Here is a 111,572-nt window from a genome sequence, read left to right as displayed (position 1 = left end):
CTATGCGCTGCCGGACTACTTCAAGAACGTCTTCGAGGGCCAGACCGCCGCACAGTACATGAACAGCCACGGCCGCCCCGACGTCGCGATCACCTCGGCCTACGGCGACACCCGGCTGGAGTCGATCGCCGCCTACTACGGGCCGTCCTACATGCTGAACCCGATGGTCCAGTACTACGGCGGCTACGCGGTGGAGACCATCCTCACCAACTGCCACTATCCCATCGACGAGAACTCCTTCGTGCTCATGTTCGGCGTCATGGCCAAGATCCCCGACGGGCTCTCGCCGGAGCAGGCCGACAAGATGGCCAAGAAGATCAGCGCCGGCATCGAGGTGGGCTTCCTCCAAGACGTCGAGATCTGGAAGCACAAGACCCGAATCGACAACCCGCTCCTCGTCGAAGAAGACGGACCCGTCTACCAGCTGCGCCGCTGGTACGAACAGTTCTACGTCGACGTCGACGATGTGACCGAGGAGATGACCCAGCGCTTCGAGTACGAGATCGACACGACCAAGGCCGTGGAGAACTGGAACATCGAGGTGCAGGAGAACCTCAAGCGCCAAGCCGAGGAGGCGAAGGCTGAGGAGGCGGCCAAGGCGCAGGAGGCCGACGCGGGGGCGAGCGTCTGATGACGCGCGCGGCGCACAAACCGGCACGGGGTTGGGCGAAAGCGCCCGACTACCACGACGATCCCGTGCGCCGCGCCGCCATCGAAGAAGCGACCGCCCGCGACCGCCAGCACTACCTGCGCAACGGTCTCACCGAGATCGAATGCCGGGCCTGCCACGCCTGCGTCTTCGTGAAGAAGACCAGCCCGCACCAGACGAGTGTGCAGTGGACGGCCGCGGCGCGTGAGACCTGTCCCGCCTTCGACGAGGTTCGCGCCGATGGCGGCAACCCCGCGATGCTGCCGGGCTGCCCCCGGTTGACCGCCTCGATCGACCACGGCGTCGCCGAGGGCATCATCCCCCGCGAAGGACCCGAGGTCGATCCCGACGGCTATTGGTGAGGCCGCACTCGGAGTACCGACTCAGTCGATATCGCCCACCGTCGTGACGACGGTGACGCTGCCCCCGGTCCCCGGATCCGGGTTGGGGATGACCTGCTCGGGATCGACGAGGAAGACCTCGTGGCCGTCGAGGGAGAGTCGGCGGATCACCTCCAGAATCATCCGCCGCGCCACGTCGTCGATGGCGTGGACGTGCGAGAGGTCGATGGCGATGCGGCGCTCCTTCGGCGCACCGTAAGAGACCCTGCGCACCACGTGCTCGGCCTCGGCGAACCGCAGCCCACCCTGGATGACATACAGGCGCAGGTCGTCGGCGATGCGCCGGTCCTTGCGGATCACCGTCGTCGACGACGAGGGGACGTCCATCATGTGCATGCCCGTGTCGTCGGAGAACCGTTCGAAAAGCCGAATGCCGCGGACGCTGTTGCCGTGGCGGTCCAGGCGCGGCGAGAAGGTGGCGATGCCGACCTGGCCGGGCAGGGCGCCGATCAGCCCGCCGGCGACCCCGCTCTTGGCCGGGATCCCCACCTGCGTCACCCAGTCCCCGGCGGAGTCGTACATGCCGCAGGTGGTCATCACACTGAGGACCTGTCGGACCACCGCCTCAGACACCACGCGTTCCCCGGTCACCGGTTGGATGCCGCGGTTGGCCAGGGTCGCCGCCATCAGCGCCAGGTCAACGGTGGTCACCAGCAGCGAGCACTGCCGGGTGTAGCCCCCGACGACGGCGGTCGGGTCCTCGTCGAGCACGTCATAGGCGCGCAGCAGATAGGCGATCGACGTGTTCCGGAACGCGGTGTCCATCTCCGACGCGAAGACCGCCTCGTCGACCTGTAGCCGCCGTCCGGCAAAGGCGCTCAACCCGTCGACGATACGGTCGAAACGCCCCTTCGCATCGATCCCCGCCGGACCCGCGAGGCTGTGCGTCGCGATGGCGCCGGCGTTGATCATCGGGTTGAGCGGACGCCCCCCGCCGTCGAGGGAGACCTTGTTGAACGCCTCCCCGGACGGCTCGACCCCCACCTTCGCCAGGACCGGCTCGAACCCGCGGTCGGCCAGCGCCAGCGCATAGACGAACGGCTTGGAGATCGACTGGATGGTGAACTCGTCGGAACAATCGCCGACCGCGTACACCTCGCCGTCGAGGGTCGCCATCGCCGCGGCCAGGCGGTTCGGGTTGGCGGTGGCGAGCTCGGGGATGTAGTCGGCGGGAGCCCCGGTCTCGTCGGACTCCACCGAGCCGAGCACCTCGGCGAGATAGTCGGGAATCGGTGATCGCACGAGTGGCCTCCGGTTGTTGGTGTTCCTACGGCACCCATCATCACCCACGGCAGCAATCGGTGAGGTGTTTGCCGATCAGTGCCGTGGTAACTAGTCGTCGACGGCGAGGCCGCGCGCGATGTCGTCGACGGTGAGTAGTTGCACGCCGATCAACTCCAGATCAGCCAGTCGTTCCGGCGTGGGCTGCGATGTCGCGTCGACGGCGAGGACCGCTCGGTAGTCGCGCTCGGTCGCGTCGAAGAGCGTGGCCCGCGGACAGTTCGGCAGGTTGCACCCGGCGACGACGACGGTGCTCACGCCGCGGCCGCGCAGCAGGTCGTCGAGCTGCGTGCGGTGGAAGGCCGACCAGCGTGGCTTGTAGAGGAGGAACTCGTCCGGCCCCACACTCTGGGGCTCGCCGGAACGAAGCAGTTCCCAGTCGGGGTCGGCGTCGACAAGGCGGGCAGGAACCTTCGCGCCCACGGATCCCGGCTGGACCGCCGAACTTCCCGCTTCGATACCGGCCCGACGAACGGTGTCGACGTCGCTCTCCCCCGGGACGTAGGAACGGACGATGTGGACGACAGGGCGCCGCGCGGCGCGGAACGCTTCGATGAGGCGGGCCATCGTCTCGATCCGCTCGGCGGTGCCGGGAATCGCCGTCGGCCCGTCGACAAAATCATTCTGGACGTCGATCATCACCAGAGCCGAGTTCGGCCACTGGGGGCTGAGGTAGTCGCTCACGACTCCCAGCTTCCCATATCGTCAACCTCAGTTGACGACTGATTCCGCTTCAGGGCACCCTGGAGGTATGAGAACTGCGGTAGGCAACGACGACGGCGAGACGCCGATCGAGGAGCTCAGCCGAATCGCCCTCATGCGACGCGATGTGGCCCGCGCCGAGGAGGTGGCCGTTCGGCGCGCGCGACTGGCCGGATTGTCCTGGGCGGAGATCGGCACACTGCTCGGCTTCTCCAAGCAAGCGATGCACAAAAAGTACCGCAGGGTCGGCTGAGCTTCGCCCGCTCGGCGGTGTTTCGCTCCCGCTCGACGACTAGCCGTAACGCCGAATCGTCTTGATCCGGGGCATCGTGTTCAACGGCTGAAACTTGATCGGTCGGCCGTTGGGGCCGCCGGCATGGAAGACCTGGCCGCCACCCGCGTAGATACCGATGTGGCTGGCGTTGCGGTAGAACACGATGACGTCGCCGGGTGCGAGCGCCGCGAGCGGGATCGCCTTGCCGAACCGCGCCTGCTGCTGGCTCACGCGGGGAATGCGAACCCCCACGGTGGCGAACGCCCACTGGAGCAGACCCGAGCAGTCCCAGGCGTTGGGGCCGGTACCGCCCCATTTGTAGGGTTTGCCAACCTGCGTGATGGCCGCGGTCAGCGCACCCATGCCGGCCGGCGTGGAGACCGGCAGGAAGATGTCCACCGATCCCGACGATCCTGACGAGCCGCCGGAGGAGGAACCCGAGGACCCGGCGGTCAGGTGCAGATTCGGCGCGACGATTGATCCCGCCGCCACGGCGGCCACGATCGCCGGTGCCGCCACCCAGCGCCCGACCGGCAGGCGCCGGCGCGGACTGCGCGCGAATGGTTGTTTCGGAGTCATGCACTCCAGCGTGAGGGAGGTTCCACCGTTTGCGACCAGCGGTTTTCGAGGCGCAACCGCATTGTGACTGGTGTGATACCTGAGGCCAATGTGCTCAACGGCGGTGCTTGTGTGGAGCGCTCTGACCACATAGAGGTCACAACCCTCCGCATAGATGCGGCGGACAGCGAGGGCAACGTGTCGGCTTTCCGGTCCAGCCACGATGCCGCAGAACAGCTGCCACCTTGTCAGCGGTCGTGCACGGCCGAACGTATATCTGACCCCAACCCAGACGCAGGGTGTGCTGCTTGCCGAAAACAGCTGCGTCGAGATCGCGTTCCAGGTCGCGGTCCCGTGACTGCGGATCGTCGTGGCCGAAGCGACCATCGAGCTCGATGATCTGGCCGAACTCGTGGTACTCCACGTCGCGGAAGCCTGGTCTGCCGACGGTGGTCGGAGCCTGCCGCCGGGGTCGGGGTAATCCGTGCGGCCGCTCGACGCGCGTGAGGTAGGCATGCTCGAGGACCGAACAGGTTCCGGTCGCCACGTCCGCCAGCACCTCGCCGATGAGCGAGCGCCGCGCAAGGCGCCGCCGCCCCGACAGCGCCAGCTGAAGGCGCGGCGGGGTGGTCAGCCTCGCCTGAACGGCGTCGGCCAGAGTGGCGATCGTATCGATCTCGCGCCGGGCTGCGGCCGCGACGTCGAGGACCGCGTGTTCCACGCGTACTCGCGGCGGACGCATATTCCACTGAACTCGCTCCTCCAGACCTGCGCAGCGGTGCACAACGATCCCGCGTCGGTCGGCGACTCTGGCTTCGCGATCCACGGCGACATGGATAGGACCCGACATCGATAGCTCGAGTCCGGCTGCGCACAGGGCGGATTCGTGACTCAACGCGGCGCGCGGCAGGGCGAGGACAGCAATCCAGGCGCGCTGACGCCAGGTGAGTGCACCGGTGTGGGTGATGTATACGCCCGGCTCGACGGCAACCCAGGTGCCCCGCCGGAGTTTGCGGCGGACGAACGCGGCCGGCAGTCCGCAGGCGAGCACTTGCTTGCGGGTGATGACCCCATTCTGTTGGCCGAGTAACTCGTCGAGAAGAGATGCACTCGTGGTGGAGGGCGCGCGAGCGGGCATGGGGTTGAGTGTGGACGTCGTCGCAGGCCTAGATGCCGCCGAGAGCCTCTCGCGCCGCTACTCCTGTGGATGATCGGCAAATGTGGACAAAGTGGAGGGTTGTGACCGCTATGTGGTCACAACCCTCCACACTGAAAGCCGTCCGGGCTATCGGGCTCCCGCTACCGCAGCGCGTTCGTTCAAGTGCTACACCCCGGCGTTGGCGTCCTGCTTCTTCTTGAGTTCCAGGGCGATGTCGATGAGCTGGTCCTCTTGACCGCCGACGAGCTTGCGGTTGCCCGCCTCGATGAGGATGTCCGCGGCGGAGACACCGTACTTCTCGGCGTGGCCCTCCGCGTGCTTGAGGAAGGAGCTGTAGCAGCCGGCGTAGCCCATCATCATCGCCGGGCGGTCGACCAGGCACTCACTGGGCATGACCGGGCGGACGACGTCCTGCGCCGCGTCGGCGATCTTGAGGAAGTCGACGCCGGTCTTGATGCCCAGCTTGTCGCACACGCCCACGAAGGCCTCGGTCGGCGTGTTGCCCGCGCCGGCGCCGAACCGGCGGATCGAGCCGTCGATCTGCTGCGCCCCGGCCCGGATCGCCAGGACCGAGTTGGCCACCGCGACGTCGAGGTTCTCGTGACCGTGGAACCCGACCATCGCGTCGTCGCCCAGTTCGGCGACCACCGCCGCAACCCGGTCGGAGACCTGCTCGAGCACCATCGCACCCGCCGAGTCGACGACGTAGACGCACTGACAGCCGGCGTCGGCCATGATGCGCGCCTGCTTGGCCAACACCTCCGGCGGCTGGCTGTGGCTCATCATCAAGAACCCGACCGTCTCCAGGCCGAGCTCGCGGGCCAGCCCGAAGTGCTGGATCGACACGTCGGCCTCGGTGCAGTGGGTGGCGATGCGGCAGATCTGCCCGCCGTTGTCACGCGCCTCGATGATGTCGTCCTTGATCCCGAGGCCGGGCAGCATGAGGAAGGCGATCTTCGCGTTCTTGGCCGTCTCGGCGGCCGCCTTGATCAACTGCTGCTCGGGGGTCTTGGAGAACCCGTAGTTGAACGACGACCCACCCAGGCCGTCGCCGTGGGTCACCTCGATGACCGGCACCCCGGCCCCGTCGAGCGCGGCGACGATGTCGCGCACCTCCTGCTCGGTGAACTGGTGGCGCTTGTGGTGCGATCCGTCGCGCAGCGACGAGTCGGTGATCCGGATGTCCAGGGTGTCGGAGTAGGGCCGCGCGTTGGCCATCAAGTCGCTCATGGTTTCTCTCACTTCCCCGCCACAGCGGCAGATTCGGCCGTCGTCAGCTTGGACTTGGCGATTTCCTCGCCCACCTTGGTGGCGGCGGCGGTCATGATGTCCAGGTTCCCGGCGTAGGGCGGCAGGAAGTCGCCGGCCCCCTCCACCTCGACGAAGATCGACACCCGGGCGTGCCCGCCGTTGAGGACGCTCGGCGGATCGAACTGCGGATCCTGCAGCAACCGGTAGCCCGGCACGTACTCCTGGATGTCCTTCTCGCGCTGGTGGATGGCCGCGGCGATCGCGTCGGTGTCGGCGTCGGCGGGGATCGCACAGAAGATGGTGTCGCGCATGATCATCGGCGGATCGGCGGGGTTGAGGATGATGATCGCCTTGCCGCGCTGTGCACCGCCGATGGTCTCGATCCCGCGCGAGGTGGTCTTGGTGAATTCGTCGATGTTGGCGCGGGTACCCGGCCCGGCGGACTCGCTCGACACCGACGCGACGATTTCGGCGTAGGGAACCGGCACCACCGAGGAGACGGCGTGCACCATCGGGATGGTGGCCTGACCGCCGCAGGTGATCATGTTGGTGTTGGGGGCGTCGAGGTGTTCGCGCAGGTTCGCCGGCGGCACGACGGCCGGTCCGACGGCGGCCGGCGTGAGGTCGATCGCGGTGATCCCGGCCGCCTCATACTTCGGCGCGTACTCGCGGTGCACGTAGGCACTGGTCGCCTCGAAGATCAGGTCGGGCTTCTCCGCCGACGCCAACAGTTCGTCGGCACCACCGCTCATGGTGATCAGGCCGTGGTCGGCCGCGCGCTTCATGCCTTCGGAGTCGGCGTCGATACCGACCATCCAGCGCGGTTCGATGACCGACGATCGTTCGAGCTTGTACATCAGATCGGTGCCGATGTTGCCCGAGCCGATGATCGCCGCACTCAGTTTGGCGCTCATATGAGCCTCCGTTTCTCCAGGCTGTGTGGAAGTCGTTGGTGGAATCAGGTCAGGTGAAGTCGAGGGTGACGCTGCCGAGTCCGGCGAACTCGGCGACGAAGTGGTCGCCGCTGCCGATGTCGATCGCGCGCGTCGCGGTGCCCGGCAGGATGACGTCGCCCTTGCGCAGGCGCACGCCGAACGTGGACACCTTGTTCGCCAGCCAGGACACGGCGTTGAGCGGGTGCCCCAACACCGCCGACGAGTTGCCCTTCGCGACCACCTCGCCGTTGCGGGTCAGGGTGGCGTCGATGTCGCCGGTGTCGATGTCGGCGATGGCGACGCGCTGCTGGCCGAGGATCCACCCGCACGACGACGCGTTGTCGGCGATCGTGTCGGGCAGGGTGATCTGCCAATCCCGGATGCGCGAGTCGATCAGCTCGATCGACGGCACCACCCATTCGATCGCCGCGACGACGTCCTCGTTGGTGCAGCCCTCGCCGGGCAGGTCCTCGCCGAGGATGAACCCGACCTCCACCTCCACGCGCGGGAAGCACAACGACGAGAAGTCGATCGGCTTGCCCTCGAAGTACTGCATGTCGTCGAGCAGGTGCCCGTAGTCGGGCTCGTCGACGTTCATCATCTTCTGCATGGCCTCCGACGCCAGGCCCACCTTGTGCCCGGCGACCGCGGCCCCCGCGTCGAGGCGGCGACGGATGTTGATCAGCTGGATCTCGTAGGCGTCGACGACGTCGAGATCGGGATGGGAGGCCGTCGGCGGGTCGATGGCGACGGCGGTCGCCTCCGCCTGCGCGAGGTCGGCGGCGATCTGCGCGCGGACCGGGTCAGCGACGGCCATGGTCTCTCCTCGTAACAATGTGCGAACTGGTTACTGTTTTTACACCTCGACCGGCCATCGCATAGCGGTCTAGCTGCTATAGCCGTCGTTCCCGCCAATACTATAACGTGTTCTAATTATTGGGTAGATTGACTGGGTCGGGACACACGCGCCCACCGACCGCGGAGAGGACTACTATGACCACGCCCGAAGAGGCCGGAAACGAATACGACGTCGTCGTCGTCGGCGCCGGCGCCGCAGGCATGAGCGCGGCGCTCACCGCCGCGACGCAGGGGCTGAAGACGGTGCTGATCGAGAAGTCCCCGTACTGGGGCGGATCCACGTCGCGCTCCGGCGGCGGCGTGTGGATCCCCAACAACTCGGTCCTCAAGCGCGACGGCGTCGACGACACCGTCGAGAAGGCGCGCGAGTACGTCCACGCCATCATCGGCGAGCACGCACCGGCGGCGAAGATCGACACCTACATCGACCGCGGCCCCGAGGCGCTGGACTACCTGATGGCCCACGCCCCGCTGGAGTTGGAGTGGGTGAAGAACTACTCCGACTACTACCCGGAGGCCCCCGGCGGACGGCTCGGCGGCCGCTCGGTCGAGCCCAAGCCCTTCGACGCGCGGCGCCTCGGCGACGACCTGGCGACGCTGCACCCGCAGTACACCAAGGCCCCGCTGAACATGGTCGTGCTGCAGAGTGACTACCGGTGGATGAACATCGGCATGCGCCACCCGCGCGGCATCGCGAAGATGGCCAAGGTCGCCTCGCGGTTCAGCTGGTCGAAGTTCCGCAACAAGAAACTCATCGCCATGGGCGCCGCGCTGACCGCCGAGTTGCTGCTCGGCCTGCGCCAGGCCGGGGTGCCGATCCGCCTCAACACCGCGCTGGTCGACCTGGTCACCGACGACAACGGCGCGGTCACCGGCGTCATCACCGAGTCCGACGGGCAGCGCGGCGAGATCCGCGCCCGTTACGGCGTGATCCTCGGGTCGGGCGGCTTCGAGCACAACGACGAGATGCGCAAGCGCTACCAGCGCGCACCGATCGGCACCGAGTGGACCACCGGGGCGCCGACGAACACCGGCGACGGCATCAACGCCGGCATCAAGGCCGGCGCCGACGTGGCCCTGATGGACGACGCCTGGTGGGGCCCGACGATCCCACTGCCCAAGGGCCCCTGGTTCGCCCTGTCGGAGCGGTCGGTCCCCGGCACGTTCATCGTCAACGAGCGCGGCGAACGGTTCATGAACGAGTCCCTCCCGTACGTCGAGGCGGTGCACCAGATGTACGGCGGCGACTACGGCCACGGCGACGGCCCGGGCGCGAACGTCCCGGCCTGGCTGATCATGGACTCCCGCTGCCGCAGTCGCTACCTGTTCGCCGGCCTGCCGGCCAAGCAGCCGATCCCGAAACGCTGGCTCGAGTCCGGCGTCGTGGTGAAGGCCGGCACCATCGCCGAGCTCGCCGAGAAGACCGGGCTGCCCGCCGAGCAGCTCGCGGCGACGACCGCCCGGTTCAACGGCTTCGCCCACGCCGGCGTCGACGAGGACTTCGGCCGCGGCAACAGCGGCTACGACCACTACTACGGCGACATCACCAACAAGCCGAACCCGAGCCTCGGCCCGGTCGACAAGGCGCCGTTCTTCGCGGTCAAAATGGTCCCCGGCGACCTGGGCACCAAGGGCGGGATCGTCACCGACGAGCACGCCCGTGCGCTGCGCGCCGACGGGTCGGTCATCGAGGGCCTCTACGCCTCGGGCAACACCAGCGCCCCGGTGATGGGCCACACCTACGCCGGACCGGGCGCGACGATCGGACCGGCGATGGTCTTCGGCTACCTCGCCGCCCTCGACGCCAAGGCGAAGGCCGACGCCGCCGCCTCGCCGGCCACTGCGGGCAAGGAGAGCTGATGCCCATCGATCCCACCGTCGCACTCGGCGCCGAACTGCCCGAGGTGACGTTCAGCTGGACCGCTTCCGACGTCGCGCTGTACCACCTCGCGGTAGGTGCCGCGGCCGACCCGATGGACACCGCCGGACTCGCCTACGTCGACGACGCGGCCCCAAAGGTGCTGCCGACCTTCGCCACCGTCGCCGCGAGCTTCCACGCGACCGAGCCGCCGAAGGTCAGCTTCCCCGGCATCGACATCGACCTGGCCAAGGTGGTGCACGGCAGCCAGCAGGTCACCGCGCACCGGGCGCTGCCCGCCGCCGGGACCGCGACGACCCGCACGACGATCGCCGAACTGCAGGACAAGGGCTCGGCCGCGGTGATCGTGCAGGAGTCGGTCACCGTCGACGAGAGCGGCGACCCGCTGTGGACCGCCCGCTCGGCCATCTTCGCCAAGGGCGAGGGCGGATTCGGCGGCGACCGTGGCGCCTCGTCGCGCGTGGAGTTCCCCGACCGGACCGCCGATCACCGCATCGAGGTGGCGACCCGGCCGAACCAGGCCCTGCTCTACCGGCTGTGCGGCGACCGCAATCCGCTGCACTCCGATCCGGCCTTCGCCCAGCGCGCCGGGTTCGACCGGCCGATCCTGCACGGGTTGTGCTCCTACGGCAGCGTCGCGCGCGCCATCGTCGACGAATTGCTCGGCGGCGACGTCACCGCGTTGGCCGACTTCTCCGCCTCCTTTGCCGGCATCGTGCTGCCCGGCGAGACCCTCGTCGTCGACGTGTGGGACACCGGGGACCGACTGTTGGCCACCGCGACGGTGGCCGAACGCGGTGCCCCGGCGCTGGCCAACGTCGTCTGCGCGGTCAACCGGCAGCGGCGGCGATGACCGCGACGGAGACGAACCCGGCCGTACCGGCGTGGTTCGCCGAGGCCCTCGACACCCGGCCCACCCACGGCACCCTCGTCGTCGACGACGCCGAGATCGCCTACCGGGTGTGGGACCGGCGGGAGGGCGACGGCGACCCCCGCGGGATCGTGCTCGTCCACGGCGGCGCGGCCCACGCCGGGTGGTGGGACCACATCGGGCCGCAGTTGGCCCGGACGCACCGGGTCGTCGCCTTCGACCTGTCCGGGCACGGGGACAGCGAATGGCGCGAGGGCTACACCTATGACCGATGGGCCGACGAACTCGTCGCCGTCGCGGCGGCGGTCGGCATCGTCGACGACCTCGTCGTCGTCGGGCACAGCATGGGCGGCATCGTCGCGATGCGCGCCGCGGTGCGCCACCCGGAGGTGGTCACCGACGTGGTGATCGTGGATTCGGAACTCTTCGACGCCGCCGACATCGCCCGGATGATGGAGCACGGCGCCCCCACCGACACGATGATCCCCCGCGAACCGCGCCGCTACGCCACCCGCGACGAGGCGCTGGCCCGCTACCGGCTGCTGCCCGAACAGGAGACACTCCCCTATATCCGCGACCATGTCGCCGCCGGGTCGGTGACCCGCGACGAGAAGGGGTGGCGGTGGAAGTTCGACCGCAGCTTCCCGACCCTTTTGACCGATCCCACCCCGGTGCCGCCGCCGACGTGCACCCTGGCTATCGTTCGAGCCGAGCACGGTGTCATGGATCCGTCGCGCGCGCAGGCACTGCACGACTCGCGCAGCGACGGCACCGCCACGCTGGTCACCCTGGCCGGCGCGGGACACCACGTCATGCTCGACCGTCCGCTAGAACTACTCGCCGAGCTCCGCGACGTGCTCGGCGATCGACAGGAGTGACATGGGGAACTTTGACTCGGCCCTCGGCGCCAACCGGAACAAGACCGTCGACGACCTGGTGTCGGTGATCGACGCCGAGGTCGCCGACCAGTCGGGAATCTCGGGGGCCGCGGTCAAGGCCGCCTACGCCGCCGCGCAAAAGGTGAAGCCGGGCGTGGTGCGCAACGCGACCAACGCCATGCTCGACGACTTCCTCACCGCCCTGTCCCCACTGTGGGACAGCAAGCCCGCCGGGACGGGCTTCGGCGCCCATCTGGCCGCCAACGGCGACCAGGCGGCAGAAGCGTTGCTCGCGGTGACCGATGCCCAGGCATCGGACGCCAAGCCCGCATTGGCGAAGGCCTACAACTCCCTGCGCGGAAAGGCGAAGGGGTACGTCCTCGCCGCCCTGCCCCGCGTCGGGGACGCGATCGAGCAGAACGTCTAGTCGTGCCGGTCAGACTGCGGAGATCGTGATGACGACGAGCCCCACGATGACGGCGATCAACGCCGACAACATCGAGAGCACGCGCCACATCCGCACTCGGACCGCATCGGAGTCAGTGACTTCTCTGGTAGCCATGACTGCCTACTTTCCGTCGTCCCGGCCTCTGGACTATCGGAGCTCCGACCAGGAACTTGTTGCTCCAGTGACTAATGTGACACAGTTCATTCTCAGGTTCACGCACTGTGGGCCCGTGTCGCGAAATACCCGAATCGTTGAAGACGTTGTCGCGCAGGCGGAATTTCCCACCCGTCGCGGTCGGCGTGATGGTGAACACCACCGGTCCGGTCGGACTGTGCGACACCAGCTTGTTGCCACGGACCGTCGCGTCCTGCGAGGCGGGGACGCTGCCGTACGGCGTCTTGGTGACCGCAGTGTAGACGTATTCTCCGCCGGCGATCTGGGCGGCGGCATCCGGGGCGGCGACGCCGGTACCCACCAGGGCGGCACCCGTCGTCGCAACGGCCAGGGCGATGGAGCTCAGTTTCTTGGTCATAGTGCCCATGAGCTTAAGCCGAGTGCCCTCGAACGGGAATGGCCGAGTGGGGTTTTCCTCTCGCGGGCGCAAAGCGAGCCCTAACGGCAGGCGGGCCGCTCGGGCGGGCCCGACCGCGGGCCGTCGAGACGGACGGTGATGAACCGCGGGCGGTAGATCGTCGGGTCGCGGTAAACGTCGCCGCCGACCGCGGTGTCGAGACTGTTGACGTTGTAAGAGACGACCACCTCGTTCGAGGTCGAGAACTCCGGATGGGCGTGCGCGTTGTAGGTGTAGACGTCGGGGTCGCGGTACCGACCGGACGCCCCGGTCTCCGGAGTCCGGTACAGCAGCCGGGGGGCGCCAAACGGGCCCGTCGGCGACGACCCATACCGCCCGACGATGCGGTCGGACAGTCCCGGGCCACCCTCGGTGGTGACGAGGAGGTAGACCCCGGGCCGCACCGCGTGCACCGACAGTTCGGCCGACACGTCCTGCGCGACCGGTACCGACGTGCCCCGCCCGTCCGGTCCGGCCGGGCGCCAGCCGGTCCCGTCGAAGTAGGACAACGGTGCCCGCAGATCGGCTCCGTCCACCCGCGCCACGTGCAACCGTTTGTGCGCGCCGGCACCTTCCACCCCATAGAGGTAGGTGTGGTCCCGCGCGGGGGCGACCCACTGCCCCCACTGGATGCCGCGGGTGTCGTGCAGCGGCGTGATCGAGGTCGGACGGGAGAGGTCGTCGGGATCGAACCGGGCCACCGACGAGCCGCGGAACCCCCAGTCGAACGGCCCCGGACCGGTGGTGCGCCACTTCCCCAGCGGCACCTGGAGCGAGCCGCCGAGATAGGTGGCCGCACCGAGCCAATACCAGCTGTCGGCGTCGGTCGGCGAGAGCAGCGAAGCCGGCGCCCCCGGGGTTCCACCGACCACCGTCCGCAGCCCGCCGCGCGCGTCGCGCACGACGAAGGAGTTGTGCACGAACGGCGCATCCGCCGACCGCTGCGCGCCCGCGGCCGAGGACAGGAAGGTGTCGGAGAAGGCGAACAGTTCGCGCTCGTCCGGGAGCGCCGTCGTCCACGTCGAGTCCCCGCCGCTCCACCCGGCACCCGCGTTGCCGAACCGGTCGATGGCGGCGTTGAGGCATCCCAACGGCTGCGCCGACAGCACCCGCGGCCACACCGGGCCGACCGGCGACAGCGTCCCGGCCGCCCACGGCATCCCCACCAGCGCGGCGACGACGACGAGGACGACCGCCACCCGCAGCCACCGCCTACCCATGGCGGCCAATCGTAGATCGGTCAGGCGGAGACAGTCGCTTCTGCCGCCGATTTGGCCCACTTGTAGTCGGCCTTGCCGGCCGGCGTGCGGCGGACCTCGTCGACGAACACGACGGTGCGCGGCACCTTGTACCCGGCGAGCTGGCTCCGGCAGTGCTCCTGCACATCCTCCAGCGACGGCTCGTCGTGCCCGTCGGCGACGCGGGCGACCGCCGCGACGCGCTGGCCGTACTTGGCGTCGGGGACCGGCACCACCAGGGCGTCGGCGATGGCCGGGTGGGCGTGCAGCACGGCCTCGACCTCTTCGGCGTAGACCTTCTCACCGCCGGTATTGATGCACTGCGAGCCGCGGCCCAGGAACACGATCGAGCCGTCCTCCTCGACGTAGCCCATGTCGCCGAGCACCGAGATGCGCGTGCCGTCGGCCATCACCGGGAAGGTGCGCGCGGTCTTCTCCTCGTCCTTGTAGTAGCCGAGCGGGATGTTGCCGATGCGCGCGATGTAGCCGACCTCCCCGGGCGTGGTGATCTTCCGGTTGCGCTCGTCGACGACCATCATCCGGTCGCTCGGCGGCACCTTGAGGTTGCCGTTCTCGTCCATCATGATCTCGCCGTCGTTGCCCGACTCCGACGCGCCGAAGTTGTCGCGCAGCAGCAGACCCTCCTTGACGGCCACCAGCCGGTCGCGCACGTGCTGGCTCCAGATGGCCCCGCCAGAGGCGATGGAGAACAGCGACGACAGGTCGACCGAGTCCTTCAGCTTTTCCATCTGCTCGACGAGCGGCAGCCCCATGGCATCCCCGACGATGAGGATGATCTGGGTCTGGTCGCGTTCGATGTTGCGGACGATCTGCTCGGCGTTGAAGTCGCGTTCGAGGATCAGCCGCCCACCCAGCGAGAGGAAGGTGAACAGCGAATACGACGCCGCACCGTGCATGAGCGGTGCGGCGAGCAGGAAGGCGATGGACGGGAAGTCCTTCACCGCGGCGGCGATCTCCTCGTAGTCCTTGCGCGGGTCACCGTAGGGGTTGCCGCCGGAGATCGGCTTGCGGAAGAAGTCGTCGTGGCGCCACATGACTCCCTTCGGGTACCCGGTGGTGCCACCGGTGTAGAGCAGGTACAGCTCGTCGCCGGTGCGCGGCTCGAAGTCCCGCTCGACCGGGTAGCCGCCGACCTCGTCGAAGGAGACGAGGGCGACCTCGCGGTCGGCCAGCGCCGCCACCGCATCGCGCAGTTCGGCGGTGATCTCACCGACGACGAACACCGCGCGCACCAGCGGGAGCTTGCCGATCAGGCGCGCCACGCTGGCCTGGTGCTCGGGCAGTTCGACGACGATGGCGGCCGAGTCGGAGTTGTCGAAGATGTACTCCAGCTCGGCGTCGGTGTAGCGGTAGTTCACGTTGACCGGGACGGCGCGCAGTTTGATCGTGGCCAGCAGGCTCTGCACGTGCTCGGGCGAGTTCTTGAGGAACAGCGCGACCTTGTCGTTGGCGCCGATGCCCTGGGCGGCGAAGAAGTGGCCGACCTGGTTGGCCTGCCGGTCCATCTCGGCATAGGTGGTCTGGTTGCCCTCATAGCTGAGGACGATCCGGTCGGGGACCGAGTCGGCGACCGTTTCGAAGACGTCGGCGAGGTTGAACTTCATTGGTGGTGACTCCCTTGTCGATGTTCGTTGGCTGTGGGTCTGACTAGTCCGCGGTGAGGACGAGGCCGCTGGTGGGCACGCCGGTTCCGGCGGTGACGACGATCTTGGTCAGGTCGGGCACCTGGTTGACCGAGGTTCCCCGCACCTGGCGGACGGCCTCGGCGATCCCGTTCATCCCGTGGATGTAGGCCTCGCCGAGCTGACCGCCGTGGGTGTTGAGCGGCAGTCGGCCGCCCACCTCGAGGGCCCCGGGCTCGGCGATGAAATCCTTGGCCTCCCCGCGACCGCAGAAGCCGAGTTCCTCCAGCTGCATCAGGGTGTACGGCGTGAAGTGGTCGTAGAGGATGGCGGCGTCCATGTCCTCGGGCGCCAACCCCGCCTGGTCCCACAGCTGTCGGCCGACCAAGCCCATCTCCGGCAGGCCGGCGAGCTCGTCGCGGTAATAGCTGGTCATGATGTATTGGTCGTGGCCGCTGCCCGACGCCGCTCCGGCGATCACCGCCGGCGGGTGCGGCAAGTCCTTGGCCCGCTCGGCGGAGACGATCACGAGGGCGACGCCGCCGTCGGATTCCTGGCAGCAGTCGAGCAGGTGCAGCGGCTCGGCGATGTAGCGCGAGTTCTGGTGGTCTTCCAGGGTGATCGGCTTGCCGTAGAAGAAGGCGTTCGGGTTGTTCGCGGCGTGGCGCCGGTCGACGACGGCGATCCGGCCGAAGTCCTCGCTGCTCGCCCCGTATTCGTGCATGTAGCGCTGGGCGACCATCGCGACGAAGGCCGCGGGGGTGGACAGCCCGTGGGGATACGAGAAGGCGTTGTCGGTTCCCGACGAGGTGGCCTGCGTGGCCACCGCCGTGCTGACCTGTCCGAAGCGGTTGCCCGACCGCTCGTTGAACGCGCGGTAGGCGACGACCACGTCGCACACACCGGTCGCCACCGCCATCGCCGCCTGTTGCACGGTCGAGCAGGCAGCACCGCCGCCGTAGTGGATCCGGGAGAAGTAGGTCAGATCGCCGAGCCCGGCCGCGCGTGCGACGGCGACCTCCATGTTGGTGTCCATGGTGAAAGTGACCAGGCCGTCGACGTCGGCGGGGGCCAGCCCCGCGTCGGCGATCGCCGCGGTGACCGCCTCGGCCGCCAGGCGCAGCTCGGTGCGCCCGGAGTCCTTGGAGAAGTCGGTGGCGCCGATGCCCGCGATCGCCGCGGTGCCGGAGAGGCTCATCGTGACACTCCTTCGGTCGGCAGCTCCACCGTCACCGTCGAGACGACGTGCTTGCCGAGGCTGTTGGTCCCGGTGACCGCGACCGTCGCGGTGTTCCCGTTTTGTCCGATTACCTCACCGGTGAAGGTCAGCGTGTCATACGCGTACCAGGGCACGCCGAGCTTCAGCGCGATCGAGGTGATGCGCGCGCTCGGACCGGCCCAATCGGTGACGAACCGCTCGACCAGGCCGGTGTCGGTGAGGATGTTGACGAAGATGTCTTTCGACCCGCGCTGCTGGGCCAGGTCGCGGTCGTGGTGGACGTCCTGGAAGTCGCGGGTCGCCAGCGCCGTCGAGACGACGAACGTCGGCGTCGCCTCGATGGTGAGCGGCGGCAGTGATGTCGCGGCGTCCGTCACCGGCTCGGCGGAGTCGACCGATGCTTGTGGGTCGGCCGCCGGGATACCGGCCGGGACCCAGGCGTAGTTGGACCACCCGTCCGGGCTCTGGTCGTCGGCCGGGAAGTCGAGGAAGTCGACGACGACGGGCATGCCGATCGACACCGCGTCGGGGTCGACACCGCGCAACTCGCCGAGCATGCGCACCCCCTCTTCCAACTCGACGAGGGCCACGACGAACGGCAGCGTGCGGCCGGGCACCCGCGGGGCGTGGTGGACGACGTAGCTGTAGACCGTGCCGCGGCCGGACGCGACGACGTAGTCGGTCGTGCCGTAGACGCCGTCGCCATCGCGGGTGGTCCACGTCGCCGGGATCGGCGGATGCTGAAGCCCACCGCTGGGCAGCTTCTGGATGCGCAGCTCGTGCGCGGCGACACCATCCCAGAAGAAGGCAGTGTCTCCGGACGCCTGGGGGCGGATCAGCTTCGCCGGATCGAGCGCACCGGGTACCGGCGCCTTCGGCACAGCCGTGCCCGACTCGACCCGACCCGCTCGCTGCGGTCCCGGCGCCGGAGGCTTGAACTTCAGAATCCGGAAATCCATCTCGGCGACGGTCTCGTCGCCGACGCGCCACGTGTTGTGGGTGGTGAAGAACCAGCCCTCGCCCAGCGCGGTCCGCTTCGGACCGACGACGTCGACGAGTTCGGCCGACAGGGTCACCGTCTCCCCCGGGCGCAGGTAGCGGTGGTACACCGAGTCGCAGTTCGTCGCGACGACGGAGGTGTACCCGGCCTCGTCGAACAACTCGGTGGCCCGGCCCAGCGGATCGTCGTCGGTGCGCACGCCGCGCAGGCCGCGCATCGTCCAGACCTGGGCCATCGCCGGCGGCGCCACGACGCCGTCGTGCCCGGCGGCCAGCGCGGCCTCCTCGTCGACGTAGACGGGGTTGTCGTCGCCCATCGCCTCGACCCAGTTGTGGATCATCGGCGCGTTGACCGGGTCGCGCCCGGTCTTGGGCGCGCTGGCGCCCGCATCCTTGATCTGCTGCGCGGCGGTGAGGATCTGCTCGACGCCGGCGCCTTCGGTGACGGTGCTCATGCTGCCTTCCTTATTGCCGCGGCGCCCGGGGCAGGCCGAGTCCGGCGGTGGCGATCATGTCGCGCATGACTTCGTTGACCCCGCCGCCGAAGGTGATGACGACGTTGCGCTTGGCCTGCACGTCGAGCCAGTCGACCAGCGCCGCCGTCGCCGGGTCGGCGAAGTCGCCGTAGCGGCCGACGAGGTCGTCGGCGATCCGCATGATCGTCTGGATCCGTTCGGTGGAGAACACCTTGGTCGCCGCGGCGTCGGCCATCGAGATGGCCTCGCCGGTGGACGCGACCTGCCAGTTCAGCAACTCGTTGATCCGCGCGTACGCGCTGATCTGGGCCAGTGCGCGCCGGACGTCGGGGCGGTCGGCGACGGGCTCGCCGTCGGGTCCGGGGCGCCGGGTCCACTGCGCCAGCCGCTCGGCCACCCCCTCGATCCGCCCGGCCGGGCCGAGCATGACGCGCTCGTGGTTGAGCTGCGTGGTGATGAGTTTCCAGCCGTCGCCCTCCTCGCCGACGCGCATGGCGACCGGCACCTTGACGTCGGTGTAGTAGGTGGCGTTGACGTGGTGCGCCCCGTCGGCGGTGATGATCGGCGTCCAGGTGTAGCCGGGATCGGTGGTGTCGACGATGAGGATCGAAATCCCCTTGTGCTTGGGCGCAGCAGGGTCGGTGCGAACCGCCAACCACACGTAGTCGGCGTCGTGGCCGCCGGTGGTGAAGATCTTTTGCCCGTTGACCACGTAGTGGTCGCCCTCGCGCACGGCCGTGGTCGTCAGCGAGGCGAGGTCGGTTCCCGCGTCGGGCTCGGTGTAGCCGATCGCGAAATGGACGTCGCCGGCGAGGATCGCGGGCAGGAACTTGGCCTTCTGTTCCTCGGTGCCGTGGACCTGCAGGGTCGGTCCGACCGTCTGCAGGGTGACCGACGGCAGCGGGACGTCGGCGCGGACCGCCTCATTGGTGAAGATCTGCTGTTCGATGTCGCCGAAGCCCTTGCCGCCGAACGCGGTGGGCCAGCCGACGCCGAGCCAGCCGTCCGAACCCATCTGCTTGACGACCTTGCGCAGCGTCGCGCCGTGCCGCTCGGTCAGCAGGGTCTGCTCGTCGTCGGGGCTGACCAGGGTGTCGAAGTAGGCGCGGACCTCGTCCTTCAGCCGGCGCTGCGCCGGGGTGAGGTCGATGAACATCTCGCCGTCGGGCTGGGCTTCGCCGTCGGGCTGCCCGGCGGGGCGGTCGAGGGCATCGGCCAGCTCGTCGAGGGTGCCGGACCCGCCGACCAGGCGGGCCAGATCCTTGGCGAGGGAGAAGTAGCGGTGCAGCGGGTAGGTGACGTCGACGCCGATCCCGCCGTGCAGGTGGGTCATGGTGCGCATCGTCGCGGGTACCTCGGCAGCGACCCAGTAGGACCCGATGGCGATGTCGACTCCGGCGTCGAGACCGTTGGCCAACCGCCACGCGGCGGCCGTCGTGGTGAGGTTCAGCGACCGGCCGATGACGTAGATGTCGGCCAGCTGCTGCCCGACGGCCTGGAACAGTGCGATCGGCTTGCCGAACTGGTGACGGGTGCTGACGTGGGTGGCGGTCATCGCCGTGGCGCCGTCGACGAGGCCGTCGGCGTAGGCGTTCAGCGCGAAGCGGTAGTAGTCGAGTAGTGCATCCGGGGTGATCGGGAGGATGTCGTCGTCGGCGACGGCGACGCCGGTGAAGACAACGGTCGCCTCGCTCCAGCCGCTGGAGGTGGTGGTGCGCTCGATGTCAACGCCGTCGGCATCCGCGGCCACCCAGGCCACCAGTGGCGTCCCGTCGTCGCGGCGCGCGGTGACCAGGAAGGCCTGCGCGCCCGCGGCGCACAGCACGCCGGTCTTGGTGCCGGTGAGCGTGCCGTCGGTCAGCTTCGTCGACGGCGCGTCGAGGAGACCCGATCCCGCTTCCCGTGCGGCGACCGCCAGCCAGGCCCCGTCGGCCACCGGGGCCAGTCGCGGCGCCTGGTCGGCGTGACCGCCGAGTGCCAGGGTCGCGGCCAGCGTGCCCAATGCGGGGGTGACCGCGGCGGCCCGGCCCATCCGGCGCAGCAGCGGCAGCACCGCGGTCGCGGCGAGGTCATCACCGCCCGCCGCCTCGGGCAGGGGCAGCGCCAGCAGCCCGGCGTCCACGACGGCCTGCCACGTCGGGCGGTCGAAACCGTCGGCGTCGGCGAAGCGCTGCGCCGGATCCGAGGACGTCCGGGTGAAGACCTCCTGCGCCACATCTGCCACTGCGACCGCTGCCGCGTCGAGACTGAAGTCCACCGTCGCCTCTCCTGGAATGAGAACCTGTTCGAACCCAATGTAGTGGGTCGACACCACCAATACTAGAACAGGTTCTATTTCGATGTGAGGGGGTCTCGCGTTGGCGGTGATTCAATGGGATGGCCGACACCCACTGCAGGAAAGAGAACTGATGACCGCGCTCGACACCGGCCTGCTCATCCTCCGCGTCGTCACCGGGCTGACCTTCGCCGCACACGGCTTCCAGAAGCTGTTCCGCGGCGGCCGCATCGCCGGTACGGCACGCTGGTTCGACTCGATGGGGATGCGGCCCGGCCGCCTGCACGCCTATGCCGCCGCCCTCAGCGAACTCGGCGCCGGGGTGCTCCTGGCGCTCGGCCTGCTGACCCCGCTCGCAGCGGCGGCAGTCATCGCGGTGATGATCGTCGCGGCCTGGACCTCGCACCGCGGGAACTTCTTCATCACCGCCAACGGGTGGGAGTACAACCTGATCCTCGCGGTCGTCGCGTTCAGCGTGGCCGTCACCGGTCCGGGCCGCTACTCGATCGACCACCTCATCGATTGGGGCGTCCTGCGGGCCACCGGCTCCGGATGGACCGCACTGATCGTCGCCGGCGTCGGCATCGTCGGCGCTGCCGCGCAGCTCGTCGTCTTCTACCGGCCGGCGACTGATGAATAGCGAAACGGTCGCCATCCCCGCCGGTGCCATCACGCTGGCCGGGGACCGCTACGGCGATCCCAACGGCGCACCGGTGGTGTTCCTGCACGGTGGCGGGCAGACCCGTCACTCGTGGGCGAGCTCGGCTCGCGACCTCGCCGGGGAGGGCTGGCAAACCCTCACCGTCGACCTGCGCGGCCACGGGGACAGCGGCTGGTCGCCGGATGGCGTCTACGACCTCCCGCAATTCGCCGCCGACGTCGTCGCCATCGCCGACTTCCTCGGCCGCCCACCCGTTCTCGTCGGGGCGTCCCTGGGCGGCAACGCGGCGCTATCCGCGCTGGGCGGCGATGTGGAACTCGGCCTCGGCCTGGTGCTCGTCGACGTCTCCCCCTTTGTCCAGCGGACCGGCACCGATCGGGTGCGGGAGTTCATGGCCGCGAACGCCGAGACCGGCTTCGCGTCGTTGGAGGAAGCCGCCGACACCATCGCCGCCTACCAACCGCACCGCAAACGGCCGGCGAACCTCGACGGGTTGCGCAAAAACCTCCGGGAGCGTGACGGCCGCTGGTACTGGCACTGGGACCCGGCGTTTCTGCGCGGCGTCTCCGACGACGCGGTGCAGCGCAACCGGATCCTCGACCCGGTCCACCTGGGTGCCGCGGCCGCCTCGCTGCGGATACCGACCTTGTTGGTGCGCGGCGGCGAATCCGACGTCATCAGCGTCGAGGACTCCGCCCGCTTCCTGCGCGTGGTGCCCCACGCCGAGTTCGCCAGCGTCGGCGGCGCCCATCACATGGTGGCCGGCGACGACAATGCCGTCTTCGAAGACGTCCTCGCCGACTTCCTCGACCGTCGCATCCGGTCGCGGCTGGATGTGTTCGCCGAAGTCGACGCATGAGGTGGCGGGCCTCCGGTGCCGCGGCACTGGTGTGTGCCTCCGCCGTCATCGGCGGCTGCACGTTCGACAATCCGAATCCAGAGCCGTCCCCCACCACGACAACCGCCTGGGGTGCGGTGGCGCATGACACCTCACCGTTCCTCAAGCACTTTCCCGCGTTGGGCAAGCCGGTTGCGGCCTCGTGGTCGAAGGGCTCCCCCTCGACGCCGTCGAAGGAACGCATCGATCTGCCCGGGCCGTCGTCGACGAGGCTCGATGCCGTCGTCACCGTCGATCCGGCGGTGGCCGCCCGGCTGCGCACCGAGGTGGGCGAGCCGGATCCGGACAGTTCGCAGCCCCCGCCGCCAGCGACCCCGGAACTGGCGCCCGCCCTCCAGGTGGAGGTGCCGCCGGGGCCGTTCATCGTCGGGCGCTCGACGCTGGGAACGACCTACGGCTGGAACTGCGTGGTCTACGTCGACCGCACCCGTCCGGTCGTGGTCGTCGTCGCCTCTCTTCCCTGGGCCACCGGCTTCACCGGCGCACCCTAGAAGCGCGCTAGCGGGGCATGCCGAGGATCCGCTCGGCAGCGGCGGTCTTGAGGATCTGCGTCGTCCCGCCCGCGATCGACAGGCACCGGTTGAGCAGGAACAGCTCGGCGGCCTCACCGTCGACCAGCCCTTCGACGCCGAGCAATCGCAGCGCGAAGTCGGGCACCGACTGGCGGTGGGTGACGCCGATCAGCTTGCGCACGCTCGACGCCGCGCCGGGATCGTGCCCGGACAGGCGCGCCTGCACCGCACGCGCGTCGAGGGTGCGCCCGTTGTGCGCCTCGGCGACCAACCCACCCAACTCCGCCAACTCCCCGTCGTTCAGGGACCGTTTCGACGAGGCGATCTGGCGCAGCAGCGCATCCATCTCCTTGCCCAGGCTCGAACCGCCCATCGCGACCCGTTCGTTGGCCAACGTGGTCCGCGCCAGGCGCCAGCCGTTGTTCACCTCGCCGACGACCAGCTCGTCGGGGACGAACACGTCGTCGAGGAAGACCTCGTTGAACATGGCACGGCCGGTCAGCTCGCGCAGCGGCCGGATGTCGATGCCCGCCGATGCCATGTCGACGAGGAAGTAGGTGATGCCCTTGTGCTTGGGCACCTCGGAATCGGTGCGCGCCAGACACACCGCCCACTGGGCGTTGTGCGCCTGACTGGTCCAGATCTTCTGGCCGGTGAGCCGCCACCCCTCCTGCCCGTCGGGTCCGGTGCCACGGACCGCCTTGGTCCGCAGCGAGGCGAGGTCGGAGCCGGCCTCCGGCTCGGAGAACAGCTGGCACCACACGATGTCGCCGGCCAGCGTGGGCCCGACGAAGCGCTCCCGCTGCGCATCGGTGCCGTGCTCGAGGATCGTGGGGATGGCCCAGCCGGCGATGACCAGGTCGGGGCGGTGGACCCCGGCCGCGTCGAGTTCGCCGTCGATCAACAGTTGCAGCGCCGGCGTCGCACCGAGGCCGTGGGGTGCCGGCCAGTGCGGGGCCAGATATCCGGTACGGGCGAGTTCTCCGCGTCGCTTCTCCTCGGGGGCGGCGGCGATCTGCTCGACCGTCGCACGCACCGCGGTGCGCTGGTCCTCGACATCGGACAGGTCCACCGAGAACCGTCGGCGCTGACCGTCGATGGCCGACTGGCCGAGTTGGACCCGGTCGGACCGGCCGTCGTCGAGGGCGGCGCGCGCCGCCAGCGCCGAACGCAGGTAGAGGTGGGCGTCGTGCTCAAAGGTGAAGCCGATGCCGCCGAGGACCTGGATGCAGTCCTTCGCGTTGGCCAGGGGCAGGTCGGCGGCGAGCGCGTTGCCGGCCATGGTGGCCAGCCCCGCCTGGGTGCCCAGGTCGAAGTCGTCGGCCCGGCCGCCCAGCAGATCGTCGACCGCCCCGGCCTGGTCCCAGGCGGCGGCGCTGAGCTGCTCAGAGCGGCACAGCATGTCGGCGAGGATGTGCTTGATCGCCTGGAAGGAGCCGATCGGCGCGTCGAACTGGGTGCGCACCTTGGCGTAGTCGACCGCGGTGTCCAGGCACCACTTCGCCACCCCGCTCTGATACGCGGTGTTCGCGGCGGACAGGATGGCCGCGGCGCGGGCGGAGCGGGGCAGTTCGACGGCCGCGTCGAGGTCGAGGCCCGACAGTGCGATCCGCGAGGACGACGCGATGCCGTCGATCCCGTCGACGGGAGTGACGTCGACCGTCGCCGCGCTCGGCGGGACCAGGTACCACCGCGTCCCCCGCGCGGGGAGGATGAGGTTGACCAGCAGGGCGGCTTCGGGAACCCACCCGGACACGAGGCCCAGCTCGATTCGGCCCGCGGGATTCACCGGGGGCAGATCGCGCCCGAAGGCGATGTGATCGGCCGGTGCGACCACCGGCATCGTGCCGTCGAGGATCGCCTCGACATGGGCGGCAGCGGCGTCGCCGTCGGTGCGCGAGACCGCGATCGCAGCCGCCACGGTGGACACGATCGGACCGGGAACGAGACGCCGCCCGCACTCGGCGACCATGGCCGCGGCGTCGGCGAAGGGCGCCCCCAGACCGCCGCGCTGCTCGTCGGCGGCGGCCGCAAACACGCCCAGGTCGGCGAGTTCGCGCCACAACGCCCGCCAGCCGTCGGACCGGTCATCGATCTCCGATCGCACGATGGCCGTCGTCTCGCGGGCGGCAGCCCAGTCGGCGATGGCCTCACAAACCGCGATTTGTTCGGCTGACGTGGCGATTGTCACTGCATTCCCCTGCATGTCGAAATTGAAAACGGCAACTAGAACCTGTTCTAATATGCCATGTGGCCCTCGTAAACTGATAGCCGCAACCGAAAGGACCGACGAGACTATGGCGCGAACCGTGACAGCCAAGGCTGATGCCGACGAGCGTGAGGCCGCGCCCGATGTAGCCGAGAACAACTCGTCCGGCGCGACCGGCGGCTCGACCGCCCAGCGCGAACGGCGCCGCCGCATCCTCGACGCGACCCTGGCGCTGGCCTCCAAGGGCGGCTACGACGCGGTGCAGATGCGCACCGTCGCCGAGAAGGCCGACGTCGCCGTCGGCACCCTGTACCGCTACTTCCCGTCGAAGGTCCACCTGCTGGTGACCGCGCTGGCCCGCGAGTTCGAACGGGTGGAGGCCCGCGTGGACCGCTCCCAGTTGGCCGGCGCGACCGGCGTCGAACGCCTGCGCACCGTGCTGGACATGATCACCATCGCCATGCAGCGCGACCCGCTGCTGACCGAGGCGATGACCCGCGCGTTCATGTTCGCCGACGCCTCCGCCACCGCCGAGGTCGACAACGTGGCCAGCACGATCGACCGGCTTTTCGCCGGCGCGATCGTCGGGGTGGAACGAGAGCCCGGCGAGGAAGACTTCGCCATCGCCCGCGTCATCGCCGATGTGTGGATGTCGAACCTGGTGCAGTGGCTGACCCGCCGCGCGTCGGCCACCGACGTCACCAACCGGATGGAACTGACCGTCCGCCTGCTGCTCAAGGGCCGCGAGAACTAACCCGCTTACGGCTTGATCCCCAGGTCGCGGGCGATCATCGGCCAGGTGCGCTTGAGGTCTTCCTGCCAGTAGCCCCACGAGTGGGTGCCGGTCGGCCGGGTGATGACCTTGGCCGGGATGTGCAACTGCTGCAGCCGCTGCGCCATCTGCTGGGTGCAGAGGTTGACCGCGCTCTCAATCAGGCCGCCCACGACGACCTGGTTGGCCAGGGCGATCGGATCGTTGTTCACGAGCTTGGCGCCCATCGTGTCGTTGCGGCCGGGCAGCCCGGTCCCGGTCGTCATGTAGACTTTGGTGCCGCGCAGGCGCGGGGCGTTCTGATACGGGTCGTTGGCCATCCACCCCGGACCGCCGATCGGGCCCCACATGTTGATGACGTTGCCGCGACCGCGGTCGGCGACCACCATCCGGATGTAGGCCTGGCCCAGCGGGTCCGAGGTCCGGGCGCATCCGCTGTACGCCGCCACCGCGCGATACATCTTGGGTGCGGAGATCGCCAGATTGAGCACCGACGTGCCGGCCATCGAGATACCCGCAACGGCGTTGGCCTTGGACGTCTTGAACTGCTTGTCGAGCAGCGGCGGCAGCTCCTTGGTGAGGAAGGTCTGCCACTTGTTCCGGCCGAGGACCGGGTCGACGCGCTGCCAGTCGGTGTAGTACGAGAAGGCCCCGCCGATCGGGGTCACGACGTACGCGTTCTTGTTGGCGAAGAATTCCTCGTAGTCCGTCTTCTCCGCCCACGACGCCGCGTCCTCGCCGCCACCGGCACCGTTGAGGAGGTACAGCACCGGACGGGGCTTGGAGTCGTCGCGCGGTTTGAGCACGGTGACGGGGATCTGGCGGTCCATCGACGCCGAGTAGACGACCACCGTGACCTTGCGGGGCGTCCCGTTGACCACGGCGTCGATCTTGGAGGTCTTGGCGACGGACTTGATCGCCAGCCCCGGGGTGACGATCTGCGGCAGGGCGAGCGCCACCGCGACGCCGGCGGCGGCGAACCCGGCGGCGATCACCGCCGGCTTGCCCAACACCCGTCGTCGCGGACCGCGTCGGATACCCATCGCAAACCCCTTCAGTCCCACTAGTCACACTGGTAACAGCTCAAGGGTACGGTCGGCCGCCATGGTCTTCCAGCCGAGACCGTCGTCGTTGCTGGTTCGCAACCGGTTTGTGACGGCGTCCGCGGTTCGATCACCCGACCCGCCAAAAGCTCCGGCCCGGCATCCTTCGTCAGGATGCCGGGCCGGAGCCGTTTGCTACTCGCTCAGCCGGCGTCGCCGGTGGCGTCGCCGACCTCGGTCAGCTCGGTCGGGGCGTCGGGCACCGCACGCGGCTTGGGAGAACCGGTGAAGGTGAACTTCGCACCGTCGCCGTCGCCCTCGCCGTCCCAGCCCTCGACGTCCACGACGACGATCTGGCCGGGCTCGACCTCGTTGAACAGGATCTTCTCCGAAAGCTGGTCCTCGATCTCGCGCTGGATCGTCCGGCGCAGCGGGCGGGCGCCCAGCACCGGGTCGAACCCGCGCTTGGCCAGCAACTGCTTGGCCTTCTCGGTCAGCTCCAGGTCGATGTCCTTGCCCTTCAGCTGCTTTTCGACGCGACCGATCATCAGGTCGACCATCTCCACGATCTGCTCCGACGTCAGCTGGTGGAACACGATGACGTCGTCGATGCGGTTCAGGAACTCCGGGCGGAAGTGCTTCTTCAGCTCGTCGTTGACCTTCTGCTTCATCCGGTCGTACTGCGAATCGTCGTCGTTGGACTTGGCGAAGCCCATGCCGACGGCCTTCGAGATGTCGGAGGTGCCCAGGTTCGACGTGAAGATCAGCACGGTGTTCTTGAAGTCGACCGTGCGACCCTGACCGTCGGTCAGGCGACCGTCCTCGAGGACCTGCAACAGCGAGTTGTAGATCTCCGGGTGGGCCTTCTCGATCTCGTCGAACAGCACGACCGAGAACGGCTTGCGCCGGACCTTCTCGGTCAACTGGCCGCCCTCTTCGTAGCCGACGTACCCGGGAGGGGCACCGAACAGCCGCGACGCGGTGAAGCGGTCGTGGAACTCGCCCATGTCGATCTGGATGAGCGCATCGTCCTCGCCGAACAGGAAATTCGCCAGCGCCTTGGACAGCTCGGTCTTACCGACGCCGGACGGGCCGGCGAAGATGAACGAGCCGGACGGGCGCTTCGGGTCCTTCAGACCGGCGCGGGTGCGGCGGATCGCCTTGGAGACCGCCTTGACCGCGTCCTCCTGGCCGATGATCCGCTTGTGCAGCTCCTCCTCCATCCGGAGCAGACGGGTGGTCTCCTCCTCGGTGAGCTTGAACACCGGGATACCGGTCCAGTTGCCCAGCACCTCGGCGATCTGCTCGTCGTCGACCTCGGCCACGACGTCCATGTCACCGCTGCGCCACTGCTTCTCGCGCTCGGCGCGCTGCGCGACGAGCTGCTTCTCCTTGTCGCGCAGGTTGGCCGCCTTCTCGAAGTCCTGGGCGTCGATCGCCGATTCCTTCTCCTTGCGGGCCTCGGCGATGCGCTCGTCGAACTCGCGCAGGTCTGGCGGTGCGGTCATCCGGCGGATGCGCATACGCGCGCCCGCCTCGTCGATGAGGTCGATCGCCTTGTCCGGCAGGAACCGGTCGTTGATGTAGCGATCGGCCAGCGTCGCGGCCGCGGCCAGCGCGCCATCGGTGATGGAGACGCGGTGGTGCGCCTCGTACCGGTCGCGCAGGCCCTTGAGGATCTCGATGGTGTGCTCCACCGACGGCTCCCCGACCTGGACCGGCTGGAAGCGGCGCTCGAGCGCGGCATCCTTCTCGATGTACTTGCGGTACTCGTCGAGCGTCGTCGCGCCGATCGTCTGCAGCTCGCCGCGGGCGAGTTTCGGCTTCAGAATCGAGGCGGCGTCAATGGCTCCCTCGGCGGCACCGGCCCCGACGAGCGTGTGCAGCTCGTCGATGAACAGGATGATGTCACCGCGGGTGTTGATCTCTTTGAGCACCTTCTTCAGGCGCTCTTCGAAGTCACCGCGGTAGCGGCTGCCGGCCACCAGCGACCCGAGGTCGAGGGTGTAGAGCTGCTTGTCCTTGAGCGTCTCGGGCACCTCGCCGTTGACGATCGCCTGCGCCAAACCTTCGACGACGGCGGTCTTGCCGACGCCGGGTTCGCCGATCAGCACCGGGTTGTTCTTGGTGCGGCGGCTCAGGACCTGCATGACCCGCTCGATTTCCTTCTCGCGGCCGATGACCGGGTCGAGTTTGCCCTCGCCCGCCGCCGCGGTCAGGTTGCGGCCGAACTGGTCGAGCACCAGCGACGTCGACGGGGTCCCCGCCTCGCTGCTGCGCCCACCCGAACCGGCTTCCTGGGGCTCCTTGCCCTGGTAGCCCGACAGGAGCTGGATGACCTGCTGGCGGACCTTGTTCAGGTCGGCGCCGAGCTTGACCAGCACCTGAGCGGCCACGCCCTCGCCCTCGCGGATGAGGCCGAGCAGGATGTGCTCGGTGCCGATGTAGTTGTGGCCGAGCTGCAGGGCCTCGCGCAGCGAGAGCTCCAGCACCTTCTTGGCGCGCGGCGTGAACGGGATGTGGCCGGCCGGCGCTTGCTGGCCCTGGCCGATGATCTCCTCGACCTGGGTGCGCACCGCCTCCAGCGAGATCCCCAGCGACTCGAGCGCCTTCGCCGCCACGCCCTCACCCTCGTGGATGAGGCCCAGCAGGATGTGCTCGGTGCCGATGTAGTTGTGATTGAGCATCCGCGCCTCTTCTTGCGCCAGGACGACAACCCGGCGCGCGCGGTCGGTGAACCGTTCGAACATCGTTCTCCCTTACGTGGCTCCACTCGGTCAACCTGCGCCCCGCTGCGCGTGCGGCACTCGCCGTGCCCCGATTAACCTGCTTGCTTCCACTCTAGTGGTGTTTGGACCCGCACTCGCAATCGTTATGCGACCAGGGGGCCGTCCGGTCGTCCTCGCCGGTCGGCGCCGCATCCGTTTGTGAGTGCTTCACGCTGGTCAACACCGACATTCACGCCAATGTTCCCGACTACCCCGCGCCCGCCGCTACGCCACCAGCGAACAAGCTGGTCATCCAGACGACGTCCATAACGCCAAGTCGCACCGTTTTCGCTACCCTCTCAACCATGTCTGTATCGCCCCAGATCCCCCCGACCCAGCCGTTCCCGGTCAGCAGTTCCTCGGAGTCGGCGCGCGCATTCCGCTGGAAGGGCGGCGACACCGTGACCGCCGAACAGCAGGATGCGCTCAACGTCGGCGCCTTCCTGTGGGGGGTCAACGAGATGTGGTGCGACAGCCTCGACGTCGAGCTCGGCGACGCGCAGGCGCGCGATGCCCTCGCCACCGCCTGGGGCGTGACCGACGCGGTCAGCGCCCGGATGACCGTCGGACGCCTCCTCGACGGCATGCACAGCAGCGCCTTTGAGATCGTGGCCCCGCTGGTGAACGCCGTCGTGAAGAAGTCCGCCGGACACGATCCCGACGCCCACCGGGAGTTCTTGGCCGCGCGCACCCAGTTCCGCGGCCCGTCGGCGACCGTCGCCGACTACGACGCACTCATGAACGTGCGCACCATGTCGGTGCTGCGCCCGGTCATCGCCGATTCCTACTTCCCCACACACATCCGGTCGTGGGACCTCGGGCGGGTGGGCTACGTGGTCCGGATGTCGCGCACCGCCGGCTACCTGTCCACCGACGAGTGCTGGCCGATGCTGCTCTCCGCGGCGGCCTCGGCGCGCAGCTACTACGCCAACTGGCGGCAATTCGCCCACGGCCTGGTGATCGGCCGCACCTATTGGATGGCCCTGCACGAGATGAACAACGCGAGCGCGGCGGCCAAGACGGCCGGCGAGCGGGTGCACGGCCTGCTCATGCGCTCGGACAGCCCGTGGTGCCGCTACCGTCTGGGCCACACCGGCGGCGGTGTCTCCATGGTGAAAATGGCGCCGCAGCCGGAAACGTCGGACACGACGTCGTCGGAAACCACCACTGAAGCCCCCAGCGGTCCGCAGCCGGGCGAACTGGGGATGTAGCCGACGCCCGTCAGTAGGCGTCGCGTTCGGGCGGCTCCACCCCGAACATCCGCGCGATGGCAGCGGTCGCCGTATCGCTGTCCAACCCGCCGGCGCGCTGTGCCTCGCGGATGGCCCGGTATCGGGTGAATTCGTCGAGGATCCCGCCGTCGGCGGCCTTCTCCAACTCGGCGGACTTCTCGTTCATCATCTCGGCGATGACCCAGTAGACGCGCTGGTCGCTGACGTACACCGGCGTCAGCCCGTTGACGAAGATCTTGGTCCACGACTCGTAGTCCTGCAGCTGGGCGATCCGGTAGCCGTCCTCGACATCCCCGTCGGCGATCCCGGTGACCGCCTGCAGCGGCATCTCGTAGACATAGCCCGGCGTCGACTTCTCCGTGTTTCCCGCGCAGGCGAGCAGAACCCGCTCGCTGGTGACCGCCAATAGGGCCCACTCGCCCTTGAACCAGCCGGAGACGGCGTTCAGCAGCAGTTCGTCGGATCGCAGCGCCCCGATGAGGATGGGGGCATTCACCGATTCCTGGTCCACCCAGTACATGGCCGCGGCAATATCCGCGCGCTCACGGGTGGGCAGGCCATAGGACTTGGGTTGCGCTGTCGTCACGGCGTCAAACTTAGCCGAAAGCCGCGATCGACACAGGACGAAGGCATCCCAACGCCCGACCTGGGCCGTGGTTGACTGGTAGGCATGCTCTCCGATCTCCGTCGTCGAATTCCTTTTGGGATCGGCACCGTCGTCATGCTGATCTGCGGCGCGATGATCGGATCGTTGGCGGTGGTGCTGGCGCAGCCCTCCGACGCGCCCCACGGTGGCGGACACGGATACGGCCAGCTCCGCTCCTACGCCGACACACCGGAGGCGGTGTGGACCCGCGGGATCGACGATCTGCCCGGGTTCAGCGGATCCGGCGGATCGGTCACGGTGGCCGACACGCACGGGAGTACCTGGCTACTAGCCTATCCGTCGGGCATCGGGCGGGCCTTTCTCGCGGTGAACCGTCACGACGGGACGTCGCGGTGGGACCACCCGGTCGTCGCCGGCCTGGGTAGTTGCGCCTTCGACGCCGAAGGCCACATCGGCTGTGCGATCAAGGTGGGCAATGTCCCCGACGGCTTCTACCGCGTCGACGCCGGTTCGGGCGCACTGGATCCCGCCCAACCGCTGGAGGACACCGGGCGGGTCCTCGGGGTGGGCCGCAACTTCATCCGGGTCGACCAGGTGGGCTATCGCGTCACCTCGACCAGCCCCGACGGCGCCACTCGGTGGAGCCGGACGTTCGCCGACTCCGCGACGCCCACCTACATTCCCGAAGCCGACCTCGTCGACATCAAGCTGGCCGACGCCAGCCACAGCCTCCTCGACCCGGAGACGGGGAAGACCAGGCTCAGCTGTGGCCCGTGCACCGTCACGGTGTTCCCGACCGGTTTGGCCGTGAGCCACGCCGGCGACAGTGCAGTGATCGATTTCTACGGTTTCACCGGCGGCAAGCTCTCCGCCAAGCCCACGCACGTGTCGCGCAGCATGGAGGTCGCGACGGGGCCCGCGGTGCTGCCCGTTCTGCGCGGCACCGGCTCGGCCACGCTGAACCAGACGCACGGGCAGTTCGAGGTCCGCGACCCGGCCAAGCCCAAAGCGCTGTGGGCGGTCAGCGACGACGCGTTGTCGAAGGCCAAACCGATGGCGTGCGGCCGACTCGTGGCATTCGCCCGCAAAGACGGGTCACGCAACGTGATGCGCCTCGACGGCAAGGGGACCGTCGTCGGACGCCTCTCCGCTCCCGACCGGCAACGCCCCGACACCGCCATCGCCGAGTTGCGCTGCGTCGGTTCCTTCGGCGACACCCTGGTGTTGGCGAACGACAACCAGGTCACCGCGTTCGACGCGAAGTCCGGTTCGATCCGCTGGGAGTTCCCGGCGAGCGGCAGCGCCCAGAACGTGGACGGCTTCATCGTGCTCCGCCAGGGCGCGACGATCTCCCTGCTCCGCTAACCGCCGACTGGGCCCTGATCTTCGCCGACTGGGCCCTCGATCCCGTCGAGTGGGCCCTGATCTTCGTCGAGTGGGCCCTGATCTTCGTCGACTGGGCCCTACCGGGTGACCAAGCCCGCGGTGAGGAGCGCAAATCCGAGCAGGTGGATGCCGGCCCGCGCCAGATTCCACCGCACCCACGCGCCACTGAAGTCGGCCCAGGCCGCCGCGGCTTGCGTGCCGGAGGCATCCCCCACGGCATCGAGTCGGACATTGAGCGGCACGTTGAACAGCATGGTGATCAGTACGCCCGCGACGTAGCAGCCGAAGGCCGCCAGCGCCCACCACCGCAGGCTGCCGCCCCACGCCAGAACGGCGGCCAGCGCCGCAAGAACCAATCCGCCGCCGAAAACAAGGCCGAACACGGGGTTGAGGATCGCGGCGTTGATCCGCTGCATGACCTCGATCGCGGCCGACGGTGTGGCGCGGTCGAGCCCGGGCATGACCGAATAGGCGAATGCCGCGAACAAACCGGCGACCAGCCCCGCCGTCAGGATTGCGGCGACGACCACCGCGTCGCGCACGCCGCTCATCGCGCACCACCGATTCGCGTCGTCGAAACAGCTACCAATTCGTCTTGATCCATGACTCCACTCCACACCACAATGAATAGTGTTTGAATGGTCTAGAGTCTTATTTCCATACCCATTACTCTCATTTGCTCGTACTTCCACTGACTCTTACCCTCACTGACTCGAGGTGGCGAACATGGATGCACTCGGCAGCCTCCTCAACGGACCCCGCGCTCGGGACCCGCTCGTCCTGCGCCTGGTGTTCGCGTCCCCGTGGGCGCTTCGCGTCGACGACCGCTCGCCCCTCACCGTCCTCGTCGTCACCCGCGGAGCGGTGTCGGTGGACTACGACGACGGCACCCGGTCGACCGTGACCACCGGGGAAGTCGCCTTGTTCCGCGGCAGCGAGTCCTACCTGGTATCCGACGGTGGGACGCACGCGCCCATCGCACGCATCGACGAGAGTGGCGACTGTGTCGACCTCGACGGTCGACACAGCATGGCCGAGCACATGTCGGTAGGTCTGCGGTCGTGGGGAAACAGCGCTCCCGACGAGGCCACGGCGGCCATGCTCATCGGCGTCTATCGCGCCGGCGAGGTGAACCGCACACTGCTCGACGCTCTTCCGCGACTCTCCGTGGTGTCGATGAGCGACGACCCGCTGCGCGCCCTCATGGAAGCGGAGATCACCCGTGAAGCCCCCGGACAGGACGCCGTCCTCAACCGATACCTCGACCTGATCTTGATCAGCGCGTTGCGCCGCACCTTCGACGACGAGCACGGTGGCGCGGCTTGGTTCCGCGCCTATCGCGACCCCACCGTGGGACGAGCCCTGCGCCTGATGCACAACAACGCCGATCGACGATGGACCGTCGAATCACTCGCCACCGAGGTCGGGGTGTCCCGGGCGACTCTGGCCCGACGATTCACCGACCTCGTCGGGACTTCTCCGATGAAACACCTGACATCCTGGCGGCTCGCCTTGGCCGCCGACCACCTCGCCCAAGACAACCCCGACACCCTGGGCGTCATCGCCGAGCGGATCGGATATGCGACGCCCTTCGCCCTGAGTGCCGCGTTCAAACGCGAGTACGGCGTCAGCCCCTCGCAATGGGCCGCAACCAGCACCCAAACCGGGTAGGCCAGGACCGGGCGGAGCCGGTCAGCCGAGTTCGTAAAAGCCGGCCAGCGCCGCGGCGTACATCGGCACGTCCGCCACCGCCATCACCTCGCGCGCGCTGTGCATCGCCAGCTGCGGTGCCCCGACGTCGACGGTGACGAGGCCGGTCCGGGTCGCGGTGATCGGGCCGATCGTCGAACCGCAGGGCAGGTCGGCACGGTGCACATAGCGCTGCAGCGGCACCCCGGCACGACGACACGCCCGCTCGAACACGCCCGCACCGTGGGCGTCGGAGGCGTAGCGCAGATTCTGGTTGACTTTGAGCACCGGTCCGGCGCCCAACCTGATCTGGTGGCCGGGTTCGTGGCGGTCGGCGTAGTTCGGATGGGTGGCGTGGGCCATGTCGCCGGACACGCACACGCTCGACGCCATCGCCCGCGAGAGTTCTTCGCGATCCCCGCCACGGCTGAGCACGATGCGCTCGCACACGGTGGCCAGGAAGTCCGACGCGGCGCCGCGCTGCGATCCGCTGCCGACCTCCTCATGGTCGAACAAGGCCAACATCTGGGTCGACGGCGGAAGGTCGAGCTTCCCACCGACGTCGAGCAGGGCCCGCAGCCCGGCATAGCAGGTGGCCTGGTTGTCGAGCCGGGGCGCGCTGAGCAAATCCTGCTCGGCTCCGACGATCCGGCTCGGCTCGACGTCGTGGACCATGAGTTCCCACCCGAGCAGGTCGGCGGGTCCCACGCCGAGCCGCTCGGCAATCCACGCCACCAGTCCGGGGCTGTCCGGGTCCGTCGACCAGATCGCATCGAGGTGGCGTTGCGGGTCGGGGGTGACCCCTTTGCGGTCCTCGGACAAGTGGATCGCGAGTTGCGGCACGCGCAAAACCGGCTCGTCGACCTTCACCAGCCGCTCGACCACCGCCTCCCCGTCGAGCACCGACACCCGGCCGGACAGGCCCAGATCGCGGTCGAGCCAGGAGTTCAGCCACGCCCCGCCGTAGGGCTCGAGCGCGACGGTGGAGATGCCGGCGGCCACCCGGTCCACGTGCTGCTTGATCCGCAGATTCGGACTGTCGGTATGCCCCCCGACGATGCTGAAGGCCTGCCCGTGGCCACTGCGCCACGCGATGATCGACCCGCCGCGGCGGACAAAGAACTGTCCGACGGCGTCGGGCCACTCGTCGGTCTCGCGCAGTTCGACGAAGCCAGCCGCGCCCAAGTCTGCTGCCACCGTCGCGCACACGTGGAACGGCGACGGCGAGGCGTCGATGAAGGTGGCCAGTCCGGCCGCAGTGGCTGACGTCGGCGCCGCCATGCTCAGGCCTTGGCCAGCACCGCGTCGAGGACCGAGTAGAACAGGCCCAACCCATCGTCACTGGGCCCGGTGAGCGCCTCAATGGCGTGCTCGGGGTGCGGCATGAGACCGACGACGCGGCCGTCGGCGCTGGTCACACCGGCGATCGAGCGCATCGATCCGTTCGGGTTGTCGCCGGCGTAGGTGAAGGCGATCCGCCCCTCCCCGGCCAACTCCTCCAGGACCGCCTCGCTCGCGACGTAGCGGCCTTCGCCGGACTTCAACGGAACGAGGATCTCGGCACCGGGCTCGAACCGCGAGGTCCACGCCGAGTCGGTGTTCTCAACGCGCAGCCACTGGTCGCGGCAGACGAAGTGCAGTCCCTGGTTGCGGGTCAAGGCCCCCGGCAGCAGTCCGGCCTCGCACAGGATTTGGAAGCCGTTGCAGATCCCGAGCACCGGGGTTCCGGTCCGTGCCGCCTCGATCACCGACGTCATGACCGGGGCGAGGCTGGCGATGGCACCGGCACGCATGTAGTCGCCGTAGGAAAAACCGCCGGGGACCACCACCGCGTCGACGCCCTTGAGATCGGTGTCGGCGTGCCACAGCGAGACCGCCTCGGCGCCGGCGAGCCGGACCGCGCGCGCGGCGTCGACGTCGTCGAGCGTGCCGGGGAAGGTGATGACGCCGATGCGCGCGCTCATCAGGCCTGCACCTGCACACGGGTGACGGTGTAATCCTCGATGACGGTGTTCGCCAGCACGTCTGCGGCGATCTTCTCCAGCGTGAGGTCGTCGACGCCGTCGGCGACCTCCAGTTCGAATCGCTTGCCCTGTCGGACGTCGGAGATGCCGTCGAATCCGAGGCGCGCGAGGGCGCCGACGATGGCCTGCCCCTGCGGATCCAGGATTTCCGTCTTGGGCATCACGTCAACCACCACACGTGCCATTGCTTTCCGCGCTCCTTCGGGCCGGGTCAAACGCTTACCCGATGAGTCTATCTAGTGCGGCGGGAGGTTACAGCGCGGCCTCGATGGCACTGATCACTTCGGGGGCGTCGGGCTCGGTGCGCGGGCGGAATCGGGCAACCGTCTCACCGTCAGATCCGACGAGGAACTTCTCGAAGTTCCACTGGACGTCGCCGGCCTCGCCGTCGGCGTCGGGGGTCTGGGTCAACTCGGCGAAGAGGGGGTGCCGGTCGTCGCCGTTGACGTCGCCCTTCTCCAGCAGCGGGAACGTGACGCCGTAGGTCGTCGAGCAGAAGGTGGCGATCTCGTCGGCCGACCCCGGCTCTTGGCCCATGAATTGGTTGCACGGCATGCCGACGACGGTGAGCCCGCGCGGGCCGTACGTTTCGGCCAGTTCCTCGAGCTTCGCGTACTGCGGGGTGAGGCCGCACTTGCTGGCGACGTTGACGACCAGCAGTGGGCCGCCGAACGACGCGAGGTCCAGGGCCGAGCCGTCGAGGGCGGTGACGGGGATGCTCTTCAGATTTGCCATGGCGCCAGCCTACCCAGATGCGCGAGGGCCCAGTCGACGAGTTTGAGGGCCCAGTCGGCGGGATCGAGGGCCCAGTCGGCGGGATCGAGGGCCCAGTCGGCGAAACGGGATGACGGAAGTCACAACTAATTGCATGGCGGCAATAGTTGCGTAGGCATTACGATTTCTCGGTGCAACCAATCTCAACGGCGGTGTCCCCAGACACCGCAACGGCATCGGACCGGGCCTTCGCGGCCCTGTCCGGGCTGGCCGAGCGCCTCGCGTGCGCGGCCAAGTCGTCGGCGATGACCGACGTCGTGGCGGCCGACCTGACGTTCTCGCAGTTCCGGACCCTCATGGAGTTGGGGACGCGCGGGACGGCACTGTCGGTGCACGAACTGGCCGAGGCGGTCGATCTTTCCGTGGCCGCCGCCGGACGCGTCGTCGACAAGCTCGTCGGCCTCGGGTTCACCGACCGGCGCGAAGACCCCACCGACCGCCGCGTCAAGCGGGTCTCCCTCACCGAGTCGGGCCATGCCTTCGTGACCCAGGCCGCGGACGCACGTCAGGACGTCTTGCGCGACCTGGTCCACCGGTTGCCCGATGACCTCGCCGGCGCCCTCGCCGACGCCGTCGAACCGATCCTCAACGGCGAGATCGACTACTTCGCCCCACCCTTTCCCACAGAAAGCTGACCTCATGACCACGAGTCCCGACTCCGCCAAGGCGCCGGACACCAAACTCGACAAGCGCGTCCTGACTGTCGCCGGTGTCGTCGTCCTCGGCTCGATCATGTCGATCCTCGACATCACCGTCGTGTCCGTCGCCCAGGACACCTTCCAGACCGAGCTGAAGACCGATCAGGCCGGTGCCGCCTGGTCCATGACCGCCTACACCCTGGCGCTGGCCACGGTGATCCCGCTGGCCTCCTGGGCCGCCACCCGCTTCGGCACCAAGAAGGTCTACCTGACCTCGATCGTGCTGTTCCTCATCGGATCGGTGCTCTGCGCGCTGGCCTGGAACATCGGTTCCCTGATCGCCTTCCGCGCGGTCCAGGGCCTCGGCGGCGGCCTGCTCATGCCCGTCGGCATGATGATCCTCACCAAGGCGGCCGGACCGGCCCGAATCGGCTCCGTGATGGCCGTGCTCGGCATCCCGATGCTGCTCGGCCCGATCTTCGGCCCCATCCTGGGCGGCTGGCTGATCGGTTTCGCCTCTTGGCACTGGATCTTCCTGATCAACGTTCCGGTCGGCATCATCGCCCTCGTCTACGCGTGGCTGGTGCTCAAGGACGACGCGACCGGCGAGAAGCCGAAGATCGATTTCATCGGCCTGCTGCTGCTCTCCCCCGGCCTCGCCCTGTTCCTCTACGGCGTCTCCAGCGCAGGCGAGTCGCAGATCAGCCACGGCACCTTCCTGACCACCAAGGTCCTCGCCCCCGCATTGATCGGCCTGGCGATGATGGGCGCCTTCGTCTGGCACGCCCTGCACACCGACAAGCCGCTGCTCGACCTCCGCCTGTTCCGCAACCGCACCCTGACCGTCGCGGTCCTGACGATGGTGATCTTCCTGATCGCCTTCTTCGGCAGCGCGCTGCTCTACCCGCAGTACTTCATCGGGGTGCGCGGCGAGTCGACGCTGATGGCCGGGCTGCTGCTCGCACCGCAGGGCATCGGCGCCATCCTCACCATGCCCGTCGCCGGCCGGCTCACCGACAAGATGGGTCCGGGCAAGTTCGTACTCACCGGCCTGGTCCTGATCAGCCTCGGCGTCACCGCCTGGACCCAGTTCGACCACACGACGTCCTACTGGATCATCGGCGGCGCCCTGCTGATCCAGGGCATGGGCATGGGTATGACGATGATGCCGATCATGTCCTCGGCATTGGCCACCCTGCGCAACACCGAGGTGCCCGACGGCTCGACGCTGATGAACGTCGTCCAGCAGTCGTCGACGTCGATCGGTACCGCGATCATCTCGGTGCTGCTGTTCACCTCGCTGTCGAAGACCACCGAGGGCCAGCTCGCGATCCAGTTCCACCGCGACCAGAACACGAAGAACCCCGACGACCGACTGTTCCCGCTGCTGGTTCAGAAGTTCGGCTTCCCGCCGGGCACCCAGCCCGACGATTCGTGGTTCGCCGCCGCGGCCAACGCGTTCCACACGCCGTACATCGTCGCCGCGGTCCTCGTCGTGTGCACCCTGATCCCGGCCTTCTTCCTGCCGCGCAAGAAGATCGACTCGCCCCTCGTCGAAGAGGACATGGATCAGGCCCCGCACATCTCCCTGCACTGACGGGACTAGGATCACCTGGAACCAAAGACTGGAGAATCGATGACGACGGCAGCCGACGAGCCTGCAATCCTGGCCCGGGTTGGCCACTACTACAAGGCCGACCACACCTATGAAATCGGGCGGGAGAAGGTCCGCGAGTATGCCCGGGCGGTGCAGGACTACCACCCGGCGCACTGGGACCGCGAAGCAGCTCAGAAGCTCGGTTACGACCACGTCATCGCGCCGATGACGTTCACCGCCATCGGCGCGATGGCGGCGAACCGCAAGCTCCTCGAAGAGGTCGTCGTCGGATACGACACCTACGTGCAGACCGAGCAGGTCTTCGAGCAGCATCGGCCGATCACGGTCGGCGACGAGCTCCTCACCGACGTCGAGCTGTCGTCGGTGCGGCGCATCGCCGGCAAGGACATGATCACCATCACCAACACGTTCCTCGACGTGGCGACCGGTGAGACCGTCCACACGATGCACACCACCGTCGTCGGCGTGACCGCCGACGAGGTCGACCCGGCCATCACCGAGGCGGTCGCGAAGGTGATGATGCACGACGTCGACATCCTGTCCGTCGAGGATGCCGCCGCCGACTACGTCAAGACGGTGCGCGACGAGGGTGAGCGCACGATTGCCGGTTTCGGCTCGACGCGCACCCCGGCCAGTATCAACTTCGACGACCTGTCGGTCGGCGACCAGTTGCCGGTGCACCACACCCACCTGTCCCGGGGCGACCTGGTCAACTACGCGGGGGTGGCCGGTGACGCCAATCCGATCCACTGGGACCAGAGCATCGCCAAGCTGGCCGGCCTGCCCGACGTGATCGCCCACGGGATGTTGACGATGGGTCTGGGCATCGGGTTCATCTCCGAGTGGACCGGCGACCCGGGTGCGGTGACCCGTTACGCGGTGCGGTTGTCCTCGCCGGCGATCGTTCCGGCCGACGGCCGCGGCGACATCGAGTTCAGCGGCCGCATCAAGTCGCTCGACCCGGAAACCCGCAGCGGCGTGGTCATTCTGACCGCGAAGTCGGCCGGCAAGAAGATCTTCGGTATGGCCACGCTGAACGTCCGCTTCAGTTAGTCGACCAGCCAGCGCTGCGCGGCGCGCAGGTACTCGCGGAACGATGCGAATCCGTCGAGGACCTCCGCCGCGGTGCGCGGACGGTCGACGAGCCCGGCGGACTCCCCCGCGTATACCGGGGCCAGCGACAGGTCCGCGTCGACGCGGGCCTGCTTCATCGTCGCCGTCAACTCGTCGGTGACCGCCTCTTCGAGTGCCTCGGTGCGGTGCGCCCACTGCTCGGTGAAGCCGTTCACCAGGGCGCGGCCGCCGTAGATCGTCGGCCAGTCGAAACGCTGCGCGATGTCGAAGGCCCGGGTGTACACGGTCTGGTCGGTGTCCGCCCCGATCACCGCCGCCTTCAGCTCGGGCCGGAACAGACTCTCCGCACTGGCCGCGAACGGCGTGCCGACCCAGGCCGCCGACGCCCCCGCGGCCAACACGGCGGCCAGCCCGCGTGCCGTCGCGACACCGCCGCCGACAAGGACCGGGCGATCGGTCAGGTCCAAGACCTGCTGCAACAGCGGCAGCGTCGAGACGACCCCGCGCCCGTGACCGCCGCCCTCCGAGCCGCGCACGACGAGCCCGTCGACACCGGCGTCGAGCGCCTCGAGCGCCTCGGTCCGCGTCCCCACCTGCGCGACGACCACCGCCCCGGCCGCGCGCGCCGCGGGCAGGTACGGCCTCGGGTCGCCGAAGCTGAGGCTGACGACGGCCGGGCCGGACTCCAGCGCCGCATCCAACAGCGCCGGATTGGCCGGCAACGACCAGCACATCAGGCCGACACCGAAGCGTTCGCCGGATTCCGCAACGAGGCCCACTTCGGCTCGCACCTGGTCCACGGTGGCGACATTGCCCACGCCGACCAGGCCGAGCCCACCGCCGGCGGAGATCGCGGCGGCCAGACGGCCGCCCGCCGCACCCGCCATCGGCGCCCCGACGACGGGGATCGCCAAGTCGGCCAGGATCGCCTCAAGCGTGGACATCGTCACCCTCCGTGGTGGTCGCACCGGTCTGTTGCAGGATCCAGGCCAGCTCGAAAGCCGTCTCCTCCCACTGCTTGTAGCGCCCGCTGACTCCGCCGTGACCGGCCGACATCTCCGTCTTCAGCAGGATGGGGGCGTCGCCGGTGGTGTGATCCTGCAGGCGCGCAGCCCATTTCGCCGCCTCGGTGTGCAGCACCCGGGTGTCGTTGAGCGAGTTGAGCGCCAAGATCGCCGGATACGCCACCTCGCGGACGTTCTCATACGGCGAATACGACTTCATGTACGCATAGACCTCGGGGTCGGCCAGCGGGTTGCCCCACTCCTCCCACTCGATGACGGTCAGCGGCAGACTCGGGTCCAGGATCGAATTGAGCGCGTCGACGAAGGGCACCGCGGCGACGATCCCGTTGAACAACTCGGGCGCGGCGTTGACCACCGCCCCCATGAGCAACCCGCCGGCCGAACCGCCCTCGGCCACGAGCTGGCGCGGCGTCGTGACCCCGGTGTCGATGAGGTGGCGCGCGACGTCGACGAAGTCGGTGAAGGTGTTGCGCTTGGTCAACGTCTTCCCGTTCTCGTACCACTGGCGCCCCATCTCGCCGCCGCCGCGGACATGCGCCACGACGAAGACGACGCCGCGGTCCAACAGCGACAGGCGCGAGATGGAGAAGTGCGGATCAATGCTGTGCTCATACGAGCCGTAGCCGTAGAGCAGGGTCGGCGCGGGGGACGCGGTGCCGCGGCGGCGGACCACCGAGACCGGGATGCGCGTCCCGTCGGCGGCGATCACCCACTCCCGGGATTGTTCGTAGTCGTCGGGCGAGTACCCGCCGAGCACGATCTGCCGTTTGAGCAGGGTCCGCTCACCGGTCGCCACGTCGAGGTCGAGGAGTTCGGTCGGCTCGATGAAGCTGGTGTAGACGATGCGCAACCGCGGGGTCGTCCACTCCGGGTTGCCCGCGGCACCGGCCGTGCACAACGGCTGGTCGAACCGGACCTCGACGAAGTCGTCGGCGGTCGGCATCCCATCGATGCGCCGCAGGTCGGCGATCGCCACGCGCGGCAGCGCGTCGGCGCGGTAGCTCAGCACCAGGTAGTCGGCGAAGGCGTCGACGTCCTCGATGCGCCGCTGCGGGTCGTGCGCGAGGAACGTCGTACGGTTGGCCGGATCATCGGTCGGCGCGATGTCGACCGCGTAGTTCTCGCACTTCTCACCGCCGTTCGCCGGGTCGGGACCGTTGTGGGTGAACAGGAAGTACCCGGTGCCGCCGATGACCGCGTGGTCCACGTCGTACTCGACCCCCGACACGCGGGGCGCCAGACTGACCGGTTCGGCCGTCGGATCGGCGGTGGGGATGGCGAAGACCTCCGACGTCGTCTTCGACCCGACGCCGACGAACAGGTACTCGCGGCTGCGGCTGCCGCCCAGCCCCACCCAGAACCCCTCGTCGGGTTCGTGGAAGACCCGCACGTCGTCGCTCGGCGCGGTGCCGATCTCGTGGCGCCACACGGTGTCGGGCCGCCATGCGTCGTCGACGGTGATGTAGAAGACGTAGCGTGCGTCGCGGGACCAGATGGCCCCACCCGCGGTGTCCTCGACGGTCTCGGCGAGCTCCTCGCCGGTGACCAGGTTGCGGAAGCGCAGGGTGTACCGCTCGTTGCCGACGACGTCGGTGCTGAACGCCAGCCACTGGCCGTCCTCGCTGACGGAGACGCCGCCGAGGGAGAAGAAGTCGTGCCCTTGCGCCTCGACATTCGCGTCGAGGACCACCTGCTCGCCGGGCAGCGTCGACGACGGGTTGATCGTCGGCGGGTCCCAGTCGTCGGGGCCGGCGACCGGGCAGCGCACCGACCGGCCGTACTGCTGCCCCTCCTGCGTCCGACTGAAGTACCAGTAGTCGCCGGTACGCGTCGGGACCGACATGTCGGTCTCCTGGGTACGCGCCTTGATCTCACCGAAGATGGTGTCCTGCAACGGTTTCAGCTGCGCGGTCGCCGCTGCGACGAATTCGTTCTGCCCCTCCAGGAAAGCGATGACCTCGGGGTCGGTCTTGTCAGCCATCCAGGTGTACGGGTCGACGACGGTGTCGCCGTGGTGGGTGCGTTCCACCGGAACCTTCTTGGCCACCGGCGGGGTCGTGGTGTGGTCGCTCATCGGTTCTCCCCCGCTCCGGGCCAGTCGGCGAAACGCAGACCCGACAGCCGCTCGTAGGCCTCGATGTAGCGGGCCCGAGTGCGGTCGGCGACGTCGGCGGGCAACGGCGGCGGCGGGGTCTCACCATGGCGATCCCACCCCGAGTCGGGGCCGGTCAACCAGTTGCGGACGATCTGCTTGTCGAAGGACGGCTGTACACGCCCGGCGACGTAGGTCGACGCGTCCCAGTAGCGCGACGAGTCCGGCGTCAGCACCTCGTCGGCCAGCACCAGCGACCCGTCGGGCGCCTGCCCGAACTCGAACTTGGTGTCGGCGAGGATGATGCCGCGGTCGGCGGCGAGCGCGGCTCCCCGGCCGTAGATATCAAGCGTGGCGGCCTTGAGTTCCGCCGCGAGGTCGGCGCCGACCAGCGCGACGACCTGCTCGTAGCTGATGTTCTCGTCGTGATCGCCGATGTCGGCCTTCGACGCCGGGGTGAAGATCGGTTCGGGCAACCGGTGCGCCTCGTCGAGCCCGGCGGGCAGGTCGATCCCGCAGACCTGGCCGGTGGCCCGGTAATCGATCAAGCCGGACCCGGTCAGATATCCGCGCGCCACACATTCCACCGCGACCATCGGCAGGTCCCGGACGACCATCGACCGGCCGAGCACCGACGCCGGGATCCGCTCGTCGGTCGGCCCGCCGGCCAGGTGGTTGGGCACCCCGAGCCGGTCGAACCAGAAGAAGCTGGTCGCGGTGAGCACCCGCCCCTTGTCGCGGATCGGGGTCTCGAGCACGAAGTCGTAGGCGCTGATCCGATCGGAGGTGACCATGAGGAGCGTTTCACCGTCGATGCGGTAGATGTCGCGGACCTTGCCCGAGGCGACGTGGGCGTAGGAATCCAGTTCAGGACGCATGCTTCGAGCGTAGTGGCAGCATGCCCGCCGATCGGGGGTGACCCCGCACCGGTGGCCGGGTGCGGCGTTGCGCCGTATCTTCGAGCCGTGGACAACCACGCGACGCTCGGGACCCTGGTCGGCGATTACGCCGACCAACAGATCGCCGTCATCCTTGACGCGCAGGACCCGCTCCTCATCGGCAGTCTCGACGCGGTGCACCCCACCCGCGTCGCCATCCGCCGGCTGCGCTCGGTCCTGCGCACCTTCGACGGGGTGTACCGGCGCGGGCCGAGCCGCCGTCTCGACGACGAACTCCGGTGGCTGGCCAATGCCCTGGGCGAGGCGCGCGACGTCGACGTGGCGCACCGCCGCCTCACCGCGGCCCTGCGGTCCACCCCCGACCGGCCGTCGGCCCAAGCCGCGTCGGCGGCGTTGTCGTCGGTGGTCGCGCAGCGTTCCCGAGCCGCGTGGGTGCACCTGGGGGCCGCGCTGGGTTCGCGGCGGTATGCCCGGCTGCGGTCGACCCTGGCGGATTGGCGCGACGATCCCCCGCTGCGCGACCACGCCGACCTTCCCGCCGACGAGGCGCTGCACCACGTCGCCGCCGCCGATGCCGAGTTGCGGCGGCTCATCGACCGGGCGGTCCGCGCCGCATCACGGGGACACGACAGCACGGCGCGGCGCGTGCACTCCGCCCGCAAGGCCGGCAAACGCCACCGATACGCGGTCGAACTCGCGCTGCCGGTACTCGGGGACTCCGCACGGTCCCTCGTCGACGCCCGCGCCGCGCTGCAGGACCTACTGGGCGAGCAACAGGATGCGGTCCTCACCCGGGAGTTCATCGCGGAGGTGAGGCGCTCGGCGCCGCCCCAGGCCGGCCCCGCCCTCGACGAGGCGCTGCGCCGCGAAGACCTGGTGGTGGCGGGTGCCGCGCAGGTGCTCGCCCGGTACTCCGGCTAGCGGGAGCCGATCACAGAATCGGCGCGGGCGCGTACGCCGCCGCGTCCGGATACCGCGCCACGACCTGTTCGACGGCGGCGAGGACCTCGGCCACCTGCGCCTGGGCGGCACCGGTGAAGGCGGCCTTGTCGGCGAGGGCCGCGTCGAGGCCGGCCCGGTCGAGGGGGATCCGCTCATCGGCGGCGAGGCGGTCGAGCAGATCCGGCGCGGCCCCCTGCTCGCGCATGGCGAGGGCGACGGCCACGGCGTTCTCCTTGATCGCCTCGTGTGCGGTCTCCCGGCCCACCCCGGCGCGGACCGAGGCCATCAGCACCTTCGTCGTCGCCAGGAAGGGCAGGTACCGGTCGAGTTCGTTGTTGATCACCGCCGGATAGGCGCCGAACTCGGCGAGCACGGTCAGGAACGTCTCCATCAGGCCGTCGATCGCGAAGAAGGCATCCGGGAGGGCGACCCGGCGGACCACCGAACAGAAGACGTCGCCCTCGTTCCACTGGGCCCCCGCCAGCTCCGCGGCCATCGACCCGTAGCCGCGCAGCACGACGGCGAGCCCGTTGACCCGCTCGCAGGAGCGGGTGTTCATCTTGTGCGGCATCGCCGACGACCCGACCTGGCCGGGCTGGAACCCCTCGGTCACCAACTCGTGGCCGGCCATCAGCCGGATGGTCGTGGCCAGCGACGACGGGGCGGCCGCGGTCTGGACCAGCGCCGACACCACGTCGTGGTCGAGTGATCGGGGGTAGATCTGGCCCACCGAGGTCAGCGCCGACGAGAAGCCGAGATGCGTGGCGACGAGATCCTCGAGGCGCGCCAGTTTGGCCGCATCCCCGTCGAGCAGGTCCAGCATGTCCTGGGCGGTCCCCATCGGCCCCTTGATGCCGCGCAGCGGGTAGCGGGCGATGAGTTCCTCGAGGCGGGTGAGCGCGATCATCAGCTCGTCGGCGGCACTGGCGAACCGCTTGCCCAGCGTCGTCGCCTGGGCGGCGACGTTGTGGCTGCGTCCGGCCATCACCAACGAGGAGTACTGACCCGCCCGGTCGGCGATCCGGGCCAGCATCGCGACGCCGTGCGCGTGCACGTGGTGTAGCGACTGCAGGATCTGCAGCTGCTCCACGTTCTCGGTGAGGTCGCGGCTGGTCATCCCCTTGTGGATGTGCTCGTGGCCGGCGAGCGCGTTGAACTCCTCGATGCGCGCTTTGACGTCGTGCCGGGTGACGCGCTCACGGTCGGCGATCGAGTCCAGGTCGACCTGGTCGACGACCTTCTCGTAGTCCTCGATCACCCCGTCGGGGATGTCGATCCCCAGTTCCTTCTGTGCCCGCATGACCGCGATCCACAGCTGTCGCTCGGCGATGATCTTGGTGCGCGGGGACCAGATGTCGGCGAGCTCTGCCGACGCGTAGCGACCGGCAAGGACATTGGCAATCTGAGGTTTGGCCACGCGGCCAGTTTAGTTGCCGCTCGACCCGACCATCTGCGGCAGGGCCGGTGCCAGGACGTCGACGACGTCGACGACGGCGTCGGCGACCGCGCTGACCGGATCGCCGTGGGTCTGGCCGTCGGCCGCGAGCGACTCCAGCAGCGCGCCGTTCTCCAAGGCGATCAACTTGTGGACGCCCGCCGGGGCACTGTGCCGACGCGACTTGTCCAGGACCTCGGCGGCGATCTCGGAGACCCGGTCCTGCCGGTGGCTGATCATCTCCGCAAACTCCGGGTGGCGGGCGGCCAGCACGAACAGTTCGTAGCGCGCCGCCAACTGCGACGACACGGGCTCCTCACCGACGAAGACCCGGGCGAGGGCGGCGGCGGTGTCCCGGGCGTCGCGGGACTGCGCGGGCAACGCGGCGCACCGCTCGGTCATCTCCTGCGCGTCGATCTCGCAGGTGCGTTCCACCGCGGCCGCCAGCAGGTCGGTGAGCGAGGAGAAGTAGTACGTCGTCGACGCCAACGGCAGCCCCGCCAGCTCGGCGACCGCGCGGTGGCGCACCGCGTCGGGGCCGTGCTTCATCAGCAGGGCGCCGGCCGCCTCCGCGAGGAGTTGGCGGCGCGCCTGACCTTTGGGGGTTGCGGCGGCCATGCCAGCATCGTGCCAAAGTGACACCGCGTGCCGTGGCGGTTTGGGCGACCTCAAGGGCTACCCACAGGTCGCGGGGCGGCGCGCTACAGCGCGAAACAGAATCCTGCGGTGCCGTAGCCCCGGTGCACCCGCGCGATGGTGTAATTCGACCGCTTACCGTTCTGGACCGCGTAGACCTGGCGGATGCCCTCGCGCTGCGGGACCCACGTCACCGCCGCCGTCGCCCCCTGGGCGCGGGCCGCCCCGATGAACAGCGGCGGATACTTGCCGGGCTTCTTCTCCCAGAAGGTGACCTTGCCCGACGCGTTGACCGGCACCGTCATCGAGTAGCTGCACCCGGTGCCGTAGGCGTTCGACGAGAAGCCCACCCCCGGATCCACCCGTCCACTGGGCACTGCATTGGCCGTTGCGGCGCCGATGCCGGTGAGCGCGCCGGCGAGTACCGCCGCTGCCGCTCCCACCACCATCGTCGTCGGGATAACTGTCTTTCCCACTCCGATCCCTTCCTCCCGGGGTTGCCCAAGGCTAACCCACCATCACCGGCGACGAGGCGCTCTAGAGCTTGGGGGTCGCCCGCGCGATCAGCGTCGCGGTGTCGACGCCGGCGCCCAACGTCCCGTATACCGAGCCCCACGAACCGTCGAGACGGCTGTGGACGTAGGCGTCGGAGACGGCCGGGTGGCCGTATCGGATGAGCAGCGACGCCGACAGCAGCGTCGCCATCTGCCCGACGAGGTGGCGGGCGCGGTACTCCAGTGCGTCGGTGTCGGTGAAGGCGTTCTTGACCGCGGCGACCGCGTCGTCATAAGCCTGGTCGGACCCCGTGGCCGCGTCGAGCTCGTCGAAGAAGACGGCCAGTGTCTGCGGTTCCCGGCCGATCGCCCGCAGTGTGTCCAGGGCCGCCACGTTGCCCGAGCCCTCCCAGATCGACATCAGCGGCGACTCGCGGAACAGCCGCGGCATCCGCGAGTCCTCGACGTAGCCGTTGCCGCCCAGGCACTCCAACGCCTCGGCGGCATGCATCGGTGCGCGCTTGCAGATGAAGTACTTGCTGACCGCCAGGCTGATGCGCCGCAACTGGGCCGACCGCTCGTCGGCGAGGGCGCGGTCGGTGAGGTCGGCGAGCCACAGCGCGGTGAGGGTCGCGGCCTCCGCCTCGACGTGGAGATCGGCCAGCACGTTGCGCATGAGCGGCTGGTCGACGAGCTTGGCGCCGAACGCGCTGCGGTAGGCGGCGTGGTGCGCCGCGGCGGTGGTGCCGTTGCGCATGACGGCCGCCGACGCGGTGGCGCAGTCGAGACGGGTCATGTTGACCATCTCGATAATGGTGCGCACCCCGCGGCCGGGCTCGCCGACCATCCACCCGACCGCGTCGTGGTACTCGACCTCGCTGCTCGCGTTGGAATGGTTGCCCAGCTTGTCCTTGAGGCGCTGGAGGAAGATGTTGTTGCGCGACCCGTCGGGCAGGATCCGCGGGACGAAGAAGCACGAGACGCCGTCGGCCGAACCACCATCCGAGGTTTGCGCCAGCACGAGCAGCAGATCCGAGTTCGGCGCCGACGTGAACCACTTGTGACCGGTGATCAGGTAGCTGCCGTCGGCCTGGGCGACGGCCGTCGTTGTATTGGCCCGGACGTCGGATCCCCCCTGCTTCTCGGTCATCGACATGCCGGCGATGAGCCCGCGCTTCGCGGTCGGGACGGTCAGTTCGGGCTGGTACTCCAGCGACGTCAGGCCCGCCTCATAGCGCGCGGCGAGGTCGGGGTTGTGGCGCAGCGCCGGGATGACGGCGTAGGTCATCGAGATCGGACAGCCGTGGCCGGCGTCGACGGCGGTCCACACACTGAACTTCGCCGATCGCACCAGGTGGGCGTGCGGGTCGTCGAGGGCCCACGGCCGTCCGGCCAGACCGTGCGACACCGCGTTGTCCATCAGCCGGTGATACGACGGGTCGTAGCGCACCAGGTCGATCCGGTTCCCGTAGCGGTCGTGGGTTTCCAGGACCGGCGGGTGTTCTTCGGCCAGGTCACCCACGGTGATCCACTCGGCCGACCCGGCCATCTGCCCGAGTTCGTGCAGATCGGGCAGCGATTCGCCGGCACCGACCCGGTCCAGGTACTCGGTGAGCACCGGGTAGTTGGCGACGTCGTAGCCCTCCAGCGGAGGGACCTGGTTGGTGACGATGTGGTTCGCTTTCACGGCACACAGTCTAGCGAGCGCCCACTCGGCGCAAACGCCCCCAACCGCCCGACCGCCCCATCTGTCACTTCTTTCCCGACCGGCGCGTACTCATCGCGCTGTCAGCATGCCCACGTAGTATCTGCACTCGAGATGACAACGAGTTCCCCCACCCCAGAACAGCAATCGGCCGCATGTGAAGACACCGACGGCCGACTGCTGTCGCGGCGCACCGCCCTCGTCGGCGGCGTGAGCATCGCCGCACTGGCCGGACTCGCTGCCTGCTCCTCGTCCGAACGCACCAAACCGGCCGCCGCCGAGCACAATCTCGACGACCAGTCGCAGGCCGACGACGTGCTGCCCACCGAGACGCAAGACTCGCGCCCGGTTCCCGGACCGCCGCTCATCACCGGCTCGTTCGCGTCGGCGAAGATGCTCGGCCGCCACACCCGTTGGGCGGTCGCGCGGCCGAACGGGGTGACCGGCAAACTGCCCGTCGTCGTCGTCCTCCATGCGCTCAACACCAACGAGCGGACCATCTTCAACCGCAAGCTCCAGATGCAGAACGTCCTGCAGGCCTATGTCGAGGACGGCAACCCGCCGTTCGCCCTGGCCGCCGTGGACGGAAGCACGAACTATTGGCACCGCCGCGCCAACGGGGCCGACGCCGGCGCGATGGTCCTCGACGAATTCCTGCCGATGCTGGCCGGCAACCCCCAGTTGAACCTGTCGACCGAGCGGATCGGGTTGTACGGGTGGTCGATGGGCGGGTACGGCGCGCTGCGCCTCGCGTCGCTGGTCGGCGCTCCCCGGGTGGCGGCGGTCTCGGTGAGCTCGCCGGCCCTGTGGGCCGACCCCCACGTCTACCCGCCGCGCGCCTTCGACTCCTTCGAGGACTACCAGGCGAGCTCGCTGTACGGACAGCAGAAGGCCTTCGCCAAGATCCCGACGATGATCACGATCGGCACCAGCGACCAGTTCTTCACCTACACGCGCCAATGGGCCGCGGAGTTGCACCCGCCGGCGGCCTTCTCGGCCACTGCGGGTGGTCACACCAACCGGTACTGGCGCAGCATGCTGCCCGACCACGTGCAGTTCCTGGGCCGCAACCTCGCGCGCTGAGGACCCACTCGACGAGATCGAGGGCCCACTCGACGGAAATAAGGGTCCAGTCGGCGGGATCGAGGGCCCAGTCGGCGGAATCGAGGGCCCAGTCGGCGGAAATAAGGGCCCAGTCGGCGGAGATAAGGACCCAGTCGGCGTCAGAGGGAGATGCGGCCCTCGGCGGCGGCCAGCCCGATGTCGGTGCGGAAATGTCCGCCGGGGAGCTTCACGTCCTGCAGCCGGGTGTACGCCGCATCGCGGGCCGCGGCCAGATCCGGACCCGTCCCGACGACGGCGAGGACGCGCCCGCCCGACGACACGATCCGCCCCTGCTCGTCGAGGGCGGTACCGGCGTGGCGGACCCCCTCGCCGTCGGCGCCGACGATCACGTCACCGGTGCGCGGGGTTCCGGGATAGTTCTCGGCCGCCAGCACCACGGTCACCGCTGAGCCCGGTTCCCACTCCAACGGCGGCAGCTGCGCGAGCGTGCCGGTCGCGGTGGCGTTCAGCGCCTCCCCCAGCGGCGAGCGCAGCAGGGCGAGCACGGCCTGGGTCTCCGGGTCACCGAAGCGGGCGTTGAACTCGACGACGGCCGGGCCGTCGGCACCGATCGCCAGCCCCGCGTACAGCAGGCCGGAGAACGGGGTGCCCCGCGAGCACATCTGCGCGGCAACGGGTTTCACGACGTCCTCGACGATCGCGTCGACGGCTTCGGCGGGCAGCCACGGCAGCGGCGTGTAGGCACCCATCCCGCCGGTGTTGGGGCCGGTATCGCCGTCACCCACCCGTTTGTGGTCCTGCGCCGGGAGCAACGGCACCACCGTCTCCCCGTCGACCAGGCAGAACAACGACACCTCGGGCCCGTCGAGGAAGGATTCCAGCAGCACCGGGTGCCCGGCCTCCAGGCACTCCGCGGCATGGTCGCGGGCCTTGGCGCGGTCGGTGGTCACGACGACGCCCTTGCCGGCGGCCAGGCCGTCGTCCTTGACCACCCAGGTCGGCCCGAACCGGTCGAGCGCGGCGTCGAGGTCGGCCGGGTTGTCGACCACCTCGGCTGCCGCGGTGCGCACCCCGGCCGCGGCCATGACTTCCTTGGCGAAGGCCTTGGAACCCTCGATCTGTGCGGCCGCGGCACTCGGTCCGAACGTCGCGATCCCGGCGTCGCGCAAGGCGTCGGCCACGCCGAGTACCAGCGGCACCTCCGGCCCGATCACGACGAGGTCGGCCTCGACCTCACGGGCCAGGGCCACCACTGCCACACCCGAGGTGACGTCGACCTTGCGGTTCGTCGCTATCGCCGCCGTCCCGGCGTTACCGGGGGCGACGAAGAGATCGGTGACCGAGGGGTCGGCTGCGAGTCCGAGGAGCAGGGCGTGTTCACGGCCGCCCGAGCCGATGACGAGTACGCGCACGCGCCACAGCCTAGTCGGCGACGGTCTCGACGACGAGAACCGGGAGCACCGGTGTCAGGCACACGACCACGGCACACAGCATCAGCGGCAGCCCCGCCCCGGCCAGGACCAGCCCGGTGACGAGCGGGATGACCGCGGCCACCGCCGCCCAGCCGAGGATGGCACCGTCCTCTTGGCCGCGGGTGAGGTAGGCGTTGATGACCAGCAATCCGATGCTGAAGACGCCCACTGGGAGGGCGAGTGCACCGACGACAGCGAAGTCGGAGATGTGGCTCTCGTTCTCGATCCACAGCGCGACGACGTGGAGCCCGGCCCCGACCGCCGCACACGCCATCAGCAGCGGGATGGACCCATAGCCGAATCCGAAGCAACGCTGCGGGAACTCGCGCAGCGCCTCGCCGTTGGGCAGCAGGAAGTACAGCCACCACATGGCGAAGGTGACCCCCATGGCGGTCAACCCCAGGATGATCGTCTGCTGGCTCCACCCGGTCCGCTCGATGAGTGCCTGCAGCAGCGCGACGGTGCCCACCACGCCCTCGCCGAGCGTGATGACCGTCAGCGTGGCGTAGCGCTCGGCGATGTGATCGGGGTTCCAGGGCGTCGGCTGAACCTTGGTCTCGGCGTACCAGGGGCCGCCGATCTCCACTCCTACACAGATGACGGCGCCGATCAGCGTGTCGCGCAGGTTCAGCGGGGCCAGGGCGAGGAAGACCCACCCGGCCTGGGCGACCAGCGTCGTCACCGCATATGTGAAGCAGGTCCGCCGACTGTCCGGCGACGACAGGCCGGCACGCACCCACTGCGCGACCATCCCGACGCGCATCACGATGTAACCGATCACCATCACGGTGATCGCCGGGTGCTCGCCGGCGTCGATCGAGGTGAACACCGCGGGGATGCCGATCGCCATGATCGCGATGCCGAGCATCTGCACCAGCGCCAGGAGCCGGAAGAGCCAGTCGTCGGTGTCGAAGGCCGAGGCGAACCACGCGAAGTTGATCCAGGCCCAGATCGCGGAGAAGGTGGCGAGCAGGTAGCCGAGGGTCGCGGTGCGGTAGTGGCCTTCGGCGACGAAGTGCGCGAGCTGGGTCGAGGCGACCGAGAAGGCGACGACGAAGACGAGGTCGTAGAAGATCTCCAGGCTGCTGCCGGCGCGGCCCTCCTCGGCCGGGTCCCGACCGATCATCCGCCGCAGTTGTGAACGCAAAGGCACGCGGCAACTCTAGTCAATTACTTCGGCAGCGTCAGGTCGTAGAGGGTTATCCCCGCCACCGTGACGGAGGTGAAGGTCTCCGCGACCCAGGCCGAGATCTGTGCCGAGGGCTGGTCGTCGTCGCTGCCCGGTCCACCGCCACCGCCGATGAAGTACCGAATCTTGCTCTCCGCGACCAGTTTCTGGAACTGTGCCAGCGTCGGATACGGGTCGGTGCCGTTGAAGCCCCCGATCGGCAAAACCGATCGGTTGGTGGCCAACTGGTAGCCCGACGCCGCGTTCGACCCGACGGTGGCGGCCACCCAGGTGTAGTCACCGGAATCGGCGAGCAGCTTGTCGACCACCGCCGCATCCGGTTTCGACCCCCAGAGCAGCCCGCCGGGTCCACCCGGTCCGCGCATGCCGGGCCCGTGCGGGCGACCATGAGCCCCCGGCCCTCGACCGCCGGGGCCGCGGCCCCCCGGCCCGGCCCCGTCGCCGGGGCCGGCACTGATGATCGATCCGGACTTCGGGGTACCCAACGTCTGCGCCATGTAAGCCACCGGCCCGGCCAAGCCGGCGACGAGCGCCAACGCCACCGCGGCCACCGCGACGCGGCGCCGGGGGACCAGCAGACCGAGCGCGGCGACGATGCCGGCGGCCAGGACCGCCCACCGCAGCCAACCGAGGAAGTCCGGCGACCGGCCGAGCAGGACCGCCGCCCATCCCGCGGTGACGACCGTCGCCGCTGCGGCAACGGCCCGAACCCAGACCCGTTCTCGGTTCCGCCAGAGCAGTGCCGATCCGGCACCGACGAGTGCGGCGACGGCCGGTGCCAGGGCCGCGGTGTAGTAGCTGTGGAAGATGCCCGCCATCAGGCTGAACACGCCCCCGGTGACGAGGAGCCACGACAGCCACACGAGCAGGTAGGAGCGCTGGCCGTCGGTGCGGGGCGCTCGGCGCAGGAGAATGAGTCCGGCCACGGCGAGAATCAGCGCGGCCGGGATCAACCAGGCGATCTGCCCGCCCTGTCCGGGCTCGAACATCCGCCAGGGGCCGGCCTGGCCCCACGGCCCACCACCCGCTCCACCGGGCCGATGGCCACCGCCCGGTCCGCCGGGGAGATAACCACCGCCCGCTCCGCCGGGGACGACGGCCCCGCGCTCGTTGCCGTTGATCCGGCCCAGCCCGTTGTAGCCGAGGGTGAGCTCGAGGACTGAGTTGCTCGCCGAACCGCCGATGTACGGCCGCGATGACGCCGGCCACAGCTCGACGGTCAGGATCCACCATCCCGCGCTCACCACGGCGGCCACCCCGGCCGCAACCAGCCCGGCGACGCGGCGGGACAGCCGCGGCGGACCGCAGAACAGGTACACCAACGCGATGCCCGGGACGATCAGCAACACCGCCATCTGCTTGACCAGGAAGCCGAACCCGACGAATGCCCCGCAGGCCACCAACCAGCCCATCCGCCCGCTCTCCAGCGCCCGGCACGCGGCCCAGACCGCGGCGATCATCAGCAGGATGAGCAGCGCCTCGGGGTTGTTGAACCGGAACATCAACGCCGCCACCGGAGTGGTGGCGAGGACGAGGCCGGCGAGGATCGCCGGCCAATGCCCGAAGTAGCGACGGGTCAAGAAATACAGCAGGGCCACCGAGGCCACGCCCATGAGCGCCTCGGGGACCAGGATCGCCCAACTGTTGAGGCCGAAGGCCCGCACCGACAGCGCCGGGATCCAGAGGGAGGCGGGCGGCTTGTCGACGGTGATCGAGTTGGCCATGTCCGACGACCCGAAGAACCACGCCTTCCACGACTGCGAGCCGGCTTGGATCGCCGCCGAGTAGAAGGAGTTGCCCCAGCCGTTGGCCGACAGGTTCCACAGATTGGCGACCGCGGTCGCGACCAGCAACGCACCCAGCGACACCCATCGGGTGACCGGGTTCTCGCCGACCGGGTTTTCGCCGACCGGGTTTTCGCTGTGGTCCGCGGTGGCGCGCTCGTCGTCGGCGCGGACAGTCTGCTCGATCATGTTCTCAACCCTGCCGGGCCAACACTTCTCCGCGATGAGAGGCGGCTATGCGCCGGCTATGAGTCGCCGCCTGTCGGATCCGGCCGATACCGTGGCGACATGACGTTGGATGCGACTGCCCGGGAAAAGGCCGACGAGGTCGTCGCGGCATTGGCCGGTCCGGGGGCGAGTCTGCGCGACGACCAGCTGGTCGCGGTGACCGACCTCGTCGAACCGCCCGGGCCGGGGTCAGCCGTCGGCGCACGGGTACTGGTCGTCCAGGCCACCGGATGGGGCAAGTCCGCCGTCTATTGGGTGGCCACGGCGTTGCTGCGCGCTGCGGGCGCCGGCCCGACGCTGGTCGTCTCACCGTTGTTGGCGCTCATGCGCGACCAGGTCGAGGCGGCCCGGCGCGCCGGTCTGCGCGCGGCGACCATCAACTCCACCAACATCGACGACTGGTCGGCCATCGAGGCCGGGGTGCGCGACGGCGACCTCGACGTGCTGCTCGTCTCCCCCGAGCGCCTGGCCAACCCGGGGTTCGGTCGCCGGGTGCTCACCGCGCTGGCCGACCGGGATGCCGGGCTCGGCCTTCTCGTCATCGACGAGGCGCACGCCATCTCCGACTGGGGCCACGACTTCCGGCCCGACTACCGCCGCGTCGCCGACGTGCTGCGCCAGCTCAACCCCGCCTCGCCCGTCCTCGCCACCACCGCGACGGCGAACGAGCGCGTCACCGCCGATGTGGCCCGACAGCTCGGCGAGAACACCACCGTGTTGCGCGGACCGTTGGCACGAAAGTCACTGCACCTCAACGTGATCGACGGCCTGTCCCCCATCCAGCGCTACGGCTGGGTGGCACAGCACCTCGACGGCTTGCCGGGGTCGGGCATCGTCTACGTGCTCACCGTCGCCGACGCCGATCGCCTGGTCACCGCGATCAAGGCGGTCCACGGCCCCGACTATCCGGTCGCCGCGTACACCGGCCAGCTTGATGCGGACACCCGCCACCGGTTGGAGGACTCCCTGGGCCGCAACGAGGTCAAGGCCCTCGTCGCCACGTCAGCGTTGGGGATGGGGTATGACAAACCCGACCTCGGTTTCGTCGTGCACATCGGCTCACCGCCGTCCCCGGTCTCCTACTACCAGCAGGTCGGCCGCGCCGGGCGCGCCCTGGAGCAGGCCGTGGTCATGCTGCTGGCCTCCGGCACCGACGACCGGATTTGGGAGTACTTCGCCACCGCGTCGCTGCCCGATCCGCAGCACATGGCGGTCCTCATCGACGCCTTGCCCGACGAGTCGTCGCCGGTCTCGGTCGTCGAACTGGAGGCGGTGACCGGGCTGCGCCGGACGAAGATCGAGTTGATGCTCAAGCAGCTCGCGGTCGACGGGGCCGCCGAGCGGAGCACCGAGGGGTGGTTCGCCACCGGGACGCCGTGGCACTACGACGCCGAGCACTACGACGCGATCGTGGCGCTGCGCCGCCACGAGGCCGACATCATGCGCTCCTACGTCCGCAGCGAGCGCTGCCTGATGCAGCTGTTGACCGCCTCCCTCGACGACCCGCTGACGCAGCCGTGCGGCCGGTGCAGCGTGTGCCGCTCGGGCGCCGGGGAGCCGGCCTGGAGCGCGACCGTCGACGATGAGGCCGTGCGCACCATCACGCGGGCACTGCGGGGCGCGGCGACGGTCCTCGAACCACGCAAGATGTGGCCCGGCGGCGCCTTCGGCACCCGCGGCCGGATCCCGCCGACACAGCTGGCCGAACCCGGCCGGGTGCTGGCGCACGCCGATGCGCCGGAGTGGCAGGAGGTGCTCGCCGGGGTGCGCCGCGGCGATGCCGAGGCCGTCGACGAGTTGGCCCAGGCCGCCCTGGCGACCCTGGGCCCGTGGGGCCGCGAGTCGGGGATCCGCCCCGATGAGATTTGGTCGCTGGGGTTGACCGGCGGTTCGACGGCCACCGACCTCGCCGACGCGCTGCGCCGCATCGGGCGGCGGCCCGGCGGTGCCGTTGCGGTTCGACCCGGCGGACCCGCCGACGACGCGAACTCCGCCGCCGAGGCCGCCCACTGGCGCGATGCGATCAGCATCGACCCCGGCGCCCACCCGTCCGGCGCAGTCGTGCTCGTCGTCGACGACACCCGGTCGGGGTGGCCGGTCACCATCGCCGCCCAGCAGCTGCGGGATGCCGGCGCCACCGCGGTTCTCCCACTCGTGGTCCACCGCAGCGTCTAGCCAACACCGCAGCGTCTAGCCGACGTCGCAGCGTCGAGGCCGGCGGGTCAGTCCTGGGGGACGAACTCCCCGTGGCCCATCTCGCGCAGCGTCGCACGGATCGTCGCCGCCGCCTTGTCCAGCTCGGCCGGGTCCGGGTCGGGGTCGGCCGCGGCAAAGGAGAAGTCCTCGAGCTTGTAGGCCGGGAACACGTGCAGGTGCAGGTGCGGCACCTCGAGCCCGGCGATCATCAGACCCGCGCGAGGGGCGTCGAAGCCGCGCTTGACCGCCTGGCCCAGCGTGCGGGCGACATCGGTCAGGTGGTCGAAGAGCCCGTGCTCCACGGCCTCCCAGTGGTCGACCTCGGCCACCGGCACCACCAGCACGTGGCCGGGTGTCACCGGGTTGATGGTCAGGAACACCACCACGCGGTCGTCACGCCACACGAAGCGCCCCGGGAGCTCGCCGTTGATGATCATCGAGAACACAGAAGCCATAGCACTCATGCCAACGGAGTTGGCCCGAGATGTCAATCCGCCCACCGGTTAGGGCAGCCTGGCAGGGCTTATGCCGAAGCCGCCATATGTGGCGACGGTTCGGAGCAGACTACGGCTATGAAGACCAAAGCAGCGGTACTCCACGGCGTCAACGAAGACTGGAAGATCGAGGAGGTCGAGCTCGGCGACCCGGTGGCCGGCGAGGTGCAGGTGCGCCTGGTCAGTTCCGGGCTGTGCCACTCCGACCACCATTTGCGCACCGGGCAGAGTCCCGCACCGATGCCCGTGGTCGGCGGCCACGAAGGGGCGGGCACCGTCGTGAAGGTCGGACCGGGCGTGACCCGCTTCGCCGAGGGCGATCACGTCGTCACCGCGTTCATCCCGGCCTGCGGGGTGTGCGGCCCGTGTTCGCGGGGTGCGCAGAACATCTGCGACGAGGGGGCCGGCCTGCTCACCGGGCTGTCGATCTCGGACAAGACCCACCGCGTGACGCTGAACGGCCAGGGACTGACCCAGATGTGTCTGCTGGGCACCTTCTCCCCGTACATCACGGTGAACCAGGCGTCGCTGGTCAAGATCGAGGATGACATCCCGCTCAAGGAGGCGGCCCTACTCGGCTGCGGTGTCGCCACCGGCTGGGGGTCGGCCACCGAGATCGGCGGTACCCGACCGGGTGACACCGTCGTCGTGGTCGGCATCGGCGGCGTCGGGATCAACGCCGTGCAGGGCGCGAAGGCCGCCGGCGCGCGCTACGTCGTCGCCGTCGACCCGGTGAAGTTCAAGCGCGACATGGCCGAAAAGCTTGGGGCCACGCACACTTTCGAGAGCATGGAGGAAGCCATCCCGCAGGTCGGCGAGATGACCTGGGGCCAGATGGCCAACACCGTCATCCTCACCGTCGGCGAGATCAAGGGCGAGCACATCGCCCCCGCCATGGCCATGGTCGGCAAGGGCGGACAGACCGTCGTCGTCGGCATGGGCGACTTCCAGGCGATGGATGTGAAGCTGAACCTCTTCGAGTTGACCCTGCTGCAGAAGCGGGTCCAGGGCGCGATCTTCGGCGGCGCCGGTCCGCGCACCCAGGTGCCCAAGCTCCTCAACGAGTACCGGGCCGGGCTGCTCAACCTGTCCGACCTGGTCACCCAGACCTATCGGCTCGAGGACATCAACAAGGCCTACGACGACATGCTCGAGGGAAACAACATCCGCGGCATGGTCGTCTACGACGAGACCGACTGGTAGCGGAGTCAGACCGGCTCGTCGGCCACCGCCGCGGCCGGGAGTTCCACCCAGAAGGTCGCACCGTGGCCCGGTTCGGAGTCGACTCCGACCGTGCCGCCGTGGGCGGCCACCAGGGCCGAGACGATCGACAACCCCAACCCGTTGCCGCCGCCGCTCGACCCGCGTTGCCGCGAGCTGTCACCTCGGTAGAACCGGTCGAACACGTGCGCCGCATCCTCCGGGGTCAGGCCCGGCCCGGTGTCGGCGACCTCCATCCGGACCGTGTCGCCGAATTCGCGGACCACGACGGTGATGGTCGCCGGCGGCGCCGTGTGGGCGACCGCGTTGTTGATCAGGTTGCGCAGCACCTGCATGAGCCGCGGGTGGTCGCCCAGCACCACCGGGGACTCGTCGTCGGGGATCTCGAGGTTGATGGTCCGGTCCGGTGCCGCGGCCTGGGCGGAACGGACCGCCTCGACGGCGAGGTCGTCGACGAGCACCGGAGCCTTCTCCACCGGGCGGTCGGCGTCGAGGTGGGCGAGCATCAGCAGATCCGAGACCAGCAGGCTCATCCGCTCCGCCTCGTCGTTGACGCGGCCGAAGGCATCGTCGGCGTCGGCGACCGCACCCTGCAGGTACAGCTCGGCGAAGCCCTTGATGGAGGTCAGCGGCGTCCGCAATTCGTGGCCGGCATCGGCGACGAATCGGCGCATCTTCTCCTCGGAGGCGCGCGCCTGCTCCTCGGAGGCCCGCGCCTGCTGCTCGGACAACTCCGTCGCATCGAACGCGCTTTGGATCTGGGCGAGCATCTTGTTCAGCGAGATGGCCAGACTGCCCACCTCGGTCCGCGGCGAGGATTCCGGGACGCGCTCGCCGAGGTCGCCGTCGGCGATCGCGTGGGCGGTCTCCTCCACCCGGCGCAGCGGGCGCAGGCTGGTGCGGACCAGCAGGTAGCCCAGCACCCCGATGACCAACACGACCACGACGCCCACCCCGGTCTGGATCAGCCGCAGTCGGTTGAGCGTGGTGTCGAGCATCGTCAGCGGAATGGCCACGATCGACTCGCCCTCGGGGTTGCTCGACTTGATGACCCGCCACGACGGCCCGTCCGGGTCGACCGACGGCACCGTCACCGGGCCGAACTTCTCCGCCGCGTTGTCCTCGACCATCGAGACGTCGGGCTCGTATCCGGAGTCGTTGTTGCGCACCATGACGCCCTCGCCCAGCGCGATGCGCACATAGAAGTTCGACGGTGGGCGGCGCGCGTTGGCCGGACCGCGCTGGTTGGACACCCGCGGGTTGCGGGGTCGGGCCCAGGTCTCGACGGCCTGCCGCAGCTGGTCGTCGACGCGGCGGTACAGGTCCTCGCTCATCGCACGGCTGACGAACAACCCGGAGAAGGCCAGCCCGGTGGCGACGAGCAGCGTCGACAAGGCCACCAGGGACACCCGGAGCGGGATACGGGACACGGCCGGCCTATCGCGGTTCGCGCATGACGTAGCCGACGCCGCGCAGCGTGTGGATCAGGCGCTTCTCCCCGGTGTCGATCTTGCGCCGCAGGTAGGAGACATAGGACTCGACGACGTTGACGTCGCCGCCGAAGTCGTAGTTCCAGACGTGGTCGAGGATCTTGGGTTTGGACAGCACGGTGCCGGCGTTGACCATGAAGTAGCGCAACAGGGTGAACTCTGTCGGCGAGAGCGACACCAGCTCGCCGTTCTTCCACACCTCGTGCGTCTCGTCGTCGAGCTCGACGTCGGAGAAGACGATCCGGGTGGGGCGGTCCCCGCCCTCGACGAAGCCGGACCGCCGCAGCATGACCTCCAAGCGCGCCACCACCTCCTCGAGGCTGAACGGCTTGGTGACGTAGTCGTCGCCGCCGATGGTGAGGCCGTTGACCTTGTCGGCCACCGAGTCGCGCGCCGAGAGGAACAGGGCCGGCGCGGTGATCCCGTCGTCGCGCAACCGTTTGAGCAGGCCGAAGCCGTCCATCCCCGGCATCATCACGTCGAGGACCAGCAGGTCGGGGCGGTTGGTGCGGCAGATGTCGAGAGCCTCGGGACCGTTGGCCGCGGTGACCACGTCGTATCCCTGGAACTTCAGTGACACACTCAGCAGTTCGCGGATGTTCGCCTCGTCGTCGACGACGAGGACGCGGGCGTCCTTCGCAGCAGTCATGGCACCAGTGTGACCCGCCGCCACCCACTCCGCCTGTCAAACCGCTGGGAGAAAGCTGGGAGCGCGCCGAGATCCCCCGCGCCCGCGGAGCGGGTCACCGCACCAACGGACCGAGGTAGAGCCCGCGCGGCACAGGTGCGGGGGCGCACCACTGCACGAGTTCCTCGCCGCGCGACCGCAGCGCCCGCTCGATGCGGGCCGGTACCTTCTCGCAGAACACGAGGTCGACACCGTCTCCGTCGGGCCGCGGCAGCCAACCCCCGACGACGCGCCCACCCCACCACGCGGTGGTCCCCCCGTTGCCGTTGCGGTCGAACAGCTCCGGCTCGTGCTCGCCCAGATAGAAGCCGCGCTGCTTGTGGCCCATCGTCGTGGGATCGAGTTCGGGAAGCAGTGCGACCGCCTCGTCGTCGATCTGCGGTGTCGCGGTGTCGGCGTCGTCGGGCAACACATAACCGGTCTGGCCGTCGTCGAGGTCGACCGCGACGGCCTCCACCGCGGCCAGCGCCCGGCGCACCGCCGACTTCGTCGACCCGAGCCACCACACGATGTCGGTCTCGGTGCCGGGGCCGAACACCTGCAACCAGCGGCGGATGAGGCCGACATGACCGTCGTCGACACTCCGCTCGTGCGGTTCGCGACCCAGCCAGCGGGCCATCGGCGACCAGGTGATCCGGGAGGTGTGCCACGCCCCGTCGTTGGGGCCGCGGACGATCCGCCCCGAGGCCGCCAGGTAGTTGAGGATCCGCGGCGCCATCTGCACGGCGCCGCCCCACGACTTGTCCGGCGCGACGTGCACCGCCTGCCCGAGCAGGGGCACCTCGTCGCGCAGTTGCGCGGTCGTGCGCGGGCCGCCGGACTCCAGCGCGGCCAGGGCCGCCGCAGCGGCGGCGTCGATCCACGCCTCCGGGTCGTCGACGTCGGGGCTGCGGCGCAGGTCGCGCAGCATGTTGGTGCGTTCGGAGGAACTCACCCGACCGCTCACCGCGCCCAGCACGTCGTCGAGGACGGGCTGGGAGGTCACAAACAGCGTCCGGCGCATCCCGAGGTGCTTGACGACGCTGCGGTCCTCGTAGAGCGCGGCCTCGATGTGCGGCACCCGCAGGTGCGGGGCCCGGGCCCACGCCGACAGGAAGACCGTCGACGGGGTGGTCGCGTGCAGCGCGACGAGGGAGTCGGCCAACTCGTCAACCCTGGACACGCCGTCGTGCCGGTCCAGGAACTGCCGATGCCACTGCCGGGCCCGGCGCTCGTCGTCGGTGATCTTCGGTCGGGCGGGCACCTGCGCCAGTCTAGGCGCAGCGTCAGCGCGGCGCGCGCAACGACCAGTCCAGCCAGTCGATCGTCTGCATCCCGAACAGATCGGTGCCCCAGCCGTACATGTCGGTGAGCATCTTGACCATGCTGCAGTCGGTCGGGTGGTAGGCCACCTTCGTCCCGCGTGAGCGGTAGCTGCGGGCCAGGCGTCGGGAATCCGCCGCCGGCACCAGCGACATCGGCGAGTCGTCGGCTGCACACGAGGCGATCAGAACCCGCGAGGCCGGCGCCTTTCGACCCAGCAGGTTGTCCCGGTAGACGCGCTGGAAGGCCTTGATGTCGGCGGGATGCCGGTTGCCGGTGAACAGCGCCTGCAGCGGCACGTAGGGCAGTGTGAAGTACGCGGGCGTCTGGCACTGGGTGCGGTACACGTCGGCCAACGCCTTGCCCGCCGGGTTCAGATGATCGTCGATCTTCATCTCGGGGTACTTCGGCTCCAAGCCGAGCAGCGTGGCGAAGGCGAAGCCGGAACCGACCGAGCCGCTCGCGGTGCGGATGAAGTTGCGCTGGTTGACCACCATGCCCTCGAGCACAGTCGAACGGATGTCGAGGTCCGGCGCGTAATCCGCCGCGTTCTCTGCGGCAAAGGCCGCGCCGACACCGCCGCCGGCGATGCCGAACAACCCCACCGGCGCCTTCGGGTTCAGCCCCAGCCGCGCGTAGCCGAGAGTGGCGCGCAGCATGTCCGACATAGCGTTGCCCGCGAACTTGCCGGCGAAGACGCCGTGCGGCCGGCGGTCGCCGTCGTTGCCGACGTCGCTGATGGCAACGGCATAGCCCTTGCCGAACATCTGGGCCAGGGGGCCCAGCGCCGACCACGACGCGCCGTCCATCGGGTCGCCGCCGGTCCACATGGTCGACGGGTGGCAGTAGGCGCCGACGCTGTCGTTGGCGAACTGGTAGCCGATCACCTTGCGCTGGTCGTTGCGCTTCCCGTCGCGGGGGATCATGACGATCCCGGTGCTGATCTCGGGCGCGCCCCGCAACCCCGTCGTCACGTACATCAGCTTGTAGGCGTCGACGTTCCCCGGCCGGAAGCCGGTGAACTGGACGGCCACCTTCTTGGCCTTGAGCAGGGTGCCCGGCTTCTCCGTGCCGGTCAGCCGCGGCTCGGCGTAGAACGGGTCGCCCGAGACCAGCGGTGCAAAGATCTCGCCCGGCCCGGCCAACCGGCCGCTGCCGAAGGTGCCGACGACGTAGCCGTTGAACACCTCACCCAACTGCGGGGTGCGGTTGGGGGGCGTGTGCGGGGCGGCGGTCGCCGGGGCGGCGAGCACGCCCAGCGCGAGGATTCCGGCGGTGGCCGCGGCGAACGCGGTGACGGTGCTGCGGATCATTTCAGTCTCACCTCGAGGGTTTGCAGGGCCGACTGCATCGTCGGCAACAGGTTCCAGATCGGGCGGTGCGATTCGAGCTGCTGGTCGTAGGGCAGCAACAGTTCGCGGCGCAGCTGCGGCCACCGGTGCTCCACCTGGAACCGGTATTTGGGCAGCAACTGGGCCTCGATGTAGATCCAGCGGTCCTCGAAGACCGACCAGTTCCAGCTCGGGAGGGGGACCGTGAGGACTGCCGTCCGGCCGTCCGGCGTCGTGCCCTCGACCTCGATGGGCCGGAAGGACCGCATCGGCACGACTCCGGCAACCGACGGGGTGCCGGCCGCGGTGCTTGCATACGTCATCGCCTCGCCGACGTCGCCGCGGTAGGCGCGGGTCGCATCCCACTGCTTCTTGATGACCTCGCCCTGTTCACGACGGAGCAGGCGGGCGTTGCCGGCGGCGACCCCGGCCGAGGTCCGGCCGGCGATACCGGTCCAGGCGGCCAGGATCTCCTCGGAGAACAGCCCTGCCCGCTGCATCTCGGTCAGCGCGGGCAGTCCGCCGACGACGTAGGCGCGGTGCATCGGCATGAGGTCGGAGAAGATGTTCTTCTGCATGACGAGGATGTCGCCCTGCACCTTGCGCAGATCGGCCGGGGTGATCGTCGCCCCCACCCGGGCCAGGGCCCGCAGACCGCGGGGCAGCCGGTCCACGAACGTCGGGCCGAGCAACTCGTTGGTCTTGCCGACGATCGCGTGGGCCACCGGCGCCAGGCGCGTGATGTCGTAGACGTTGGTGGCCAGTTCGAAGTCCAGCAGGCCGCCGCCGAAGTCGGCGCCGACCAGGCCGCCCATGCCGGCCCACTGCAATTCGCGGTGCCGGAGCTGGAGGTTCTCGTAGAAGCGGTAGGACTTCACGAGGTTCGCGCGGTTCGCACTGACACCGGCCCGCGGGTTCCACCGCGCGAGGTCGATACCGGCGGCCGTGGTGGTGTCGGCCAACCAGTACTGCCACAACAGGGCCCGGTATCGGGTCGGCTCGACGCCGGCAGCGCGCGCCCGCGTCAGCAGGCCGCGCAGCACAGTGGGATCGGTCGGCAACACCGGGTGGACCCCACCGGGCCCGTGGTCGGCGTCGCGGTTGATCAGCGGCAGGTCGAGATAGCGGTCGGGCGGGGCCGCCGACGCGGACGGCGCGGCCAGGGTGGTGGCGGCAGCACAGGCTGCCACGGCGCCGACCATGATTCGGCGCAGCGAGATTCGCACGGGGAGTTCCCTCCGGTTGTCGAGAGTGCGCTCAGCGTGGCAGCGGCGGCCACCGGCGGACAAACCCACAACCGGGTTCTGTGAGCGAGTCGACGGAACAACCCCCCGGTGAGACGAATCACACAAATCGTCTCAGACTACGGATTCCCCGAGATCAGGAGAGCGCGGCCACGGCCTCGATCTCGACGACCTGATCGTCGAGGGGCAGGACGGTGACTCCCACGAGGCTGGCCGGCGGCACCTCGTCGCCGAAGGCCTCGACGACGGCCTCCCAGGCGACGACCAAGTCGACCTGCAACCGCTCGGCCACGAAGACGGTCAGCTTGGCGACGTCGGCCAGGCCGGCGCCCCGCTCATCGAGGATCGTCGTCAGGTTGGCCAGGCACTGCCGGGTCTGCCCCTGCACGTCTCCCGGCGGGGTGATGGCACCCTCGGCGTCGATGGGGGCGACCCCGGTGGTGAACAGCAACGATCCGGCCGTCACGGTGGCGGTGTGCGCGAAACCCTGGTCGGGCAGGGACTGGGAACGCTCTCGGCTTACCGGCATGAGCCGAGTCTAGGGTGCCCGGCCGGGGATTCGCGCCCGGTTACCGTGCGCAGCGGAACCCCAGGTGCGAGGTGGCCGAGTCGTCGGATTGCGCCGATCGGGCCGCCGGGCGGTAGCGGCGGCAATAGGCCGGCGCACAGATGAACGAGCCACCCTTGGTGACCCGCATGACCCGGGGGTCGACGGTGGGCGCCAACAGGTCGGGCCGCCCGTCGGCGTCGACGTGCACGTCGCCGGGGACGACGTGGCGCGGGGCGTAGACGTCAGACGTGCGCTCCCAGACGTTGCCGATCACGTCGACCAGACCGTAGCCGTTGGGCGGATAGGAACCGACCGGAGACGTGCTCCCCCAACCCGTCGTTTCGTACGGAAAGGCCCCCAGCCAGGTGTTGGCCAGAACCTCGCCGCCGGGGTGCAACTCGTCGCCCCACGCGTAGTCCGCGCCGTCGAGGCCGCCGCGGGCGGCGAACTCCCACTCCGTCTCGGTCGGCAATCGGCGCCCCGCCCACTGCGCGTAGGCGGCGGCATCGCGGTAGGCGATCTGGACCACCGGATGGTCGGGCCGGTCGTCGATGGTCGAACCGGGCCCCTGCGGGTGGCGCCAACTCGCACCGGGCACCCACCGCCACCATTGCCGCCAGTCGGCCAGGTCCACCGGCCCTTCGGTCATGGTGAAGACCAGCGCCCCCGGGACGAGGTCGGCCGGGTCGGCCCCGGGGAACAGGTCGGGGTCGATCGCCTCCTCGGCCACCGTGACATAACCGGTGTCGGCGGCGAACGCGGCGAACTGTGCGTTGGTGACCGGGTGGGTCTCGATGGCGAACGGCGCCACCACCCGCTCGTGGACCGGCCGCTCCTCCGGGTAGAAGCGGTCAGAACCCATACGGAATGCGCCGCCGAGTTCGACGAGGTCGGTGAGGGCCATGCGACAAGGGTGTCACGCAGCGGCTGAAAAAGTTCCCCTGCCGAGCGAACGAGGGCACTATTCCCTTTCCCCTGCACCAGGGGAACTTTCTCCGCAACCGTGCCACCGCGATACGATCTGCGGTGCGGGATGCGCCCGCACGCCCCCTTACCTCAGTTGGCTAGAGGGTCCGCCTTGTAAGCGGAACGTCGTCGGTTCGATCCCGACAGGGGGCTCAGACGACCCGCGGCCGCACGCGCGATGTGCGAGGCAGACGGGTAGAATCGACCGCGAATCATCAGGCACGACCAGAGGACGACCATGCCCCCGAAGACCGCCGATCTGAGCGACGACGAGTTGGAGCCCGTCGCCGACGAGACCGCGACCTCCGCGCGCCGAGTCGTCGCGGCCTACGCCACCGACGCCGACGAGTGCCGCATGCTGTTGGCCATGCTGGGGATTGCTCCGGGCGAAACCGCCTGACACGCCGATGACCGCCCAACAAGCCGAGTTCGTGGTGGTCGCCAATCGACTGCCGGTCGACAAAGCAGTCCTGCCCGACGGCGAGGTGAGCTGGAAACGCAGCCCCGGCGGACTCGTCACGGCCTTGGAGCCCATCCTGCGCAGCCACACCGGCGCCTGGGTGGGATGGTCGGGGGTCCCCGACTCCGACGACAACCCCGACATCGAGGGGCTCGACATCCGCGCGGTGCCGCTGAGCAGTGCCGAGATCGCCGAATACTACGAGGGCTTCTCCAACGCGACGCTGTGGCCGCTCTACCACGACGTCATCGCCAAGCCCGAGTACCACCGCGAATGGTGGAACGCCTATGTCGCGATCAACGAACGCTTCGCCAAGGCCACCGCCGAGGTCGCCGGCCCCGGCGCCCTGGTGTGGGTGCAGGACTACCAACTGCAGCTCGTCCCGCAAATGCTGCGCGACCTGCGCCCCGACCTGAAGATCGGGTTCTTCCTCCACATCCCGTTCCCGCCGGTCGAACTGTTCATGCAACTGCCGTGGCGCCGCGAAATCGTCAACGGCCTGTTGGGCGCCGACCTCATCGGCTTCCACCTGCCCGACGGGGCGGAGAACTTCCTCTACCTGGCCAACCGCCTGGGCGGCCACCAGGCCTCGCGCCGCTCGGTCGGCGTGCGCTCGCGGTTCGGTTCCGTCGACGTCGGCGACCGGGTCGTGACGGTGGGCGCCTTCCCCATCTCGATCGCCTCCGGCGAGATCGACGCCGCCTCCAAGTCCCGCGAGATCCGCAAGCGCGCCCGCGAGATCCGCAAAGAACTCGGCAACCCGTCGACGATCCTGCTCGGCGTGGACCGGCTCGACTACACCAAGGGCATCGACGTCCGACTCAAGGCGGTATCGGAGCTGTTGGAGGAACAGCGCCTCGACCCGCATGAAACGGTGCTGGTCCAACTCGCCACCCCCAGCCGGGAGCGCGTCGAATCGTATGTCGCGATGCGTTCGGAGATCGAACAGCTCGTCGGCCACATCAACGGGACGTTCGCCGAGGTCGGCCAGCCCGTCGTCCAATACCTCAACCGCCCCATCCCACGCGACGAACTCCTCGCCTTCTTCGTGGCCGCCGACGTCATGCTGGTGACCCCGCTGCGCGACGGGATGAACCTCGTCGCCAAGGAGTACGTGGCGTGCCGCAGCGACCTCGGCGGCGCCCTGGTGCTGTCCGAGTTCACCGGTGCCGCGGCGGAGTTGAAGCAGGCATATCAGGCCAACCCGTATGACATGGAGGGCGTCAAGGGCGCCATCGAGGCCGCGGTGAAGCAGCCCGCGGAGGACGGCCGCGCGCGGATGCGGGCGCTGCGCCGGCAGGTGTTGACCCACGACGTGGAGAAGTGGGCCAAGAGTTTCCTCGACACCCTGCAGGACTCGACGGACCGATGAGCCCCACCGCGTCGTCGCTGCCCGACGATCTGGTCGCCGCGCTGCGCCGATTCGCGACCCGGCCCGGCGTCGTCGTCGCCTCCGATTTCGACGGCTGCCTCGCCCCGATCGTCGCGCACCCCTCGGATGCCCGGGCCGACCCGGCCGCAGTGGCCACACTCGTCGAGCTGGCCGGGCTCCCGGCCACCACGACGGCGATCGTGTCCGGTAGGGCCCGCGCCGATCTGGCCGGACTCGTCTCACTCGCGGTCCCCGACCCCGCCGGCCTCGCCCTCATCGGCAGCCACGGCAGCGAGTTCGACGACGGCTTCGCGGCCGGGATCACCGATGAGCAGCGCGCGTTGCTCGCCGCGGTGACCGCCGAGCTGACGGCCATCGCCCACCGGTTCCCCGGCTCCATGGTGGAGACGAAGCCCGCGAGCAGCGTGCTGCACGTCCGTAATGCCGCCCCCGCCGACGCCGAAGCCGCACTCGACGAGGCTCGGCGCGGACCCGTCACCCGCCCCGGGGTCCACCCCACCGAGGGCAAAGCGGTGATCGAATTGGCGGTGATCGAGACCGGCAAGGGCCACGCCCTCGACCTGCTGCGCGAGCGCGCCGGCGCCGACGCGGTCTGCTACCTCGGCGACGATGTCACCGACGAAAACGCCTTCGGCCACCTCGGCGCCGACGATGTGAGCATCAAGGTCGGCGACGGCGACACCATCGCCCGCTACCGGATCGACGGTCCCGACCTGGTCGGCGAGGTGCTGAGCCTGGTGCGCGGGTACCGCTCGTCGATCGGCTGACGCCGCGACTACGCGAGCGAACCGATCGGGTCGGCGTAGATGACCGAGAGCGCGACCACCACCGCGGCCGCCTCCTGGACGCCCAGCCCGAACCGGGTCGGGGTCAATTCCAACCGGTGCGGCAGGTGCCGGGCCGCGTCGAAGGCGGCCTGGACCGGCGCCAACCCGCGCGGGTGGTCGGCAAAGGCGTCACCGGCAACGATGACCGCATCGGGGTTGAGAACGTCGGCGATCGTCGCGATCGCCTCGCCGAGCGCACCGGCGCGTTGGTCGAGTAGCACGGCGGCATCCGCCCCCACGCCGTTGGCCGTGGCGGCGCGGCGCAACGCCTCGGTGCCGATCACCTGCTGCAGCCCGACGATCCCGTCGGCCTGGGCAGCACCAGCCGGAACAGGGACACCGTCGGCCGCGACCTCGGCGAACCGCGGGGCATGCACCGGGACGTGGGCGACGGTGCCGGCTCCGGTACTCGGCACCTGGACGTGGCCGTCGACCGTCAACGCCATGCCGACGGTCTCGCGTGCGTACCAGTAGACCGAGGTCCGGTGATTCGCCCCGCCACCGGCCAGCACCAACTCGGCCGCGGCCATCGCCTGCACGTGTTCGCACACCGAGACCGGCAGTCCGAGGACTTCGTGGACGACCTTGCCGACCGGGGCACCGCGCCACCCGCGCACCGGGTGGTCGACGGCACCGGTCGATTCGTCGACGTCACCGCCGACCGCGACCCCGGCCCAGAGGAACCGCCGGCCGGAGAACCGGCCGACCAACTCCGATAGCGCCTCGGCGAGGCCTCGGACCACCTCCTCGGCCTCCCCCTCCGGGGTCAACACCGCGTGGCTGTAGAGGGTCCGCCCGGAGATGTCGGCGATCGCGAGCAGGGTGCGGCGGGCACCGATGTGCATCGCGGCGACCGCCGGTCCGTCGTGGTTCAAGGCCAGCGGTACCTTGGGCCGGCCGATGGCGCCCGGATCGACCAGGTCCGGTCGCTCGACGATCAGCCCGGCCTCGACCAGTGCATGGACTTGCCGGTTCACCGTCGCCGCCGACAACTCGGAATTCGTGACCAGCCGGTCCCGGGTGACGGGCCCGGCCCCGCGCATCCGCGCGAACACCACGGCGGCCGGTGACGTGCCCACGCGCAGCGCCGCCGGCACCACCCCGACGTTGGATGTGGCACGTCCCATGGCCAGAAGATAGCAGCGCAACCCCGGTGGGCGGGTGATAGCCCCACGGTGAGCCAAATCCCCGACTTGCATCAACGGCACTCGTGGCATAGACCGAAACCATGACCGCATCCCCGCAGCAATCCGATTCCCAGCGCCGCGTCGCCGTCGTCACCGGCGCGAGTTCCGGCATCGGCGAGGCCACCGCCCGCGCCCTCGCCGCCGACGGCTACCTCGTCGTCGTCGGTGCCCGACGACTGGACCGGATTACCGCGCTGGCGCAGGAGATCGGCGGGATCGGGCGCCACCTCGACGTGACCGACCCCGAGTCGATCGCCGCCTTCGTCGCCGGCCTGGACCGCGTCGACGTCCTGGTCAACAATGCCGGCGGCGCCAAGGGGCTGGCCCCGGTCGCCGAGGCGGTCGAGGAGGACTGGCGCTGGATGTGGGAGACCAACGTCATCGGGACGATGCGGGTCACCAAGGCGCTGCTGCCCGCACTGGCGGCCTCTGGCGACGGCCTCATCGTGACGATCACCTCGGTCGCGGCCCTCGAGCCCTACGACAACGGCGCCGGTTACACCTCGGCCAAGCACGCCCAGGCCCTGGTCCACCGGACGTTGCGGCTGGAACTGCTCGGCAAACCGATCCGGCTCACCGAAATCGCCCCCGGGATGGTGGAGACCGAGTTCTCCCTGGTCCGCTTCGACGGCGACGAGGAGAAGGCCGACGCGGTCTACGCCGGCCTCACCCCGCTGACCGCCGACGACGTCGCCGAGGTGGTGGCGTTTGCCGCGTCGCGCCCGCCGCACGTGAACCTCGACCAGATCGTCGTCAAGCCCCGCGACCAGGCCAACGCCCGCCGCAACATCAAGACCGGGTAAGCGCCGGCGCCGCGACTAGGTCCGACGCGGGGCGCGGTCGTTGTGGCGGGCACCGCCGGACACCCCTTCGGCCCGGTCCTTCAGCCCGGCGGCCATCTCGTCGAAACCGCGCCGCATCCCGCCGCCGAGCAGCGCCGCCACCACCGGGGCCAACAGGCCGTCGATCTGGAAATGCGACGAGTAGTGCGAGGTGCGGGGGCCCGACGGCGCGACCGTCTGCACCCGCTCGCTGCTCAGCAACCCCAACGGGGCCGGTTTCATCGAGTAGCTGAACGAGCGGCCGGGATCGACGTGGTTGATGAATTCACGCTGATGGCGCAGACCCGACCCGATGAGCCGGACGTCCATGTCGAAGGCGCCACCGGGTTCGAGCACACACGACGCGCGCGGCACGAAGGGGTTCCATTCGCCATAGGCGCCGAAGTCGGTCAGCACCGCCCAGACCGTCGCCGCCGGTGCGGCGATCTCCATCGAGTGTTCGAGGACGAAACTCACGCCTTCAGCGTATCCCGCTACCGCGGTGCGGGAGCCGGTCTCGCCGAGGCCGGTGGCACCTTGGGCGCTCCCGAGGGGGTGGCCGGCGCGGACCGCACCGGAACCGTGTGTTTGACGGCCGAGAACTGCTTCCACTGCGCCCAGCTGTAAATCCAGTCGTAGATGTCGCCGTCGCGCTCGGACATCGCGATGCGGGTACCGGTCACCTCGACCGGGTCGCCGTAGATCGCCGACTCGAAATACCGCTGTGCATTCGCCAACGACAGGTTGATGCACCCGTTGGTGACATTCGACGAGCCCTGGACGCCGACAGTCTCGGGGTTGGCGTGGATGAACTCGCCGTTGTTGGAGATGCGGACCGCCCAGCGCTCGCGGATGCGGAAGTATCCCGCCGCCGGGTTGGTCATGTAGAAGTCGGCCCACTTCTCGGTGACGACGTGGGTACCCGAGCGCGTCACGTTGCGGTCCAGGTCGCCGCCGCCGTAGCTGCACGGCAGGGTCATGATCGGGGCGCCGTCGCGGACCACCACGATCTGGTGCGAGTTCGCGTCGGCCTTGACGATCTGGGACCGGCCGACGGCGAAGTCCACGGTGACGTCACTGTCGCCGTATACCCCGTCGCCGCAGTCGAGCCCGTACAGATTCGCCTCGACGTGCACCTTCGTCCCGGGCCGGTAGTACTCCCGCGGGCGCCAGTGGATCCGGGAGCCGTTGTCCTCGCCGAGCCATCCCCACGCCCCCTCGGTCGCCGGCTCGGTGGTGACGGTGAGCGCCTTCTCGACGGCGGCCTTGTCGGTGATCGTGCGGTTGAACTTCAGGATGACCGGTGCGGCGATGCCCACCGTCTGGCCGTCGCCGATGTTGACCGTCATCTCCGCGATGGCCTTCGGCGCCACGGTCACGACCTTGCCGGCCAGATCCACCGACACCCGGTCGAATCCGGTGGCCGTTCCCGACCAGGTGTAGGTCTTCCCGTAGCCCAGCGGCTCGTCGAGGGTGAACGACGACCGGTCCGGTGCCATCGTCCCCGGCACGACCTTGCCGTCGGGGCGCAGCAGCTTCACGTCCGGGTTGAGCACCCCGTCGCGCACCGTGACGGTGACCTTGGCCGTCGGGTTGATCGGTTCGGCGCCGATGGGCTTGTCGGCGGCCGCGTAGTCGATCCGCACCGTCGGCTTGTGCGGGCCGGCGTCCTTCTCCGACGAGCGGGTGCAGGCGGACGCGACCGCACCCAGCACCCCGAGACCGACGGCGGCCAGCACGGTGCGTCGTGTCGGTTGAGCGAGCCCCATTCCGTCAAGCCTAACCGTGCCGCCTGTGTGCCGCCTGTCAGAAACCATCGAGAACGGCCGCGGTCTGCGAGGTACCCAGCCGGGTGGCCCCGGCGGCGATCAGCTCGGCGGCAAACGCCGCGTCACGGATACCGCCGCTGGCCTTCACGCCGATCCCCGGCCCGACCGCCTCGGCCATCAGCCGCACCGCTGTCACGCTCGCACCCCCGGCCGGGTGGAAACCGGTCGACGTCTTGACCATCCCCGCCCCGGCGGCGACCGCCTGCCGGCAGACCTCCTGCAGCAAGTCCGGCCCACCGTCGCGGAGCAAGACCGCCGATTCGACGATGACTTTGAGCAACGCGTCGTCGCCGACCGCCTGCGCCACCGTCACCACCTCGGCGAAGACCTCCTCGAACCGCGTGTCGACCGCGGCTCCGACGTCGATCACCATGTCGACCTCGGTGGCCCCCTCGTCGAGGGCCATCTTCGCCTCGGCGGCCTTCACCAAGGCGTGGTGTTTGCCCGACGGGAACCCCGCGACGACCGCCAACCGCTGTTGCCCGGTGGAGATCGGGAGCATCGACGGGGACAGGCAGACCGCGTAGACGCCCAGCTCGGCGGCCGTCGCGACGGCTGCGGCCGCGTCGGCACGGGTGGCCTCGGGCGCGAGAAGGGTGTGGTCGATCATCGCGGCCACATGCTCACGGGTGAGGTCGTGTTCAGTCATGCACGCCAGCTTGGCACACTGGACGGATGGAATCCGACACCCGCCGCTTCGTCTTGACCCTCGGCTGCCCGGACGAGACCGGCATCGTCGCGCGGATCGCCGGATTCCTCGCCGACGCCGGCGCCTGGATCACCGAGGCGGCCTACCACTCCGACCCCGAGTCCGACTGGTTCTTCACCCGCCAGGCGGTGCGCGCCGACTCGGTGGACTGCGATATCGACGAGTTCCGTCGGCGGTTCGCGACGCTGGCCGACGAGCAGTTCCACCCGGACACCGAGTGGCGGCTCAGCGACACCGGCACCCCCAACCGGGTGGTCCTGCTGGTCAGCAAGGAGAGCCACTGCCTCATCGACCTGCTCGGGCGGGCCGAGCGCGGCGAGTTCCCCGGGGAGATCGCCGCCGTCATCGGCAACCATGCTCCGTTGGGCGAGTTGGCCGGGCGGTTCGGCGTGCCGTTCCACCTCGTCCCCTTCGACGATCCGCAAGTGTCCAAGGCGCAGGCTTTCGAGCGGGTCGCCGCCCTCGTCGACGCCGAGGACCCCCACGCCATCGTGTTGGCCCGGTTCATGCAGATCCTGCCGCCCGAACTCTGCCAGCGCTGGGCCGGGCGGACCATCAACATCCACCACAGCTTCCTGCCCAGCTTCGTCGGCGCCCGCCCCTACCACCAGGCGTTCGCGCGGGGGGTCAAGCTCATCGGAGCGACCTGCCACTACGTGACCGCCGACTTGGATGCCGGCCCGATCATCGAGCAGGACGTGATCCGCGTCGACCACGGCGACAACGTGGCCGACATGGTCCGCCAGGGCCGCGATATCGAGACCCTGGTGTTGGCCCGCGGCGTGCGCTGGCACCTCGAGGACCGGGTGTTGGTCCACGGCGGAAAGACGGTCGTCTTCGACTGACCGCCGCGGTCACCCCGCGATCCGGGGCCCGATCAGCGCAGTGCGGTGGTGACGTCCTGGCAGTCGCTGCGCGGACGAATGAGGTTTTCGTCGACGGCGACGTCGGTGCCGCTCACCGCGAAGTCGACCCCGTCGCCGCGGACCTCGAGCTTGGACAGCGTCAACCCCTTCAGCATGGAGCCGAGCATGGCCTCGCTGGTCTCGTCGACGACGGTCTGCGCGAACTCGGGCGGAATCCCGACTGCGACGACGTTGGCCCGCACCACCTCGAAATGGGCCTTGCCGTCGCGGACGCTGGGCCGCAGCGTGACCGTCGCGGGCAGCGGGAGGATGACGACGGTGACCGTCGACGTCACGTCGAACGTGCCGTCGCCGTTGCCGCGGATCGATTCGAGTTGGCCGGTCGCCCCGGTCCCGCCGATGCTGTTCGGGTTCGGCGTCGAGTGACTGCGATAGGTCTGCGCCACCTGGCTGAACGGGATGTGGCCGTCGCCCTTGATGCTGCCGATCGTCGACTTGTCGCCACTGCCGGTGATGTTCTCCACCCGCAGGTGCATCTTCCCCTCGGCGTCCCCGCCCTTCGAATTGACCTCGACGAAGGGGATCTTCTTGGTCAGCGCCTGCCATAGCACCGGCCGGGCGCTCATCGACACCTCGGTGGGCGCGCCGGTGAGCGACCCGAAGGCCTTGCTGAGACAACTGCCGACCTGGTGGCGCAGATACAGTTCGGTGCCGCCGAGCCCCACCAGGGCGACGACCAGGGCGGCGACCAGACCGATACCGATCCACCGACCGGTCTTGCGCGACTGCTTCTTCTTCGCAGGCGCGGACTTGGTCACCTTGCCGGGGGTCCGCGTCGTCGCCTGTTTCTCCAGGCTGACCGGCTCGTCGGCAGAGGTCCACTCGTCGTCGGCGCTCACAGGCGTCTCCCCTTCAGTCGTTCGGGCCGGCCGGCTCGGGTGTCGCGATCGGGCGGCGGTTGGCCCGCATCCCCAACACCTGCCGCGCCTGCGCAGGCCCGGCGAGGTCGAGGTGGTGAATCCCCAGCTGTGGGTCCTCGCCGTATTCGTCGTCCACCACGCTACCGAACGGGTCGACGACACGGCTGCGACCGACGCCGGTCGGTGCCCGTCCGCCGTCAGCGTCGTCGGCGGGCGGAGCCTGGTCGACGGCGACGAGATAGGCACCCGAATCCAGCGCTCGCGCCGCGGTGAGCGTGCGCCACTGCTCGACCTTGCCCGGCCCGGCACCCCACGAGGTGGGTACCGCGATCACCTGGGCCCCGGCGTCGGCGAGCGCACCGAACAGGTCCGGGAACCGCAGGTCGTAGCAGGTGGCAACACCGAGGCGGACCGTCGTTGCCGGCGCCAACGACAGGTCGACGACCAGGGCGTCGTGGCCGGGTTGCACGGTCGCCGACTCGGCAAAACCGAAGGCGTCGTAGAGGTGGATCTTGTCGTAGGACCACAGCCCGCCGGTGCGGTCGGCGACGATGACGGTGTTGCGCACCCGCGGCGCCCCATCGTTGGCAGCCGTCCCCGGGGTGAACATCCCCGCGACCACGGCCACCCCGTGGTCCCTCGCGGTCTCCCGCACCTGCGTCGCCCACGGACCGTCGAGGGGTTGGGCGATCGGCGCCAACGGCACGCCGAAGCGGCACATCGTGGCTTCTGGGAAGACGACGAGGTCGGCGCCACCGTCGGCGGCGACCGCCACCTGGCGGACGAGCCCGGTGAGATTGGCGGCCGGATCGGTGGCCGCCCGCACCTGTGCCATCGCCACGCGCATGGGGTCAGCCTAATACCCCGGGATGCGGGGAACCGGTGCTCGTCAGAGGTTCTTGTCGATCCAGTCTTTGGCGTATTCGGCCTCGGCGCGGAACAGGTCGACGAGGTTCACCAGCATCATCTGCTCGAGCTTGTGGTTGACGAAGGGCACGAAGACCTTGACCTCGGTGGTCTTGCGGATCGTGCAGCCGGTGTCGGTGCTGAACAGTTCCTGCACCCCGGTCAGGCTGCCCGGCCCGGCCGGGATCGAGGCGTTGTAGGTGCCCGCGGTGACGTCGTCGGGGTGGAAGATGCCGAACGACTCCTCGCGGGTGATGATCATGTCCTTCATCATCACCGTCTGCGCCAGCGGCGGGAGTTGGTCGCGCCCGATGGTCTGCTTGAGCATCACCCGCATCCCCACCGAGGGGTCGGCGGTGAATTCGGCGACCTCGCAGTGCGGCGAGATCATCTGGAACCCCTCCATCATGTCGTCCCAGTACTGCCGCTGCATCTGCGCCTGGTAGAGCTTCTCGGCGGGCTGGGGGTAGCGGGCCGAATAACTGAGCCGTCGTGCCATGGAGGTCAGGTTACCGTTACCGGTTGCCCGCCTCCCAATTGAGCGTCTCGTCGCGCTCCGCGTCGAGCAGCACGACGAGCTGTTCGCCGATGGCCTTTTCGATCTTGCCGCCGATCAGCGGGATGCCCACGGAGACCGACGCGGTGTAGCGCGTCGACGACGGATCGCCGCTGCTGCGCTGCGTTCCCTCGACCTTGGCCGGCGCCCCCTCGACGGTGGCGGTGAGCTCGCCGACGACGTCGCCGCCGTCGCGTCGCAGCACGGTCCGGCGCGGGATCACCAGGTCGCCGCCGCGGACCTTGGTCACGATCGACGGCAGTTTCGACTCGTCGACGACCTGCCGGCACACCACGGTGACGGTGTCCCCGTCGTGGGTGAAGGACTCCAGCACGCCCTTGTCCCGGTTGATTGCGGCGAGCAGGTCGCGCCAGTACTTCTCGGTGGTCACCACCTGCCACAGACGGTCGGTGCTGAACGGGTAGGAGACGGTGTGCTCCAGTTTCGTTGCCATGTCGTTCATCCCACCACAGTCGGCCCACCGGGGCCGGGCAACCACGGCGGTGCGCTAGCGTCGTATTCCGTGAGTTCCCCCACCATCGCCGACCTGACCACGCTGCACCTGGGTGGTCCGGCGCGCGCCGTCGTCGAGGCCGCCACCACCGACGAGGTGGTCGCGGCGTTGACCGACTGCGACGAGACCGACACCGCGGTGCTGGTCGTCGGCGGCGGGTCCAACCTGGTCGTGGCGGATGAGGGTTTCGACGGGACGGTCGTGCGCATCGGCTCCGGCACCGTCGAGTTCGGCGTCGACGCGGACCGCCCCTTTGTCACCGCCGACGCCGGGGTGCAATGGGATTCCCTTGTCGCGCAGGTCGTCGCCAGCGGGTTCGGCGGGTTGGAATGCCTGTCGGGGATCCCCGGGTCGACCGGTGCGACGCCGGTGCAGAACGTCGGGGCCTACGGGGTCGAGATCGCCGACGCGCTGCGGGGGGTGCAGGTGTACGACCGGGCCACGCGGGAATCGGCGTGGGTGGCTCCCGCCGCACTGGACCTGAGGTACCGGCACTCCAATCTGAAGCACCGCGACGACCGGATCGTCACCGCGGTCTCGCTCTGGCTGCGCCCGGACGGGGTCTCCGCCCCCCTGGCCTACCGCGAATTGGCCCGCGCCTTGGACCGCGACGAGGGCCAGTCGGCGGCCGCCGCCGAGGTCCGGGAGGCGGTGCTGTCCCTGCGGCGCAGCAAGGGGATGGTGCTCGACGCCGACGACCCCGACACCTACAGCGCGGGCTCCTTCTTCACCAATCCGATTGTGTCGGCGGCCGAATCGGCCGCCGTCGTGGCCCAGATCGCCGTGGTGGTGGGCCCGGACGTGGCGATCCCGCAGTTCCCGGCCGGCGACGACACCAAGCTGTCCGCCGGTTGGCTGATCGAACGGGCCGGGTTCACCAAGGGTTATCCCGGCGAGGATGCCCCGATCCGGCTGTCGACCAAGCACACGCTGGCCCTGACCAACCGGGGCAGCGGCACCACCGCGCAGCTGCTCGATCTGGCGCGCGAGGTGCGCGACGGGGTGCGGGCCCGGTTCGGGGTGACGCTCACCCCCGAACCGGTCTTCGTCAACTGTCGCTTGTAGGTTTCGGCTCGGCGGGCTTCGCCGCTGACTCCTTGGCCGCTGTCTTGTCGGCTGCTGTCTTCTTGGGAGCAGTCTTGGCCGGCGCCTTCTTGGCGGGAGCCTTCTTGGCCGGAGCCTTTTTGGCCGGCGCCTTCTTCGCGGCGGTCTTGGCCGGCGCCTTCTTGGCGGCTTTCGTCGCAGCCGGTTGTGCCACGGCCTTCCCCCCACCGGACGCTGCATGCTCGAGCACGTCGTCGAGGACGGCGTTGAACTCGGCCGACGCCTCGATGCTCAGCATGTGGCCGATGTCGTCGAGGACGACGTGGCGGTACAGCGACCCGACGCCGTGGAGGATGCCGGCCATCTCGTCGGAGTGCACCGGCGGCAGCAACCGGTCGAGGGTGCCGTTGATGACGGTGGTCGGGACGGTCAGCGCGCCGGTCCCGGTGCGGACGTCGAAGCCGTTCATCCCGTTGCCGCACAGGGCGCGGACGATCGGCGAGCAGGAGCGGACCATCTCGTCGACGAAGACGACGTGGGCGCCGCGCGCCGTCGGGGTCATGCTGATCGCGCGGGTCACCCGGGCGCCGATCTCCGACTGCGGCAGCGGCAGCGGCGTGCTGGTGAAGAGCACGCCGGTGAGGCGCTCGAACGGTTTGGTGTAGGCGGGACGGTCCGGGTTGAACAGGCCGTGACGGCCGAGGATGTCGGTGGCCGCGGTCGATTCGAGGATCACCGCGGAGATCCGCTCGTTGACCTCGTCGGCGTGCTGGTCGGCCCACGCCTGGATCGTGATGCCGCCCATGCTGTGGCCGACCAGCACCGCCTTGCGGCCGACGGGAACGGCGGCGGCCAGCACGGCTTCCAAGTCGGCGCCGAGGCGCTCCGGCGTCGGCCGGGCCCGACCCAACCGGGACTCGCCGTGGCCGCGCTGGTCGTAGGCGACGATCGTGCGCTTACCGAGCAGGTGGTTGACCTGCGGATTCCAGTAGGCCGTATTGCAGGTCCAGCCGTGAATGAAGACGACGACGTCGGAGGTGTCGGCCGGGTCGTCGGCCGGGTAGGTCAACACGTTGAGTTCGGCGCCGTCGGCGGTGTGCACGTGACTGCGCAGCGGCGCCGCGGCCGGCGGCACCAGCCCGGCGTCGGGCTCGTCGGGGGCGACCGGCGCGCTGCGGATGCCTTCGACGACCATGTCGCCGAGGAGGCGGGCCACACCGAACGCAGTGGCGCCGCCGCCGATGCCGGCGGCGGCGAGAAGTGCCTTGGAGAGCTTGTTCATTCCGTCAATCCTGCTCTTCGCCACCGGTCGGGGCGGAGTCGGGGGTGTCGGTCTCGAGGATCTTGGTCACCTCGGCCAGCGCTTTGGAGATCTCGCGGTCGAGCGCCTTGGTGAACGTGCTGTCGACGATCTCGTGGGCCAGCGGACGGACCCGGCGGATCAGTTCGGAGATCTGCCCGACCTCCACGTCGTCGAATCCAAGGAGGTTTTCGTCGACGAAGCGGTCGGTGATGATCGAGACGAAACTGTGCGCGACATCCTCCAGGTCGCCCTGCACGCGCACCCAGCGGTCCAGCAGCACGTCGATATCGACGCCGCCCTTCACCAGCGCCTCGGCCCCCTCCAGGAGCTCGGGGTTCTGCACCGCGAATCCGGCACCGTCTTTGGCCAACAGGCCCAGCTTCTGGCTGAGCGCGATGGTGCGGTCGGATGCGTTGAGCGACTTGCGCAGCTCGGCGATCGTGATGGTCGCGGCCCGCTTGAAGGTTTGGAACCGGCTGCGCTTGGTGCTGCCGCGCAGGACGTGTTCGACGGTCATCCCGTGGTGGGCGGCGTTGAGCAGCTCGCTGATCGTCGCGAACGTGTAGCCCCGCTCCAACATCCGGGAGATCAGGTTGAGCCGGATCAGGTGCTCGTCGTAGTACCACCCGGTCCGTCCCTTGATGACCGGCGGCGGCAGCAGGCCGCGGTCCTGGTAGACGCGGATGTTGCGGACCGACACCCCGGAGACCTGGGCGAGGTCGTTGATTCGATACTCGGCCACGGCGCTACAGTCTCCGGAACCAGCGGCGGCCCTGGACCTCGTCGACCTTCGGACGCACGTCGACGAGGTACACGATGACCGCGACGAGCCCGAGCAGGCAGATCATGCCGATGATCGGACCGCCGGCGCCGACGACGCCGAACAGGGCGAGGAAAACGGTGGCCAGGGCCAGCAGTCCGACCCAGAAACCCTTCGACTGCCGGTCGACCGCGGTGAAGGCGTCGGGGCGCTGCACCGCAGCGTGTACCACCGACAGCAAACCCGCCAGCGCGGACACCGCACCGAGCACCGCAACGACGATCATCTGGGTCGTGCCCAGCGCACTAACAAAATCCACGCCCCAACTCTATGCGAGAGCGGGGCGTGGACTTCGTCAGACGGGGTCGGAGCCGACTACTTCTTCGGCGCGGCCTTCTTGGCGGGAGCCTTCTTGGCGGGAGCCTTGGCCGGAGCCTTCTTGGCGGCAGCGGTCTTGGCCGGGGCCTTCTTCGCAGCCGGCGCCTTCTTGGCCGGTGCCTTCTTGGCGGCAGCGGTCTTGGCCGGGGCCTTCTTCGCAGCCGGCGCCTTCTCGGCCGGCGCCTCGGCCTTCTTGGCGGCCTCGGCCGGCAGGTTCACCAGGGCAGCGGCGCGCTCACCGACGGTGCGCGACTGGTCGGAGATGGTGCCGAGGGCATCTTCGGTCAAGCCGCGGGCGTCGTTGTAGACCTTCTCCAGCTTCGGGAGGTTCTCCTCGACCAGCGGGTACTCCTTGAGCTTGCCGACAACCTCTTCGCCGCGCTCGCTCAGCGAGTTCAGCACGCCGGCAGCGACGGCGAGGTAGCTCTCGGCCACCTTGCGCAGCTCCTCGGGGCTGAACTTGGTGCGCAGCTCGTCGAGGTCGGTGGGCAGCTCGACGGGAAGGGCCGCCAGGCGCTCCTTGGCCTCGTTGAAACGGGCGACGGCCTGCTCCCAGGTCTCGTCGAAGCGGCTCTGGGCGGTGCCGCGGGTCTCCTCGAAGCGGGCCTGCGCCTGCTCGATGGTGGCCTCGCTGCGCTCACGGAGCTGGTTGAGGACGGCCGTCGCCTGGGTGACGGCGCTGTTGAAGGGGTTCTCGGTCATCGGGGTTCTCCTGTTCGGGGGGTCGAGAAGGGGGGAACTTCGGGGGTTATTCGGGTTTGGCTTGGTTTTCGTTGCGGAACGACTCGTAGATCTCCAGCAGCATCTGGCGCTGCCGCTCGTTGATCGACTCGTCGGCGATCAACGCGTCGCGCACCGGGGAGGCTGGGCGTTCTTCGAGAATTCCGGCACGGACGTAGAGCACCTCCGCCGAAACCCGCAGCCCCTTGGCGATCTGGGCCAGCACATCGGCCGAGGGTTTACGCAGCCCGCGCTCAATCTGACTGAGATACGGGTTGCTCACCCCGGCCCGCTCCGCGAGCTGGCGCAGCGATACCTGGGCGGCGACGCGCTGCGATCGGATGAACGCACCGATGTCCGAAGCGGCGTTGGTCACCGCGTCGATCGTCGTCGCCGAGCCGTCAGCCTCGACGGCCGCCGGTTGGGCGGTGTCGTTGGTCATCTGGCAATCCACCTCCTTGGGTCGACCGCCCCAGTATCACGGCTGGCGCTAACAAATGCAAGCGCTCCAGCTAGCACTGTAAGGAAGGCCACAAGAGTCCCCCCAACAGGGACGACGTCCGCGCCGGGCGTCAGTGGAAGATGAGAGTCGAGACGGTGTAGATCGCCAAACCGGCCAAGGCCCCGACCACGGTTCCGTTGATCCGGATGAACTGGAGATCGCGTCCGACCTGCAGTTCTATCTTGTCGCTGGTCTCCTGCGCATCCCATCCCCGGACGGTTTCGGTGATAACGGAGATGATCTCGGTCGCGTAATTCGTCGCCACGTGGCGCGCCACGCGCCCGACCCAGCCGTTCATTTTCACCTGCAACGGCTCGTCGTCGCGGATCCGCTCGGCCACTTGAATCACCGAGCGCGAAATCGTGTTGCGCAGCGTGTTGTTCGGGTCGTCGAGCATCTTCTCGATGACGCCCTTGCCGGCCTTCCACGCGGTCGACGCCGCGCCGGTCACCTCGTCGCGCCCGACCAACTCGGTTTTGAGGCCTTCGAACTTTGCGATCGTCTCGGGGTCGTACTGGAGGTCGTGGGCGAACTGGGTGACCGCCCCCAACATCGCCCGCCGCAACTCGTGCTCCGGATCGCCGGCCACCTTCGCGGTGAACTCGACGAGTTCTTTGTAGATCTTGTCGCCGACGAAGTTCGCCGCGAACTTCGGCATCCAGGACGGCCCGTCGCGGTCGATGAGGCGGTCGATCAGGTCGAGGCTCCCCAGCGCCCATTCGTGCGCCCGGTCGCAGCCGAGTTGGAGGACGGGCTCGAGCCGCTTCTCGTCGACGAGTTGTTCCAGGATCCGTCCGACCGGCTGCGACCATTCCGGCTCGGCCGCCCATTTGACCGCGGCCATCAAGAATTGCTCGACGTCCTCGTCTTCGAGCATCTCCGATGCCAATGCGATCAGTCGCGACGCCTCGTCGGCCACCCGCGGGGCGTTGACCGGATCGGCGAACCAGGTGGAGATGCGCCGCGGCAGTTCCAAGCTGGTGGCCCGGTCCTCGATCAGGTCGGGTCCCATGAAGTTCTCTTCGATGAACCCGCCGAGTTGGTCACCGATCTGATCCTTCTTCCGCTTGATCAGCGCCGTGTGCGGAATCGGCAGCCCGAGCGGATGGCGGAACAGTGCGGTGACCGCGAACCAGTCCGCCAGTGCGCCGACCATCCCGGCCTCGGAAGCAGCCCGAACGTAAGGCACCCAGGCGGCAAGGTCGGCACCGTCGCGCGCCTCGAGGTAGCGCGTGACCAGGTAGACGCATCCGGCGAACAGCAGCAGCCCGGTGGCGAGGGTCTTCATCTTCCGGAGGTCGCGGCGGCGCTGCTCGTCGGCCTGCTCCCCCAACACGCTCAACGCGGGCGACGAGGACGGCCGCGGATGCTCGATCACTGGTGACGACATAACCTCCAGTCTTACCCGTCCCCGGTACGGCAAGTCGGGTAACGCACCTCGACGAGGCAACTTAGGGTGGTGGCATGCCGACCGACGATCAACGTGTCGCCCTGGTGACCGGAGCAAGCCGCGGCGTCGGCTGGGGGGTCGCCACCGCACTGCGCGACGCGGGCTGGCGCGTGTACGCCACGTCGCGCCGCGGGACCGCACCCGACGGGACCGTCGCGCTGGCGGTGGACCATGCCGACGACGCCGCCGTCGAGGCTGCGTTCACGAACATCGTCGACGGGGTCGGGCGCCTAGATCTCCTGGTGAACAACGCGTGGGCCTCACCGCCCGGATTCGCCGGTTTCACCGAGAAGTTCTACGAGCGCCCCGTTTCCGACTGGGACTCGTTGATCGGGATCGGGCTGCGCTCCCACTACGTGGCGGCCGTGGCAGCGGCCCGCATCATGGTGCCGGCCGGCCGCGGGTTGATCGCCTCCACGTCGTCGTTCGGCAGCCGCGGACACCTGCACTCGGTGCTATACGGGATGGGCAAGACGGCGCTGGACAAGATGGCCTTCGACATGGGCGCCGAACTCGCCGGGACCGGGGTCACCGCGGTCTCGCTGTGGCTGGGCCTGATCCGTACGCCCTTGCTGCTGGGCAGCGGGCTCACCGACTTCGCCGGCTTCCCCGTCGACCGCGCCGAAGACCCGGAATTCGTCGGCCGGGTGATCGCGGCCTTGGCCGACGACCCCGCCCTCGCCGACCTCAACGGACACACCGTCGTCACTGCCGAGTACGGCGCCGAGCACTCGATCACCAACAACGACGGGGTGACCGTGCCGGACTCGCACCGATCCGCGTTCGGCGGGGGGCCACTCTTCCCGCCGGCCACCGACAACACCGTGAAGGGTTGAACACCATGGGAAAGTCAGAGAGATCGCTGCCAGACGGGTGGACCACCGCGCCCGCCGAGGCACTGCTGGTGGCCAATGCCGCCCCGGTCGCCGAGTATGACCCGTCGTCGACGCCGGGGTACTCGGGCGACAAGAACGCGGGCACCGCGGCGCTGGCCAAGCGCGGCGAGTACCTCGCCGACCTGCAGGAGATGCTGTTCGCGAACGGGCGCGCCGGGGACAACCGCAGCGTCCTTCTGGTGATCCAGGGGATGGACACCGCGGGCAAGGGCGGCATCGTGCGTCACGTCGGCGGGCTCGTCGACCCACAGGGGCTGGCCATCAAAGGCTTCGGCAAACCGACCCCCGAGGAGCTTTCCCACGACTTCTTGTGGCGCATCCACCGCGCGTTGCCCTCGGCCGGGAAGATCGGCATCTTCGACCGCAGCCACTACGAGGACGTGCTGCCGGTCCGCGTCCACCACCTGGTGCCCGAGAGCGTGTGGTCGAAGCGGTACGACCTCATCAACCAGTTCGAGCGGGAGCTCGTCGACGCCGGGACCACCGTGGTCAAGGTGGCGCTGGTGGTCTCCCCCGACGAGCAGAAGCAACGGTTGACCGACCGCCTCGCCGATCCGACGAAGTTCTGGAAGTACAACCCGGGCGATGTCGACGAGCGCGGGTTCTGGGACGAATATCTGCAGGCCTACCAGGCGATCTTCGACCTCACCAACACCGACTACGCGCCCTGGCACATCATCGGCGCCGACCGGAAGTGGTTCTCCCGCCTCGCGGTCTGCGAGCTGTTGATCGATGCACTCGAGAGACTCGACCTCGACTGGCCCGACGCCGACTTCGACCTCGAGCGCGAACGCGCCCGCGTCGCCGCCCTCTAACCGCCGAGTGGGCCCTCATCCCCGCCGACTGGGCCCTCATCCCCGCCGACTGGGCCCTCATTTCCATCGAGTGGGCCCTCACTGTCCTGCCAATCGGGACCGTCATCGCGGTGGCCGACAGTTCTCGTCGACGGTCACGCTGCCCCCACCCGGCCCGGTCGGCAAGAATCAGGGCCGAGGCGGCGATCGCTTGAGTCTGCAGGGCCCAGTCGGCGAGATTCAGGGCCCAGTCGACGAGATCAAGGGCCCACTCGACGAGATCCAGGGCCCACTCGGCGAGATTCAGGGCCCAGTCGACGATCAGTCGTCGTCGCCGGACTCCACACGACGACGCTCTCGACGAGCGGCCGCGACCATGTTGCGCAACGAGGGCTCGAGCTGCCAGTAGTGCCGGGTCTTGAGCCCGCCATCGGGGTTGACCCACAAACGCTCGGGGGCGATCGCCCGCGTGGCGCGCTGGATCCGCTCGTCGATCTCGTCGATGTCGGGAATCAGCGCACTGCGGCTCTCGTAGACGCCGGGTCCGACACCGTGCGACAGCGCGGTGCCCTTCGCCAGCTGCGTGAAGACCCACTCGATGCGTCGGGTCGCCACGATCGACACGACGTCGGCGTCCATCGCCTCGAATGCCTCGACGACGCGGGCAATCGACGAGTAGCCGAGATGGGTGTGGATCTGGGTCTCCGGCTTCGCGCCTCCGACGGCGAGCCGGAACGCGTTCACCGCCCAGTCCAGATAGCCCTGCCGACCGCGCTCGCGCAGCGGCAGCAGTTCGCGGATAGACGGCTCGTCGACCTGGATGATCTTGATCCCGGCCTTCTCCAGGTCGGCGATCTCGTCGCGGACGGCAAGCGCGATCTGCTCGGCCGTCTCATACAGCGGCTGGTCCTGGCGCACGAAGGACCGGGCCAACATCGTGACCGGACCGGTCAGCAGTCCCTTGACCGGCTTGTCGGTCAACGACTGCGCGTAGCCGATCCACTCGACCGTCATCGGGTGCTTGCGCTTGATGTCGCCGTAGATGATCGGCGGCCGCACGAACCGCGACCCGTACACCTGGACCCACCCCTGATGCGTGGCCGCGTAGCCCTCCATCAGTTCGGCGAAGTACTGGACCATGTCGTTGCGCTCGGCCTCGCCGTGCACCAGCACGTCCAGCCCGATGTCTTCCTGCAACTCGATGACGCGCTTGATCTCGTCGCGCAGCCGCTGGGCGTACTCCTCCCAGGTCAACCGCCCCTGGCCGTAGTAGTACCGGGCGAGGCGAACCTCGTCGGTCTGCGGGAACGAGCCCAGGGTCGTCGTCGGGACCGGTGGCAATCCAAGTGCCTTGTCCTGCAACGGCTTCCGCTGTTCGTACGGCATCCGCTGACGCTGGTCCGGGCGGATGTTCGCCACCCGCTGGCGCACGTCGTGCTTGAGTTTGAACTGGACCGTCGCCGGACGCGTGTACCAGTGCTCGGGCGCACCGTGGGTGATCGCCTTCGCCAGCGCGACGACCTCGGCGACCTTCTGCTTGGCGAACGACAACCGGTCGGCGACCTCGCCGGGCAGATCCGGCTCGATCAGCACGTCCACCGGGACGTGCATCAACGAACACGACGTCGAGACCACGAGGTCGGGGATGTGCGACTTGATCTCCAGGAGGAAGTCGAGCTTTCCGCCCTTGGCCGCCTTCCAGATGTTGCGGCCGTCGATAACGCCGGCGTAGAGGCGCTTGCGCTTGAGACCGGGCACCGCCGCCAGTTCCGAGGCGGTCATCGGCTCGCTGATCAGGTCGACGCCGATTGCCTCGATCGCGGTTGACGCCAGGATCGGCAGCGCCTCGCCCAGATCGCCGTACGGACCGGTCACCAGGATGCGCGGTCGCGCCGCGGTCGGCACCTCGCTCAACACGTTGTAGGCCCGGCGCAGCGCGTCGAGGTCGATCGAGGTCCGGTCGCTGGTGAAGCAGGGCTCGTCGAGCTGCACACACTTGCAGCCCTGCTTCGCCAACCGGTCGAACAGCCGCGCATACTCCGGCAACAGGTCGTCGAGCCGGTCCAGCGGGGAGAAGTCGTCCGGCGACCCCGGTGCCGCCTTCGACAGCAGCAGGAATGAGACCGGCCCGAGGACCACCGGGCGCAACTCGATGCCCTCGGCCTTGGCACGACGATGCTCGTCGAGCAATCCCTCGGCGTTCAGCGCGAAGGCGCCGTCGGGGGCGATTTCGGGCTGGCGGTAGAAGTAGTTGGTGTTGAAATACTTGATGAGCTCGAGCGGCGGGTGCTTCGGCTTGCCGCGGGCCATCGCGAAGTACAGGTCGATGGGCTCGAGCTCATCGACGAGGTCGGCGAAGCGGGGCGGGATCGCGCCGAACAGCACCGCGGTGTCGAGCACGTGGTCGTAGAACGAGAACGTGTTGCCCGGGACCTGCTCGAGACCGGTCGCGGCGAGCTCGCTCCACACGCTGTCGGCGAGCTCCCGACCCGTCGAAAGCAATTCATCACGGCTGACACTGCCGTGCCAATACCCCTCGAGGGCGAACTTCAACTCGCGGCGTGCGCCGATCCGGGGATAGCCCAGGATCGACGAACCGTACTCGATGCCGTCCGGGTGAGTCATCGTGCCGGCCGCTACTTGGCTTCGTACTGGTAGAACCCGTGGCCGGCCTTCTTGCCGATGCGCCCGGCCTCGACCATGCGCAGCAGCAGCGGCGGCGGCGAGTACAGCGGCTCCTTGAACTCCTCGTACATCTTGTCGGCGATCGCCTTGACGGTGTCGAGCCCGACGAGGTCGGTGAGCCGCAGCGGACCCATCGGGTGGGCACAACCCAGGACCATCGCCTTGTCGATGTCCTCGACGGTGGCGAAACCGGACTCGACCATGCGGACGGCCGACAGGAGGTACGGGACCAGCAACGCGTTGACGACGAAGCCGGAGCGGTCGGCCGAGCGCACGACCTGCTTGCCCAGGACGTCGCGGGCGAAGCTCTCGGCGCGCTCGGACACCTCGGGGCTGGTCATCAGGGTGGTGACCAGCTCGACCAGCGGCAGCACCGGCACCGGGTTGAAGAAGTGCATGCCGACGACGCGGGCCGCATTCTGGGTGGCCATACCCAGCTTCATGATCGGGATCGACGAGGTGTTCGACGCGAGCACCGCGGTCGGGTCGGTGACGACCTTGTCCAGCTCGGCGAAGATCGCGGTCTTCACGGCCTCGTCCTCGACGACGGCCTCGACGACGAGCTGGCGGTCGGCGAAGTCGCCGATGTCGGAGGTGAAGCGCAGTCGCCAGGCGGCCTGCTCGCGCTCGCGCTCGGTCAGCTTGCCGCTGGACACGCCGCGGTCCAGCGACCGCATGATGCGGGCGCGACCGGCGGCAGCCAATTCACGGGTGGACTCGTAGACCAGGACGTCGACCGAGGCGCGGGCACAGACTTCGGCGATTCCTGCGCCCATCTGACCGGCACCGATGACACCGACTCGCGTGATCTTCTGGCTTGCCATGGGACGGCTCCTCCAACTGGGGATGGGTGTCGCGGGTTCCCGACGGAGCCGAGAAGTCGCGGTGGGTTCGAGAGGTCTTGGTTTCCAAGACTAGGGGGAAATCAGGGGTTTGGTAATGGTGAGAAAACAGCCGGGGCGGACGACGGCGGACCGTCGCCCGCCCCGGCTGCTTCTAGCGCTGGTTCGCGGCGGAAGGGGAACTCCCGTCCCGTCGGGAACGGGTTCCTAGTGGAACTGACCCTCTTCGGTCGAGCCCTTCAGCGCAGCGGTCGACGTGTTGGGGTCGACGGTGGTGGCGATGCGGTCGAAGTAGCCCGCACCGACCTCGCGCTGGTGCTTGGTGGCGGTGTAACCGCGCTCCTCAGCAGCGAACTCGCGCTCCTGCAGGTCGACGTAGGCCGACATCTGGTTGCGGGCGTAGCCGTAAGCCAGGTCGAACATCGAGTAGTTGAGGGCGTGGAAGCCGGCCAGGGTGATGAACTGGAACTTGAAGCCCATCGCGCCGAGCTCGTTCTGGAACTTGGCGATGGTGTCGTCGTCCAGGTGCTGCTTCCAGTTGAAGGAAGGCGAGCAGTTGTAGGCCAGCAGCTGGTCGGGGAACTCGGCCTTGACCGACTCGGCGAACTTCTTGGCGAGCTCGAGGTCGGGCTTGCCGGTCTCCATCCAGATGAGGTCCGCGTACGGGGCGTAGGCCTTGGCGCGAGCGATGCAGGGCTCGATGCCGTTCTTGATGCCGTAGAAGCCCTCGCTGGTGCGGGTGCCGTCCAGGAACGGGCGGTCGCGCTCGTCCACGTCGGAGGTCAGCAGGGTGGCGGCCTCGGCGTCGGTACGGGCGACGACGACGGTCGGGGTGTTGGCGACGTCGGCAGCCAGGCGGGCCGAGGTCAGCGTGCGGATGTGCTGCTGGGTCGGGATCAGCACCTTGCCACCGAGGTGGCCACACTTCTTCTCCGAAGCGAGCTGGTCCTCCCAGTGGGTACCGGCGGCACCGGCCTTGATCATGGCCTTCTGCAGCTCGTAGACGTTCAGCGCGCCACCGAAGCCGGCCTCACCGTCGGCGACGATCGGCACGACCCAGTTGTCCACCGAGGTGTCACCCTCGACGCGGGCGATCTCGTCGGCGCGCAGCAGCGCGTTGTTGATGCGCTGGACGACGGACGGGACCGAGTTCGCCGGGTACAGCGACTGGTCGGGGTAGGTGTGGCCGGACAGGTTCGCGTCACCGGCGACCTGCCAACCGGAGAGGTAGATGGCCTTCAGGCCGGCGCGGACCTGCTGCACGGCCATGTTGCCGGTGAGGGCGCCCAGCGCGTTGATGTAGCTGTCATCGCCCTTGGTCACGCCTTCCCAGAGGATCTCCGCGCCGCGGCGGGCGAGGGTGTGCTCCTCGACGACGGTGCCCTGCAGCTCGGCGACCTGCTCGGCGGTGTAGTCGCGGGTGATGCCCTTCCAGCGCGGGTTGGTGTCCCAGTCCTGCTGGATCTCGGCGGCGGTACGTGGCTTTCCGACGTTGCTCATTAGTGCATTCGCTTTCTTCTTCTAACGAAAGGCGGATGTGGATTGCGAAGAATCCACTGCCCCTAGGCGGTGCCTGATGCAAGGGTGCCACAGAACAAACCCGCAGGTCCAATCGTTGCGGAGTGCAAATTTAGGCCATCTTTTGCACGCTTCTTGCAAAGTTTGCAAAACTACGTGTGTGAAATCTGGGGTCCATCTCCGGAAAAAGTACGCGCGTACTGCTATTTCGTCGTCCAGCGACGACGGGCGGTGCGGCGCCGATTCGTCCTGCACGGGGCCCGCCGCACGCCGACCCCGATCGCAGGTGTGCGACGACTCACAGTCCCCGACCGCCGCTGTGAGGCGCTGGGTTCAGGCTTGGCCGGCCGCCGTGAGCGCCTTGACGAACAGTTCGACGAAGCCCTTGTCCGACATCGGCTCGGTCACCTCCGGGAACGGTTTCGCGAACCCGGTCGGGTCGCCCGACACGGTCAGCGCGATCGTGAACCGGTTGGCCGCCGACTCCGACCCCGGGGCGTGCGCGGCGGCGTACCCGGCGAACGACACCGAGCGCGACGTCGTGCCGTCGGGGAGCGTCGTCGTCGTGTCGGCGCGGAACAGGAACATCTGGCTGATCGTCAGCCGACCCACCAGCCCGAGGCGGCCCGCCGCCGCACCGGACAGGACTGGCGGGGCGAGTTTACGGTGCTCGGCGATGACCACCGCCCCCGCCCGGCCGCCGGTGGTGAGGGTGGTGCGGGTCGTCGCGCAGGCCCCGGTGTGCTCACGCACGTCGGCGTCGATGTCCCGGGGCCCGGCGACGACCAGGTTGCTCAGGGTGGCGTCGGAACTGCGCGCGGTGAGGACCGCGGCGGTGTCGTCGTCGAGCCGCCCGTTGAGACCGGCGTCGGCGGTCGGCCGGCAGTCCGCCGGGACGACGGGGGTGTGCGCCGCCTCGGCGAGGGGACCGGCGTTGGCCGCCGCCAGCTCGGCCACCGTCGTGGCGGTCGCGGTGAATCCCGAGGGCAGCGCGGTGGGCGCCAGGAGCATCGCCCCCGGTTTCGGTGGGTCCAGGTCTACCGTGGAGGAACAGCCCACCAGTCCCACGGCGACCGCGACCACGGCCGCGGCCACCGACAACGCTCTTGGAGAACCCATGCGCGACACCGTACCGGGGACGCCGTGACCGAATCGCCGACCCGCACCAATGCCGACGAGAAGAGCCGTCGGCCCGGACCCCAGTACGTCGGCTCGCGCCTCAAACAGCTGCGGGCCGAACGCGGCCTGTCCCAGGTCCGCCTTGCCGCCGACCTCGGGATCTCGGCGTCCTACCTCAACCAGATCGAGCACGACACCCGCCCACTCACCGCCGCCGTTCTCGGGCGGATCTCCGAGGTCTTCGGCGTCGACGCCGGGTTCTTCGACCCCCAGGACGACATCCGGCTCGTCGCCGAACTGCGGGAGGCGCTGATCGAGGAGAACAGCATCGACTCCCCGCGGTCCTCGCGGTCGGAGGCCGACACGGCGACCGATCCGCAGGAGCTCGCAGAGATGGTGGCCGCCCACCCCGCCATCGCCGAGGCCGTGGTCAACCTGCACCGCCGCTATCGGGTGGCCGCCGACCAGCTCGCCGCCGCCACCGACGTGCGCGCCGACCGCAGCAGCATGCGCGGATCGATCAGCGCGCCCCACGAGGAGGTGCGTGACTTCTTCTCCGCGCACCACAACTACTTCCACGACCTCGACGTCGCCGCCGAGGAGATGGTGACCCGGATGCGCATGCACTCCGGCGACGTCCGCAACGAGATCGCCAACCGCCTCGAGCAGGTGCACGGCGTCCAGATCGTCCGGCGCATCGACCTCGGCGACGACCTGTTGCACCGCTACGACGCCACTTCCCACCGCCTCGAAGTCTCCGCCGCCCTCGGCCCGGGCCAGCGGATGTTCAAGCTCGCCTTCGAGTTGGCCTTCTTCGAATACGGCGACCTGATGGCCGGGCTCGTCGACGAGGCCGTCTTCACCTCCGACGATTCGCGCGCCCTGGCCATGTCGGGGCTGGCGAACTACTTCGCCGCCGCCGCCTCGATGCCCTACGAGCAGTTCCACGGCGCCGCCGAGGACTTCCGCTACGACATCGAGCGCCTGTCGGCGTTCTACTCGCTGTCCTACGAGACGATCTGCCACCGCCTCTCGACGCTGCAGCGGCCGAACCTGCGCGGTATCCCGTGGTCGTTCGTCCGCGTCGACCGGGCCGGGAACATGTCGAAACGCCAGTCCGCCACCGGCTTTCACTTCTCGGCGAGCGGCGGCACCTGCCCGCTCTGGAACGTCTACGAGACCTTCGGGTCGCCGGGCAAGATCCTCACCCAGGTCGCCCAGATGCCCGACGGCCGCGAATACTTCTGGGTGGCGCGCACCGTCGAGCGCCGCGCCGCGCGCTACGGCCAGCCGGGCAAGACCTTCGCGATCGGCCTGGGTTGCGAACTCCGCCACGCCGGGCGGGTGATCTACTCCGACGGCCTGGAGATCGGCCCCCAGGCGAAGGTCACCCCGATCGGCTCGGGCTGCCGGGTGTGCGAGCGCCTGCAGTGCCCGCAGCGGGCGTTCCCCCCGTTGGGCGTACCGCTGCACATCGACACCCACCGCAGCAGCATCTCCCCGTACAGCACCACCTGATCCCTGCCGACTGGGCCCTGTTTCCCGCCGACTGGGCCCTCATCCCCGCCGACTGGGCCCTCGTTTCTGCCGACTGGGCCCTGTTTCCCGTCGACTGGGCCCAAGAATTCATCGAATGGCCCCGATCTGACTACACCCGTGATGCGACATAGACTATTCTTTAGCGAAGATTCACGTAACTGCACAAGGGGTGGGGTATGCCACACTTTGCGCGCGGATTCGCCGCCATCGGCGCGGCGATGCTGCTCACCGCGCCGAGTTGGGCCGCCACCCCGTCGGCCGTCGCCGAACCCATCAACGTCGCCCCCGCTCCCCCGGCGGTGCGTGACTTCATGAACCGGGTGGTCCCGCCGCCGGTCGCTCCCCGTCAACGTCGTCCGGATCCGCGTGCGGCATCGCCGACGATCGATAGCCGGACCACCGATCTGCGTGCTGCACTGTTGCCCTCCCCGACCGGCGACGCCTTTTTCGACCGGTGGCCGTCGAACCTGTCGCAACTGGCCCCGGGGACCGTCATCTCCGTCCGGCGCGTCACGGCCACCGCTCCCGCCGTCCTGGAGCACCCCGTCCGACGGGCCGTCCAGCTGAAATTCGCCACCACCGATTCCCACGGTGCACCGTCTTTCGGCACCGCCACGCTCCTCTACCCGACGACGCGCTGGCGCGGCCGAGGCCACACTCCGGTCCTGGTGGACAACCTCGCGATCGACGCCCTCGGCGCCCGATGCACCCCCGGGTACGCGATGGCCCACGCGCGCGACGGCGGAACCAACGTCCCCGACCGACTTCCCCCGACGATCCAGTGGTCGCTCGACCGCGGGCTCATCGTGCTCGTCCCCGACCACCAGGGCGCGCGGATGGCCTACGCCGAACCGATTGTCGGCGGCCGCGTGGTCCTCGACTCGGTGCGCGCGATGCTCAACCACGACGCACAGACCGACGGCGGACTCGGCGTCAGCGCCGCGCCGCTGATCATGTCGGGCTTCTCCGGCGGCGCGATTGCCACCCACGGAGCGGTGAAACAACTCGCCACCTACGCTCCCGAGCTGACCCCCCGGTTCCGCGGCACCGCGCTGGGCGGCCTGCCCGCCGACTTCTCCCTGTTGCCCGGTTCGATGAACGCGAACTGGGCGACCGGGGTGCTCCAGGTCGCCGCACTCGGCCTCATCCGGGAACGCCCGCAGCTGCTCGGCGACGCAAACAACCTCGCGATCTGGCTGGCGATGTCACCGATCAAGGACTCGTGCACGGCTCCGGCCGGGCTGATCGGCCCGACGATGTGGCCGATGCAGCTGATGTCGCGCAGCGGCGACCCGTTTCACTCCCCGTTGGCCAAGCAGCTTTATCGCGTCACATCGATGCGTGGCATCGGCTCGGCCACACCACTTTTCGTCTATCACGGCTCGTTCGAGTGGTGGGTTCCCGCGGTAGGCGCGCGCGCCTTCGTCGCCGAGCAGTGCCGCCTGGGGGTGTCGGTCGACTATCACGAGTTCCCTGCCGAACACTTCGGCAGCGCCTTCCTCGGCTTCCCCGACGCCCTGTCCTGGCTCGAGTCACGCGCCGGCGGCCCACGCTTCATCCCGTCGCCGATCCCGCGGATCATCGGGGGCTGCCCCCGACCACCCGCCCGGCGCTGACGACCCGTTCCCCGCAGTTCCCCCACGCCCGGCCGCGCGCCACTACGGTTGACCCTCATGAACACTCCACGAATCGAACCCGGCGGTTTGCGCGAACTCGGCCTGTTCAACTGGGTTTTCAGCCGCGGCGCCTCGAAGGTCCAGGGCGTCGACGACGCCCACATCTTCTCCACGCTCGGACGGTCCAAAGGCCTTTTCCGCGGTTGGCTGTACTACTCGGCGCGGATGATGCCGTTCGGCAAGCTGTCCCGCAAGGACACCGAGATGATCATCATCCGGGTCGCCCACCTGCGCTCCTGCGACTACGAGATGGACCACCACCGCAAGCTGGGCAAGCGCGCGGGCATCGACGACGCCATGCTCAGCCGGATCATCGAGGGACCCGACGCCGGGTGGGGGGACCGCGAGCGGACGCTGCTGCTGGCCGTCGACGAGATGGTCGGCTCGCGCGACATCACCGACGAGACGTGGGCCGCGGTGGCCCGCCACCTCAACGAGGCCGAGCAGATCTCGTTCGTTCTGCTGATCTCCCAATACGATTCACTGGCCACGACGCTGGGCGTGCTGCGCGTCCAGCGCGACGCCTGACCGACGGGCCGCGACCGTGCCGTCGATCGCCCAGCGCCTGATGGGCAACCCGCTGGTCTCCGCCGTCTACGAGGGCGTCTGGCGCCCGGTCTTCACCCGGATCTTCAGCCTCGGCGGATCGGGTACCGCGGAATTCGACAAGGCGTTCACCGCTTACCTCGCCCGCGCGGGCGAGCGGACGATCCTCGACGTCGCCTGCGGTCCGGGCCTCTACACCCGGCGGTTGGCGGCGAACCTGACCGGCACCGGACACTGCGTCGGTGTCGACTTCTCCGAGGCGATGCTGGCGCGCGCGGTCACCAAACCGCACCCGCGCACCTCGTTCATCCGGGGCGACGCCCACCGGTTGCCGTTTGCCGACGATTCTTTCGACACGGTGACGTGTTTTGCGGCGCTGTACCTGATTCCGGACCCCCTCCCGGTGATCGATGAGTTGATTCGCGTCACACGTCCGGGCGGGGAGGTGGCGATCTTCACTTCGGTGGTCACCGGGCTCACCTCGTTGCCGGGGGTAAAAACCATCGGCCACCTGGGTGGATACCGCTTCTTCGGCCGTGATGAAATCACCGATCGACTGCGCTTGGCGGGGGTCGGGCGCATCGAGCAAACCGTGGTCGATCAGGGGCAATTCGTCCTCGCGTTCAAGGACTAAGGTAAGCCTCGGCTGGCGTAGTTAGGGTTGCTTAATTTACCGTATACGCATCCTCCAAAAAGAAGGAGCGTGTCCCATGGCCGCAACCGATTTGCCCTTTTCCGACCGTCGTGAAGAAGACATGCCCGGACACTGGATCCTGGCCAAGCTCGGCAAGCGCGTCCTGCGCCCCGGCGGGATCGAACTGACCGAGCACCTCCTCGCCGACGCCAACCTCGCCGACGCCGATGTTCTCGAGATCGCCCCCGGCCTCGGCCGGACCGCAACCGAGATCTTGGCCCTGTCGCCGCGCAGCTACCGCGGCGTCGAGGCCGACGAGGCCGCCGCGAAACTGGCCGCCAGCGTGGTCGGCGACCGGGGCACCATCACCACCGGCGAGGCGCAGGCCACCGGTCTCGACGACGCGAGCGTCGACGTGGCCATCGGCGAGGCAATGCTGACGATGCAGGGCGACAAGACCAAGGCCGCGATCGCCGCGGAGGCCAAGCGCGTCCTGCGCCCGGGCGGCCGCTACGCGATCCACGAACTCGCCCTGGAACCCGACACCCTCAACGACGAGCAGAAGACCGAGATCCGCAAGTCGCTGGCCCGCTCGATCAAGGTCAACGCCCGCCCGCTCACCGAGACCGAGTGGCGCAAGCTCCTCACCGATGCCGGCTTCACCGTCGAGCAGGTCCGGTTCGCCCCGATGGCTCTCCTACAGCCGCGCCGGGTGATCGCCGACGAGGGGCTCTTCGGCGCCCTGCGCTTCGTCGGGAATGTGATCCGCAACGGCGACGCCCGCAAACGCGTCCTCGGTATGCGCAAGACGTTCCGCAAGTACAAGGACAACCTCGCGGCCATCGAGATCATCGCGGTCCGCAACTGAGCACGTCCGAACTTCATCCAGCCCACCGCGCCGCCCGCCCGGCGGCCATCTGAAGGAGTACGCATGACCGACACCCCGACCGACACCGTCGTCACCGGCCTCGCCGACACCGCGCTGAGCCTGCCGGAATCCTCCGGCCCGGACATCAAGGCGCTCGCCCACCTCAACGGCGCGACCGTCGTCCGGCTCAGCTTCCGGGCCGGCCAGACCATGGCCGAGCACACCGCCCGGTGGCCGATCCTCGTGGTCAGCCAGGCCGGTCGGGTCGAGTTCACCGTCGGCGATCAGACGACCGTGCTGACCCCCGGGTCGGCCATTCACGTCGAAGCCGAGATCTCCCACTCGCTGACGGCCACCGAGGACTCGGCGCTGTCGCTGATCGTCCTCACCCCGCACCACCATCCCAAGTAACCGAGTAACGCAGTACCCAACCGAAAGGAAAACCGATGAAAATGGTCCGCACGGCACTCATCGCCGTCCTCGCCACCCTCACCGCACTGATTGGCACCGCTACCGTCACCTCCCAGGCCTCGGCACTGCCGGCGAACTTCAAGGTGACCACGAAGAACCCGACCGTCACCGACCTCGGCAACATCGTCAAGTTCCTCGTGGAGACCCCGGCCTCCGACGAGGCCAAGGCTGCCAACGTCGAGGGCGGGGCGAACGCCGTCGTCGTTCCGCGGACCGTCTACAACCTGGGCCTGTTCCGCGCCCCCCGCGGTGGGAACAAGGTCACCGGCCCGCTGGTCCGCAAGAGCCCGACCCGCGTCCAGGTGAACATGACCAGCTGGTCGACCGGACGCCCGACGATCAACATGCCGATCGACTTCGTCTACCAGGGCGGTAACTGGAAGCTGGCCGCCAGCTCCATGTGCCAGGGTGTCAAGACCGTCGGTCTGCCGATCTACTGCAACGCCTGACGACGACATGCTGCGCATCGAGGGGCTGACGAAGAGCTACGGTCCGCGAACGGTCCTGGACGGGATCTCCACCGAGGTCGCCTCGGGTTCGCTGACCTACCTCCTCGGCCTCAACGGTGCGGGCAAGTCCACGTTGTTGCGGTGCGTGAGCGGAGTGACCACGGCCGACCGGGGATCCATCGCGATCAACGGTCGGCCGTGGTCCAACCGCCGCCGCCACGTCCGCGAGTTGGGAATCCACCTCGACATCGACGGATTCACCCCCCGCCACACCGCCCGCCGCCATCTGCGGTGGCTGGCCCACTCGGCCCGGGTCTCCGACCAACGCGTCGACGAGGTCATCGACCTCGTCGGACTCACCGACGTCGCCCACCGCCCGATCGGCGACTACTCCCTGGGGATGCGCCAACGCGTCGGCATCGCCGGCACCCTGCTCGGCGACCCACCGGTACTCCTCTTCGACGAGCCGCTCAACGGCCTCGACATCGCCGGGATCATCTGGCTGCGCACTCTGCTGCGCGAACTCGCCGACGACGGCCGTGCGGTCCTCGTCGCCTCCCACCTCCTCGACGAGGTCCGCCGCAACGCCGACCGGATCCTCGTGCTCCGCGGCGGCCGACTCATCGCCGACGACCCGCTCGAGGACTTCCTCGGCGATGCCCCCGATCTCGAGTCCGCGTATCTGCGCGCGATCGGCGACCCGATGGATTCGGAGTACTCAGCGTGACCGCATTGGTGTCTGCCGTGGCCACCGAGGCCACCCGGATCGGCGGTCGGCGCAGTCCGTGGTGGTTCGTCACCGTCCCGCTCGCCATCGCGATTCCCCTGTTCATCACCTACGCGGTTGCCGTGATCTCGGAACGGTTCGCGACGATCGGCTTGGACTCGATCCAGGTCGGCACCGCCGAATCGAACAACTCGGTGTACTGGGTGATCAACCTGGGCGTCCTCATCTTGGCCGTCGGCGCCGCCCATGCGCATGCCTCGGCCAACCGCGGGTCGACGGCCGACTACGAGCGCTACCTCTTCGGCTCCTCGTCGACGATGATCTTCGCCCGCGTCCTCTATTACGGCGCCCTGGCGGCCGCGGCAGTGTTGGCCATGGTCGTGCTGCTCATGACGACGCTGCCGCGCCTGTTCCCCGTCGTCTACGGCGGCGTCAGCCTCGGTTCGGCCGCCGGAATCCGGTTCTGTTGGGCCGTACCGCTTTTCGCCTTCTGCGCCGTCGCCCTCGGCGTCGGGCTGGCGGCGCTGACCAACTCCGGCGTGACGACCATCGCGCTGATGCTGCTGTGGGCCGGGCTGATCGAGGACGCCATCGCCCTCATCCGCGACCTCGCCCGGCTGCAGCAATACATGCCCTTCCTCAACGGGATCTACGGCACCGGCCAGGCGATCGTCCTCACCCCGCCGTGGGGCCCCAACGGCGCCCTGCTCTACTTCGCCGCGATCGCCGCTGCCTTCGTCGGCGCCGGCATCGCCGCGACCGCCATTCGCCGGGCACGCGACTGATCAGGCCGACTGCCCGATACCCTCGAAACGAACAGCCCAACCCCGTCACCGCAGAAGGAGGCCAGAGATGAGGATCCGCGCACGCCAGCGCGACCACGTGTTGGCCACCGTCGAAGCCGCAGGTGAGCCGGTGGACGCCTCCTACGTCGCCGACGCCCTCGACGTCCATGTCAGCACCGCCCGCTTCCACCTCAACAAGCTCATCGAGCAGGGTCTCGTCGAGGCCATCGCACTGCCGGCCACCAGCGTCGGGCGCCCGCGCACGGGTTATTCGCCGGCCGTGGCCAAACCGGATCTGCGGCTGATCACGCTGCTCGTGGAAACCCTCGGCGACGACGAGGCTTCGCGGCACGCGGCGGCCGTAGAGATAGGCCGACGCTGGGCCGCCCCGGTGGCGCAGGAATCCGCCGCCGACCTGCCCGACCCAATCTCGGTTGCCGAAACCGTCCTGACCAAACTCGGCTTCGCGGTCCAGGGGGCGGCCAGCGTCTTCGGGGAACACGAATTGACGATCTGCTCCTGTCCCCTGCGCGATATCACCCGGGCTGATCCCTCGGTCTCCCGCGGGATAATCGCCGGCGCGCTGCGTGAGGCCATCGCTACGGCGAGTCCGGCGTTGGCCGACCAGTACGACGTCGGCGTGGCCCCCGATCCGGCGGGTACCGACTGCACGATCATTCTGCGATTGACACCCACGCGCCGGTGACTTCGCGCTATCGCACCGAGCCGACTTCCGGACTCAGCGACCTCGGCGACGCTCCGCCTCGCCGACGAATGCGCGTTGCAGTGCGGTCGCGAAGTCCCGTTGCACCGCCTCCATCCGCCGCTCCAGGATTCTCGGCAGGCGGATCTTCACGTCCGCGCTCAGTTCGACCCGCAGGAGGGACGTCCCGCCCAGGGTCTCCTCGATCGCGTAGGTGCCCTGACTGCTTCGCAGCACACGGCTCGATCGCAACGTCGTCGTGACCCCGTCGGGCGCCCACCGGTAGGCGGTGAGCGTTTCGTCGCTGATCCCCAGTGCGCTCGTCTTCGCCGCGACGAGGAGCGGGTCGCCGTCATCACTGCGCTCGACCACCCACGTGCTGGCGGTGATTTTCGGCCAGCGGGGAAGATGCGGCCGCACCCAGGCGTCCATCCCTTCGACGTCCTTCAGTATCGCGAGCGCGACCTCGGGCTCGGCCGGTACCGCCAACTCATACTTCTCATAGATCACGATCGCCACATCCTCATTTCTTCGACGGCCACCAGCTGCGGTTGCCGACCAGGGCCACCACGGCCGGAACCGTGATCGTCCGCACGATGAAAGTGTCGATCAGAATCCCGATGCCGATGATGAAGCCCATCTGCACCATGGTCGACACCGATCCGGCGAGCATCCCGAACATCGCGGCGGCGAAGATGAGCCCGGCCGAGGTGATCACCGATCCGGTGCCCACCACCGCTGGCACGATCGCATCCTTGGCCTCCGCACAGGGCTGTTCCCGCAACCGGGCCATGAACAGCATGTTGTAGTCGGCACCGACCGCGACGACCAAGGTGAACGCCATAGCCGGAACGGCCCAGTAGATCTCCTGGCCGCCGATGACGCCGAAGACGAGGACGCCGGCACCGATGGACGCGCCGTACGTCAGCAGCACCGACGCGAGCAGATAGAGCGGTGCCAGCACGGCGCGCAACAGCAGGCACATCACCGCCAGGATCACCAGGAGGGTGACGATGACGATCTCCGTGAAGTCTCGGCGGAACATCTCCTGCAGATCGGCGTTGATCGACGGAAACCCACCGATGCTGACGTGTGCCGTGGACAGGCTGGTATTGGGCAGCGCAGCTTCACCAACCGTGCGCATCTCCCGCGACAACATCATCGCGTCCTCGGAGAACGGATTGATTGTGGACTGAATGAGATAGCGAGCGGTCTTGCCGTCGGTGGAGATGAACGCCTTGCTGAGCAACCCGAAGTCCGGGTTGTCGAGCAGGCCGGACGCCAGGTAGAAGCCGGACGCCGAATCGCCCGACGCGGCCTTGCCGACGGTCTGCAGATAGGCGGCGAGCGCGGTCATCCCGGCCATCGCCTCGCGCGCCCCGTCGGCCATCTTCCTGGCCTGGCGCACCATCGCATCGGTGTCGGAGAGGTCGATTCCGGCGGCCGACATCGCGGCCATCACCTCGGACACGCGGTCGAGCTGACGCTCCGCGGCGGGTACCTGGGCCAGCATCTGGCGCGCCTGCTCGTACTGCTCGACCAGCGAGTGAATCGCGTTCTTGGCAGTGCCCCGGCCCGCCGGGGTCGCCAGCGATCGGGTCAGCTCGGCGATCTCCTTCAACTGGCCGTCCCGATTCATCGCGGTCACCGAGGCGAGCTGCCCGCGCAGTTGCCTGCATTCCCGGTTGGCCCGGCATTGGGGCGAATCGAGCAGCGGGATCAGGACCGTCGACGCCGAGTCGAGCGCCGATGCCACGGCCAGCAGCACCGGCGAGAGCCTGGCCAGCTGGTCGATCATCTCGGCCGACGAGCCGGCCTTGCGCACCAGCCCCGAGTAGGCGTCCATCTGCTCCGACGCCGACTTCGCGGTCGACAGCATCTTCCGGGCGCTGGCCAGCAGCCCGGCCGCGTCCGCGCCCGCCGCGTCGCCGGAGAGCGATTCCATCGCCGTTGCCACGCTGCGGAGCTGATCGATCTGCTGCAGCAGCCGGGGGTTCGCCTGGCCGGCCTTCGCCATCTGCTCGCCCATCATCCCGAGTTGCCACGCCAGCGTCGCCTGGGTCAGCTTCCGCCCGTCGGGGCGGGTGATGCCCAGGACCCGCTTGATGGTGCGCATCTGGGCGATCCGTCCCGCCAGCTGGTCGAGGTCGGCCAGGCCCTCGGGGGTGCGCAGATCTTTCTCCGATTCGACGACCACGTACTGCGGGATCATCGTGTCGGTGGGAAAGTGCTTGTCCATCGTCGCGTAGCCCAATGCGCTCTCGGTGTCTTGGGGCTGGGCTTTGCGATCGTCGTAACCGACGTGGATGAACGCGGTCAGCCCGGACAGCAACGCCAGCACCACCAGACTCGCGACCAGGGTCTGGACCGGCCGCGCGACAACCATCTCGCCGATCCGCCGCCAGTACGCCCCCGTCCGATCCGGCTTCGCCAACCCCAGGTTGAAGTGGGCCGCCAGGGCGAGCACGGCGGGCAGCATGGTGATCGACGCCAGAAATCCGACCCCGATCGAGATAGCCACGGCCGGTCCCGCCGCCGAAAGGAACTGCAGCTTCGCCGTCAGCTGGGCGAGATTGGCGATCGCGATGGTCGCCGCCGCCGCCATGATCACCCGCGACATCGAGCCCGACGCTTTCGCCAGCGCCTCCGGCGGATCCATTCCGGAACGCAGATTCTCGTGATACCGGCTGATCAGGAAGACCGAATAGTTGACACACGCACCCGCCAGGATCGCGACCATCAGCGTCGCCGACATCGTCGAGATGGGCAGGCCGATCTCGCTGAGCCCGGCGACGACCCCGCGCGCGACTCCGACGGAGACGCCCATCACGAGCATGGGCAGCAGGGCGGTGAACACCGAACGGAAGACGAGCAGCAGGATGATGCTGATCAGTACGAAGGTGACCGCGCCGATGACCCGGATGTCCGCAACGCTGGTCATCGCCAGATCGCCCACCGTCGCCGTCGGACCCGTGACCCAGGCCTTCGTCGGCGAACCGTCGAAGGTCTGATGCACGATGTCCTGGGCCACTTGCAGCGAGGCGAGGGTCTTGGGCGAACCGATGTCGCCGGTCAGCCCGGCCAGCAGAATCCAGGCCTTGCCGTCCTCGCTCATCACCTGGCTGCGCACCGCGGGGTTCGCCGCGACGACCGGATCGCCCAGCACGTCCTGTACGAAGGCGACCGCGTCGGGACGTCCGCTCAGACGCTCGACCGTCGCGTCGTACCTCGCGCGGGCCTCACCGGTCATCCCGGCCGGGTTCTCCATGACGACGATGACCGAGTTTAGGTTGCCGCGTTCACCGAATTTGTCCGCCATCGTCAACATCGATTGGATTGCGGGCGAATTGGCGGGAATGGGACTCGCTGCTTTGCGCGCTGCGACGTCTTCGAGCTGCGGCCACGCGACGTTCACCACCGCCGCCAGGGCGAACCAGCCCAGCACCACCCACGTGGCGTAGCGCGCGGTGAACCGGCCCACCCGCTCGAACTTCGGACTGTATTGATGTGACACCGGGCCCCCTACCCGAACAGATCGGAAAGGTCGATATTGGGGATCGACCCAAGCCCCGCGACGTCGGCGGTCGGCAGCACCGTGTAGACGAGGGAGAACCCGAATCCGGCATCGACGGATGCCACGGTGACGGTGTGCCCTCGGCCGATGTAGGTCCGCTGTCCCACGAAGTCCTGCTCGATAAACCCGGCATCGAGCAGCCTGGTGCGCGCGTGCTCGAGAGCCGATGGACCCGTATCTCCGACGGCGAGCACATAGGCCCGGTCGCCGAGGGTGGGGCTATGGATCCGCCGATACCTCCCGCCAACGACCGGGACCGCTGCCGGGAAGCCAGCGGGCAATACGGTCGCCAGCGGAGGCATGGACCGCAACGTACTCACCGGCGGATAGGAACTGAACGAGACGGCTCCCCCGGTCAGGGCATCGGCGCATCCGGCGAGTCCCCCCGCGACGCACACGGCCGTGACAACGGCCAACGCAACGCGCTTCTGTCGAACCATTTCATCCTTACTCTCAGTACTAGATACCGAGAGTAATGCTTGAGTCCGCCGATGTCAGCAACATCGACAGATCCGCGTAACCTACTACCCGGAGTATCGCGTATATTTGGGACGTGCCCAACGCATCAGTAGCCACCAAGCGCGCGGACGCGCGCACCACTCGCTGGGCCGAACACCGCGTGAAGGTCCGCGCCGAGTTCGTCGACGCGTCGATCCGCGCCATCGACACCATCGGACCGCAGGCGACGCTCGACGACATCTGTGCCGAACTCGGCGTCCGGAAACCTAAGCTCTACCGGTTCTTCGACGACAAGAACGACCTGTACCACGCGATTCTGGAGAACGTCGTCGAGACCCTGTGGGATCGCCTGTCGGGGACGCTGAACATCTACGAGGACTCGGCCGAACAGATCGTGCGGCGGCTCGTCGCCAAGTACGCCGAGACCATCAGCGAACATCCCAACCTCGTCCTGTTCCTGGCCAGCGGCCAATACGCGGCGGCGACCGGAGACGGAGAGCATCCACTGATCGTGGCGCGCGCGTCGATCGACCGAGCCGCGCACGTCGCCGAGGGGTTGCTGTCGAACGTCATCAGCAGCCACCAGCAGTTCGAACTGATGATCCACTCGGTCTTCGGCATGGCGGCATCGGCGGCCGACTGGTGGATCCGCACCGACAAGCCGGCCAACGATTCCCTCACGAAGGAGCAGTTCGTCGACCAGATCACGCGTTCGGCGATCGGCATCGTGACCGCCAATCTCGACGAGGGTGTGGAACTGGACCTGAACCAGCCGCTGCATATCGCCATGGGCGTCGACGAGGACGACGACTTCTGAGCGCGTGAGGTGATCACCGCGCCGCGCGCCACCGTTGTTCTTGACGTCCAAGTTCGGTCGCCGGCGCCGCGTCGACTAGCCACTCACTCGCGATTCGACACCAGTTCGCTTTCGCTTCCAGTTGCGCGAGCATTCCGGCGGTGGCCATGTCTACGCGGCGCGACACGAGATGCTCCGGCGGAAGGGTTTGCCGTCGAATGTCGCCGAAATCTTCGGACTTCGGGTCGATGACCGACATGACGCCACTCGCCCGCCGGTGAGTCATGGCGATCTCCTCGTCGGTCATCTGCCAGTGGAAGGCGTCGAGGGTGAATCGCAGACAGTCCTCCTCGGTGATGGGCGCATCTTCGTCGATCACCCCCCTGGCGACCGCCAGCGCCCGGATCTCGTCGCCGCGGCGAGCCACCCCGGCGCGCCACAGCCGGGTCTCGAAGTCGCGAGCGTCGCGATCCATCCGTTTGTACGCGCCGAAGTCGACGAACCCGACCCGCCCCCCGGAACCGACGAGCACGTTCCCCGGATGCGGGTCGCCGCAGAACTCCCCTTCCCGATAGATCGTGCCGACGTAGAAGCGGTAGAGGATCTCCCCCAGCCGATTGCGCTCCGCCGCCGGCATCGACCGCACCGGATCCAGCGGTTCGCCGTCGAACCACTCGGTGACCAGCATGTTGCCGGTCGAGATCTCCCGTACCACCTGCGGCACGACGATGAACGGGTGGCCGGCATAAGCGTCGGCCATCCGCGCCTGGTTTCGCGCTTCCGCGGCGTAGTCGAGTTCGTTGGCCAGGGTCGACCGGAGCTCGGCGAGGAACTCGCGCGACGCCAGCGTCGGCACCAGGCTGCGCCAGAACTTGAGAAAGGCGACCAGGTTCTTGATGTCGGCCCGCACCGCGGCGTCAATGCTCGGGTACTTGATCTTGACCGCCACGTCCCGGCCGTCATGCAGCCTGCCCCGGTAGACCTGGCCGATCGATGCCGCCGCGACCGCCGCTTGGTCGAAGGACTCGAACACCTCGGGAATCGGCCGGCCGAGTTCGCGCTCGATCGCCCTGCGCATCGTGTCGTAGCCGACGTCAGGAGCGTTGTCGCGCAGCACCGCGAGCTTGGCCTGGAACTCGGCGCGCCCCTCCTCCGGCAGGAACGGGAGCTCGATGACCGAGAGCATCTGCCCCACCTTCATGGCGGCACCCTTCATGCCGCCGAGCACGTGCGTCAGCTGGTTGGCGAGCAGCATCATCGACTTCTCGCGGGCACGGTTCTTCTCGTCGGCGGACTTGCCCACCGTCGAGACCCGCAAGCCGACGTCGCGCACGACATGGTTGGCCGCGAGTGCGGTCATCTGCCGACCGCGCGCTAGCCGCGAGGTCGGCGGCGGCGAGGCCGCCATCACATCGCCCGGCGATCGCCCGAGTTCGTCATGAGTTTCACCGTAGTCAACAATCATCCGACTGACACGTCAAACCGCATAGCTGACACCGGTCATCGACTCGGAATGGTCCCACAGCCTGCCCCACAGATCGGTGTTCCTCGACAGCCGGGAGGTCCGGGCCGCGCCCACCGGACCGCGGGACTGGATGACCCACCGCGTCGGCCCCCAGAACACTGTCGGGTCGGCGTCGGGCTCGGTCGCCGCGAAAAGCGTGGATTCGGCGGCCGCTTCGGGCGAATGGCCGATCGTCGCGGCCCCGAGCTTGGTGAACCGGTCGGCGATCGTCTCGGTGCGCGCGAACAGATCCGTTCCGGATACACCGGGATGCACGGCGAACGACCTGACCTTCCGGTCCGACGATTGCAGCCGCCGATCGAGTTCGCGGGCGAACATCAGATTCGACAGCTTCGACTGGGCGTAGGCGAGGAACCGCTGATACCGCCGGCGCTCGTAGTTGAGGTCATCGATCCACAACTTGGGCGTGTGCGCGTGGGCGATGCTCGAGACGGTGACCACGCGATCGGCGATCTTGTCCAGCAACAGTCCGGTCAGCGCGAAGTGGCCCAGGTGGTTGACCCCGAACTGGGTCTCGAATCCGTCCACCGTGCGGCTGAACGGGACATACATCAGCCCGGCGTTGTTGATCAGCACGTCGAATTCACCGACGCCGTCCGCGAATTCGCGAATCGACGACTGGTCGGCCAGGTCGAGACGGGCCACCTCGACGCGATCGCCCAACTCGTCGGCCACCCGCTGGCCGGTCGCCTCGTTGCGGCAGGCCATCACGACCGACGCGTTGTGCATCGCCAGCGCGCGCGTCACCACCGCGCCGAGACCGCCGTTGGCGCCAGTCACGACGAATCGGCGCCCGGTCAGATCCGGCATCGAGAACACATCCCAGGAACTCATCGCGCCGACTCCCCGACAGTGTCGCGGAAGCGCCGCGGAACGAACTTGATCATGTCGGTCATGCTCCCCTTCGACGCCGCGAAGCGGACGAGTCCCGGCGCCAGACGGTTCACGTGGTACTGGATTCTGGCTTCCGGTGTCACCGGGAGGATGGACCGGTTCGCGCGGACCGCGTCGACGATCTGCTTGGCCACCTTCTCCGGGCCGTAGCCCCGCAGCGCGTAGGCGCGGTCGCCGACCTGCTGCAGTTCTCGTTCCTCCTCGGGGCTGACTCCCGACACCGACGTCGTGGCGATGATGTTCGTGTGGACGATGCCCGGGCAGACCGTGGTGACGCCGATCCCGTGCTCGGCCAGCTCGGCGCGCAGGCAGTCCGAGAACGAGAAGACCGCCGACTTGCTGGTGGTGTAGGCCGACATGCCTTTGCCCGGGCTGTAGGCGGCCATGCTCGACAGGTTGACGATGTGCCCGCCCTGCCCGCGCTCGACCATGGCGGCGGCGAAGCCCCGCGAACTGTTGACCACCCCGAGCAGATTCACCGAGAGCACCCGGTTGAATTCCTCCTCCGGGGTGGCGAGGAAGTCGCCCGCGGCGCCGACGCCGGCGTTGTTGACGACGATGTCCGGCACGCCGTGCGCCTGCAGCACCGCGTCGACATGGACCCGCACCTGCGCCGGGTCGGAGACATCGAGCTGGTAGGCGTGCGCGGTGCCGCCGGACTTAACGATCTCTTTCGCCGTGCGTTTCGCCGCCGAGAGGTCGATGTCGGACGCGACCACTTCCGCACCTCGCGCGGCGAACAGGAGGGCGGTCTCCCGCCCGATGCCGCTGCCCGCGCCGGACACGACCACCAGGTGATCGTCGAATTCGTCGCGGTGCAGTCGCATCTCGGCGCGCCGCAGCTCCCGCGACGGCGCCTTTCCGTCGACGTGGTCGATCAGTTCGGCCGCCGCTCGAGCCAGCGTCTGCGGATGGGAGAACGGCAACCAGTGGCCGGCGTTGAGAACCCGGCGGAAGGTGCGTCGATTCCACCGCGCCTCATCCTCGTAGCAGGACTGCCGCACGGCGGGGTCGCGCGTGCCGACGATGACCTGGACCGGCACGTCGGTCGTGCGTTCCTGCGGGCGCAGGACCGTGGGCAGGAAGTTCGCGCGGTACACCCGCAGCTCCTGGCGGATATCGGCAGCGAAAGTCGGGCCGAGGCTGATCGCGTCGGCGTCGATGCCCTCGGCCAGCGCGAGCCCCCGGCGCCAGCGACCCTCGGTCATCGTGAGGCGCATCAACGTCTGGGGGACCACAGGAGTCGAAAACCCGAACATATACATCAGCGAGGCGACCTGGCCCAGCGCGAGGGCGAGGTTGCGCGGCGTGGGCCGGCTCAGGCGGCGCCGGACCCACTTCGAGACGTGATCGCCCGACGGTCCCGATACCGAGGTGAACGACGCGATTCTCGCCGCCGACGACGCGTCGGTCACCAACTCCCAGGCGGCGACACTGCCCCAGTCGTGCCCCAGGATGTGCACCGGGCGGTCCGGGCTCACCGCGTCGGCGACCGCGAGGTAGTCGGCCGCCATCTCACTGAGTTTGAAGTCGGTGTACGAGGAGGGGTTGGTCGACGACCCCGCTCCCCGGTTGTCGACGGTCACCACGTGGAAACGGTCGGCGAGAAGCGGGACCACGCGGTCCCACAGCGCGTGTGAGTCGGGCCAGCCGTGCACGCAGACGATGGTCTGCGCCGCGGGGTCTCCGTGAGAGTAGTAGGCGATCTCGACTCCGTCGCGGTGCACGAATCGCGCACCCCGACTCTCAACGGCGACGGGGTCTTCGGGTCGTGTCAACGTGATGGAACTCATAGTATCGCATACTATGAGTTCCATGGTGAGTGCGCAAGGGCTTGCGCCGGCTATCTCGAGGCAGGTCGGTTATCTCGAGGCATAATCGTCGACCAGCCACTTGCCGTCGGACCTAACGACGGTGACCTTCAGCAGATTCGGCACCTCGGCGGGTTCGGGCTGCTGGATGTTCTGGGTCTTCTGCGTCGCGAATACGAGGAACTCGTAGCGTCCGGGCTTCTTGCTGGTCACCGTGGTGCCCAGCACCTCGCCCGAGGCGACCACCTGGGACTTGCTCATGATGTCGGTCAGCGTCTCCCGGACCTCCCGGTACTTGGCGCGCAGCCCCGGAGTCGCACCGCGATTCACCCCGGAGAAGAAGTCGTCGAGCCTGCGGTGGTCGTAGGTCAGCGACCGCAGGGTGTAGTCGCGGGCCACCTGGCTGGTGGCGGCGATGTCCGCCTGTTCGGCGCGAGCTGCTCGCAGGTCCGCGGCCGACGAGCGCCATCCCAGCGCGCAGAACACCAGGGCGGCCAGGAGGATCGCGCCGACGCCGCCCAGGACCCATCGCCGGACGGCGAGCGACGGCAACGACAGCGCCGGCAACGACGGCCTCGGCAGCGGCGGTGCGGTGCGTGCGACCCACCGTCGCGAGGACCGTGCATCGCCGTCTTCGGCGGGTACCGGATCCGGCTCGCCGGCATCGTCGGAGCGATCGACATCCGTCACGGGACGGCCTTTCGTCGTAGCGTTCATTGTTTCCTCCGCTTCGCGGTCGGTGGGCTGGCAATCATCGCGGCGGTCTCATGACCGCGACGTGGGCGGTGCCGTCTCCCGGGAAGACCATCTTCGCCGCGCGCAGCAGCTCGGTGATGTCGACACGGATCGGGCGGACGAGTTTCGTGTAGGGGCCGAGGATCGAGGCGATCAGCGCGAAGTCCGGGCACAGCTTCGCGCAGTAACCGGTCAGCTTGTCGATCAGCGGCCCGATCGGGTCCTTCCACACCTTCTCGCCGACGTGTGAGTACCGCTCGAACTGCGCCACGATGAACAGCACGTCGGGAATCGCGGCGCCGATGTCCCCCGCGGCCCGGCTCACGAGCGGGCCGTAGCCGGCGAAGCGGTCGCCGAGCGTCTGGAGATTGCGGTAGAGCTGGCGCAGTTCGGCGGCTTTGTCGGTGAGCAGCTGGCCGAACATCGATGTGGCCCGGATGACCTTTTCGAAGTCCTGCTCCCGCCCGGCGAATCCGCCGCGCATCGTCGTGATCAACGTGTTCAGCGAATCGGCGCTGATGGCGTTGGTGAAGGCGTCCAGCTTCGCCAATGCCTCGCCGACCGTGGTCCCCGGCTTCACCTGGTCGGCCGGCACCACGGCGCCGTCGGCGAGGAACGGCGGATCGAGCGCGGCCGGCTGGAAGTCCATGTACTGCTCGCCGGCCGCGGACAGGTTCGCGACCCGCACCGTCGAGTCGACCGGGATCTTCGCGCTCGCGTCCACCGTGATGCGGACCCGCAGGCCGTCCTCGGCCTCGGCGATGGATAGGACCTTGCCGACGTGCGCGCCGCGCAGCGACACCAGCGATGTATTCATCAACCCGCCGGAGGAAGGCATCAGCACGGTCAACGTCGACGACGATTTCGCCGGGTTGTAGCCGAGTACCCCGAACGCCATGTAGACACTGCCCAGCGCCGTGATGATGGCCAGCAGCAGGAGGGTCACGGGAGCGGGGAGCTTCATCGGACCATTCCGATCGCGCGGAGGACGCCGATCATCTGATCGGCCTGCGCCGTCGCCGGCTTGTCGGTTCGGACGCGCACGTTGAGCGGCGAACTGAAGAAGGGCACGAGTTTGTCCCGCAGCAGACTGTTGGTCAGTTCGAGGTTCTGGGGCACGGTGTAGTCGGCGTAGGCGACGGCCAAACCCATCGGTTCGAGGATGCCGATCATGCGGCGCAACTCCGGGGTGTTGGGTTTGAGCAGCGGGGTGATGGGCTTGGTCAGGTGCGCCATGCCGAACATCAGGTCCACCACGCCGAAGAGGACATCCGCCAGCCCGGCCGTACGGGGCGGGCCGTTCTGGAGCAGGAAGTCCACACGGCCGGCGTTCTTGCCGACGGTTGCGACGATCGACGACGACGAGGCGAGGAGACGCTCGACGACTGGGCGGCTGTCGGCCAGCTCGTGCAGCGCGGCCATCCCGAAGCGGCGCAGCGAAGCGAGTTCCGCGGGTGGCGGGA

107 protein-coding genes, 1 tRNA gene and 2 pseudogenes (2 of these 110 only partly in view) are annotated in these 111,572 nt (G+C 68.9%); 41 read left to right on the top strand and 69 right to left on the bottom strand.

Features of this window, described 5'->3' with window-relative positions:
- Both nbrcactino_RS04300 and nbrcactino_RS04295 read left to right on the top strand, forming a co-directional pair.
- Positions 1-631, top strand: the 3' portion of a protein-coding gene (locus tag nbrcactino_RS04300; RefSeq protein ID WP_161926243.1) for a 3-ketosteroid-9-alpha-monooxygenase, oxygenase component. 554 nt of this gene lie to the left of the window's left edge; only the last 631 of its 1,185 coding nucleotides appear in the window; the start codon falls outside the window, past its left edge; it ends in the stop codon at positions 629-631.
- Positions 631-1,011, top strand: a complete 381-nt coding sequence (locus nbrcactino_RS04295) for a hypothetical protein (RefSeq protein WP_161926242.1) — start codon at positions 631-633, stop codon at positions 1,009-1,011. The genes nbrcactino_RS04300 and nbrcactino_RS04295 overlap by 1 nt, the downstream gene beginning before the upstream one ends.
- 21 nt (positions 1,012-1,032) lie before the next feature.
- On the opposite strand, the gene nbrcactino_RS04290 is transcribed toward nbrcactino_RS04295, so the two are convergent.
- Together nbrcactino_RS04290 and nbrcactino_RS04285 are read right to left on the bottom strand one after the other, a co-directional pair.
- A complete protein-coding gene (locus nbrcactino_RS04290; protein ID WP_161926241.1) occupies positions 1,033-2,292 on the bottom strand; it encodes a glutaminase in 1,260 nt (419 codons plus the stop codon).
- 90 nt (positions 2,293-2,382) lie between these two features.
- Entirely contained in the window at positions 2,383-3,015 is a 633-nt protein-coding gene (locus nbrcactino_RS04285; protein ID WP_161926240.1) for a cysteine hydrolase family protein, read from the bottom strand.
- A gap of 67 nt (positions 3,016-3,082) precedes the next feature.
- Here nbrcactino_RS04285 and nbrcactino_RS04280 point away from each other — a divergent pair, with 67 nt between their 5' ends.
- Complete coding sequence (locus tag nbrcactino_RS04280; RefSeq protein WP_161926239.1) at positions 3,083-3,286, top strand: hypothetical protein; 204 nt, start codon at positions 3,083-3,085, stop codon at positions 3,284-3,286.
- A gap of 39 nt (positions 3,287-3,325) precedes the next feature.
- Here nbrcactino_RS04280 and nbrcactino_RS04275 read toward each other — a convergent pair whose 3' ends face one another.
- From nbrcactino_RS04275 to nbrcactino_RS04255, 5 genes are all read right to left on the bottom strand, one after another.
- Complete coding sequence (locus nbrcactino_RS04275; protein WP_161926238.1) at positions 3,326-3,886, bottom strand: NlpC/P60 family protein; 561 nt, start codon at positions 3,884-3,886, stop codon at positions 3,326-3,328.
- A 136-nt stretch (positions 3,887-4,022) separates the two neighbouring features.
- A complete protein-coding gene (locus nbrcactino_RS04270; RefSeq protein ID WP_161926237.1) occupies positions 4,023-5,003 on the bottom strand; it encodes a type IV toxin-antitoxin system AbiEi family antitoxin domain-containing protein in 981 nt (326 codons plus the stop codon).
- Positions 5,004-5,189: 186 nt separating this feature from the next.
- Positions 5,190-6,254: a 4-hydroxy-2-oxovalerate aldolase gene (gene dmpG, locus nbrcactino_RS04265; RefSeq protein ID WP_161926236.1), complete on the bottom strand. Its 1,065-nt coding sequence runs from the start codon at positions 6,252-6,254 to the stop codon at positions 5,190-5,192.
- A gap of 8 nt (positions 6,255-6,262) precedes the next feature.
- Positions 6,263-7,189 carry an acetaldehyde dehydrogenase (acetylating) gene (locus nbrcactino_RS04260; protein ID WP_161926235.1) on the bottom strand — a complete coding sequence of 309 codons (927 nt, stop codon included), beginning with the start codon at positions 7,187-7,189 and terminating at the stop codon, positions 6,263-6,265.
- Between the two features lie 49 nt (positions 7,190-7,238).
- Entirely contained in the window at positions 7,239-8,027 is a 789-nt protein-coding gene (locus nbrcactino_RS04255) for a 2-keto-4-pentenoate hydratase (RefSeq protein WP_161926234.1), read from the bottom strand.
- A 176-nt stretch (positions 8,028-8,203) separates the two neighbouring features.
- Here nbrcactino_RS04255 and kstD point away from each other — a divergent pair, with 176 nt between their 5' ends.
- From kstD to nbrcactino_RS04235, 4 genes are read left to right on the top strand one after another with little or no spacing between them, the layout of a single operon-like run.
- Positions 8,204-9,928 (top strand): 3-oxosteroid 1-dehydrogenase, encoded by a 1,725-nt coding sequence (gene kstD / locus nbrcactino_RS04250; protein WP_161926233.1) that lies wholly within the window; start codon positions 8,204-8,206, stop codon positions 9,926-9,928.
- A complete protein-coding gene (gene chsH3, locus nbrcactino_RS04245; protein WP_161926232.1) occupies positions 9,928-10,800 on the top strand; it encodes an enoyl-CoA hydratase ChsH3 in 873 nt (290 codons plus the stop codon). Before kstD ends, chsH3 begins: the two co-directional genes overlap by 1 nt.
- Positions 10,797-11,696 carry an alpha/beta fold hydrolase gene (locus nbrcactino_RS04240; protein WP_161926231.1) on the top strand — a complete coding sequence of 300 codons (900 nt, stop codon included), beginning with the start codon at positions 10,797-10,799 and terminating at the stop codon, positions 11,694-11,696. The genes chsH3 and nbrcactino_RS04240 overlap by 4 nt, the downstream gene beginning before the upstream one ends.
- Position 11,697: 1 nt before the next feature.
- Complete coding sequence (locus tag nbrcactino_RS04235; protein WP_161926230.1) at positions 11,698-12,123, top strand: DUF6918 family protein; 426 nt, start codon at positions 11,698-11,700, stop codon at positions 12,121-12,123.
- A gap of 9 nt (positions 12,124-12,132) precedes the next feature.
- On the opposite strand, the gene nbrcactino_RS18330 is transcribed toward nbrcactino_RS04235, so the two are convergent.
- The 8 genes and pseudogenes from nbrcactino_RS18330 to nbrcactino_RS18100 form a co-directional block, all read right to left on the bottom strand.
- A complete protein-coding gene (locus nbrcactino_RS18330; RefSeq protein WP_267130393.1) occupies positions 12,133-12,258 on the bottom strand; it encodes a hypothetical protein in 126 nt (41 codons plus the stop codon).
- Entirely contained in the window at positions 12,236-12,676 is a 441-nt protein-coding gene (locus nbrcactino_RS04230; RefSeq protein WP_161926229.1) for a hypothetical protein, read from the bottom strand. Before nbrcactino_RS04230 ends, nbrcactino_RS18330 begins: the two co-directional genes overlap by 23 nt.
- An 80-nt stretch (positions 12,677-12,756) precedes the next feature.
- A complete protein-coding gene (locus nbrcactino_RS04225; protein ID WP_161926228.1) occupies positions 12,757-13,935 on the bottom strand; it encodes a DUF5005 domain-containing protein in 1,179 nt (392 codons plus the stop codon).
- A 20-nt stretch (positions 13,936-13,955) separates the two neighbouring features.
- Positions 13,956-15,578, bottom strand: coding sequence for an AMP-binding protein (locus tag nbrcactino_RS04220; protein WP_161926227.1), 1,623 nt, complete (start codon positions 15,576-15,578; stop codon positions 13,956-13,958).
- Positions 15,579-15,621: 43 nt separating this feature from the next.
- Positions 15,622-16,794: a lipid-transfer protein gene (locus nbrcactino_RS04215; RefSeq protein ID WP_161926226.1), complete on the bottom strand. Its 1,173-nt coding sequence runs from the start codon at positions 16,792-16,794 to the stop codon at positions 15,622-15,624.
- Positions 16,795-17,243: 449 nt separating this feature from the next.
- Positions 17,244-18,269: pseudogene (locus nbrcactino_RS04210) on the bottom strand (bifunctional MaoC family dehydratase N-terminal/OB-fold nucleic acid binding domain-containing protein); the annotation flags it as partial.
- 10 nt (positions 18,270-18,279) lie between these two features.
- The gene (locus nbrcactino_RS18105) at positions 18,280-19,446 is read right to left on the bottom strand and encodes an acyl-CoA dehydrogenase family protein (protein WP_228460813.1); all 1,167 of its coding nucleotides are present in this window, start codon (positions 19,444-19,446) and stop codon (positions 18,280-18,282) included.
- Positions 19,447-19,563: 117 nt separating this feature from the next.
- A pseudogene (locus nbrcactino_RS18100) lies at positions 19,564-20,505 on the bottom strand (acyl-CoA dehydrogenase family protein); the annotation flags it as partial.
- 193 nt (positions 20,506-20,698) lie between these two features.
- Here nbrcactino_RS18100 and nbrcactino_RS04200 point away from each other — a divergent pair.
- From nbrcactino_RS04200 to nbrcactino_RS04190, 3 genes are read left to right on the top strand one after another with little or no spacing between them, the layout of a single operon-like run.
- On the top strand, positions 20,699-21,205 hold the full coding sequence (locus nbrcactino_RS04200) for a DoxX family protein (RefSeq protein WP_161926223.1): 507 nt from the start codon (positions 20,699-20,701) through the stop codon (positions 21,203-21,205).
- Positions 21,198-22,085, top strand: a complete 888-nt coding sequence (locus nbrcactino_RS04195; protein ID WP_161926222.1) for an alpha/beta fold hydrolase — start codon at positions 21,198-21,200, stop codon at positions 22,083-22,085. The genes nbrcactino_RS04200 and nbrcactino_RS04195 overlap by 8 nt, the downstream gene beginning before the upstream one ends.
- On the top strand, positions 22,082-22,615 hold the full coding sequence (locus tag nbrcactino_RS04190) for a hypothetical protein (RefSeq protein ID WP_161926221.1): 534 nt from the start codon (positions 22,082-22,084) through the stop codon (positions 22,613-22,615). The genes nbrcactino_RS04195 and nbrcactino_RS04190 overlap by 4 nt, the downstream gene beginning before the upstream one ends.
- 7 nt (positions 22,616-22,622) lie before the next feature.
- Here the strand turns inward: nbrcactino_RS04190 and nbrcactino_RS04185 are convergent, their stop codons facing one another.
- On the bottom strand, positions 22,623-24,827 hold the full coding sequence (locus tag nbrcactino_RS04185; protein ID WP_161926220.1) for an acyl-CoA dehydrogenase family protein: 2,205 nt from the start codon (positions 24,825-24,827) through the stop codon (positions 22,623-22,625).
- A 106-nt stretch (positions 24,828-24,933) separates the two neighbouring features.
- On the opposite strand from nbrcactino_RS04185, the gene kstR reads away from it, so the two are divergent.
- On the top strand, positions 24,934-25,599 hold the full coding sequence (gene kstR / locus nbrcactino_RS04180; protein WP_161926219.1) for a cholesterol catabolism transcriptional regulator KstR: 666 nt from the start codon (positions 24,934-24,936) through the stop codon (positions 25,597-25,599).
- A 5-nt stretch (positions 25,600-25,604) separates the two neighbouring features.
- Here kstR and nbrcactino_RS04175 read toward each other — a convergent pair whose 3' ends face one another.
- Together nbrcactino_RS04175 and nbrcactino_RS04170 are read right to left on the bottom strand one after the other, a co-directional pair.
- Positions 25,605-26,660 carry an alpha/beta hydrolase gene (locus nbrcactino_RS04175; RefSeq protein ID WP_161926218.1) on the bottom strand — a complete coding sequence of 352 codons (1,056 nt, stop codon included), beginning with the start codon at positions 26,658-26,660 and terminating at the stop codon, positions 25,605-25,607.
- A gap of 203 nt (positions 26,661-26,863) precedes the next feature.
- The gene (locus tag nbrcactino_RS04170) at positions 26,864-29,410 is read right to left on the bottom strand and encodes an ATP-dependent Clp protease ATP-binding subunit (RefSeq protein WP_161926217.1); all 2,547 of its coding nucleotides are present in this window, start codon (positions 29,408-29,410) and stop codon (positions 26,864-26,866) included.
- 323 nt (positions 29,411-29,733) lie between these two features.
- On the opposite strand from nbrcactino_RS04170, the gene nbrcactino_RS04165 reads away from it, so the two are divergent.
- On the top strand, positions 29,734-30,639 hold the full coding sequence (locus nbrcactino_RS04165) for a DUF1266 domain-containing protein (RefSeq protein ID WP_161926216.1): 906 nt from the start codon (positions 29,734-29,736) through the stop codon (positions 30,637-30,639).
- 10 nt (positions 30,640-30,649) lie between these two features.
- Here the strand turns inward: nbrcactino_RS04165 and nbrcactino_RS04160 are convergent, their stop codons facing one another.
- On the bottom strand, positions 30,650-31,246 hold the full coding sequence (locus nbrcactino_RS04160) for a hypothetical protein (RefSeq protein WP_161926215.1): 597 nt from the start codon (positions 31,244-31,246) through the stop codon (positions 30,650-30,652).
- Positions 31,247-31,330: 84 nt separating this feature from the next.
- Here nbrcactino_RS04160 and nbrcactino_RS04155 point away from each other — a divergent pair, with 84 nt between their 5' ends.
- On the top strand, positions 31,331-32,632 hold the full coding sequence (locus nbrcactino_RS04155) for a PQQ-binding-like beta-propeller repeat protein (protein WP_161926214.1): 1,302 nt from the start codon (positions 31,331-31,333) through the stop codon (positions 32,630-32,632).
- Positions 32,633-32,730: 98 nt separating this feature from the next.
- Here nbrcactino_RS04155 and nbrcactino_RS04150 read toward each other — a convergent pair whose 3' ends face one another.
- Entirely contained in the window at positions 32,731-33,204 is a 474-nt protein-coding gene (locus tag nbrcactino_RS04150; RefSeq protein ID WP_161926213.1) for an anthrone oxygenase family protein, read from the bottom strand.
- 175 nt (positions 33,205-33,379) lie between these two features.
- On the opposite strand from nbrcactino_RS04150, the gene nbrcactino_RS04145 reads away from it, so the two are divergent.
- On the top strand, positions 33,380-34,324 hold the full coding sequence (locus nbrcactino_RS04145; protein ID WP_161926212.1) for an AraC family transcriptional regulator: 945 nt from the start codon (positions 33,380-33,382) through the stop codon (positions 34,322-34,324).
- 21 nt (positions 34,325-34,345) lie between these two features.
- Here nbrcactino_RS04145 and nbrcactino_RS04140 read toward each other — a convergent pair whose 3' ends face one another.
- The 4 genes from nbrcactino_RS04140 to nbrcactino_RS04125 all read right to left on the bottom strand — a co-directional run bounded on the left by nbrcactino_RS04140 (position 34,346) and on the right by nbrcactino_RS04125 (position 37,101).
- Positions 34,346-35,623, bottom strand: coding sequence for a M18 family aminopeptidase (locus nbrcactino_RS04140; protein ID WP_161926211.1), 1,278 nt, complete (start codon positions 35,621-35,623; stop codon positions 34,346-34,348).
- Between the two features lie 2 nt (positions 35,624-35,625).
- Positions 35,626-36,306: a phosphoribosylformylglycinamidine synthase subunit PurQ gene (purQ, locus tag nbrcactino_RS04135; RefSeq protein WP_161926210.1), complete on the bottom strand. Its 681-nt coding sequence runs from the start codon at positions 36,304-36,306 to the stop codon at positions 35,626-35,628.
- Positions 36,306-36,551, bottom strand: coding sequence for a phosphoribosylformylglycinamidine synthase subunit PurS (gene purS, locus nbrcactino_RS04130; protein ID WP_161926209.1), 246 nt, complete (start codon positions 36,549-36,551; stop codon positions 36,306-36,308). Before purS ends, purQ begins: the two co-directional genes overlap by 1 nt.
- Positions 36,552-36,618: 67 nt before the next feature.
- Complete coding sequence (locus nbrcactino_RS04125) at positions 36,619-37,101, bottom strand: glutathione peroxidase (RefSeq protein ID WP_161926208.1); 483 nt, start codon at positions 37,099-37,101, stop codon at positions 36,619-36,621.
- 170 nt (positions 37,102-37,271) lie between these two features.
- Between nbrcactino_RS04125 and nbrcactino_RS04120 the strand changes: the two genes are divergently transcribed.
- From nbrcactino_RS04120 to nbrcactino_RS04110, 3 genes are read left to right on the top strand one after another with little or no spacing between them, the layout of a single operon-like run.
- A complete protein-coding gene (locus nbrcactino_RS04120; RefSeq protein WP_228460670.1) occupies positions 37,272-37,775 on the top strand; it encodes a MarR family transcriptional regulator in 504 nt (167 codons plus the stop codon).
- 4 nt (positions 37,776-37,779) lie between these two features.
- Positions 37,780-39,375 (top strand): DHA2 family efflux MFS transporter permease subunit, encoded by a 1,596-nt coding sequence (locus nbrcactino_RS04115; RefSeq protein ID WP_161926207.1) that lies wholly within the window; start codon positions 37,780-37,782, stop codon positions 39,373-39,375.
- A gap of 39 nt (positions 39,376-39,414) precedes the next feature.
- Positions 39,415-40,449 carry a fused (3R)-hydroxyacyl-ACP dehydratase subunits HadA/HadB gene (locus tag nbrcactino_RS04110; RefSeq protein WP_161926206.1) on the top strand — a complete coding sequence of 345 codons (1,035 nt, stop codon included), beginning with the start codon at positions 39,415-39,417 and terminating at the stop codon, positions 40,447-40,449.
- Here the strand turns inward: nbrcactino_RS04110 and nbrcactino_RS04105 are convergent.
- Genes nbrcactino_RS04105 through nbrcactino_RS04095 form a run of 3 tightly spaced genes read right to left on the bottom strand, consistent with a single transcriptional unit; the run spans position 40,446 to position 44,465 of the window.
- Positions 40,446-41,414, bottom strand: a complete 969-nt coding sequence (locus nbrcactino_RS04105) for an NAD(P)H-dependent flavin oxidoreductase (protein ID WP_161926205.1) — start codon at positions 41,412-41,414, stop codon at positions 40,446-40,448. The two genes, nbrcactino_RS04110 and nbrcactino_RS04105, sit on opposite strands and share 4 nt — an antisense overlap.
- Entirely contained in the window at positions 41,401-43,569 is a 2,169-nt protein-coding gene (locus nbrcactino_RS04100; protein ID WP_161926204.1) for a S9 family peptidase, read from the bottom strand. The genes nbrcactino_RS04105 and nbrcactino_RS04100 overlap by 14 nt, the downstream gene beginning before the upstream one ends.
- On the bottom strand, positions 43,566-44,465 hold the full coding sequence (locus nbrcactino_RS04095; protein WP_161926203.1) for a phosphoribosylaminoimidazolesuccinocarboxamide synthase: 900 nt from the start codon (positions 44,463-44,465) through the stop codon (positions 43,566-43,568). The genes nbrcactino_RS04100 and nbrcactino_RS04095 overlap by 4 nt, the downstream gene beginning before the upstream one ends.
- An 87-nt stretch (positions 44,466-44,552) precedes the next feature.
- Here nbrcactino_RS04095 and nbrcactino_RS04090 point away from each other — a divergent pair, with 87 nt between their 5' ends.
- Positions 44,553-45,407 carry a CHAD domain-containing protein gene (locus nbrcactino_RS04090; protein ID WP_161926202.1) on the top strand — a complete coding sequence of 285 codons (855 nt, stop codon included), beginning with the start codon at positions 44,553-44,555 and terminating at the stop codon, positions 45,405-45,407.
- A 10-nt stretch (positions 45,408-45,417) separates the two neighbouring features.
- Here the strand turns inward: nbrcactino_RS04090 and purB are convergent, their stop codons facing one another.
- The 4 genes from purB to nbrcactino_RS04070 form a co-directional block, all read right to left on the bottom strand.
- Positions 45,418-46,845: an adenylosuccinate lyase gene (gene purB / locus nbrcactino_RS04085; RefSeq protein ID WP_161926201.1), complete on the bottom strand. Its 1,428-nt coding sequence runs from the start codon at positions 46,843-46,845 to the stop codon at positions 45,418-45,420.
- 9 nt (positions 46,846-46,854) lie between these two features.
- Positions 46,855-47,481 (bottom strand): TetR/AcrR family transcriptional regulator, encoded by a 627-nt coding sequence (locus nbrcactino_RS04080; protein ID WP_161926200.1) that lies wholly within the window; start codon positions 47,479-47,481, stop codon positions 46,855-46,857.
- 83 nt (positions 47,482-47,564) lie between these two features.
- Entirely contained in the window at positions 47,565-47,975 is a 411-nt protein-coding gene (locus nbrcactino_RS04075; protein ID WP_308470331.1) for a hypothetical protein, read from the bottom strand.
- Between the two features lie 61 nt (positions 47,976-48,036).
- Positions 48,037-49,680 carry an acyl-CoA dehydrogenase family protein gene (locus tag nbrcactino_RS04070; RefSeq protein WP_161926199.1) on the bottom strand — a complete coding sequence of 548 codons (1,644 nt, stop codon included), beginning with the start codon at positions 49,678-49,680 and terminating at the stop codon, positions 48,037-48,039.
- 132 nt (positions 49,681-49,812) lie between these two features.
- On the opposite strand from nbrcactino_RS04070, the gene nbrcactino_RS04065 reads away from it, so the two are divergent.
- Positions 49,813-50,781 (top strand): alpha/beta hydrolase, encoded by a 969-nt coding sequence (locus nbrcactino_RS04065; RefSeq protein WP_161926198.1) that lies wholly within the window; start codon positions 49,813-49,815, stop codon positions 50,779-50,781.
- A 140-nt stretch (positions 50,782-50,921) separates the two neighbouring features.
- Here nbrcactino_RS04065 and purD read toward each other — a convergent pair whose 3' ends face one another.
- From purD to nbrcactino_RS04050, 3 genes are read right to left on the bottom strand one after another with little or no spacing between them, the layout of a single operon-like run.
- Entirely contained in the window at positions 50,922-52,175 is a 1,254-nt protein-coding gene (purD, locus tag nbrcactino_RS04060) for a phosphoribosylamine--glycine ligase (RefSeq protein WP_161926197.1), read from the bottom strand.
- A 10-nt stretch (positions 52,176-52,185) separates the two neighbouring features.
- On the bottom strand, positions 52,186-53,388 hold the full coding sequence (locus nbrcactino_RS04055) for a low temperature requirement protein A (protein WP_228460669.1): 1,203 nt from the start codon (positions 53,386-53,388) through the stop codon (positions 52,186-52,188).
- A gap of 17 nt (positions 53,389-53,405) precedes the next feature.
- Positions 53,406-55,397: an ArnT family glycosyltransferase gene (locus nbrcactino_RS04050; protein WP_161926196.1), complete on the bottom strand. Its 1,992-nt coding sequence runs from the start codon at positions 55,395-55,397 to the stop codon at positions 53,406-53,408.
- A 99-nt stretch (positions 55,398-55,496) separates the two neighbouring features.
- Between nbrcactino_RS04050 and nbrcactino_RS04045 the strand changes: the two genes are divergently transcribed.
- Positions 55,497-57,611, top strand: a complete 2,115-nt coding sequence (locus tag nbrcactino_RS04045) for a RecQ family ATP-dependent DNA helicase (RefSeq protein ID WP_161926195.1) — start codon at positions 55,497-55,499, stop codon at positions 57,609-57,611.
- Positions 57,612-57,658: 47 nt separating this feature from the next.
- On the opposite strand, the gene nbrcactino_RS04040 is transcribed toward nbrcactino_RS04045, so the two are convergent.
- Entirely contained in the window at positions 57,659-58,087 is a 429-nt protein-coding gene (locus nbrcactino_RS04040; protein WP_161926194.1) for an HIT family protein, read from the bottom strand.
- 117 nt (positions 58,088-58,204) lie between these two features.
- Between nbrcactino_RS04040 and nbrcactino_RS04035 the strand changes: the two genes are divergently transcribed.
- Positions 58,205-59,329, top strand: a complete 1,125-nt coding sequence (locus nbrcactino_RS04035; protein WP_161926193.1) for an NDMA-dependent alcohol dehydrogenase — start codon at positions 58,205-58,207, stop codon at positions 59,327-59,329.
- A 5-nt stretch (positions 59,330-59,334) separates the two neighbouring features.
- Here nbrcactino_RS04035 and nbrcactino_RS04030 read toward each other — a convergent pair whose 3' ends face one another.
- The 7 genes from nbrcactino_RS04030 to nbrcactino_RS04000 form a co-directional block, all read right to left on the bottom strand.
- On the bottom strand, positions 59,335-60,777 hold the full coding sequence (locus tag nbrcactino_RS04030; protein WP_161926192.1) for a sensor histidine kinase: 1,443 nt from the start codon (positions 60,775-60,777) through the stop codon (positions 59,335-59,337).
- A gap of 7 nt (positions 60,778-60,784) precedes the next feature.
- On the bottom strand, positions 60,785-61,486 hold the full coding sequence (locus nbrcactino_RS04025; protein ID WP_161926191.1) for a response regulator transcription factor: 702 nt from the start codon (positions 61,484-61,486) through the stop codon (positions 60,785-60,787).
- Between the two features lie 94 nt (positions 61,487-61,580).
- Positions 61,581-62,768, bottom strand: a complete 1,188-nt coding sequence (locus nbrcactino_RS04020; RefSeq protein WP_161926190.1) for a winged helix DNA-binding domain-containing protein — start codon at positions 62,766-62,768, stop codon at positions 61,581-61,583.
- Between the two features lie 22 nt (positions 62,769-62,790).
- Positions 62,791-64,140 (bottom strand): lipase family protein, encoded by a 1,350-nt coding sequence (locus tag nbrcactino_RS04015; protein WP_161926189.1) that lies wholly within the window; start codon positions 64,138-64,140, stop codon positions 62,791-62,793.
- On the bottom strand, positions 64,137-65,360 hold the full coding sequence (locus nbrcactino_RS04010) for a hypothetical protein (RefSeq protein WP_186343357.1): 1,224 nt from the start codon (positions 65,358-65,360) through the stop codon (positions 64,137-64,139). Before nbrcactino_RS04010 ends, nbrcactino_RS04015 begins: the two co-directional genes overlap by 4 nt.
- 178 nt (positions 65,361-65,538) lie before the next feature.
- On the bottom strand, positions 65,539-65,931 hold the full coding sequence (locus tag nbrcactino_RS04005) for a RidA family protein (protein ID WP_161926187.1): 393 nt from the start codon (positions 65,929-65,931) through the stop codon (positions 65,539-65,541).
- Between the two features lie 40 nt (positions 65,932-65,971).
- Positions 65,972-66,856, bottom strand: a complete 885-nt coding sequence (locus nbrcactino_RS04000) for a formylglycine-generating enzyme family protein (protein ID WP_161926186.1) — start codon at positions 66,854-66,856, stop codon at positions 65,972-65,974.
- Between the two features lie 141 nt (positions 66,857-66,997).
- Between nbrcactino_RS04000 and nbrcactino_RS03995 the strand changes: the two genes are divergently transcribed.
- The 4 genes from nbrcactino_RS03995 to otsB all read left to right on the top strand — a co-directional run bounded on the left by nbrcactino_RS03995 (position 66,998) and on the right by otsB (position 69,538).
- Positions 66,998-67,071, top strand: a tRNA-Thr gene (locus nbrcactino_RS03995).
- Between the two features lie 85 nt (positions 67,072-67,156).
- Complete coding sequence (locus nbrcactino_RS18000) at positions 67,157-67,318, top strand: hypothetical protein (protein WP_186343299.1); 162 nt, start codon at positions 67,157-67,159, stop codon at positions 67,316-67,318.
- Between the two features lie 7 nt (positions 67,319-67,325).
- Positions 67,326-68,750, top strand: coding sequence for an alpha,alpha-trehalose-phosphate synthase (UDP-forming) (locus nbrcactino_RS03990; protein WP_161926185.1), 1,425 nt, complete (start codon positions 67,326-67,328; stop codon positions 68,748-68,750).
- A complete protein-coding gene (gene otsB / locus nbrcactino_RS03985; protein ID WP_161926184.1) occupies positions 68,747-69,538 on the top strand; it encodes a trehalose-phosphatase in 792 nt (263 codons plus the stop codon). The genes nbrcactino_RS03990 and otsB overlap by 4 nt, the downstream gene beginning before the upstream one ends.
- Before the next feature lie 8 nt (positions 69,539-69,546).
- On the opposite strand, the gene nbrcactino_RS03980 is transcribed toward otsB, so the two are convergent.
- Positions 69,547-70,725: an ROK family protein gene (locus nbrcactino_RS03980; protein WP_161926183.1), complete on the bottom strand. Its 1,179-nt coding sequence runs from the start codon at positions 70,723-70,725 to the stop codon at positions 69,547-69,549.
- Positions 70,726-70,826: 101 nt separating this feature from the next.
- Here nbrcactino_RS03980 and nbrcactino_RS03975 point away from each other — a divergent pair, with 101 nt between their 5' ends.
- A complete protein-coding gene (locus tag nbrcactino_RS03975; RefSeq protein WP_161926182.1) occupies positions 70,827-71,588 on the top strand; it encodes an SDR family NAD(P)-dependent oxidoreductase in 762 nt (253 codons plus the stop codon).
- A 15-nt stretch (positions 71,589-71,603) separates the two neighbouring features.
- Here nbrcactino_RS03975 and nbrcactino_RS03970 read toward each other — a convergent pair whose 3' ends face one another.
- The 3 genes from nbrcactino_RS03970 to deoC are packed head-to-tail and all read right to left on the bottom strand — an operon-like array spanning position 71,604 to position 74,084.
- Positions 71,604-72,083 carry an SRPBCC domain-containing protein gene (locus nbrcactino_RS03970; protein WP_161926181.1) on the bottom strand — a complete coding sequence of 160 codons (480 nt, stop codon included), beginning with the start codon at positions 72,081-72,083 and terminating at the stop codon, positions 71,604-71,606.
- Positions 72,084-72,100: 17 nt separating this feature from the next.
- Positions 72,101-73,375: a L,D-transpeptidase gene (locus nbrcactino_RS03965; protein ID WP_186343298.1), complete on the bottom strand. Its 1,275-nt coding sequence runs from the start codon at positions 73,373-73,375 to the stop codon at positions 72,101-72,103.
- A 37-nt stretch (positions 73,376-73,412) separates the two neighbouring features.
- Positions 73,413-74,084, bottom strand: coding sequence for a deoxyribose-phosphate aldolase (deoC, locus tag nbrcactino_RS03960; protein ID WP_161926180.1), 672 nt, complete (start codon positions 74,082-74,084; stop codon positions 73,413-73,415).
- Between the two features lie 26 nt (positions 74,085-74,110).
- Here deoC and purU point away from each other — a divergent pair, with 26 nt between their 5' ends.
- Positions 74,111-74,989 (top strand): formyltetrahydrofolate deformylase, encoded by an 879-nt coding sequence (purU, locus tag nbrcactino_RS03955; protein WP_161926179.1) that lies wholly within the window; start codon positions 74,111-74,113, stop codon positions 74,987-74,989.
- Positions 74,990-75,021: 32 nt separating this feature from the next.
- Here the strand turns inward: purU and nbrcactino_RS03950 are convergent, their stop codons facing one another.
- Genes nbrcactino_RS03950 through nbrcactino_RS03935 form a run of 4 tightly spaced genes read right to left on the bottom strand, consistent with a single transcriptional unit; the run spans position 75,022 to position 77,846 of the window.
- Complete coding sequence (locus nbrcactino_RS03950; RefSeq protein ID WP_161926178.1) at positions 75,022-75,909, bottom strand: LmeA family phospholipid-binding protein; 888 nt, start codon at positions 75,907-75,909, stop codon at positions 75,022-75,024.
- 13 nt (positions 75,910-75,922) lie between these two features.
- Complete coding sequence (locus nbrcactino_RS03945; protein WP_161926177.1) at positions 75,923-76,777, bottom strand: carbon-nitrogen hydrolase family protein; 855 nt, start codon at positions 76,775-76,777, stop codon at positions 75,923-75,925.
- Positions 76,778-76,819: 42 nt separating this feature from the next.
- Positions 76,820-77,335 (bottom strand): DUF2505 domain-containing protein, encoded by a 516-nt coding sequence (locus nbrcactino_RS03940; RefSeq protein WP_161926176.1) that lies wholly within the window; start codon positions 77,333-77,335, stop codon positions 76,820-76,822.
- Between the two features lie 16 nt (positions 77,336-77,351).
- Positions 77,352-77,846, bottom strand: a complete 495-nt coding sequence (locus nbrcactino_RS03935) for a DUF2505 domain-containing protein (RefSeq protein ID WP_161926175.1) — start codon at positions 77,844-77,846, stop codon at positions 77,352-77,354.
- A gap of 69 nt (positions 77,847-77,915) precedes the next feature.
- Between nbrcactino_RS03935 and nbrcactino_RS03930 the strand changes: the two genes are divergently transcribed.
- Positions 77,916-78,971: a UDP-N-acetylmuramate dehydrogenase gene (locus nbrcactino_RS03930; RefSeq protein WP_161926174.1), complete on the top strand. Its 1,056-nt coding sequence runs from the start codon at positions 77,916-77,918 to the stop codon at positions 78,969-78,971.
- Here the strand turns inward: nbrcactino_RS03930 and nbrcactino_RS03925 are convergent.
- The 6 genes from nbrcactino_RS03925 to nbrcactino_RS03900 all read right to left on the bottom strand — a co-directional run bounded on the left by nbrcactino_RS03925 (position 78,955) and on the right by nbrcactino_RS03900 (position 84,003).
- Positions 78,955-80,232: an alpha/beta fold hydrolase gene (locus nbrcactino_RS03925; RefSeq protein ID WP_186343297.1), complete on the bottom strand. Its 1,278-nt coding sequence runs from the start codon at positions 80,230-80,232 to the stop codon at positions 78,955-78,957. The genes nbrcactino_RS03930 and nbrcactino_RS03925 overlap by 17 nt on opposite strands.
- A gap of 4 nt (positions 80,233-80,236) precedes the next feature.
- Positions 80,237-80,995, bottom strand: coding sequence for a MerR family transcriptional regulator (locus nbrcactino_RS03920; RefSeq protein WP_161926173.1), 759 nt, complete (start codon positions 80,993-80,995; stop codon positions 80,237-80,239).
- A gap of 4 nt (positions 80,996-80,999) precedes the next feature.
- Entirely contained in the window at positions 81,000-81,332 is a 333-nt protein-coding gene (locus tag nbrcactino_RS03915; protein WP_161926172.1) for a DUF2516 family protein, read from the bottom strand.
- 56 nt (positions 81,333-81,388) lie between these two features.
- Positions 81,389-82,093: a heparin-binding hemagglutinin gene (locus nbrcactino_RS03910; protein WP_161926171.1), complete on the bottom strand. Its 705-nt coding sequence runs from the start codon at positions 82,091-82,093 to the stop codon at positions 81,389-81,391.
- Between the two features lie 46 nt (positions 82,094-82,139).
- A complete protein-coding gene (locus nbrcactino_RS03905; protein ID WP_161926170.1) occupies positions 82,140-82,553 on the bottom strand; it encodes a helix-turn-helix domain-containing protein in 414 nt (137 codons plus the stop codon).
- Positions 82,554-82,683: 130 nt separating this feature from the next.
- The gene (locus nbrcactino_RS03900; RefSeq protein WP_161926169.1) at positions 82,684-84,003 is read right to left on the bottom strand and encodes a DUF445 domain-containing protein; all 1,320 of its coding nucleotides are present in this window, start codon (positions 84,001-84,003) and stop codon (positions 82,684-82,686) included.
- Positions 84,004-84,077: 74 nt separating this feature from the next.
- On the opposite strand from nbrcactino_RS03900, the gene nbrcactino_RS03895 reads away from it, so the two are divergent.
- On the top strand, positions 84,078-84,899 hold the full coding sequence (locus tag nbrcactino_RS03895) for an SDR family NAD(P)-dependent oxidoreductase (protein WP_161926168.1): 822 nt from the start codon (positions 84,078-84,080) through the stop codon (positions 84,897-84,899).
- 5 nt (positions 84,900-84,904) lie between these two features.
- Positions 84,905-85,774, top strand: a complete 870-nt coding sequence (locus nbrcactino_RS03890; RefSeq protein WP_161926167.1) for a polyphosphate kinase 2 family protein — start codon at positions 84,905-84,907, stop codon at positions 85,772-85,774.
- A 300-nt stretch (positions 85,775-86,074) separates the two neighbouring features.
- On the opposite strand, the gene metE is transcribed toward nbrcactino_RS03890, so the two are convergent.
- The 4 genes from metE to nbrcactino_RS03870 form a co-directional block, all read right to left on the bottom strand.
- On the bottom strand, positions 86,075-88,378 hold the full coding sequence (gene metE / locus nbrcactino_RS03885) for a 5-methyltetrahydropteroyltriglutamate--homocysteine S-methyltransferase (RefSeq protein WP_161926166.1): 2,304 nt from the start codon (positions 88,376-88,378) through the stop codon (positions 86,075-86,077).
- A gap of 11 nt (positions 88,379-88,389) precedes the next feature.
- A complete protein-coding gene (locus nbrcactino_RS03880) occupies positions 88,390-89,262 on the bottom strand; it encodes a 3-hydroxybutyryl-CoA dehydrogenase (RefSeq protein ID WP_161926165.1) in 873 nt (290 codons plus the stop codon).
- 225 nt (positions 89,263-89,487) lie between these two features.
- Positions 89,488-90,780 (bottom strand): isocitrate lyase, encoded by a 1,293-nt coding sequence (gene aceA, locus nbrcactino_RS03875; protein ID WP_161926164.1) that lies wholly within the window; start codon positions 90,778-90,780, stop codon positions 89,488-89,490.
- A 351-nt stretch (positions 90,781-91,131) separates the two neighbouring features.
- Positions 91,132-91,917, bottom strand: coding sequence for a hypothetical protein (locus nbrcactino_RS03870; RefSeq protein WP_161926163.1), 786 nt, complete (start codon positions 91,915-91,917; stop codon positions 91,132-91,134).
- Positions 91,918-91,941: 24 nt separating this feature from the next.
- Here nbrcactino_RS03870 and ramB point away from each other — a divergent pair, with 24 nt between their 5' ends.
- From ramB to nbrcactino_RS03820, 10 genes are all read left to right on the top strand, one after another.
- The gene (gene ramB / locus nbrcactino_RS03865; RefSeq protein ID WP_161926162.1) at positions 91,942-93,435 is read left to right on the top strand and encodes an acetate metabolism transcriptional regulator RamB; all 1,494 of its coding nucleotides are present in this window, start codon (positions 91,942-91,944) and stop codon (positions 93,433-93,435) included.
- Between the two features lie 197 nt (positions 93,436-93,632).
- On the top strand, positions 93,633-95,072 hold the full coding sequence (locus nbrcactino_RS03860; RefSeq protein ID WP_228460668.1) for a lipase family protein: 1,440 nt from the start codon (positions 93,633-93,635) through the stop codon (positions 95,070-95,072).
- A 57-nt stretch (positions 95,073-95,129) separates the two neighbouring features.
- A complete protein-coding gene (locus nbrcactino_RS03855) occupies positions 95,130-95,660 on the top strand; it encodes a carboxymuconolactone decarboxylase family protein (RefSeq protein ID WP_161926161.1) in 531 nt (176 codons plus the stop codon).
- A gap of 16 nt (positions 95,661-95,676) precedes the next feature.
- Positions 95,677-96,312: a class I SAM-dependent methyltransferase gene (locus nbrcactino_RS03850; protein ID WP_161926160.1), complete on the top strand. Its 636-nt coding sequence runs from the start codon at positions 95,677-95,679 to the stop codon at positions 96,310-96,312.
- A 76-nt stretch (positions 96,313-96,388) separates the two neighbouring features.
- Positions 96,389-97,180, top strand: a complete 792-nt coding sequence (locus nbrcactino_RS03845; RefSeq protein ID WP_161926159.1) for a class I SAM-dependent methyltransferase — start codon at positions 96,389-96,391, stop codon at positions 97,178-97,180.
- Positions 97,181-97,243: 63 nt separating this feature from the next.
- Complete coding sequence (locus nbrcactino_RS03840; RefSeq protein ID WP_161926158.1) at positions 97,244-97,591, top strand: cupin domain-containing protein; 348 nt, start codon at positions 97,244-97,246, stop codon at positions 97,589-97,591.
- Between the two features lie 35 nt (positions 97,592-97,626).
- Positions 97,627-98,100 (top strand): MTB12 C-terminal domain-containing protein, encoded by a 474-nt coding sequence (locus tag nbrcactino_RS03835; RefSeq protein ID WP_161926157.1) that lies wholly within the window; start codon positions 97,627-97,629, stop codon positions 98,098-98,100.
- A 7-nt stretch (positions 98,101-98,107) separates the two neighbouring features.
- On the top strand, positions 98,108-98,827 hold the full coding sequence (locus nbrcactino_RS03830; protein WP_161926156.1) for an ABC transporter ATP-binding protein: 720 nt from the start codon (positions 98,108-98,110) through the stop codon (positions 98,825-98,827).
- A complete protein-coding gene (locus nbrcactino_RS03825) occupies positions 98,824-99,612 on the top strand; it encodes an ABC transporter permease (protein WP_161926155.1) in 789 nt (262 codons plus the stop codon). The genes nbrcactino_RS03830 and nbrcactino_RS03825 overlap by 4 nt, the downstream gene beginning before the upstream one ends.
- A gap of 67 nt (positions 99,613-99,679) precedes the next feature.
- On the top strand, positions 99,680-100,318 hold the full coding sequence (locus nbrcactino_RS03820) for a helix-turn-helix domain-containing protein (RefSeq protein ID WP_228460667.1): 639 nt from the start codon (positions 99,680-99,682) through the stop codon (positions 100,316-100,318).
- Between the two features lie 33 nt (positions 100,319-100,351).
- Here the strand turns inward: nbrcactino_RS03820 and nbrcactino_RS03815 are convergent, their stop codons facing one another.
- Genes nbrcactino_RS03815 through nbrcactino_RS03805 form a run of 3 tightly spaced genes read right to left on the bottom strand, consistent with a single transcriptional unit; the run spans position 100,352 to position 104,329 of the window.
- Positions 100,352-100,834, bottom strand: coding sequence for an SRPBCC family protein (locus nbrcactino_RS03815; protein ID WP_228460666.1), 483 nt, complete (start codon positions 100,832-100,834; stop codon positions 100,352-100,354).
- Between the two features lie 4 nt (positions 100,835-100,838).
- Positions 100,839-103,829 (bottom strand): MMPL family transporter, encoded by a 2,991-nt coding sequence (locus nbrcactino_RS03810; protein WP_161926154.1) that lies wholly within the window; start codon positions 103,827-103,829, stop codon positions 100,839-100,841.
- 8 nt (positions 103,830-103,837) lie between these two features.
- A complete protein-coding gene (locus nbrcactino_RS03805) occupies positions 103,838-104,329 on the bottom strand; it encodes a hypothetical protein (protein ID WP_161926153.1) in 492 nt (163 codons plus the stop codon).
- A 113-nt stretch (positions 104,330-104,442) separates the two neighbouring features.
- Between nbrcactino_RS03805 and nbrcactino_RS03800 the strand changes: the two genes are divergently transcribed.
- Positions 104,443-105,165, top strand: coding sequence for a TetR/AcrR family transcriptional regulator (locus tag nbrcactino_RS03800; RefSeq protein WP_161926152.1), 723 nt, complete (start codon positions 104,443-104,445; stop codon positions 105,163-105,165).
- Positions 105,166-105,178: 13 nt separating this feature from the next.
- Here the strand turns inward: nbrcactino_RS03800 and nbrcactino_RS03795 are convergent, their stop codons facing one another.
- From nbrcactino_RS03795 to nbrcactino_RS03770, 6 genes are all read right to left on the bottom strand, one after another.
- Positions 105,179-106,504 carry an ABC1 kinase family protein gene (locus tag nbrcactino_RS03795; RefSeq protein ID WP_161926151.1) on the bottom strand — a complete coding sequence of 442 codons (1,326 nt, stop codon included), beginning with the start codon at positions 106,502-106,504 and terminating at the stop codon, positions 105,179-105,181.
- A gap of 117 nt (positions 106,505-106,621) precedes the next feature.
- Complete coding sequence (locus tag nbrcactino_RS03790) at positions 106,622-107,503, bottom strand: oxidoreductase (RefSeq protein WP_161926150.1); 882 nt, start codon at positions 107,501-107,503, stop codon at positions 106,622-106,624.
- On the bottom strand, positions 107,500-109,347 hold the full coding sequence (locus nbrcactino_RS03785; RefSeq protein WP_371864550.1) for an SDR family oxidoreductase: 1,848 nt from the start codon (positions 109,345-109,347) through the stop codon (positions 107,500-107,502). The genes nbrcactino_RS03790 and nbrcactino_RS03785 overlap by 4 nt, the downstream gene beginning before the upstream one ends.
- Before the next feature lie 78 nt (positions 109,348-109,425).
- The gene (locus nbrcactino_RS03780; protein ID WP_161926149.1) at positions 109,426-110,064 is read right to left on the bottom strand and encodes a hypothetical protein; all 639 of its coding nucleotides are present in this window, start codon (positions 110,062-110,064) and stop codon (positions 109,426-109,428) included.
- A gap of 61 nt (positions 110,065-110,125) precedes the next feature.
- A complete protein-coding gene (locus tag nbrcactino_RS03775; protein WP_161926148.1) occupies positions 110,126-111,073 on the bottom strand; it encodes an MlaD family protein in 948 nt (315 codons plus the stop codon).
- Positions 111,070-111,572 carry the end of an MlaD family protein gene (locus nbrcactino_RS03770; RefSeq protein WP_161926147.1) on the bottom strand. Its footprint extends 508 nt past the window's final position, so the window shows 503 of its 1,011 coding nt (coding positions 509-1,011); its start codon lies off the right edge, out of view; it ends in the stop codon at positions 111,070-111,072. Before nbrcactino_RS03770 ends, nbrcactino_RS03775 begins: the two co-directional genes overlap by 4 nt.

The organism is Gordonia crocea (assembly GCF_009932435.1).
Lineage (GTDB): Bacteria > Actinomycetota > Actinomycetes > Mycobacteriales > Mycobacteriaceae > Gordonia > Gordonia crocea.
This window is presented reverse-complemented; position numbering and strand designations above follow the sequence as displayed.

What these genes read in the sequence shown, in the direction of transcription:
- nbrcactino_RS03940 (WP_161926176.1), bottom strand. Translation starts at nt 77,335, where the DNA reads ATGGCACGACGGCTCAGTTATTCGGCCCGCTACCCCCAGCCCGCCGAG.
- nbrcactino_RS04235 (WP_161926230.1), top strand. Translation starts at nt 11,698, where the DNA reads ATGGGGAACTTTGACTCGGCCCTCGGCGCCAACCGGAACAAGACCGTC.
- nbrcactino_RS04275 (WP_161926238.1), bottom strand. Translation starts at nt 3,886, where the DNA reads ATGACTCCGAAACAACCATTCGCGCGCAGTCCGCGCCGGCGCCTGCCG.
- nbrcactino_RS04155 (WP_161926214.1), top strand. Translation starts at nt 31,331, where the DNA reads ATGCTCTCCGATCTCCGTCGTCGAATTCCTTTTGGGATCGGCACCGTC.
- nbrcactino_RS03935 (WP_161926175.1), bottom strand. Translation starts at nt 77,846, where the DNA reads ATGGCAACGAAACTGGAGCACACCGTCTCCTACCCGTTCAGCACCGAC.
- nbrcactino_RS04110 (WP_161926206.1), top strand. Translation starts at nt 39,415, where the DNA reads ATGACGACGGCAGCCGACGAGCCTGCAATCCTGGCCCGGGTTGGCCAC.
- nbrcactino_RS04170 (WP_161926217.1), bottom strand. Translation starts at nt 29,410, where the DNA reads ATGTTCGAACGGTTCACCGACCGCGCGCGCCGGGTTGTCGTCCTGGCG.
- nbrcactino_RS04295 (WP_161926242.1), top strand. Translation starts at nt 631, where the DNA reads ATGACGCGCGCGGCGCACAAACCGGCACGGGGTTGGGCGAAAGCGCCC.
- nbrcactino_RS03790 (WP_161926150.1), bottom strand. Translation starts at nt 107,503, where the DNA reads ATGAGTTCCTGGGATGTGTTCTCGATGCCGGATCTGACCGGGCGCCGA.
- dmpG (WP_161926236.1), bottom strand. Translation starts at nt 6,254, where the DNA reads ATGAGCGACTTGATGGCCAACGCGCGGCCCTACTCCGACACCCTGGAC.
- nbrcactino_RS04000 (WP_161926186.1), bottom strand. Translation starts at nt 66,856, where the DNA reads ATGGCCCTCACCGACCTCGTCGAACTCGGCGGCGCATTCCGTATGGGT.
- nbrcactino_RS04140 (WP_161926211.1), bottom strand. Translation starts at nt 35,623, where the DNA reads ATGGCGGCGCCGACGTCAGCCACTGCGGCCGGACTGGCCACCTTCATC.
- nbrcactino_RS04225 (WP_161926228.1), bottom strand. Translation starts at nt 13,935, where the DNA reads ATGGGTAGGCGGTGGCTGCGGGTGGCGGTCGTCCTCGTCGTCGTCGCC.
- nbrcactino_RS04105 (WP_161926205.1), bottom strand. Translation starts at nt 41,414, where the DNA reads ATGTCCACGCTTGAGGCGATCCTGGCCGACTTGGCGATCCCCGTCGTC.
- nbrcactino_RS18105 (WP_228460813.1), bottom strand. Translation starts at nt 19,446, where the DNA reads ATGTTCATCGACCTCACCCCGGCGCAGCGCCGGCTGAAGGACGAGGTC.
- nbrcactino_RS04040 (WP_161926194.1), bottom strand. Translation starts at nt 58,087, where the DNA reads ATGGCTTCTGTGTTCTCGATGATCATCAACGGCGAGCTCCCGGGGCGC.
- nbrcactino_RS03860 (WP_228460668.1), top strand. Translation starts at nt 93,633, where the DNA reads ATGCCACACTTTGCGCGCGGATTCGCCGCCATCGGCGCGGCGATGCTG.
- nbrcactino_RS04005 (WP_161926187.1), bottom strand. Translation starts at nt 65,931, where the DNA reads ATGCCGGTAAGCCGAGAGCGTTCCCAGTCCCTGCCCGACCAGGGTTTC.
- nbrcactino_RS03925 (WP_186343297.1), bottom strand. Translation starts at nt 80,232, where the DNA reads ATGAACAAGCTCTCCAAGGCACTTCTCGCCGCCGCCGGCATCGGCGGC.
- otsB (WP_161926184.1), top strand. Translation starts at nt 68,747, where the DNA reads ATGAGCCCCACCGCGTCGTCGCTGCCCGACGATCTGGTCGCCGCGCTG.
- nbrcactino_RS03880 (WP_161926165.1), bottom strand. Translation starts at nt 89,262, where the DNA reads ATGGCAAGCCAGAAGATCACGCGAGTCGGTGTCATCGGTGCCGGTCAG.
- nbrcactino_RS04050 (WP_161926196.1), bottom strand. Translation starts at nt 55,397, where the DNA reads ATGATCGAGCAGACTGTCCGCGCCGACGACGAGCGCGCCACCGCGGAC.
- nbrcactino_RS04240 (WP_161926231.1), top strand. Translation starts at nt 10,797, where the DNA reads ATGACCGCGACGGAGACGAACCCGGCCGTACCGGCGTGGTTCGCCGAG.
- nbrcactino_RS03980 (WP_161926183.1), bottom strand. Translation starts at nt 70,725, where the DNA reads ATGGGACGTGCCACATCCAACGTCGGGGTGGTGCCGGCGGCGCTGCGC.
- nbrcactino_RS03870 (WP_161926163.1), bottom strand. Translation starts at nt 91,917, where the DNA reads ATGGGTTCTCCAAGAGCGTTGTCGGTGGCCGCGGCCGTGGTCGCGGTC.
- nbrcactino_RS03840 (WP_161926158.1), top strand. Translation starts at nt 97,244, where the DNA reads ATGACCGACACCCCGACCGACACCGTCGTCACCGGCCTCGCCGACACC.
- nbrcactino_RS04035 (WP_161926193.1), top strand. Translation starts at nt 58,205, where the DNA reads ATGAAGACCAAAGCAGCGGTACTCCACGGCGTCAACGAAGACTGGAAG.
- nbrcactino_RS03795 (WP_161926151.1), bottom strand. Translation starts at nt 106,504, where the DNA reads ATGACCGCACTCGCGGCCAACCATGTCGTGCGCGACGTCGGCTTGCGG.
- nbrcactino_RS03890 (WP_161926167.1), top strand. Translation starts at nt 84,905, where the DNA reads ATGGGAAAGTCAGAGAGATCGCTGCCAGACGGGTGGACCACCGCGCCC.
- nbrcactino_RS04260 (WP_161926235.1), bottom strand. Translation starts at nt 7,189, where the DNA reads ATGAGCGCCAAACTGAGTGCGGCGATCATCGGCTCGGGCAACATCGGC.
- aceA (WP_161926164.1), bottom strand. Translation starts at nt 90,780, where the DNA reads ATGAGCAACGTCGGAAAGCCACGTACCGCCGCCGAGATCCAGCAGGAC.
- nbrcactino_RS03775 (WP_161926148.1), bottom strand. Translation starts at nt 111,073, where the DNA reads ATGAAGCTCCCCGCTCCCGTGACCCTCCTGCTGCTGGCCATCATCACG.
- nbrcactino_RS03975 (WP_161926182.1), top strand. Translation starts at nt 70,827, where the DNA reads ATGACCGCATCCCCGCAGCAATCCGATTCCCAGCGCCGCGTCGCCGTC.
- nbrcactino_RS03945 (WP_161926177.1), bottom strand. Translation starts at nt 76,777, where the DNA reads ATGCGCGTGGCGATGGCACAGGTGCGGGCGGCCACCGATCCGGCCGCC.
- nbrcactino_RS18000 (WP_186343299.1), top strand. Translation starts at nt 67,157, where the DNA reads ATGCCCCCGAAGACCGCCGATCTGAGCGACGACGAGTTGGAGCCCGTC.
- nbrcactino_RS04190 (WP_161926221.1), top strand. Translation starts at nt 22,082, where the DNA reads ATGAGGTGGCGGGCCTCCGGTGCCGCGGCACTGGTGTGTGCCTCCGCC.
- nbrcactino_RS03990 (WP_161926185.1), top strand. Translation starts at nt 67,326, where the DNA reads ATGACCGCCCAACAAGCCGAGTTCGTGGTGGTCGCCAATCGACTGCCG.
- nbrcactino_RS03910 (WP_161926171.1), bottom strand. Translation starts at nt 82,093, where the DNA reads ATGACCGAGAACCCCTTCAACAGCGCCGTCACCCAGGCGACGGCCGTC.
- nbrcactino_RS04065 (WP_161926198.1), top strand. Translation starts at nt 49,813, where the DNA reads ATGACAACGAGTTCCCCCACCCCAGAACAGCAATCGGCCGCATGTGAA.
- nbrcactino_RS04200 (WP_161926223.1), top strand. Translation starts at nt 20,699, where the DNA reads ATGACCGCGCTCGACACCGGCCTGCTCATCCTCCGCGTCGTCACCGGG.
- kstD (WP_161926233.1), top strand. Translation starts at nt 8,204, where the DNA reads ATGACCACGCCCGAAGAGGCCGGAAACGAATACGACGTCGTCGTCGTC.
- nbrcactino_RS04280 (WP_161926239.1), top strand. Translation starts at nt 3,083, where the DNA reads ATGAGAACTGCGGTAGGCAACGACGACGGCGAGACGCCGATCGAGGAG.
- nbrcactino_RS03835 (WP_161926157.1), top strand. Translation starts at nt 97,627, where the DNA reads ATGAAAATGGTCCGCACGGCACTCATCGCCGTCCTCGCCACCCTCACC.
- nbrcactino_RS04220 (WP_161926227.1), bottom strand. Translation starts at nt 15,578, where the DNA reads ATGAAGTTCAACCTCGCCGACGTCTTCGAAACGGTCGCCGACTCGGTC.
- nbrcactino_RS03830 (WP_161926156.1), top strand. Translation starts at nt 98,108, where the DNA reads ATGCTGCGCATCGAGGGGCTGACGAAGAGCTACGGTCCGCGAACGGTC.
- nbrcactino_RS03820 (WP_228460667.1), top strand. Translation starts at nt 99,680, where the DNA reads ATGAGGATCCGCGCACGCCAGCGCGACCACGTGTTGGCCACCGTCGAA.
- nbrcactino_RS04010 (WP_186343357.1), bottom strand. Translation starts at nt 65,360, where the DNA reads ATGGTCGGCGCCGTGGCAGCCTGTGCTGCCGCCACCACCCTGGCCGCG.
- nbrcactino_RS04145 (WP_161926212.1), top strand. Translation starts at nt 33,380, where the DNA reads ATGGATGCACTCGGCAGCCTCCTCAACGGACCCCGCGCTCGGGACCCG.
- purU (WP_161926179.1), top strand. Translation starts at nt 74,111, where the DNA reads ATGGAATCCGACACCCGCCGCTTCGTCTTGACCCTCGGCTGCCCGGAC.
- nbrcactino_RS04230 (WP_161926229.1), bottom strand. Translation starts at nt 12,676, where the DNA reads ATGACCAAGAAACTGAGCTCCATCGCCCTGGCCGTTGCGACGACGGGT.
- nbrcactino_RS04270 (WP_161926237.1), bottom strand. Translation starts at nt 5,003, where the DNA reads ATGCCCGCTCGCGCGCCCTCCACCACGAGTGCATCTCTTCTCGACGAG.
- kstR (WP_161926219.1), top strand. Translation starts at nt 24,934, where the DNA reads ATGGCGCGAACCGTGACAGCCAAGGCTGATGCCGACGAGCGTGAGGCC.
- nbrcactino_RS03905 (WP_161926170.1), bottom strand. Translation starts at nt 82,553, where the DNA reads ATGACCAACGACACCGCCCAACCGGCGGCCGTCGAGGCTGACGGCTCG.
- nbrcactino_RS04125 (WP_161926208.1), bottom strand. Translation starts at nt 37,101, where the DNA reads ATGGCAAATCTGAAGAGCATCCCCGTCACCGCCCTCGACGGCTCGGCC.
- nbrcactino_RS04015 (WP_161926189.1), bottom strand. Translation starts at nt 64,140, where the DNA reads ATGATCCGCAGCACCGTCACCGCGTTCGCCGCGGCCACCGCCGGAATC.
- nbrcactino_RS03855 (WP_161926161.1), top strand. Translation starts at nt 95,130, where the DNA reads ATGAACACTCCACGAATCGAACCCGGCGGTTTGCGCGAACTCGGCCTG.
- chsH3 (WP_161926232.1), top strand. Translation starts at nt 9,928, where the DNA reads ATGCCCATCGATCCCACCGTCGCACTCGGCGCCGAACTGCCCGAGGTG.
- nbrcactino_RS03895 (WP_161926168.1), top strand. Translation starts at nt 84,078, where the DNA reads ATGCCGACCGACGATCAACGTGTCGCCCTGGTGACCGGAGCAAGCCGC.
- deoC (WP_161926180.1), bottom strand. Translation starts at nt 74,084, where the DNA reads ATGACTGAACACGACCTCACCCGTGAGCATGTGGCCGCGATGATCGAC.
- nbrcactino_RS03900 (WP_161926169.1), bottom strand. Translation starts at nt 84,003, where the DNA reads ATGTCGTCACCAGTGATCGAGCATCCGCGGCCGTCCTCGTCGCCCGCG.
- nbrcactino_RS04165 (WP_161926216.1), top strand. Translation starts at nt 29,734, where the DNA reads ATGTCTGTATCGCCCCAGATCCCCCCGACCCAGCCGTTCCCGGTCAGC.
- nbrcactino_RS04080 (WP_161926200.1), bottom strand. Translation starts at nt 47,481, where the DNA reads ATGGCCGCCGCAACCCCCAAAGGTCAGGCGCGCCGCCAACTCCTCGCG.
- nbrcactino_RS04100 (WP_161926204.1), bottom strand. Translation starts at nt 43,569, where the DNA reads ATGAGCGACCACACCACGACCCCGCCGGTGGCCAAGAAGGTTCCGGTG.
- nbrcactino_RS04025 (WP_161926191.1), bottom strand. Translation starts at nt 61,486, where the DNA reads ATGACTGCTGCGAAGGACGCCCGCGTCCTCGTCGTCGACGACGAGGCG.
- nbrcactino_RS04115 (WP_161926207.1), top strand. Translation starts at nt 37,780, where the DNA reads ATGACCACGAGTCCCGACTCCGCCAAGGCGCCGGACACCAAACTCGAC.
- nbrcactino_RS04150 (WP_161926213.1), bottom strand. Translation starts at nt 33,204, where the DNA reads ATGAGCGGCGTGCGCGACGCGGTGGTCGTCGCCGCAATCCTGACGGCG.
- nbrcactino_RS03805 (WP_161926153.1), bottom strand. Translation starts at nt 104,329, where the DNA reads ATGGTTCGACAGAAGCGCGTTGCGTTGGCCGTTGTCACGGCCGTGTGC.
- nbrcactino_RS04215 (WP_161926226.1), bottom strand. Translation starts at nt 16,794, where the DNA reads ATGAGCCTCTCCGGCACCGCGGCGATCGCGGGCATCGGCGCCACCGAC.
- nbrcactino_RS04195 (WP_161926222.1), top strand. Translation starts at nt 21,198, where the DNA reads ATGAATAGCGAAACGGTCGCCATCCCCGCCGGTGCCATCACGCTGGCC.
- metE (WP_161926166.1), bottom strand. Translation starts at nt 88,378, where the DNA reads ATGACTCACCCGGACGGCATCGAGTACGGTTCGTCGATCCTGGGCTAT.
- nbrcactino_RS03845 (WP_161926159.1), top strand. Translation starts at nt 96,389, where the DNA reads ATGGCCGCAACCGATTTGCCCTTTTCCGACCGTCGTGAAGAAGACATG.
- nbrcactino_RS04255 (WP_161926234.1), bottom strand. Translation starts at nt 8,027, where the DNA reads ATGGCCGTCGCTGACCCGGTCCGCGCGCAGATCGCCGCCGACCTCGCG.
- nbrcactino_RS04175 (WP_161926218.1), bottom strand. Translation starts at nt 26,660, where the DNA reads ATGGGTATCCGACGCGGTCCGCGACGACGGGTGTTGGGCAAGCCGGCG.
- nbrcactino_RS03965 (WP_186343298.1), bottom strand. Translation starts at nt 73,375, where the DNA reads ATGGGGCTCGCTCAACCGACACGACGCACCGTGCTGGCCGCCGTCGGT.
- nbrcactino_RS04095 (WP_161926203.1), bottom strand. Translation starts at nt 44,465, where the DNA reads ATGCGTCCTGAACTGGATTCCTACGCCCACGTCGCCTCGGGCAAGGTC.
- purS (WP_161926209.1), bottom strand. Translation starts at nt 36,551, where the DNA reads ATGGCACGTGTGGTGGTTGACGTGATGCCCAAGACGGAAATCCTGGAT.
- nbrcactino_RS18330 (WP_267130393.1), bottom strand. Translation starts at nt 12,258, where the DNA reads ATGGCTACCAGAGAAGTCACTGACTCCGATGCGGTCCGAGTGCGGATG.
- nbrcactino_RS04045 (WP_161926195.1), top strand. Translation starts at nt 55,497, where the DNA reads ATGACGTTGGATGCGACTGCCCGGGAAAAGGCCGACGAGGTCGTCGCG.
- purQ (WP_161926210.1), bottom strand. Translation starts at nt 36,306, where the DNA reads ATGAGCGCGCGCATCGGCGTCATCACCTTCCCCGGCACGCTCGACGAC.